Below are 115,343 nucleotides of genomic sequence, written 5' to 3'. Positions count from 1 at the left end.
GTAGGCGCGATGCACCCCCCTCACCTCCACCGCGCCGCCTCCAGCTCATCCAGTAAGTACTGTCGCCATGTCATCTGCCAATTCGATGACACGAATACGGCAAGATCCCCGGCCTGGGCACCAAACCGCCCGAAACGGTGAAACCGATGCCCTCATAGTTCGATCGGAATGACTGCGCCCACGTGGGGAGCAGCTCCGGACTTCGAGCGGGGACGGCGGGGACGGGACCGGTACCGGGCGGGTTCGCAGGCGCCCGGAGCGCCTGATCACCAGTGCGTAGCGCGTGCGGCAGGGAGCGAGTGGGCGGCGGCGCGGTGACGCGACAAAGGACTTGTCGCCCCACCACGTGGGACACGGTCTCAGCCACCGGTCCAGGGAGTCCGCTGCTTCAGCCGTGGGTGGAGTCACCACTACAATCACCAACGCCCCAGGTCAGTACACCTGGACTCGCTCCGCGACGCCCGGCAGACCGAAGGGAAGACGTTTCCGTGCACACGTACGACAACCCTGTGATCAGCGGGTTCCACCCCGATCCGAGCGTGTGCCGCGTCGGTGACGACTACTACCTGGTGTGCTCCAGCTTCGAGTACTTCCCCGGACTGCCGCTCTTCCACAGCAAGGACCTCGTGCACTGGGAGCAGATCGGCAATGTGCTCGACCGGCCCGGGCAACTGCCGCTCCCGCTCCCCGGCGCGAAGGCGTCCGGGGGCCTCTACGCCCCCACGATCCGCCACCACGACGGCCGTTACTGGGTCATCAACACCAACGTCGGTGGTGGCGGCAATTTCGTCGTCTCGGCCGAGCGGCCCGAGGGGCCGTGGAGCGACCCGGTGTGGATCGACCTGCCCGGGATCGACCCCGACCTGGCGTGGGAGGAGGACGGCACCTGCTGGTGCGCCTTCTCCGGTCCCGAAGGGGGGATCAACATGACCAGGATCGACCCGGTCGGGGGGAAGGTGCTGGAGGGGCCTTTCGCCACCTGGTCGGGCAGCGGTCTCAAGTTCCCCGAGGCGCCGCACCTCTACCGCATCGGCGACTGGTGGTACCTGCTGATCGCGGAGGGCGGCACGGAACGCGGTCACAGCGTGTCCGTCGCCCGCAGCCGCTCGCCGCACGGCCCCTGGGAGGGAGCACCCGCCAATCCCCTGCTGTCACACAGCGGTACCGCCCGCTCCATCCAGAACACCGGCCACGCCGACCTGGTGGAGGCTCCCGACGGCAGCTGGTGGATGGTGCTGCTCGGCGTCCGCCCCCGCGGCTTCACGCCCGACGTGCACGTGCTCGGCCGCGAGACGTTCCTGACCCCCGTGAAGTGGGACGAGGACGGCTGGCCCGTCGTCACGCCCGTTCCCGAGAGCCACGCGGCCCCGGGCGGTGCCTGGCATCCCGTTCCGGCCCCGCCCGCCCGCGACGACTTCGACGGGCCCGCCCTCGCGCCGTACTGGATCTCGCCGTTCGCCCGCCCGGAGGACTCCTGGTCGCTCACCGAGCGCCCCGGCAAGCTGGTCCTCAGCGCCACCGGCCCCACCCTCGACCGCCCCGGGTACACCTTCGTCGGCCGCCGCCAGCAGCACCACGACTGCCGTGTCACCGCCATGATCGACCCGGGTACGGGACGCGGTGGTCTCTGCGTACGCCTGGACGAGGCCCACCACTACGAACTGGAGGCCGGGGACGGGGAGGTCCGCGTCGTCGCCCGGATCGGGCCGCTGCGCCAGACCGTGGCCCGCCGGCCGACCCCGGCCGGGCCGCTGCCTCTCACCGTCACGGTCCGGACGTCAGATCTCGTGTCCGCGTCGCCCGAACTCACCGACGGCGGCACCACGGGCCCCGACACCATCGCCTTCTGGCTCGACGATCCCGACGCTCCGGACGCCCGGCCGCTCGCCGAACTGGACGGGCGCTACCTGTCCACCGAGGTCGCCTGCGGCTTCACCGGCCGTGTGATCGGCATGTACGCCGTCGAGGGCGCGGTCGCCTTCGACTGGTTCGAGTACGCCCCGGCGCCGTCCGTGTGACGCCCGGTGTGCGGGCGGGTGCCACACGCCGAGGGGCGCCCGTCCGCGGCCGGTCCGGCCCCGGCTGCGGTACCTCCCCGGTCATCGGACGGCCTCCTCGACACCGGTACGGGGTCGCTGTGGTCCCGGGCTGTCGCGGCGGGGCTGCCGCAGGCCGACGGCGACGCCGGCTGTGACGAGCAGGGCGCCGGTGACGTCGGCGGGGCCCGCCCGGCCGAGGCCGAGTGCGACGGTGGTGAGCAGGGCGCCCACCGGCACGAGGCCGGCGAAGAGGCCCGCGCGGTCGGCGCCGAGGCGGCGCAGCGCGTCGTACCAGAGGAAGAAGGCGGCAGCGGTGACGACCGCGCCGAGGTAGCCGAAGGCGGCTGCTTGACCAGGGGTGGGCAGCCGCAAGGAGGCCGTGCCGTCCAGGGCGAGACCCGCGGCCAGCAGCATGGGGACGGACAGGGCGGCGGGGTAGGCGGCGACCCGCAGGGGACCGAGTCTGGACAGGAGCGGGACGGCCAGCAGGGAGAAGGCCACCTCGCCGGCGAGTGCGCCCAGGGACAGCAGGAGGCCCTTCACGCTGCCCGAGCCGAGGCCGGCGGCGACGGCTGTGCCGAGTGCCACCACGGTCGCGGCGCCGACGGTACGGAGCGCGGGACGCCGGCGCTCCGTCAGTGGCCCCAGGAGAGCAAGCACGAGGGGAACCGCTCCGACCACGGCGGCGATCATGGCGGGTCCGGCGTGCCGGGTGGCTTCGACGAGGAAGACGTTGAACCCCGCCAGGCCGGTGGCGGCCAGCGCGATCAGCAGCAGGACGTCACGTGCGGTCAGGCGCACGCGGGGCAGGCGCCGGCGGCCCACGACGGCCAGCAGGATCGCTGCGGCGAGCGCATAGCGTAAGGCTTGTCCTGCGAAGACCGGGTAGTCGGCGATGGTGGCGGAGACCGCGGTCGAGGTGCCGACGAGCAGCATCGCCGAGGCGGCGCCGACAGGAGCGGTGGAGACTCTCATGCGGCGTGCTCCGACGGCGTCGAGGGGACGACCGGGGCGGCCAGGACCTTGCGGGTGACGCGTTCGGCGATGGCCGCGACCAGGGTCCGGGGGCGGCGGGGTGTCAGGTGGGCGGTCAGCGCGTTGCCGAGTCCGGGGGCGACATAGCCACGATCGCGCTCCAGCGCGCGCAGCGCGGCGCGTACGACGGGCTCCGGGGTGGTCATGGCGCCGGTGACGGCCGCCCGGCGGGTGCCGATGGTGTCGAAGAAGGCGGTCTCGACCGGGCCGGGGCACAAGGTGAGCACGCGGATGCCGCGTCGGCGGTACTCCTGACGCAGGGCGAGACCGAAGTTCAGCACGAAGGCCTTGGCCGCCCCGTAGACGGCGAAGTACGGAGAAGGCTGGAAGGCGGCGTTGGAGGCGACGTTGACGACCGAGCCCCGGCCGCGCTCCAGCATGCCGGGCAGGAGTTCATGGGTGAGGTCGACGAGGGCGACGACATTGACCATCAGCTGGTCGTGGTCGCGGGCCCCGGATATTTCCTCGAAGCGTCCGCAGGTACCGAAGCCGGCGTTGTTGACCAGCAGGTCGACGGTCAGGCCGCGGGCGGTGAGCCGTTCGGCGATGCGGCGGGCCGCGTCCGGCTCGGCCAGGTCCTGGACGAGTACGTGCGCGCGGACGCCGTGCTCGGCGATCAGACGCTCGGCGAGGGCGGTGAGCCGGGCACCGGAGCGTGCCACCAGGACCACGTCGTGTCCCCGGGCGGCGAGTTGCGCGGCGAACTCCGCGCCGAGGCCGGACGACGCTCCGGTGACGAGGGCGGTGCTGTTCACAGGTTTCTCCTTCAGCCGAGGTCAACTGGGGGAAGTATGTATCAACAAATTATTGAACCGCAACAGAGATGATGCAGTTAGAGCTAGCATCGCATCACGGACGTATGATGTTTCCGGCCAAGGGGTCTACAGGAGGCGTGATGAGTGAGACGGCGGGACGATCGCTGCGGGCTGACGCGGAACGGAGCGTGCGCGCGATCCTGGAAGCGGCCGAGCGGGTGCTCGCCGAAGAGCCCGGCGCCTCCATGGAGCAGATCGCCGCAGCCGCGGGAGTGGCCCGCACGACGATCCACCGGCGGTTCGCCAACCGGCAGGCGCTGATCGAGGCGTTGGCGTCGTCCGCCGCCCGTCAGCTCGCCCGGGCGGTGGACGACGGCAGGCCGGACACCGCACCGCCGCTGGTGGCGATGCACCGGATCACGGCCAACGTGCTGCAGGTCAAGAGCGCCTGGGCGTTCGCCCTGGAGCTGCCGGCCGGCCCGGACAGCGAGGCCGCCGTCCTCCATCAGGACATCGCCCGCAGATGCATCGCCGTGCTCGAGCGGGCCCAGGCGGACAAGCTCATCGACGAAGCGGCCGACCTCGACTGGGTACGCCGGGTCTACTACGCGCTCATCGGGGAGTCCCTGCACGGCGATGCGGACGGCGCCGACCCGGACACCCTCGCCGCCCGCATCATCGACACCCTGCTGCACGGCGCCGGCCCACGCGCCTGAGTCGAGAGCCGCAGCCAGAAGTCGCAGTCGGCCCAGGCGCGGCACCGGGGCGGGGGCGTGTCGGCGAGCCGCCCCCGCCCGGTTCAGTGGACTGCGCCGGCTCATCCGCGGCGGCACGGCGGCCCGCGCCACCTGTCCGCCGGACGGCCTGAGCGGCACGGCGATCGACTGGTCCGCGGCGCTGCCGCCCACTCCGGCCGGGGGCCGGTCCGGCCGGAGGGCTCGCGCTCAGGCGAGGACGGCTTTGGCCAGGTCCACCACGCCGTCGTCCTGCGCGTCGGGAAGCGGGACGTATCCCTGCCGCTGGTAGAGGGCGAGGTTGCGGTGGCTGGCGGCGCCGGTGGACAGGACGATGCGCCGGCACCCCTCCCCCGCCGACTCGGCCTGGCGCAGCAGCCACCGGCCCACACCCAGTCCCCGCAGGTCGGGGGCGACGGCGAGTCGCCCGACGTGCAGGTCGGTGCCGGTGCGACGCGTGCGGACCATCCCGAGCAGCCGCCCGTCCCGCCACAGTCCCGTCGCCTCCCAGTCGGCCAGCCAGGCGCGCACGTCGTCCAGCGACTCGTGGAGCGCCGGGATCGCCAGGGTGTCGTTGACGAGCGCCTCCTCCATCCAGCAGCAGCGCTGCAGCACCGTCACCTCGGGGGCGTCGTCCGGGCCGAGACGGCGCGTGTACGAGCCGGGGAGCGGGCCCTCCACGGCGCCCGCGCGTCCGTGTTCACGCAGCGGGGTCAGGGCCCGTGAGACCCGTACCAGTTCCGCCAGCAGTCCTTCGGCCGCGTCGGCGTGACGTGCCGCGGGGGTGAAACGGTCCTCCCGCATCGCGTCCGCGATCCGTATCGCGACGGTCGACCCCAGGGGGACCAGGCGCAGGGTGGTCACCACCTGCTTGGCGTGCTGGACCGCGCGGGTGCCGGCCGAGGTGTGGCCGTAGCTGACGAAGCCGACCGGTTTCCAGGCCCATTCCGGGCCCAGGTAGTCGAGCGCGTTCTTCAGGGTCGCCGGCATGCCGTAGTTGTATTCCGGCGTCACGAAGACGAAGCCGTCCGCGCCGTCGACGATCCGGCTCCACTGGCGGGTGTGCTCGTGCCGGTGGACGCCGGTCGACGGGTGCTCCTCCTCGTCCAGGAAGGGCAGGTGCAGATCGCCGATGGCCAGGGGCACGAGGTCCGCCTCGAGCGCATCGGCACTCGGCGCGAGCGTCTCGGCCAGCCACTCGCCGACGGCGGGGCCGAGTGCGCCGGGGCGGGTGCTGCAGACCAGGAGGAGGATGCGGAGCCGTTTCGTTGTCATGGAAATGAAATTAGCCGGTAGATTGGTTACATGTCAACGAACAAGGCTGACTCCCCGATCCGCTGGCTCACGGCCGACGAGGAACGCGCTTGGCGGGCGTACCTCCGCATGGTGACCGCGGTGCGGGCCCGTACCGTGCAGGACCTCGCCGTGCACGGTTTGTCCGAGCCGGACTACGAAGTGCTCAGCACGCTGTCCGAGCGCGCCGACGGCACCAGCACGCTGCGCGAGCAGGCCGCCAAGATGGGGTGGTCGCGCAGCCGCCTGTCCCGCCACGCCACCCGCATGGAGGCGCGCGGACTCATCCGGCGCGCACCGGATCCCGCCGACGGAAGGGGCTGCTTCCTGGTCCTCACCGAGACGGGTCGGGACGCCCTCCAGGAAGCCGCCCCGACCCATGTCGCCTCCGTGCGCCGGCACTTCGTCGACCGGCTCGACCCCGAGGAACTCACGGCACTCGGCCGCATCGCCGAGAAGATCGCCGACGGCCCTCGAGGGCGCCCATGACGCGCACCCTCGCCGGACGCCCCGGCACCCGTCCCGGACCCGCAGGTCACCAGCCTGACCATGCGGCGGGTCGCCCAGTTGCCCGCCAGTACCCGACCACTGCCCGCCCTTGGGGCATCGGCCGACAGGTTCTGCATACCTCAGCTCCCAGCCGGGGGCGGCATCGTCGAGCGGAGGGACTGTCGCCTGCGGTCCGGACCCGCAGGAGGAACGAGTGAGCTCCTCCACGGACGAACCCCTGGGGCCACCTCCCGCCCACAGCCAGGTCCCCTTCAAACCTTCAAACCGTCGCCGCACCGTACATGCGGAGGGAGGGGCATGCTCTCAATCGTCTGCTTCCGTCGCCTTCGGCGTCACCGGGGCATCGGATGCGCCGCGGTCGATCGGCCGTCGGCCCCCTCCGCCCTGGGCCCGGCTCTCCGGCGGAGGGAGGGATGAGTCAGGCACTGCCCGGGGGAAGGCCCGCCGGTAGTTGCCCGGCGACACCCCGATCTGTCTGAGGAAGTGGTGGCGGAGGTTGTTCGCCGTGCCGAGACCGCTCAGCTCCCCGACCTTCTCGATGGGCAGGTCCGTCGATTCCAGCAGGTTCTGGGCCCGTCCCAGGCGCTGGTTGAGGAGCCACTGATGTGGAGTCGTCCCGGTGGCCGCGCGGAGTCGCCGGTGGAAGGTCCGCGGGCTCATCGCCGCGCGCCGGGCCAGGTCCTCGACCGTCAGGGGCTGGTCCAGGTGTGCACGGGCCCAGTCCAGGACGGGCCCCAGGCTCTCGTCGTCGGTGGCGGGCACGGACAGGTCGATGAACTGGGCCTGGCCACCGCGCCGGTGGGCGGGCACCACCATCCGGCGGGCCAGTTGGTTGGCGACGTGTGCGCCCAGGTCACGGCGCACCAGATGGAGGCAGAGGTCGAGTCCGGCGGTCAGCCCGGCGCTGGTGAGCACATCGCCGTCGTCCACGTACAGCACCGAGTCGTCGACCTGCACCTTCGGGTAGCGCTCGGCCAGTTGAGCGGTGTGCATCCAGTGGGCGGTGGCGCGTCGTCCGTCGAGCAGCCCCGCCTCGGCGAGTGCGAAGGCGCCGGTGCACAGGGAGACCATGCGGGCGCCCGCGTCGTAGGCGTGGCGCAGGGCCGTGATCAGTGCCGACGGCAGTGGTCTGCCCTCGTCGACGCAGGGGTCGGGTACCGAGGGCACGATGACCGTGTCGGCGTCGGCGAGGTCATCGAGCCCGTAGCGGGTCCGCAATGACAATCCCGTATCGGTCGGAGAACTGTCCTGCTGCTGCGTCCCCGTACCGCACAGCCGCAGGTCGTACCAGGGATCGGCCAGGTCCGGCTGCGGCTTGCCGAAGACGGTGCAGGGAATGCTCAGCTCGTACAGGTCCCACGAGGGGACTCCTATGTCCTCGGTCACGAGCACGGCGACGGAACCAGGGTTCATGCCTCGAAGGGTATGGCAGGAATTTGGTGATTGCCGTCACCGGTGTCACTGTTCCCGGCCGCCGCACGCTGCGATCTTGGTCCATAGGTGACCGACCGCCGCAGGCGGACGTACAGGGAGTTGTGTCATGCGTTCTGATCGCCCGGCTGTAACCGTCATGGGCTTGGGCTCCATGGGCTCGGCGCTGGCCGCCGTATTACTGGAGCGGGGCCACGAGACCACCGTGTGGAACCGCTCGGCGCACAGGGCCCGGTCCCTGGCCGACCGGGGTGCCCGTCTGGCCGCGACGCCCGAGGAGGCGATCGCGGCGAGCCCGCTGACCATCGCTTGCGTACTGGACTACGAGGTGCTGCACTCCGTCCTCGACCCCGTCGCCGGCTCCCTCGCGGGCAAGGCCCTGGTCAACCTCACCTCCGGTTCCCCGGAACAGGCCCACGAGGCCGACGCGTGGGCCCGGTCGCACGGCGCCGACTACCTCGACGGCGCGATCATGACCACCCCGCCGGGGGTCGGCAGCCCCGAGATGATGTTCCTCTACAGCGGTTCGCACACCGTCTTCGAAACCCACCACCCGACCTTGGCGTCCCTGGGAGATCCCTTGCACCTGGGCACCGACCCGGGCCTGGCCTCCCTCTACGACGCCGCCCTGCTCGGCCTGATGTGGTCCACCATGACCGGCTGGCTGCACGGCACCGCGCTGGTCGGCGCGGAGAAGACACCGGCCACGGCCTTCACCCCCGTCGCGATCCGCTGGCTGACCACCGTGACCGGCTTCCTGACCGCCTACGCGCCCCAGGTGGACGCCGGCCGCTACCCGGGCGACGACGCCACCGTCGACGTACAGATCGCGGCCATCGACCATCTCATCCACGCCGCGGCGGCCCGCGGCATCGACAACGCCCTGCCCGAACTCCTGAAATCCGCCATGGAACGGGCCAAGGCCGCAGGCCACGGCTCCGACAGCTACGCGAGCGTGATCGAGGTCCTGAAGAACCCGGCGGGCGAGAAATGACCATGACGCCAACAACCACCGCTCGTCTCACGCCTGACCGGACGACCCCTGCCACCGCCGTGCCGTGGACGGACCTCCTGGCCGCCGCCACCGACGCCTGCCTGGCCGCCCTCCTCGAGGGGGCCGACCAGGACTGGTCACGCCCCGCCCGCGACCTCGACTGGACCTGCCGCCAGACCCTCGACCACCTCGCCCTCGGCCTGACCGGCTACACCGGCCTGCTCATCGCCCGCCCCGACGACCGCTACATCACCCTCTTCGCCTCACTCGACCCCGAGGCTCCTGTGCCCGCCTGCCTGGACGGCCTGCGGATCGCCGCGTCCCTCCTCTCCTGCACCGTCCGCGACACGACTGCCGAAGCACGCGCCTGGCACCCCTGGGGCCACTCCGACGCCACCGGTTTCGCCGCCATGGGAATCACCGAACTGACCGTCCACACCTACGACATCACCCGTGCCCTCGGCCTGCCCTGGGCCCCGCCCGACGGCCTCAGCGCCGCCGTCCTCGCCCGCCTCTTCCCCGACGCTCCGTCCGGACACGACCCGTCCGACACTCTGCTGTGGTGTACGGGCCGCGTCCCGCTTCCCGGCCTGCCACGGCGCGCGGACTGGCAGTGGGACGGAACCGTGCGCTGACCCGCCCGCGCTCCGACGGCCGGAGGCGCCCCCATGACCCCGGCGGCCACCGCCCTTCCTCACCGCTGTTCCAGGTGCTGACCGCGCGTGAGGAAAGGGCGTCCGTGGCCGTCGCCTCCAGCGAATCCTTCGGAGGCCTGACGAGGGCCTTCACCGATCCCCGTCTTTGCGCGGCCCTCGTGGACCGGCTCGCCTTCGGCGGCGACATCGTCGGGACCAACACCGACCGATCCCACCGAGAACCACTCGAAGGGTCTCCTCGGCCAGGAGGGCGGACCGTTCGACGGGAACACCGTCTTCCCCGCCGCCCCGGTCACCCCGTCCGGGCCCGGAGCCGCGCCCGATCAGGTCATCCTCCGTGCGTACGTGCACCGGGTCCCGCGCCCACGGGGAAGGCATCCGCCGTGACGAACCGCAGAGCCCCCCGCCGGAAGGTCGTCACGGTGACGGTTTCCGCCCTGATGCTCACCGTGCTGGCGTCCGCCCCGCTCGCCTGTACCGTGCGCTCCGGTCCGGCGCCGGCCGAGGGCCGGCGGGCCGCTCCGGCCGGTGCCGCCACCGGCGAGACGGTGCGCACGGACGCGGGCCTGGTGCGCGGCGCCCGGTCGGGCGCGTACCGGATCTTCCAGGGCATCCCGTACGCCGGGGCTCCCGAGGGAAGGCACCGGTGGGCACCGCCCCGCCCGGTACGACCGTGGAAGGGCGTGAGGGACGCGACCGAGCCGGGGCCCTTGTGCCCGCAGGTGCCCTCGCAGTACGCGCCGATCTCCAGCACTCAGGAGAACTGCCTGGTCCTGAACGTCACGACGCCACCGGTCTCGGGCCGGCGGCGGGCCGCTCCCGTGCTCGTGTGGATCCACGGGGACGGCGCCGTGGGCGGCGGCGCCTTCTTCGACGGGCGCCGCCTGGCCGAGCGGGGGTTGGTGGTCGTCACGATCAACTATCGCCTCGGCGTCTTCGGCGGCCTCGCCCTGCCCGGTCTGGAAGGGGCCGGCACCTTCGGCCTCCAGGACCAGCAAGCCGCGCTGACCTGGGTGCGGGACAACGCGCGCGCCTTCGGCGGTGATCCCGGCAACATCACCGTGGCCGGCGTGTCGTTCGGCGCGTCCGCCATCGCCGGGCACCTGGCCTCCCCAGCGTCCCGGGGCCTGTTCCACCGAGCCGTCATGGCAAGCGGTGAGGCCATGATGGACATGCCGGCCGGCGCGATGGGACCGGACGTGCCGGGATACCCGTGGTACATCTGGCGGACGGGCCGGGAGATGGAGGACATCACCACCACGATGACCTCGTCCCTCGGCTGCCGTGACGACCGTCCGGAACGCACCCTCGCCTGCCTGCGCGCCCTGCCCGTGGAGAAGATCCTCGAGGTGCCGTCCATCATGAACGCCTTCCAGGTGTTCGGATACGGCAACGCCACCCTGCCCGAGCTGCCGCCCACGGCCCTGCGCGCCGGACGTTTCCACCGTGTGCCCGTCCTGTCGGGCGCGACCCGCGACGAGCACCGCACGTTCGTCGGGATGATGTACGACGCGGTGGGCAAGCCGTTCACCGAGGCCGACTACAGCCGCGCCCTGCGCACCGCGTTCGGCGAGGCACGGGCGAAGCGTGTGCGGGCCGAGTACCCCGTGACCGCTTATCCGTCGCCCGCGCTGGCGTGGGCCGCCGTGATCACCGACCGCATGTGGGCGCGCGGCACGCAGGCACAGCACGACGCGCTGGCACGGCATGTGCCGGTGTACGCGTACGAGTTCGCCGACCGGAACGCGCCGATGTTCCTGCCGCTGCCGGGCGGGTTCGACTTCGGCGCCTTCCACGTGGCTGACGTCCCCTACCTGTTCGAGGACGAAGCGGCCGAGCCGCTGTTCACCCCGGCACAGCGTCGCCTGTCGGCCACGATGACCGGATACTGGGCCGCGTTCGCCCGCACCGGCGCACCCCGCGGTACCGGTCTGCCCGCCTGGCTCCCCCACCACCCGGGCCCCGCCGGCCGACCGTACACACAGTCACTGTCGCCGCAGCGTATCGGGCCCGTGGACTACCGCCACGAACACAATCTCGACTTCTGGAACGACTCCGCCAAATGAACGGCGCAGCCGGGGTACTGACGGGTGGCTGGGACCGGCCGTCGAAGTTCGGGGCGGCCCGCTCCTCGGAGGAGCCCCGCGGGCCTTGGCCGTCCGCCGGATCCGCACGCCGGCCGTGTGGATCACACACGATCGTGCACTGCGAACGCGGTTGCGGACCTCGGCCCACAGAGCCCGGAGAGTGGCGACGGGCCTTGTCGTCGGCGCCGGCGTCCGCAGGCGGTGAAGGCGATCAGTGACTGCGGGGCGCGTACATGATCACGGCCATGCCGGCGAGGCAGACCAGCGCACCGACGACATCGAAGCGGTCGGGGCGGTAGCCGTCGGCGACCATCCCCCAGGCGATCGACCCGGCCACGAAGATGCCGCCGTACGCGGCCAGGACCCGCCCGAAGTCGTCGTCGTTCTGGAAGGTCGCGACGACGCCGTAGAGCCCGAGGGCGATCACGCCGGCGCCGATCCAGATCCAGCCCTTGTGCTCGCGGACGCCCTGCCACACCAGCCAGGCCCCGCCGATCTCGAACAGGGCGGCGGCAACGAACAGGGCAAGGGAACGCGCGACGGTCATACCAGCCGACCCTACCGACGGACCGCGTCTGTGATCTCCAGTGGGTCCTCGGACGCCTGGCAGCCGCATCCGCCCGCGCCCGGGGTCTGCGGCGCGCGGGAGCAGGAGCGGCGGCGCCGGCCCGACACGGCGCCGGACCGCGGGCCGGAGACGGTCTGAGGGAGATCGGTGTCCCGGCGGCCGTCAGCAGCGGCCCTTCGTGTCGGCGTCCGCGCGGGTGCGTTCGGTCTCGACGGCCACCACGGCGGTGCACGGGTCGGCCATGGCCTGTCCGGCCGATCGGACTGCCTTCGCTCACGCCGTCGACACCGAGTGGCCGCGAACTTCGGATGCCCCTCTGTGCGGGCTGTTTCAGTCGGCCTGCCGGACTCCCGCGGCCCCGGGGTCACCGGGTACGACGGGTTGCTCCGGGACGGGGCCGAGCGTGTAGGGTTTGGAGCTGCGAAGGGGAGTAGTCCCGCAATACCGCTGGTCGACATACTGGACGGCTTGTCCGTCCCGGCCATCGGGCCCCGGCATCATCGCCGTGGCGGACGAGACCTTCGGCCATGCATGACCACCGTGTCCGCACACCCGTGCGGGCCGATCCGTCGTGCCGGGCCGAACCGGTTCTCGCCGCCCGCACCACTGCCGCGCGAACCGGTGGCCCGGCCCAGCAGAAAGCACCAGGATGACTTTCGACCCCCTGGCGATCCTCACTGCCTTCGGGCTGATCTTCCTCGCCGAACTCCCCGACAAGACGATGTTCGCCTCACTGGCCATGGGCACCCGCATGCGCCCCCTGTACGTGTGGTTCGGCACCTCCACCGCGTTCATCGTCCACGTCGCCATCGCCGTCGGCGCCGGCAGCCTCCTCAGCCTGCTTCCCGACATGGCGGTCAAGCTCGTCTCCGCCGCCCTGTTCGCCTTCGGCGCCGTCGTCCTCCTGCGCAGCGGCGGAGACGACGAGGACGACGAAGACGGAGCGAAGACCCTCACCGGCTTCTGGCCCGTCTACACCACTGCCTTCATGGCCGTCTTCATCAGCGAATGGGGCGACCTCACCCAGATCACCACCGCCAACCTCGCCGCCACCAACGGCTGGCTGCCCACCGCCGTCGGCTCCGCCGCCGCACTCATGTCCGTCTCCGCCCTCGCCCTGCTCGCAGGCCGCTTCATCGCCAAGCGCGTCCCGCTGAAGACCGTCCAGCGGTTCGGCGGCCTGTGCATGGTCGCACTGGCCCTGTGGACCCTCGTCGAAGCCTTCACCGGCTGACGGGCTCGCGCACGGCCGGCGCGGTGAGGCGCCGAGGGCTTCGGCACGGCTCCGTGTCCGCATCTGCCGCGCCGAGGCCAGGTCCGCGACCGTGCGCCGGGGCCGGTGGGGCAGCCACGTCGTCACCGAGCGGGCCGACCGGATCCGCGACCGCCAGAAGCACAGCGGCCGGGCCGGGGTTCTTCCACGCCCGTCGTGCGCTCAGCAGCTCCGCATCCTCGGACCCGGCGGACGGAGCTCTGCCGCTGCGCCGGCTGCCTCGGTGCTCGGCCCTCCGCGGCTTGGCGGCGGCCCCGCCGAGGCGGCCTGTCCGCCTCGGGAGTGAGGGGCGGGCGCCCGCGGAGTGTCCCGGCGTACGTCGTGCTCGGCGCGCCGAGGACGAGCGCTCGAACGAGGGCTCCGCACACCGCTGCAGTCGGTCCGGCGCGTTGAGCGGTGCCGCAGCCAAGCCGCCCCGGCGCCGAGCAGGCCGGCCGGACTGCTTCGGGCTGGAGGGAGGGGCAGACGGGTTTGCCTGCGGTATGCCTTCCAGTCCTCGTACAGACCGGGTGCGAGGGCGACGACGAGCAGGATCAAGGGGACCACCACAGCGGATACCACGGCAGTTCGTCCTTCCCGGATCGTGGTGTCGAACGGTTCGGCCGGACCGGTTCCGCGTCAGCGTGGGGCCGCCGGCCCCGGACGGCACATTGCGGCCGCAGGAGGTGCCGGGCGTGCCGTAGCGGTTCTGGCCCTTCCGGCCCCGGCCGACGACGGCAGGAGCAACCGCACCGGAGCATTCGTCCCCATGTCCTCCCCTTCCCTGTCGAGATGCGGGACCTCGGGAAACGGCCTGGCGCGCAGCGCGACCGGCAGGCGCCGGAAGGTGTCGGCGGGTGAGCGTGAGAAGGCCCGACCCGCCGCCGAAGGACGCGGCACCGACGCCGCAGTGTCCCCGCCGACGCTTCTTACTCATATATATCAAAGCAAGTAATATGACAACTTGCGTCGGGTTTTCTTGACAGTAGGAGGCTCAAGAAAGGAGGTCGTCGTGCCGGTACGGGTGTAGCCCTCGTGCCGGGCGGACACGCACGGCGGCGAAGCGGGACCGTAACGCACCGCGCGAGCCCTGCCGCCGGGACGGGCCGGCCCCGAGGACCCGACGGAGTCCTGCCGGGTGTTCATCACGGTCGAGGGGGGGTGCCTCGTCGGTGACCCCGCCCTGCACGGCGGACTCCGGGACCCGTCCGGCCGGCCGCTGGAGCAGGTCGCCCCCGGCGGACGGGCACCGGAACCGTGCGGCGTGGGGGCGACGGCCGTCGCACGTGGCCGTCGCCCCCGACCTGTGTCAACCGATCCTTGGCGTCTCGTCAGTTCTCGTTGACCAGGTCGTGTGCCGGTACGGTCACCGTCCGCTTGCCCGGCTTGCCGCCGAGCACGATCTTCCGCAGGGCGCTGTTGTTGTCGACGTCGGTCTCCTTCAGCCGCTTCTCCGGGTTGGCCAGCACCTGGATGTAGTACGTGCCGTTGGGCACGTCCGTGATGTCGAAGGACTGGCCCGGCAGGTCCTGCGAGTACGTGTCACCGGAGCCGACGTCCAGCACCTCCCGGACGGAGATCGAGCTCTCCTCGCCGCAGGCGGTGGACAGGTCGGTGTTGAACGGATGCCAGTTGGCGTTCTTCACCGTGTAGTCGATCGCGTCGGTGTTCGCGAGGCAGAAGGCCTCCTTGCCGCTGCGCACGGCCTCCTTCTTGTCCGCCTTCAGCAGTCGGTAGCTGGCGAAGTCCGTGAAGTGCCAGTGCATGTGACCCGGGCGGGGGTCCCATTCCATGGTGCCGGTCGGGGTGTAGCCGACCTGCTTGCCCTTGGCGTCGTAGAAGTACTGGTAGGCGTCCATCTTGTCCTTGCCGGGCGACCGGAAGCCGTCCACCACCAGCTGCGCCGGACCGGCGTTCCACACGTTGGCGCTGAAAGCCAGATAGTCCTTGCCGGGGACGTCCCTCTCGCCGTCGCTGATGACGATGCCGTAGGCCGGCAGCGAGCGCAGGTCGGGCTTGGGGACGGCCGGGACGGAGGGTGTGCCGGCGGGCCGCTTCGACAGCGGCTGAAGCGCCGGCGCCTTGCGGGAGCCGTCGGTCTGGCCTCCCGTGTCCCCGACTCGCGTCGAGCGCGCGGCCTGCTGCTTCTTCAGCGCCCACGGCAGGGCGGGTGGCGCCGCCTTCAGCGGTCCGTGGCCCACGTTGTACGAGGGGCCCGCGCCACTGGTGACCGGCGCGGCGGCTTCGGCGGGCGTCGGGGCGTGTCCCGGCCCGTGGCCCGTGTGCGCGGTCGGCGTCCGGTGGGCGGCTCCGTGACCGGCGTGCTCACCCGGGGCGGAGGACCGTGCCGCCGGCCCGGTGGCGTCCAGTTCGTCCTCGTAGCTCCGCTCCTGCACGGTCACCTTGACCCTGGCCGGCTTGTCGGCGATGCCGAACAGGTCACGGTACTTCTTGGCGACCCCGATCCTGGCGGTGTAGGTGCCGGCCGCCAGCGCGACCGGCTCGGTGTAGGTACCCGCGTAGGTGTTGGCCGCCCAGCCCTTCTCGACGCCCCATACCGAACCGAGGGTGAACGGGTTGGTGGGGCAGCTCTCCGGATACTTCGAGGTGGCGGGCGCGTCGGGCCGCACCCGGCCGCTGGCGTTGTTCGGGCAGAAGTCCTCGCTCCGGCTGAGGACCTTCTTGCCCGCCTTGTCCGTGACCGTGATCTCCGTGAAGTCCCGCAGTCCGGAGAAGTCCTTCACCGTGCCTTCGGGCAGCGCCTTGGCCTTGGCCTTGCCGCCCTCGTACACGGTCTGAGCGATGGCCACCGGGTCCTTGTAGGACTTCCGGGTCACCTTCAGCTCCAGGGGCGCCCCCTCCGCGGTGAGGTAGGTGCCGAGGTCGAGGTAGACGCCCGGTTCTTCCTTCCAGGAGGTGAGCGTGACCGAAGTGGTCGCGGCGATGAGGCTCAGCTTGGGCCCCGTCGCCGCTTTCGCGGGCTCCGCGGTGGCGGCCACGAGCCCCGCCGTCACAGCCATGGCGGCGACAGCCGTGGCGCCGGCGAGCAGCGGGCGCCGCAGTCGGGTGGTGCGCGTTCTGGTCATCGATCCCTCGTCCTTCGAATGCTGTGGAAAGGAAGCAGGCGGCTCTCCCGGCCGGCTTGCCGGCCGGGCCGGGAGAGCCGCCGCGCGGGCAGGGCGGCGGGCACCTGTCGTACCCGGGCCCTAAGAGGGACGGACCGGACGCACGGTTGTCAGGTGGGCGGAAAATCATGGGGTGTTGACCGGATCGCTCCATTGCGGACGGCATCAGGCCGAAGTCCCGGATACGGTCCGCCCGGGGGCGGTCCTTTTGGTACAAGCCGCCCGACGACCCGGGCCACGGCGGGCAGGGACGTGGCTCGGGCCGAGGTCCCGGCACGGCCGGACCCGCCCGGCGGTACTGCGGACATGACGCGGCTTCACGACCGGGGACGCCGGCACGGCGTCCGCCGTGCCGGCGTCCCCGGTGGAGGCGTTACGACCGCGGCCCGACCGTGAGCACCCGCCGATTGCCCGCCGGCGCGTCGCTCCGCCCGGGCAGGGGGTTCTCGTGGACAGCGCGTCGGCGTCGTGGTCGTGGTCTGCCCATCGGGACGGGCGAGGGGACCGTCTTCAGGTTGCCCTCGTCGCCGTGGGCGGAGGGGGCGGGTGCCGAGGAGGCCGCCGTCCGGTCCGGCTCCTCCGGTTCCGCCGGCGTCGGCACGTTCCTCCGTCACCGCACCGGCCACGGTCCGCTCGTCCTCCGCTCCGTCGTGTGCGACCGCGGCTCCTCGTCCGCGCCGTCGACGCCATACCAGTCGGAATGATCATTTCCGACCGCACGCCCCGAGCAGGTGATCGTTTCCGGACAGGACGGTCACCCGAGGCGTCGGGGGGCGCACCGACCGGTGCCGCCACCCGACGGATCGGAGCCGTCCGCCCCCGTGAGCTCGGCATGCCATCGGCGATTCATCCGACGGACACTGCGATCTGCTGAAAATTTTGCTGATATGGCGCAGGAACGCCAGAAGAAATGACCAAAAGAGTCCATCTCTTTTTGACTCTCGATCGACCGTTCACTGAAGGTCGTTCACATGCCCGTCACATTCCGCGCCGCGGCCAACGGCCCCCTGCGCATGCGCGACTTCAGGTTGCTGCTCGCCGGAGCGGCAGCCGCGCAGTTCGGCGCCCACGTCACTCTGGTGGCCCTGCCGCTCGTGGCCGTGCTCGAACTCGACGCGCCCGCTTTCCAGGTCGGGCTGCTCACGGCCGCCGAGACCGCCGCGTTCCTGGTGATCGGGCTGCCCGCCGGCGCATGGGTCGACCGCATGCGCAAGGTGCCGCTGATGATCCGGGCGGATGTCGTACGGGCCGTGGCCATGGCGAGCGTCCCCGTGGCGGGCGTGGCCGGCGTCCTGACGATGGCCCAGCTGTACGCCGTCGCTTTCGTCACCGGCGTCGCCACCGTCTTCTTCGACGTGGCCCACCAGAGTTTCCTGCCCCATCTCCTGCCACGGGACCAGCTGGTCAAGGGCAACGGGGCACTGGAGACCGTACGGTCGTCCGCGCAGGTGACGGGTCCCGGGCTCGGCGGCGGCCTGGTCCAGCTCCTCGGCGCCCACCTGGCCGTCGTCGCCGACGCCGTCGGTTACGCCCTCTCCGCGTTCTGCCTGCGGCGGATCGAGCGATCGGAGCCCCGTCCCGAACCCGTTCCCGGTGCGTCGCTGCGCGCGGACATCGGCGAGGGGCTGCGCTTCGTGCTGGGCCGGCCGCTGTTGCGGGTGATCGCCGCCGCCACCGGGCTCGGCAACTTCTTCACCGCGCTGCTGATGGCCACTCAGACGGTGTTCCTGGTCCGTGTCCTGGGCCTCGGCCCCGGAGCGGTCGGTCTTGTGCTGTCCGCCGCGGCCGTCGGCGGACTGGTGGGCGCGCTGGTCGCGGGTGCGCTCGCCGCCAGGTGGGGACAAGCCCGGATCATCTGGCTCTCCCCCCTGGTCACAGGACCGTTCGCGTTGCTGTGGCCGCTGTCGGAGCGGGTGGGGGGCGCCGCTCTGTTCGCGCTCGGTTCGGGAGTCGTCTTCTTCGGCGCCGTGGTCTACAACGTCGCCCAGGTGAGCTTCCGCCAGGTCCTGTGCCCACCGCACCTGCTGGGCCGGATGAACGCCACCCTGCGCTTCCTGATGTGGGGCACGCTGCCGCTCGGCGCGCTGGCCGGCGGGGCGCTCGCCGACGGCTTCGGCGCCCGTACCGCCCTGCTGTGCTGCGCGGCCGGTTTCCTCGCCGTACCGCTGCCGTTGCTGTTCTCCGCGCTGCGCGGGATGCGCGACCTGCCCACCGGCCCCGATGCCGTGCACCCCGCCGCCCCGGACACCGACACGGCCGGCGCCACCGTCACCGGGACCGGGACCGGGACCGGGACCGGGACCGGGACCGACAAGCGTGACAGGACGACGTCACCCGGCTGACCCGGCCTTCCGGGAACGCCCTGAACGACACCGCGGCCGACGACGGAGAGGATCACGTGCCCAGCATCACAGGCCAGTACCTGGCTCGCTATCGGGGACTCACCACAGGCCTCGGGGCCCCTGCCCTGCTGCCCGTGACCGGGGCCCAGCGCCGCTTCGCACTGGTGCGCGCGCTGGATCCCACCGGGCGACCGGACCTCGTCCCGATGTTCTTCGCCTTCCCACGCGGCACGGTGGATCCGTCGCGCCTCGCCGCCGCGGCGCAGCGTCTCGCCTCGCTGCACCCCGTGCTCCGCGGCCGTCCCGCCGTGGTGCGCGGCACCCCCGTGCTGCGCATGGAGGAGCCGGAGGTCCCGGTCGTGCACGTGCCCCGGGCGCCCGGCGAGGACGCCGGCACGGCTCTGCGTCGGACGCTGGGCGCGTGGGCGCCCGACGGCCCGCCCATGCGGTTGTTCCTCACCGACGACACGACGGACGGTGACCGGGACCACGCGTCCTCCCCGTACGGCGGCGAAGCGCCGGAGGTGCTGGCGGTCGTCCTCGACCACGCGGCGTGCGACGGGCGGACACTGGCCCGGATCGTCGAGGAACTCGGCGCCGCCTACGCCGAAGGGCCGCGAGCGCGGCCGCCGGCGGACGGGGAGACCGCCGGCGAGCTGGCCGCCTACCGCGAGGCCGTACTGCTCCAGTTGGACGCCGAGGAGCGTGCGGAGTCACCCGAGGCACTGGCCTACTGGGGCGAACGGCTGCGGGCCGTCCGCGACCGTGCTCCCGCCGCACCACGCGCCCTTCCCGCGGACGGGACACCGCCGACCGGTTCGGCTTCGGTGCTGCTGCCCGCGTCCGCCGCCGGGACGTCCTTCCCCGACCTGCTGAACGCCTGCCGATCCGCCGTACGCGCCCTGTACGGTCCGGGCCACACGGTACCGCTCGGCTATCCGTGGGGCGGCCGCCCACCCGGCGCGGAGGGGGTGCTCGGCTGCTTCCTCAACACGGTGGTCTTCCCGGCCGCGACGGGGCCGGCGCCGACCGGCGCCGAAGCCACCGCCGATGCCTGGTGGGAGGATCTGGACCGGGCCGACGTGCCCTTCGACGCGGTCGTGCGCGCGGCCCGGGAGGCCGGATCCGGCTGGTCCGGCCGCCTCGACGGGCTGCTGACCGTCGACGACGTCGCACAACGCCCCTCGCTCCGCCTGGCCGGCGTCGAGGGCCGGGAGGTCCACGTCGACGGCAGGCCCGTACGCGGACCGTTCGCCGTCTCCATCACCCACGGAGACGGCGAACTGCACCTGCGCATGGTGTGGGACCGCGCCGTGACGGCCGATCGCACCGCCCTCGACGCCTTCGACGCGCTCACCGAAGCACTCCGCGCGAAGGAGCCGACGCCACCGCTCCTCGGCTGACCACCACCCGTACCGCCCTTACGCCGCCTTCCGTCCCCTCCTCCCCCGACGGAACCCGTCCGCGCGATCCGCGGCCGGCTCCCGCACCGCCACCGGGTACGACCGTGCCCGGTCGGCCCTCACCCGACCCGACGACCCCAGGGATCGCCCATGCTTCCGCTCTCCTCCTCGCAGGAGATCGTCTGGCTGCACGAACAGGTGCAGCCGGGCAGCCGCGCCTACAACTTCACCGCGGCACTCGACCTGTGGGGACCGCTCCACACGGACGCCCTCCGCCGCGGCCTCGCCGCCACGCTCGACCGGCACGCCGGTCTTCGCCTGGAACTGGTCGCCGTCACCGGCGCCGTACCCGGCCAGCGGGTCGCCCGGACGTGCGCGCCCCGGCTGCGGACGGTCGACCTGAGCGCGAGCGCCGACCCGGAGGCCGCGTTCCGGGAGCTGCTGCGCACCGAGGCGGAGACCCCGCTCGACACCTACGAGGCGCCGCTGCTGCGCTGGACACTGGTGCGGCTCGGGGACGAGCACCACCGGCTCATCCACGTCGAGCACCATCTGATCCACGACGGACACTCGTTCGCGATCCTGCTCGACGACGTGTTCACCGTCTACCGGAGCCACGTCCTGGGTGAGCCGGTCGTACTGCCGCCCGCGCCCTCCTACGCCGATCACGTCGAGGCGCAAGCCCGCGGCCGGGAGACCGGGGCGCGCCACCCCGGTCTGGACTTCTGGACCGCCGAACTGCGCGGACTCCCCTACGACATGCCGCTGCCGGGTCTCTCCCGTCCCGGCGCGGGGCGCCGCCACCACGGTGGTCAACTGCGGCAGTCGATCGGCGCGGACCTGGCGGAGCGCCTGCGCGACCACGCGCGGCTGCGCGGTCTGACCCCGTTCTCCACCCTGCTCAGCCTGTTCGCCGAACTGCTGCGGCGCCACAGCGGCCGTGCGCACCTGGTCGTCGGCACCGCGGTGGGCAACCGGCCCCGCGGGCACGAGAAGACCGTCGGCATGTTCGTCAACACCATCCCCCTGCCGCTGCGGCTGGACCCGGCCGCCCCGGCCGAGGAGACGATGGACGAGGTGACCGACGTCCTCATCCGCGCGCTGCCGCATCAGGACGTGCCGGTCCAGGAGCTGACCCACGCGCTCGGCCTGCGCACCTCGGGCGCGGACAACCCCCTGTTCGACGTGATGTTCAGCGCCCATGACGCCGAACTGCCGGAGGTCGACGCGCCCGGTCTGGACATCACGTTGTTCGAGGGGTTCAACACGGGCACCACCAGGTTCGACCTGGACGTGGTGCTGCTGCCGGACGACCGGCGCGGGGTCGGTCCCCGGCACGGCGGCGCCGGAATGACCCTGGTCTGGGACTACGACGCCGACATGTTCGGCGAGGACGTGGCCGAACTGCTCGCCGGCCGGTTCCTGGACCTGCTGCGGGCCTACCTCGACGCCCCGGGCACCGCCCTGGCGGACCTGGCGCCGCCCGGGTCCGCCGACGGGCAGGGCCCCGCCGCGGTCGTCCGCGGGCAGGCGGCGTCCGGGGGCGCCGACGCCCCCGGCCCGGACGCGGACCCGCTCGATCCCCTCAGCGCCCACGACGCGTCCGCGCCCGCCCTGCTCATCGGCGCCCGCCGCCTGACCTACGGCGACCTCGACGCCCGGGTCACCGCCCTCGCGGAACGCCTGCTGGCCGCCGGGGTGCGGGCCGGCCAGCCGGTGGCGTCCGTACTGCCGCGCGGCGCCGACGCGGTCGTGGTGCTGCTCGCCTGCCTGCGCACCGGGGCGGTCCACTGCCCGCTGTCGCCGTCGGATCCGCCCGCCCGTCTGGAACTGCTGCTGAGCCGTCTGGCCCCGGCCCTCGTCCTCACCTCGGCCGGCCACCCCGTCACGGTGCCCGACGGTCTGCCGACCGCCGCGGTGGACGCGCCGCGGATGCCGAAGGCGCACGCGGCGCCCGTGGTGCCGGGCGCCGCGTACGTCATTCACACCTCCGGGTCGACCGGCGTCCCCAAGGCCGTAGCCGTCGGGCGCGCGGCACTCGAGAACCATCTGACCGGGGTGGCCGGGCGGTTCGGGCTGCGGCACGACGACCGGGTCCTGCTGTTCGCCCAGCCGGTGTTCGACGTGGCCCTGGAGGAGGTGCTGCCCTCCCTGTACGCGGGGGCGTGCCTCGTCGTCCCCGGGCACGAGGTGCCGGCCGGCACCGAGCTGACCGAGCTGCTGGCCGACGCGCGCGTCACCGTGGCCAACCTGCCCACCAGCTACTTCCTCGCCGTGCGGGAGGAGTTGCGGCCCGCCCTGCGTGACGGCCGCTGGACGCCGCGCCTGCTCGTGCTCGGCGGCGAACGCCTTCCGGCCGACGCGCTGCGCTCCTTCCTGGCGGACACCGACGCGACGGTGCTCAACGCCTACGGCGTCACCGAAGCGGCCGTCACCACCACCGTCCACCGCATCGCGCCGGAGACCCTGGCCGACGGGGCGGAGGTTCCGCTCGGGACCGAGCTGCCCGGCGAACGCGTCCACGTCCTGGACGAGCACCACCGTCCCCTGCCGGACGGCGCGGTGGGCGAGTTGGCGATCGCCGGGGCCGGGCTCGCCGAGGGGTACGTGGGCGATCCGAAGACCACGGCCGCCCGGTTCACGCGTCTCGACGCGCTCGGCGGTGAACGGGTCTACCTGACGGGTGACCTGGGCTACCGGGGTCTGGACGGGGCGCTCTACTTCCTCGGCCGCCGGGACAACCAGATCAAGCTGCGCGGGTACCGGATCGAACTGGAGGAGATCGAAGCGGCCGCTTCGGCCGCGCTGGGCGGTCGGTCCTGTGCCGTCGTGCTGGACCGCGAGACCGTCGGCGGACCCCGGCTGGTCGGCTTCGTGGAGGGCCCCGGCGAGGGTGACGCGTGGGACGAGCGGGCGCTGCGCACGCGGCTCGGGCTGCGGCTGCCGGCCGCCCTGGTACCGGAGCGGTGGGTACGCCTGGACACGATGCCCGCGCTGGCCGGCGGCAAGCCGGACCGCGGGGCACTCGCCCGCAGGGCCGCGGAGCTCGGCGCGGCCGGCGAGTCCGGTCCCGGCGGTGCGGCGCGTTCCCGGGACGAGGCCCCGCGGGGCGGGGGCCGCACCGGGAGGGTTCCGGCCGACCCGGTGACCGCGCTGCTCACCGACGGCTGGCGCGCGGTGCTGGGGCACGACGACTTCGACGAGTGCACCGACTTCTTCCGGGCCGGCGGCCACTCGCTGCGCGCCGCGCAACTGGCGGCCTGGCTGGAGCCCCGGCTCGGCCACCGCCCGCCGATGCGGCTGTTCTTCCGCCACCCGGTGCTCGCCGACCAGGCCGGCGCGCTCGCCGCCCCTTCCGCCACCACCCCCTCCACGGAGTCCTGATGACCCGCCCGACCACCTCCCCCGACCCCCGGCCCGCGGTCCCTGCCCCGGCCTCCCCGGGCGACGACGCGCTCAGCGTCGCGCACGGCCCCGCGCCCCGGGAGAACGTCACGACCGGGATGCTCGCCCTGTTCGAGGACTGGGCACGCCGCACCCCGGACGCTCCCGCCGTGATCGACGGCGGCCGCACCTGGACGTACCGGCAGATCGACGACGCCGCCGACGAGACCGTGGCCGCGCTGCGCGACCGGGTCGGGGCGGGTGACCTCGTCGGTGTCTGCCTGGACCGCTCCGCCGCACTCGTCGTGACGGCCGTGGCGATCGCCAGGCTGGGCGCGGTGTACCTGCCGTTGGGGCCGCGCCCCGGTGAGCGGCGCGTCGCCGCCGTCACCGAGGACCTGGACGTCGCCTGCCTGATCGGTGCCCCCGCCGTGCTCCCCGCCCGGCACGGGGCGGCCGAGCACACTTCCCTGGCCCTGCCGGACGGCGGGGTCAACGCGGCCGGAACGGTGGTGGCGGCGTTCGCCCCGTCCCGTCCCGGTGCGCTCCGCGCGCCTCGCGAGGCGTTCTACGCGGTGCTGACGTCCGGTTCCACCGGCCGTCCCAAGGCCGTCGTCGTCGCCGAGCCGGCCCTCGGCACACTGCTCGACTGGTACCGCGCCGAGACCGGTCTCGCGCCCGGCGACCGGCAGTCCCTGCTCATCGGCGTCGCGTTCGACCCTCACCTGCTGGAGCTGTGGGCGGGACTGACGTCGGGCGCGGCGCTCGTGCCCGCGCCCGACGACGTCCGCTGGGACACCGGGACGCTCACCTCCTGGTGGCGCGAGGCCGCCGTGTCCGTGGGGGTGGCCGCCACCCCCATGATCGAACCGCTGCTGGAGCAGCCCTGGCCGCACGGCCTGGCGCTGCGCCATCTCGTCGTCGGCGGCGACCGGATGCGCCGCCGCCCGGGCGCCGACGTGACCGCGACCGTCCACAACGCCTACGGTCCCGCGGAAGCCACCGTCGTCACCACCACGTACGCCATGCGCGCCGCGGACGCCGGGTCGGAAGGTTCCGGGGCGCCGCCGATCGGTGCCCCCGTCCCCGGCGTGACGGTCGTCGTCACCGGCCCCGACGGCCGCCCCGTGGCGCGGGGCGAGGAGGGTGAACTCCGCATCGGCGGCAGTGGCCTGGCGCTGGGGTACGTGGACCCCGAGCTGACCGCGCGCCGCTTCACCGCCCCCGCACCCGGTGTGGATCTTCCGGGAGTGGACCGGCTCTACAGCACCGGCGACCGGGTGCGGATGCGGCGGGACGGGATGCTGGAGTTCCTCGGCCGTCTCGACAACCAGGTGAAGATCAGCGGTGTACGGATCGAGCCCGCCGAGGTCGAGGCAGCGCTGGAGAAGGACCCGGCCGTACTCGGCGCCGTGGTCACCGCGCCCCACGGCCCCGACGGCGCCGCCCGCCTGGTCGCGTACGTCCGCCTCGCGCCCGGTGCCTCCGTCTCCGGGCAGGCGCTGCTGGCGGCGGCGCGGGCGTGGCTTCCCGAGCAGGCCGTGCCTTCGGCCGTGCGGATCGTCGACGCCTTCCCGCTGGACGCCAACGGCAAGGTCGACCGGGCCGGGCTGACGCGTGAGGCGGCCGCCCCGGACGCCGGCGGCCGCACCGACGTGCCGGACGGCGCCACACCGGGCGAGCGGATCGTCCTGGAGGCCGTACGCGATCTCCTCGCCAGGCCCGAGACGGTGCTGACCGACGACTTCACGATGATCGGCGGCACATCGATCGTCGCCGCCCGCCTGCTGACCGTCATCGAGCAACGGAGCGGCGTCCGCCTGCGTGCGCCGGAGTTCCTGCGCCAGCCGGACCTGCGCGCCGTCGCCGCCCTCGTCGACCGCCGCCGCGAGGCCGTGCGAGGGGCGGGAGCCTGAGATGACCACCCTCGCCCACACCGCCCCTGGAGAAGGACCCATGCCCTCCCGACACGTGCGGACCGCCTCCGACGGCTCCAGGCCCGCGCCCTCCTCCGGGCTGCCCGCCCTCGTGGCGTGGCACGCCGGACGTACGCCGGACGCCCTCGCCGTGGTCGAGGGCGACACCGCCCTCACCTACGCCCGGCTCGTCTCCTCGGCCCGGGCTCTCGCCGCCCACCTGCGCGTGCACGGTGTCCGGCCGGGCGACCACGTGGCGCTGCTGATGCACCGCTCGGCGCGCACCGTCGTCGCGCAGCTCGCCCTGTGGTGGGCCGGCGCCACCTGCGTACCGCTCGACCCGGCGCATCCGCGTCCCCGTTCCGAGGCGATGGCCGCCGACGCGGGAGTCACGCTGACCGTCGGCGAGGGCAAGCTCCTCGATGCGGCGGCCCCCACCGGTGCGGTCCTCGCACTGCCGGAGGAGGCGTCTCTGCCGGACTCCTTCGCGCCCGTGCCCGAGTTCGGTTCCGACGCCGCGGCGTTCATCATGTTCACCTCCGGCTCGACCGGACGTCCCAAGGGCGTGTCGGTACCGCACCGGGCCGCGGCCGAACTGCTGTCCGATCCCGCCTACGTCACCCTCACCCCCCGGGACCGGGTGCTCTTCCACTCCCCCATGACCTTCGACGCGTCGACGTTCGAGGTGTGGGGGGCCCTCGCCAACGGGGCCGCCGTGGTGGTCTGCACCGTCGACCGGCCCTCGCTCGAGGACCTGGCCCGGCACGTGGAGCGTCACGGCGTCACCGTCGCGTTCCTCACGACGGCGCTCTTCCACCGGCTCGCCGCCCGGCGGTCCCGGATGTTCTCGGTGCTCCGCGCGGTCGTGGTGGGCGGGGAGGCACTGTCCGCCCAGCACGCCGGGCAGGTGCTGGAGGCGTTCCCGTGGCTGGAGCTGGTCAACGGATACGGACCCACGGAGACCACCACGTTCGCCACGGCGCACCGGGTCACCGGCGCGGACCGCGAGGGCCCGGTGCCGATCGGCCGGCCCGTCGCGGGTGCGACCGTACACGTCCTGGACGACGGCGGCAGGCCCGTCGCGGACGGTGCGCGAGGTGAGCTGTGGGTCGGCGGCAGCCGATTGGCGCACGGGTACGCCGGGCGTCCCGACCTGACCGCCGAACGCTTCGTCGACCATCCGGAGCTGGGACGTCTGTACCGTACCGGCGACCTCGTCTCCGTCCGACCGGACGGCCTCCTGGACTTCCACGGGCGGACCGACGACCAGGTGAAGGTGCGCGGCTTCCGCATCGAGCCGGGAGAGGTCGAGCACGCCCTGCGCCGGCAGCCCGACGTGGACGACGCGGCCGTCACCGTGCACCGGCCCGGCCCGGACGACGCCCGCCTCGTCGCGTTCGTCGTGGCGGCGCCCGGCCCCGCGCCCCGGCCCGGCGCGCTGCGCGACCGCCTCGCCGCGGTGCTGCCCGCCCACCTCGTCCCCGACGAGGTGAAGATCGTCGGCGGCCTTCCGCTGACCCCGTCCGGAAAGGTCGACCGCCGCGCCCTCGCCGACCTCGGCGGGGAGGAGGGAGCGGTCGTCCCGGCCGCGCCCCTGACGCCCCTGGAGCAGGCGGTCGCCGGGATATGGAGCCGTGCCCTGGGCCGCGAGATCACCCGGCCCGACGCCGACTTCCTCGGCCAGGGCGGGCACTCGCTGCTCGCCCTGGCCGTCACCGACGACCTGCGTGAGGAACTCGGCGTCGACATGGCGCTCGCCGACTTCTTCGCCGCCCCCACGGTGGCCGCCCAGGCCGCCCTGGTCGAGCAGGCCCTGCTCGCCGCCCACGACGATCTGCGCCCCGGCGCCGAGGAGCACCACGATGGCCGCTGAGACCCGGGGGACCACGGCCGTGGCCCTTCAGGAGGAACTGCTGCGCCGGGCGCGCGAACGCGCCGCGGGCCGCCCCGGTGAGTCCTCCGGAGCCGCCGGTGCCGCCGGAGACGACCACCGGGGTCCCGCACCGCTGTCCCACTCCCAGCGCCGTATGTGGCTCATGGACCGGCTCGGCCACGGCGGGGCCTCCTACAGCGTGCCCTTCGCCACCCGGCTGCGCGGTCCACTGGATCTCGACGCGCTGGGGACCGCGCTGACGACCCTCGTGCACCGCCACGAGATCCTGCGCACGCGGTACGGGCAACGGGACGGCGAGCCCTTCCAGGAGGTTCTCCCGGCGCCGCGAGCGCTCGACGTGCGTGTCGTGGAGACGGTCCCGGAGCATGCCCACGGCCTGCTGGTCGAGGAGGCCCGCCGACCGTTCGACCTGTCCGCCGGGCCCCTGCCACGGGTCCTGGTGCTGCGGCACGGCACGGAGGACCACACGGTCCTGCTGACGTTCCACCACATCGCGGTCGACGGCGCCTCGCTGGAGATCATCGCCCGGGAGGTGGCCGGACTCTACGCGACCGCCACCGGCCGTCCCACGGACGCCACCCGCGCCGCGCATCCGCGGCCGGCCGCGCGACCGCTCCGCTACGCGGACTTCGCGCGCCGTGAACACACGGCGGCCGACCGGTTCGAGGAAGGGCTGCGCCACTGGGCCGACCTCCTCGACGGAGCCGCGCCACCTCCGCTGCCCCGCCCCGTGCGCCCGCCCGCCGACTCCGGCGTCCGGCCCGCCGGCGTCCGCACCGTGCCGCTCGCATCCCGGCTGCCGGAGGACCTGCGGGTGCTCGGCGCGTCGTGCCGGGCCACCCTGTTCACCACGGTCCTCGCCGCGGCCTTCGCCGCCCTGCACCGCTTCACCGGTGAGGACGACCTGCTCATCGGCGTGGCGAGCACCCATCGCAGGGGGGCGGACATGCGCGGGCTGGTCGGCCTGTGCGTCAACACCCTCCCGGTGCGCGTCGACACATCCGGCGACCCGGCCTTCACCGTCCTGGTGGAGCGGGTGCGGGACGCTCTGCTGGAGGCCCAGCGCCACCGTGACGTGCCCTTCGACCTCGTCGTGGAGCGCCTCGGCGCCGCCGCCCGTGCCGCCGACGGAACGGCACTGGTGCGGGTGACCAGCGATGTCGTGGCGGAGCCCACGGTGCTGCGGCTGCCCGGCACCCGGGGCGAACACGTGGACGTCGGTGTCGGCGAGGCCAAGTTCGACCTGTCGTTCGGTCTGCTCGACACGGACGCTCCTGCCGCGCTCGTCCAGTACGGCCGCGCCGTGCTGGACGAGGCCACGGCCGCCTCGCTGGCCGACGGCTTCGCCGCGCTGCTCACCACGGTCGCCTCCGACCCCGGGGTGCGGCTGTCCCGGCTCCCCGTGCGGGTCCATGCCCCGTCCCCCGCCCCGGCGCGGGGCGCGGGCCGGCCGGCCGAGGGCGACCGCCCTCCCGTCGGGGGCGTGCATCCGGCGGAGACTCTGCTGCTCGCGCACCCGCGGGTGGCGGAGGCCGTCGTCGTCGAACCGGACGGCGGACCGCCACTGGCGTACGCCGTACTGCGCGGTGTCTCGGGCCCCTCGCGGGCCGACCTGCGGGCCGCCCTGCGGGCGTCGCTCCCCCCGGAGTCGGTGCCCGTGGCCGTGACCCTGCTGGACGCCGTGCCGCGTACGGCCCAGGGCGCGACCGACACGTCACGGCTGCCGGGCCTGCCGCCCGTCCCCGCCCCGGCGAGTCCGCTCGGGAAGGCCGTGACGGAGGCGTTCGCGACCCTGCTGGACCACCCGGCGCCGGGGCCCGACGACGACTTCTTCGACCTCGGCGGCCACTCGCTGGTCGCGGTCAGGCTCGCCGAGCGGCTGCGGGGCGCGCTGAAGCTTCCGTTGACGGGCCTGGACATCCTCCAGGCCCGTACCCCCCGGGCTCTCACCGCCCTGCTGGAGGGACGGGCCGCGCAGCGGGCCACCGCCGCGGCCGCGCCCACCCGCCCGGCACGTCCCCGGGGCACGCGCCGGGGGACGGTCCTGGTCACCGGCGCGACCGGTGGCGTCGGTGCCTTCGTCCTGCGGGAACTGGCCGCGCAGGGGCGTCCCGTGCGCGCCCTGGCCCGACCCGAGTCCGCGCACCTGATCGACGTGGAGGGGGTGGACGTCGTCGAGGGCGACCTCGCCGACCTGGACGATCTGCGCGCGGCGGTGGCGAGCGCCGACGCGGTGATCCACGCCGCGTGCACCTTCGTCCGTCCCGAGGTGGACGTGGCGGCCATGAGAGCGATGGTGGAAACCTGGCGGCGCGGTCCGTTCGTCTTCGTCAGCAGCGTCGACGCCTACGGGCATCCCGCCGAGGACCTCGTGGCGGAGGGGGCGCCCTCACGACAGCCGCTGAGCCCGTACGGCCGGGCCAAGCTGGACTGCGAGCGGATGCTGCTGGACGCGGCCGGCGCCGGGGGGCGGGGCGGCGCGAGCGCCGTACGCTCCCCCCTGGTGTGGGGCCCGCACGAGCGGCTGCGCGACCAGCTGCGTTGGGGTGCCACCGGGGTGCTCTACCAAGCCGTGAGGGAGGGGCGGCCGGTCGGTCTGCCGAGGCCGGGGGCCCGCGGTCACGCCTGGTACGGAGCGCCCTGGGTGCACGCGGCCGCCCTGGCGCGGGCCGTGACCTCGTGCCTCGACGCGCCCGTGCAGGGGGTGGCGAACGCCGTCGGCGGCCATGTGTCCTGGCACGACCTCACGGCACGGCTGGCCGAGCTGCTGCACCCCGACAGCGCGGGAACCGGGAACGGTGTCGTCGGGGCGATCCGTGAGACGGACGACGTGCATCCGGACCTCGACCACCACTGGCGGTACCGGGCCGATCGGCTGGCTCCGTCCCTGCGGGAGCGACCGGGCGAGGACTGGCGCACCGTCCTGGCGGAGATGGCAGGCGACACGTCCGGCGTCTGACGTCACGTGCGGGATCGGGCGGACGTCACCGGCCCCGTTCGCCCCGGAAGGGCTCGCGCATCGCCTCCGCGTCCTCGGGCGCGTCGGTCACGCGTTCCGGCACCGCGGCCTGGTCGTCACGTGATCCGTCGGACGGGCTCCGACCGCCCGACGGGAACCGGCCGCCCGAGCACCGCCGCCGGACTCCGGCCGAGAGCGCGCCCTTCTTCTCCTGTGGGAAGCCGGTGCTCACGGTTCTGCACGCCCGCAGGGGTGCGGTGGGCTACGTGATCAGCCGGCTTCCGGCTGTTCTTCCGGCCACCGGGCCGAGCGGGTCAAGGACTGCGTGCCCGGCGGGCGGTCGCCCGGGCGCGGTGATCCCGCGGCGCAGGACGGCGACCGCGACGACGACGTCCAGCTGTTCCCGCTGCTTCGAGCGGTACCGCCGGTGCGGGGCGGGCACGACCGGGCGCCGGGTCCGGAGCCGTGCCCGGCTCCCGGACTCCCGAAGGGAGTTCCAGGACGAGTGCGGCTTACGTCGACGGCTCGGTGGCCGGTCTCAGACCGGTTTGCGCCACACGGAGATGTGCTTCGCGGAGTCCTGGGCGAACGGCGTCCCGTCCCAGTCCGCGACGCGGCGTTCCAGCTCGAGCCCAGCGATCCGTGCCATCAGGTCGAGCTCTGCCGGCCAGGCGTACCGGTGCCGGGAGCTGCCGCGACGGTAGCGGCCGTCGTCGCCGTCGCGGGTGAAGTGGTGCGAGACGAGGATCTGCTCCACCAGGTCGAAGGTGTCGAAGCCGAGGTGCCGCTCGGAGACGTCGAACGGTACCGCGACCTGGCCGGGCGGCAGGAACCGCAGCGGCGGCACGCCCAGCTCGACGACGAATCGGCCGCCGGGCTCCAGATGACGTGCGGCGTTGCGGAAGCACTCGACCTGCTCGTCCTGCGTGAGCAGGTTCGTGATGGTGTTGTAGACGAGATAGACCAGGGCGAACTCGCCGGGGACCACGGTGGTGGCCATGTCCCCGATGGTCACCGGAAGTGTGTTCTCGTCGGTCTTGCGGCGCAGAACCGCTGCCATGTGCTCGGACAGTTCGATGCCCACCACCGGCACGCCGCGTTCCCGGAGCGGGACGCCCACCCGTCCGGTTCCGATGGCGAACTCCAGGGCCCGGCCGGTCCCGGCGAGCTCGGCGAGGAAGTCGAGAGTCGGCCCGAGAACGGCAGCCGAGGACATCTCGGTCTCCTCGGCGTCGTAGCGGTCAGCGGTCGCGCGGGTCCACAGTTCACTGCTCGTCACGGGCCCACTCTGCCGAGTGCCCGGGGGTGCTGTCGACGTAATTGTCCTCCAGCGGCTCGGACCGCACAGTTCGGGCACACCGGTGCGGACCTTCAGGGAACCGTCCGGCCCGGGCTGTGAGGCCACGGCGGTGCGGTCGTTCCTCTCGGCTCGGCGCGCACCGCCGCAGCCGCCGACGGCCGCCCGCGGTCACGGCCGTGCGCCGACGCCACCCGTGACGGGTCGTCACAGGTGCACGGTGGCACACCCGAGCCTCACGGGAATCCTGCCGGGGTCACTCGGACGGGTCCGCGGACACCGTCAGGCGGCCGCCCTGTAGGCCGTCCCGGCGGGACGGACCAGGTGGTCACTGTCCGTCCACACCGAGCCGACCGCGAAGGGCCGGCCGTCGAGGCGCAGGGTGTCGCGGACGACGACCGCCCAACGGGCGCCTGCGCGGTGCAGGAGCCGCGCGGCCTCGGCCGGGTCGGTGACCAGCTCCAGGACTTCGAAACGACCGTCGACGTTCTGGTAGATCGCGCCCGGCCGGCGGGGGCCGATCTCGTCGGTGACGCTGGACAGCGGGAGAACGGTGACGGTGTTCATGCTGCGGCTCCGATCATCTGGGCGAGACGGTGCAGGGCGAAGGCGTCGGTGAAGTCGGTGGACGACTCGCACCGGACCCGGGCCGGCCGGTAGTAACCGACTGCCCGCTACCGGGCCCTCATCACGCGGGAACCGGCCGGGAAATGCAGAAGTCTCCGTGCAACAGGTGCTGCCGGTGCCCGGCCAGGAGCACTTCGCCACGTCGAGTGATCCCGGTTGATCGGGGCGGCTTCCCGGAGCGAGGTCGGGGAAGGTGGAGCGGCTCGGGGCGAGTGTCGTCCGCGGGGCCTGACGCCGGACGGCCGGCGCAAGCCGATCCGGCCGACGGCTCCGGAAGGGGCGCCACGGAGCCGGTGGCGTTGTCCCGGGCCCCTTGTGCAAGGTGGCGCTTGCCGCTCCTCACCGGCGGTCCGCGACAGCCGGCTTCGCGCATCCGAGCACTCTGCCCGGTCCGTCGGCTCCGCTGGAGTGCTCCGTTGCACCCGCCCTGTCACAGCAGTGCTCCGAGCGGCAGGGCCCGCTCGGTGAGTCGTCCGCGCAGCCGCCCCCCGGCGGTGTCGGCTTCGGTGAGCCAGTCGGCGGCGACCAGCAGTTCGACGTGTTCGGCGACCTGGTCGGGCGGCAGCGTGCAGAACGCGGCGACCTGGTCGAGGCACAGCCCGTCGTCCTCGGGGCGGCCGAGCCGTCCGTCGAGGCGGGTGTGGGCGGCGGTGCACAGGGCCAGGAGCCGGGTGGCGGCACCCGATTTCTTCTTCCGGATCTTCCGGTCGCCCACGACTTTCTGTGCCCAGCCGGAGATCCTCGCGCGGGTGGTCTTGCCGAAGTCGAACGGGCGGGGCTGTTCGGGGAGCAGTGCGGGGACCGTGAGGGCGGCGGGGTCCTCGGGCCGGGAGGCCATCACCTCGGCCGCGGTGCCGGGCAGGCGCAGCCAGTCGGCTGCGACCAGCCTTTGAAGTACCTGCTCGGCGTCTGCCTGGAGCCAGCCGGCGAGGTCCTGGCCGGTGACGTTCGCGGTGCCGGCTCTCGCGGCCCGCAGGGTGAGCATGAGAACCGCCAGACGTGCCTCGGGCTCCGGGAGCGGGGCGTGGACGGCGGCGTAGTCCAGCACGGTGCGGGCGTGCACTGCCTGTTGCCGGGTCAGCAGCCGTTCCGCCATCGGCCCGCCGGCGCCCGTCGTGCGGTTGGCGTGCATCTCTCGGGTGGTGTGTGCCGCCTGCTCGGCGCGTTTCGCCTCGTGCCGCAGTGAGTCGTCGCCGCTCACGTCGGCCCACAGGGCGAACGCGCGCGCCTTGCGGTCGTGGAGCTCGGCGAGGAGGGCGAGGTCGGGTTCGGTGCACTGCTGGTAGGCGCGGAAGGCGTCTCCGAGCTCGATGAGCTCGAGGCGCAGGACGTCGGGCTCGAGGTCGTGCGGCACGATCCGCTGCGCGATCTTCCCCCACCGTTTCGTCCGCCGGGACGCCGTGGCCGGTGAGACGGCGCGGGCTCGTGGAACCGACGCCGGCGTGGCGGCCGGGGAAGACGGGTCACCGGCCGTGGGTGAAGGGCTGTGATCGGAGAAGACCGGCACCATCCCCTTGCCCGCCGTGCCGTCCGCGCCCTTCTGCTCCGCCTCCGGTGTTCCCGCCGCCCGGTCCTTTCCGGCCGGGGCGGTGTCCAGGACACGGCAGTCGCCGATGGCGGCCGCGCAGCGCGCGCACATCTCCGCGATCCGCCACAGCCTTCCGGCACGGTCCGCGTACACCGTCAGCACCACCGGGCCGCCGCACCGCACCGTCCCCGCAGCCGGTCGGGCCCCCGCCCGCCGCCCCGTGGCGGGGGCGGGGGCGTGCCAGGCGCAGTCGGCGGCGCGGCAGGCGCACCGTGCCTCGCCGCGTGGGCCGCCGCCTGCGCGGATACGGGCCAGGTGCTGGTTGACGTGACCGACCGCGGCTTTGCGTCCTGCGGCGGCACCATCGGGAAAGTGTTGATCGGCGCAGGCCGGGCGGGAGCAGGAGAGCTTCACCACGCCGGCGGAAGGGCGGCCGTAGGGGTCCAGTCGGACCGTCCACACCCGCCCCGCGACCTGCTCCTGCTGCGTGCCGGCGTCCACCGTCATGTCCGCGCCTCCCACGTTTTTTGATCTATTGTCCGGGGCGGTCCCCATCATCGGGGATACCTGCCGATCAAACCCGGCAACGGCCGTTTCGGTCGGCGTGCTGGTGTCGAAAAGCGCGCCCCCGTCCCGGACCCGGTGCGGAACGCGACTCCGCAGTCTCGGTGGGACGGGGCTGAGACGGACGCCGTCCGTGCTTCCAGCGCTGCTCGGAGGGCTCCGGTGATCGGGCCCCGTCGGGTGGCGGCGAACCTCGGCGGTTCCTGCCGCAGGGTCATGGAGTCGCATGCCGTTCTGCCCCCGCCGGACGGATCGGCGACCTCCGCACAGTCGTCCCCTCCGGCGCCGCAGGGGGGCTTGCGCCGGACGGCGGTGCGGAGGTCGTGGCCGTACAGCTCCGCCTCGGGTCCGTTCACGTGCGGTTCCCTCCCGGTCGTGCGATCAGGGCCGGCGAGTCGTCGCTCGGCAGGGCCGTGGCGAGGATCCACTCGAAGGCGTCGGTGAGGATTCTGACTTCGTCGACTGCCTCAACGCGGGAAACGCCGATGAGGTTCTCCGGCAGGACCACGTCGGGCATGAGGCCGGAGAAGCCGACGAGGCCGAAAGCGCCGGCGCCTCCGCGGTGTCGAGCGCCTCGTCGGTGTCCGTGCCGTCGCTCAGGGCCGGGCAGTCGCCCGGGGCAGGGCCGGCATCAGCGTGCTCACCAGGTCGGCGGGGCGCTCGGCGTCGGGGGTCTGCCCCATGACGCCCGGCATCGCCTGTCCACACGGCCTCGGCATCGCCGGGCGACCGGAAGACCGGCGGGTCAGCCGGCTTCTCGTGGATCGCTGAAGAGCGTCCGTCGCTCGTGCCTTTCCCGGCCGGGCGTTCAAAGAGTACATCCGCGACAGGCTCACCCGGCTCGAGAGGGAGCGAACTCGACTGCTCGGGCACAACCGGGATGCCGGCGGCAACCGATGGACGGGCCTCGTCGGCCGATGAGGCGAACTCACCGGCACCGTCGGGCCAACGCGGGACAGCCCAGGCTCCCCAGGGATCGCAGAAAGCGGGGCGTCTCGCGTATCGGCCCAGCTCAGGGCCCTCGTGCATACGGCAGGACGCCTCCCTCCCGCCTGAACCCATTTTGTCTAGACCTCTTGTCCCGCTCGTGATCTGCCGCTACGTTTCCCGCTGTTCGGAGCACTTCGCGTTTCCTTCGACTCCCTTGACGAGCAAGGCCGGAAGGAGCATGTCCGCATGCAGGACCGAGGTCTGTCCAGGCGAGCCGTTCTCACCTCCGCGACCGTGGCCGCCGCGAGCGCAACGGGCGTCGTGGGCGTGACGGCCACCCCCGCGGTCGCGCACAAGCGCGACAACCGCCTCGGGCGGATCATCTCCCGGATGAGCATCGAGGCGAAGATCGGCCAGCTGTTCGTGCCGTACTTCCACGGTGCGTCCGCGACTTCTCCCAGCCAGTCCGACCAGGACCGCAACCTCAGGGAACTCGGCGTCCGCACCGTGGCCGAGCTCATCGCCAAGTACCACATCGGCGGTGTCATCTACTTCTCCGGCTGGACCAACAACATCCACGACCCCCGTCAGATCGCGGACTTGACGAACGGTGTGCAGCGGGCGTCGCTCGCCCTGCCCACCCCCGTGCCGTCCCTGATCTCCATCGACCAGGAGCACGGGGTCAACGTCCGCATCGGCAGCGGCGCCACCCAGCTGCCGGGCGCGATGGCGCTCGGCGCGGGTCGCTCGCTCTCCGACGCGCACACCTCCGGACGGATATCGGGTACCGAACTCGCCGCCCTGGGCATCCACCAGAACTTCGCCCCGGTCGCCGACGTCAACGTCAATCCGGCCAACCCCGTCATCAACGTCCGCTCCTTCGGCGCCGACGCCCGCGAGGTGTCCCGCATGGTGGCCGCCCAGGTGTCGGGTTATCAGCGGGCCGGCGTCGCGGCCTGCGCCAAGCACTTCCCGGGCCACGGGGACACCGGGGAGGACAGCCACACCGGACTGCCCGTGATCACCCACACCCGCGAGGAGTGGGACCGCATCGACGCCCCGCCCTTCAAGGCCGCGATCGCCGCCGGTGTCGACTCGATCATGACCGCGCACCTCCAGGTCCCCGCGCTCGACCCCAGCAACGAGCCGGCCACCCTGTCGCCCGCGATCCTCCAGGGCGTGCTGCGCGACGAACTCGGCTTCGACGGCGTGATCGTCACCGACGCCCTCAACATGCAGGGCGTGCGCACCAAGTACGGCGACGACCGCGTGCCCGTCCTCGCCCTCAGGGCCGGCGCCGACCAACTGCTGTTCCCGCCGGACATCGACATCGCCTACAACGGCGTCCTGGCCGCCGTCCGCAGCGGAGAGATCACCGAGGACCGGCTCGACGCCTCGGTCCTGCGCATCCTGCGGGTCAAGGACAAGGTCGGCCTGCTCAGCGGCAGCCCCTACGTCTCCCCGAAGGTGGTCGACCGGGTCGTCGGCGCCCGCAGGCACCGGCTCGCCGCCGCCCGGATCGCCGAGCGCACCACCACCCTGCTGGTCAACGAGGACGGGGCGCTCCCGCTGCGCCGCCGGCAGAAGAAGCTGCTCGTGGTCGGCGCCAGCCCGGCCTTCCCGACCGACGCCACCCGCACCACGGTGCCCGAACTGGCCGAGGCGTTCGACGAACTGGGCTACGGCACTACCCACCTCGCCACCGGGCGGACACCCGACGCGGCGAAGATCGACGAGGCCGTGGCCGCCGCACGGGGACGGGACGCGGTGGTGGTCACCACCGACAACGTCGACGCCACCAGCACCCAGCGCACCCTGGTGTCCCGGCTGCTCGCGACGGGCGTCCCCGTCGTCCACCTCGCGGTGCGCAACCCCTACGACATCGCCCACCTGGGCGACGTCCCGGCCTCGCTCGTCTCCTACTGCTGGACCGAGGTCGAACTGCGCGCCGCCGCCCGGGTGATCGCCGGCCGGGTCGAGCCGCGCGGCAAGCTGCCCGTGCCCGTCCAGCGGGCCGACGACCCGACCAAGGTCCTCTTCCGCTCCGGGCACGGCCTGTCGTACGACGACTGACCGAACAGGTCCACCGGTTCCGGCGGGTACCGGAGCCTACGCGGTGCGGAGGGACGGGGCGTGACGGTCCGGCGCGGGGCACGTTCATCCGTGCGCGCCCGGGCACATCGGCGTGCACCTGGGCGTCAGCCGCTTCCCCGCAGGAAGGGCCGTCGTCACCTCTGTGAACGCCCGGCCTTCTCGAGCCGGCGGTGTGAACGGTCTCCGCCTCGGCTGCGCAGAGGGACGCCCGCCTCGGTGAGCACCTGGTGGACGAACCCGTACGACCGTCCGTGCGCCTCGGCGATGGCCCGTATGGACAGGCCGTTCTCGTACTGCTTCTTCATCTCCCGCGTAAGCTCCTCGCGGGCCGCACCTGTGATCTGCTTGCCCTTGTCCACCATTCGTCTCCTTCGGTGATCGACATCCGGCTGTGGTCGTCGTCTACCCCGGACAGGGGACAAGCCACAGAACGGATGCGTGTCTCCGGGCGCCGGCGGTCCTCGGCCCTCATCTCCGGCCGGCTCGGACACCGTGGGCCGCACCGCCCGCCGTGGGACCGGCGGCACGGGGCCACGACCGGCCTCCCCTCACATCTTCCGGCAGGCGGAGCGGATCTCTCGCAGGAGTGTCCGGTGGTCCTCGCCGTAGGCGGCCACGGCCGCGTACACCGCGTCCAGGGCCGCCTGGAGCGGGTCGGCTCCGGCGGCGTCGAGCAGCGCGGGCAGGGCCATGTGGGGCTGGGACATCCGCAGGGACGGGTCCGGCTCGCCGAACGTGACCCTCATCGTGTACGGCGCCGCTCCCCCGGGCCGCGGCGCCGGTGGTGCGACACCGTCCGGCGGCTTCACCAGGGCGGCCGCGGGACCTGTGATCCGCGGGAGCGACATGGGCTCGGGCATCGGCGTGTGCGCGTCGCTGCGGACGGGTGGCCGGAAGGGGGGCCGCTCGGGCGGGACGGCCCGGCCGACGGTCCTGTCGGGGACACGCGGATCGGACTCCAGAGCCCGCCATGCCCGGGCCGGGTCGTCGAGGGGCGGCGGCAGCGGGCGGCCCTCGGCCAGGGCGGTGAGCCCTGCGGCGATCCAGTCGAGTCCGGTGAGCCCGGCCGCCTCACAGGCGCGGCGCGCGGCCAGCAGCGCTGTTGCCCGCTGAGCCTCGGGCGTGGCGGCGCCGATGGCGTGGACGAGGTCCGGGTCGAAGGCGAGCAGGCCGCGCACGTTGCCACCGACCTCGCGCAGGGCCCGGCTCGGCTGTTGTCCGCCCCACTGCCACCGTTCGTGGGCGAGCCGGCGTTCTTCTTCGGCCTGTTCCTGCGCGAGGCGGGCCCGGCGTTCGGCTTCGGCGCGTTCGGCCGGTGTGGGCGGGGCCGGCTGCCGGCGGGCGTAGTCGTGCCAGTACGCGGCCGTCCTCGAGGTCTGCCTCAGGACGCGGTCCGGTACGGGCGGAGCGGGCCAGAACTGCAGCAGATAGCGCTCCGGTCGCGGTTCGTCGTCCAGCCGGGTGTCCTGGCGGTGCGCCTCGTCCATGCCCGCGGCGCAGTAGCGCACCCGGTAGTCGGTCTCCTCCAGGCCGAGATCCCAGGAGGCCTCCCCTGCCCACTGCACGAGAGCGCTGCCGGCCGAGAGAGGGCGGAAGGACACCTCCACCACGTCCTCCCACACCGGATCCAGTGGCGGAACCTGGTCGTGCACCTCGACGGTGAAGCCGACACTGCCCGTGTGCAGCCCGGTCGACAACCACAACGCACCGGGAACCGCGGCCCCGCACAGCCCGGCGCTCTGCCCGGCGAACGATTCCGCCAGGTCCGGGCCACACCCGTCCGGATCACTCTCGACGTATATCTGGGCGTAGTGGACGTGGACTTCACCCTCGACCGGCCTGCGCACCTTCATCCCCCTCGCCATCAGGAACGCGTCACGCCCGGCAACCTACGGCACGGCACTGACACGGCGCTGCTCGCCGTACCGGGCCCGCGTGCGCTCCTCCAGCGCCTTGTCGCGGACGAGCCGGACGCGGCCGGACGTGCGCGACGGCTCGGCCGCCTGCTCCGCGATGCACATCGCTCATCGACGCGGCAACGAGGGGAGATCGCCGGATCGGGCGCCCTCGAACCGGTCGAGATCAGCCCGTACTTCTTCCGCCTCGGGGGCGCCCAGCTGCTCGAAGGTGTCCAGCGCCTGCCGAAGACGGGCCTGGGCCGGCTCCGTGTCGCCGAAGGACAGCAGGCTCAGTCCGATGCCCCGTTCCGCTCGCGCCCGCTCGTGCTGGTCGGCGCCCTCGCCGGCCAGGACCGCTTGGTGATGGGCGACAGCCGACCGGTGGGAGCCGAGGATACGGTAGGCCTCACCGATGTCGTTGAGCACCTGGGCCTCCAGTGCCTGGTCCCGGATGAGGCGGCTGTGCTCCAGTGCCTGCGTCAGGTGCGGCAGCGCGTCGGCGGCATGTCCGTCCAGCACGGCCGGCCGCCCCAGTTTGCCCTGTGCCTCTGCCTGTCCGCCGGGGTCACCGATGCGCTGGAAGAGCGACAGCGCCTGCTGGAGGCGATCGCGCGCTTCGGTGCGCGGGCCGTGGCCGGACAGCAGGGCACCGAGGTTGACCAGGGTGTTCGCTTCGCCGTAAGGGTCGTTGATCTTGCGGTAGAGAACAAGTGCCTGCTCGTACGCCGCGGAGGCCTCCTCGGTCTCGCCGCGCAGTGCGGTGATCATGCCCAGGCTGTTGAACGTGTTGGCCTGCCCACGGGCGTCGTCGAGCTCGTCGAACAGGCGCAGTGCCGAGCGGTAGCACCCGGTGCCCGCCGCAGCCGTTCGGCCGCTGGCGCGGCGTCGCCCTGCTCCAGTTCGCGTCCGGCGAGGGTGACCTCGGCGTCGAAGGTCTCCGCGTCGACCGTGCCTTCCCGGATCCGCATGACATACCCCGCGGGGTCGCGGTCGACGGCGGCCGAGTCGCCGAGCGGTCGCCGCAGGGAAGAGATGTGGTGGTGGAGCAGAGCGGTGGAGGTCGGCGGGTCGTCCTCGCCCCAGAGGACCGATGTCAGCCGCGGCACCGACGCCGTACGTCCCGGAGCCAGCAGCAGCGCGGCGAGCAGCGTGCGCTGTTTGACGCCGGTGACGCGCACGACCCGCCCGCCGCGGTGAAGACACACCAGTCCCAAGAGACGGAATTCCACTTCGGTTCCCCCGATTCGGCCGTGTCGCGAGCCGTGGTCGGCCGCTCGCTGGGTAACGCGCCCCACGTTCACACAAGTCCCTTGCGGCGACAAGCCGAGTACCGGTCAAGATCCACAGACTGGAGAACAGTTGATCCACATGCCGTCCTGAGACGGTGTCACCAGGGGTGCGACGGCGCACCGCACACAAAAAGGGGGAACGGCGGATGGATCCACGCACCAGGAGGAGAGCCGCCGGCACGGCCGGGGCGGCGGCGGCACTGCTCGTCGGCCTGGGAGCGGCCTCCGCCTCGGCCGCGCCGGAGGCGGACCGCACCGGCATCGCCCTGCAGGCCACCTGCGACTACCACTGGAGGACGACCGCCAACTACGCGGGGTTCACCGCGGGCTACAGCTGGGCGTGGAACGTGGTGGTGGGACCGGGTGCGTCCGGTGACCGCGTGCGTGAGATCCAGTGCCTGCTCAACAACCACGCCTACTACAGCGGTCCACGACTCGCGGTCGACGGACAGTACGGCAGCGCGACCACCAGGGCTGTCAGGACTCTCCAGGCGAACTGGGGCGGGATCGCGGCGGACGGGGTCGTCGGGCCGGACACCTGGCGTGCGTTGCGCTCGGTCTGACCGGCGGAACCCGGTCGCCCGGCTTTTTCGGGCCGGTCACACATCGGCAGAAAAGGAACAGAGGACATGGGCATGAAAAGAACCGCTTCGGGTGCCGCCGCCGCTCTGGTGCTGCTGGCCCTGGCCTCGGGGCCCGTCGCCGCGGTACCCCAGCCGGCCGGCGAAAGCACGTCGGCCGCGGCGAGCTGCAGCGTCCGTTGGCGGGTGAGCGCCAACTACGAAGGACTCACCGCGGGTTACAGCTGGGCGTGGAACGTGGTGATCGCCCGGGGAGCCACCGGGGACCGGGTCCGAGAGATCCAGTGCCTCCTGAACGCCGACCCCCAGTACACCGGGACCCCTCTCGTGGTGGACGGCGCGTACGGCTCCACGACCGCCTGGGCCGTGGAGAACTACCAGTGGTCCACCGGTCTGTCCGAGGACGGGGTCGTCGGGCCGGCGACCTGGCGCGAGTTGCGGCACGGCGGCGAGATCTGACCGGTGGCCCGCCCTCCTGGCGCGTTCCCGCGGGAACGCGCCAGGAGGGCGGGCCGGAAAAGCGTCGGTCGGTGGGAGGCATCGCGGATGTCGGCAGGTCGTTCCCAGTGGACGCGGAGCCGTCGGAAGCCGTGCAGCCAGGAGATCGCGCGTTCGACGAGCCGGCAAGGCGCCGATCGCGCTCTCCCCCGGGCAGGACGTTGTCGCAGGCGTCGCCGGCCGGTCCGATCGAGGCGGCGATGCCCGCAGCGTACGGATGCCCGGCACGCCGGAAACTCGCGTGCTGCGCCCCGGCGCCCGTGCGAAGCGTCAACTCGCCTTGTCGGAGGAAGCACTGGCCGGACCGCTGTGCCGCGGGGAAGCACAGCGGTCCGGCGGAGTGGTCTTTCGCTCCGGCTCGGTGAGGGGTCGGCCTTGCGGGCGTGGCCTTCTGGGGCCGATGGGCGTGTCGGGCGAGAACAGGCGGATCACGGGTCGCTCCAGGCCCATGACGTCAGCAGCGCTGCCATGGCGCGTGGATCGCGTGCGCCGGTTTCCCCGGCTTTGTCGACGAAGCGCGCAGGGAGACGTCCGACGCCGCCGGGGCGGGTGTCACCGGCTCCCGGATCCAGGGCGTCCTGGCCGACGGCCAGGCCCCGGGCGGCGGCCACCGGCCGTGCGGCAGTACGCCGGAGACGGCGTGCGAGGCACGGACCCGGTCGTTGACGGAGCCGTCCGGTGGTGTACCCCCTGGGGCGAGGTGCGGACCGTGGACGTGGGCAGGGCCGTCCCGGCGGCGAGTTCCACTGCGTCCAGCAGGTCCGAGCGGCTGCCCTTCTCCTGAACGGCCTCGCCAAGACGCCGCGAGGTCCCGGGGAGAGGAGGGGGTGATGCCACCGTCGCACTCCCGGGTCGGGGCGGCCGCCTGCGCCGCCGGCGGGACCGTACGCGACGAACACGCCGTGCGGCAAAGGCCGTCGAGTGAGAGCAATCGATGACTGTCCGGATCGAGCCACGGGACGGCGACCGCGTGGCCGGCTTTCAGACGGTCAGGACCCGGCGTCCGCGTGTGTGGCCGGCCTGGCTGTCGATGTGCGCGGCCGCGGCCTCGGCGAGGGGGTACGACTTCTCGACCGGGATGCGGAGCTTCCCCCGCGAGATGAGGCGGGTGGTCTCGGCGAGCGCTTCCGGCATGCTGCCGGCCACGCCGGAGAACCGGACACCGAGCTCCGCCGCACCGGGATCGGCGATGGAGACCACCTTCTGCGGATCCCCCGTCAGCTCGACGAGCTCGCGGAGCACGCCCGAGCCGGCCAGATCGAGAGCCGCGTCGACACGTCCGAGCCGGCGCACCCGCTCGGCCCACCCCTCGCCGTACGTCGTGGCGGCGGCGCCCAGGCCGCGCAGGTAGTCCTGGTTCGCGGCCCCGGCCGTGCCGATCACCGTGATGCCGCGGTCGCGGGCGATCTGCAGCACCGCCGATCCGACTCCGCCGGACGCGCCGCTGACCAGCAGCGTCCGTCCGGGCCGCGCTCCGACCTGACGGATGACGCGCAGCGCGGTCTCCATCACGGAGGGGTACCCGGCGGCTTCCTCGAACGTCAGCCCCGGGGGCATGCGGGTCCAGGCCGACAGCACGGCGAACTCGGCATAGGTGCTCGAGCCTTCACCGAACACATGGTCACCGATCTCGACCCCTTCGACCCCCTCACCGACCTCGTCCACCACCCCGGAGGCGTCCTGCCCGACTCCGGCGGGCAGCTCGATCGGGCGGATCTCCTGGAACTGGCCCTCACGGATCCTCCAGTCGACGGGGTTCACACCCGCCGCCCGCACGGCGACGCGCACCTGGCCGGGGCCCGCGTGGGGCTCCTCGGCGTCCATGAGGCGCAGGACGTCCGGACCGCCGAACTCGGCGAAGCTCACTTTCTTCATGCGGCCGACCGTAGCACTAACCGTTAGCTTTTAAAAACGGATTCAGTTTTGTACCTGGTAGCATCAGGGCATGACCGTGCCGACCGGACGCCGTGAGCGCAAGAAGGCCGCGACCCGCCAGAGGATCGCCGACACCGCCCTGCGGCTCTTCCTTGAACGCGGGTACGACGCGGTGGGAATCCGCGACGTGGCCGCCGAGGCCGACGTGGCCGTCACCACGGTCTTCTCCCACTTCGCCTCGAAGGAGGCCCTGGTCTTCGAACGGGACCAGGACTTCGAGCAACGCCTCACCCGGGCGGTCACCGACCGGGCGCCGCACGAGCCGCTCATCCCCGCGCTGCGCCGCGAGATCCAGGCCCTGGTGCGGCACTGCACGGCGGACGGCGCCGCTCCGGTCTGGCGCATGATCCACGCGTCACCCGCTCTGCGGGAGTACGAGGAGGCGATGAGGCTGCGCCACGCGGAGTCGCTGGCGACAGCCATCGCCGACGATCTCGGGCTGCCGTCGGCCACCACGGCCTGCCGGGCGATCGCGAGGTTCGCGACCGACGCCTATTCGCTGGCCCGGGACGCGGCCGATCCGGAGGGCGCGGTGGACGAGGTCTTCCGGATGATCGAGGGGGCCTGGGAGGTCGCCCGCCCCTCGTGACGCACACGGGGAACCCTTCCTCCGGGCAGGGCGGGAGCCGGCCGGAACCACCCGGGCTCAGGGGCGTGACCGGAGAGCACGGGGCACAGGCCGGAGGGAGGCCCGCGCATCGCGCAGGACGCGCTCCCCTCCTCGGCAAGGACTTTCACGAGCCGGAGACCACGTTCTCGGGAAGCGCCCCGTCAGAGGCTGAGGCAGGGAAAAGCCGTCAGGCGACGGAACTATCGTAGGAACGACGGATGTTCCTACACGCGGGAGACGTCAGCGTGCCGTGCGACATGCGGGAGTGACGTGACGGTCGGCATGGGCGATACCGGACTGAACGGCTCGTCGATCAGGCGCGTACCGGCCGACGCGCGCCCGCGAGAGGTCTCGATGACATTCGGCCGGGACACCTTGCGCATCGCTGACGCACGCGACTTCGCGGCCGGGTACCTCGCCACCTCGTGGAAGGACCCGAGGCATGCGCTGTCGCAGGACGCGGTGGGGGCCGTCCTCCTGGTGGTGAGCGAGCTGATGACCAACGCGGTCAAGTACGGGTCCGACCCCGTCGAACTGGTGCTGGCACGTGCGGCCGGCACGGTGACCGTCACCGTGCGGGACGGTGACACCACCCTGCCGGTGCCCAGGCCCGCCGACCCCCGCCGGGTGGGGCAGCACGGTCTGGAGATCGTCGCCGCGTTGAGCCAGGACGTCGACATCCGGCGTGAGCCGTCCGGCAAGCGCGTCACCGCGCGTATCGCACTGGGCTAGCTCTGTGGCGGCCGGTCCGTCCGGCACGCGGTCCCATCCCTCACACGAGGCTGACGTGAAGGCGTACGGTCGTGCCGTGCTCGTCGGTGTGCACCTCGAGCAGGTCGCACAACTGGCGTACCACCCACATGCCGTGGCCCTGCTGTTGCTGCGGGTCGGGCGGAAGGTAGCCCAGGTACCAGTCGGAGTCGTTCCTGCCCGTGCTGGTGACGTCGCACACGACACGCCGGCCCGCGCGACGGACCACGAGGTGTCCGGCGCCTCCACCGTGCTGGACGGCGTTGGTGGCCACCTCGTTGACCGCGAACACCAGACGCCGGGTCCCGTCCTCGGACAGTCCCATGCGGGCGGCGGTCCCTGCGACCTCGGCGCGCACGACCGACAGATCGGTTCCGAAGCGCACGACGGCGTCCTCCTGCGTGGTCAGGTGCGCGAGCGGCTGTCGCCAGCCGTCACCGGTCGGGTCCTCGTACCGTTCGCTGGGTAGGGCGGACGTCGCCACCGCCGTCTCGGGGTGTGTGCGGCGGGCGTCGTCCACGACGGCCCCGGGCAGCACCCGGGTGTCGTACGGACACACGATCCAGGCCGGGCAGTCGGCGAAGGCGACGTTGACGGCGGACTCGTAGCGGGTCCATTCAGCTGTCTCCAGCGCGTCCCTGCCGGTCCAGACCGGCTCGCCGATGACCCGCACCCGCGGGCGGCCTCCGGCAGCGGTACGCCGGTCGACGTACCGGTGGTAGGCGCCCAATGTGCGGCCGGGGGTGCGGTACCACTCGGGGGCGTCGACGAACTCGACCCGCTCGGACGCTCTGCCGCCCAGGGCTCGGCGCAACAGGCCCGTGTTGGCCGGCGTGGTCACCGCCAGCACGGCGTCTCCCCGGTCGAGCCCTTCCAGGCAGAACGGCACCGTGGTGGCGAGGAACTCGTGGTCGTTCCGGTAGATCAGCGCTTGGTGGACGAGGCGACCGTTCCCGGAGGGCGGTGGGAGCGTCTCCGTCACGCGGTGGCCTCCCGCGCGGTGACGACCAGGGCCGCGGTTCCGTCGAAGCCGACCATGCTGATCACCTGGCAGAGAAGGGGCGCGAGCTCCATCACGTGCAGCCGCCGGCCCGGTTCCAGCCGCCCCGCGAACCGGGCCAGCTCCCGCACCCCGGCGAGGTCGATGAACTCCAGGTCGGTCATGTCCACCCGGATGTCGCCCGGCCAGGCCAGCGCCGTCCGCAGAGCCGCGGCGAGCGCCTGTGTGGTGCGGTGGTCCACGCTGCCGACCACGCGCAGCGTGCGGCGGCCTTCGCGGAAGGACGGGATCAACCGGAGGGCGCCGTCGTCGTGGAGCGGCTGTGCTTCGACCGCTCCGGGATGGCACCGGCCGAAGGCGTCCAGCTGTTCGGCGGTGAAGAGCCGGGCGTCGTACTGGCAGACGGCGGACGCCTTCTGTCCGGCGAACACCGTGTTGACCTCGGTCTCGTACGCGCCGAGCCGGTCGGCGCCGGGGACGGGGCGCAGGGCCCAGCTCATCTCACCGCTCACCCGGAACCCGGTGTAGCCGGCCGCCAGAGAGTCCCTGACCTCGCGCCGCAGAGCGGTCACCATGCCGTCGGCGTCGAACGAACCGGCTGCCAGATAGCTTTCGTCGGCCGTCGTCACCACGAGTTGGCCCCTCTTCAGCGCGGGCTCCGGATCGGTCCCGGACGTGCTCAGCCAGCCGAGGACGTCCCCCGGGGTGCTCCGGTCGGCGAAGTACATGACCCGCTCACCGCGCTCGAGCCCGGTGGACAGATAGGCGGTGACGACCCGGCGCCGCTCGTCGTCATCGGTGAACGCCAGGCACAGGTGATCACCGTGGTCCATCTCCCGGACCGGTCGTTCCGTACGCTCGTGTGTGAGCACTTCGGTCCTCAGCCCCTCCCCCACCGCTCCGGCCGGCCGAGGCGCCCCCCGCACCCTCTGGCAGCCGGGCGTACGTATACCGGTCAGTATACCCTCCGTCGGGGGACCTGACGATACGTCCGCTGCCGACCGGGGAAGGAGCCGGAGCGGGTGGCCCGGTCACTTCCGCATGGACGCGACGGCCGCCTCGGTGCTGGGGTGGAACGTGAAGACCTGGTCGAGTCCCACGACGGTGAAGACCCGCATCTGGTCCGGATTGACACCGGCCAGGCTGAGCGGAGCGCCGGTGGCCTGTGACCTCTGGTAGGCGCTGATGAGCACGGTGATGCCCGTGGAGTCGCAGTAGGTCAGGCCGGTCAGGTCGATGACCACGCCGCTGTCGTCGAAGGGGGCGTCGTCGACCGCCCGGGACAGAAGGTGGGCGGTGTGGTGGTCCAACTCGCCCCTGACCTCCAGGACGAGAGGTCCCGAGGGGGTCTGGTGCGGGGTGACTGCCAGGAGGTACTCGTTCTCGATCACCGGTTCTCCTGAGGGCTGGGCGTGGAAGGTGCGGGTACGGACAGGGCCAGGCAGGCGGTGTCGTCGCTGACGCCGTCGCCCATCTTCCGCAACAGCGTCTCGACCGAGTGCAGCAGTTCGTGTGCCGTGCGAGGGGCCGTGACGGTCAGATGACGGGTGAGACCGTCCTCACCGAGCATCGTGCCGTCGGCGGTACGCGCTTCCGTGAGGCCGTCCGTGTACAGCAGAAGGCTCTCACCGGGCCACAGCCGTGTGGTGGTCTGCACGAACTGCGGGTCGGGCAGCATGCCGACGAGTTGGCCGCCCGCCGTGGAGATCGGCTCCACGGAACCGTCCGCGCGCACGGCCAGGGCGGAGGGGTGCCCGCCGCCGGCCAGCGTGATGACGTGGGAACCGTCGGGCAGGGGCTGCAGGACGCCGAAGGCCGCTGTGCAGTAACGGGGGTCACTGCCCTGGTACTCGCCCTTGAGGACGGTGTCCAGGTTGGTCAACGCGGCGCACGGGTCCGGGTCGTAGATGGCGGCGGCGCGCAGGGTGTAGCGGGTCAACGAGGTCAGCGCGGCGGCACCCGCGCCCTTGCCGCACACATCGCCCAGGAAGAACGCCCACCGCCCGTCGTCCAGTGGGAACAGATCGTAGAAGTCTCCGCCCACCTCGTCCGCGGAGGCCGGGTGATAGGCGGCAGCGGCGTGCAGACCGGGCACGTCGGGCAGGGCGGGTGGCAGCAGGGTGCGCTGCAGGGCTCGCGCGAGGCGTTCGGCCTCGGCGCGCCGGTCGCGTTCGGCCGCGATCGTACGCATGGCCGACAGGCGCAGTTCGAGCTCGTCCATGACCAGGGCGGCCAGGTCCTGCAGGGCTTCGAGCTGGTCGTCGGTGGGTTCGCGGGGGCGGGTGTCCAGGACGTTGACGGTGCCCAGACGCTGTCCGTCGGCCGTGGTGATCGGTGCGGCGGCATAGAAACGGACCCCCGGCTCTCCCTGGACCAGGGGATCGGCGAGCGCACGCGCATCGGTGCCGGCGTCCTTCACCACGTAGGGCTCGCCGTGGAGGATGGCGGAGGCGCACAGGCCCGGTTCGCGGTCGATCTCGGTGAGACCGTCGAGACCGTGGGCGGCTTTGAACCACACCCGGTCGGTGTCGACGATCGCCACGGTGGCCATGGGCGCGTCGAAGAGGCGTGCCGCCAGGGACGCGATCCGGTCGAAGGCGCCGTCGGGCGGTGTGTCCAGTATCCGGTAGCGACGGACGGCGGCCAGCCGTGCCTCCTCCGCGACCGGCACCGCCGGGGCGGTCCGCGCAGGGCTCGCCGTCATCGTCTCCCCATGTCTCGTCGTGCTCGGTCTCGCTCTTCGCCTGCCGGTCGGTGATGTGCCCGGCGACTGGCCTATCCTACGAAGTCGTCGTACGCGACGGGCGGCCCCCTGCGAGCCGCGACAGCGGTGGGGCGGGCCGGGTGTCCTCCCCCGGTGTCGTCCCAGGACGGTGCGGGCGCTCGGCAGGGTGGGACGGAGTCGCCCGGCCGAGGCGTCGAGACGACCGCCCGCCCGGGCGGTGCGAGGGAAAGGGTGTCCAGTGGGGCGTTCGGAAGACGCTGCGCACGAGATCGTGGCAGCGCCGGGGGCAGACGTGTTCACTGCCGACGAGGAGGTCGGCCCGGACCTTGCCCGGGTGGACTGGTCGACGACCCCGCTGGGTTCGCCGGAGCAGTGGCCGCAGAGCCTGCGGACCGCGGTGAGCATCCTGCTGTCGTCCCGGTTCTCGATGTGGATGGCGTGGGGCCCGGAACTCACGTTCTTCTGCAACGCCGCCTACCGACGCGACACTCTGGGCGCCAAGTACCCGTGGGCGCTGGGGCGGCCTGCCCATGAGGTGTGGGCGGAGATCTGGGAGGACATCGGTCCGCGGATCGACACCGTGATGACCACGGGCGAGGCGACCTGGGACGAGGGGCTGCTGCTGTTCCTGGAACGGTCCGGCTACCCGGAGGAGAGCTACCACACCTTCAGCTACAGTCCGCTGCGCGACGACTTCGGCACGGTGGTCGGCATGTTGTGCGTGGTCAGCGAGGAGACCGAGCGCGTCATCGGCGAGCGCCGGATGGCGACCCTGCGCGACCTCGGCTCCGATCCCAGTGTGGTCCGCACCGAGCAGGAGTGGCTGGCCTTCGCCCACCAGCAGCTGGCCCGGAACAAGCGCGACCTCCCCTTCACGCTGACGTACCTCCTGGAGACCGACGGCACCGCCCGCCTGGCTGACACCACCGGACCGGCCGCGGGCCACCCGGCCGCCCTCGACACCCTGCCGCCCGACGGATCCGGCACGTGGCCCGTGGCGTCGCTGAAGCACGGTGAGGCCGTGCTGGTGCCGCTCGACGATGTCCCGTCCGGCGGTCTCCTCCCGGCCGGTGACTGGCAGCAGCCCCCCTCGCAGGCACTGGTGCTGCCGCTGCTGCAACAGGGCGGCCTCCCCTACGGATTCCTGGTGGCCGGCCTGAACCGGTACCGGGTCCTGGACGACGCCTACCGCGGTTTCCTCGAGCTCACCGCCGGTCACCTCGCGGCGGGGATCGCCAGCGCCCGCAACTACGAGGCGCAGCAGCGGCGGGCCGAGGAGCTCGCGGAGCTGGACCGGGCCAAGACCGCCTTCTTCTCGAACATCAGCCACGAGTTCCGCACCCCCCTGAATTTGATCATGGGGCCGGTGGAGGAGCTGCGTTCCCGGCTGGCGGACGCCGACGCCCAGGTGCGGGAGGAACTGGAGGTCGTCCACCGCAACGGACTGCGGCTGGGCAAGCTGGTCAACTCCCTGCTGGACTTCTCCCGCATCGAGGCCGGCCGGATGCGGGCCCGTTACGAGCCGGTCGACCTGTCCCAGGTCACCGCCGACCTGGCCAGCGTGTTCCGGTCCGCCGTCGACAAGGCCGGCCTGGACTTCCGCATCGACTGCGACCGGCTTCCCGAGCCGGTGTACGTCGACCGCGAGATGTGGGAGAAGGTGGTCCTGAACCTGCTGAGCAACGCGCTGAAGTTCACCTTCGAGGGCTCGATCGACGTCACCGTACGGGCCCGGGACACGCACGCCGTCGTCACCGTCGCCGACACCGGCATCGGAGTGCCCCGGGAAGAGATGCCGCGGCTGTTCGAGCGGTTCCACCGCATAGAGAACGCCCGCTCCCGCTCCCACGAGGGCAGTGGCATCGGACTGGCCCTGGTCAAGGAACTGATCGGCCTGAACGGCGGCACCATCGCCGCCGACAGCACCGAGGGCGAGGGCACCCGCTTCACCGTCCGTCTGCCGTTCGGCACGTCCCACCTGCCCCCCGATGCCCTCGCACCGGCCGAGGGCGGCCGTGGGGTGACGGCCGCGGACCCCTACGTGCAGGAGGCGCTGCGCTGGCTGCCGGGCGAGGGCGCCGCGGACGCGCGCACGACGGCGACGGCGGCGGACCTCTCGGGCCGCGTCACCGCTCCCGCCGTCCCGGCGCGTGTGCTCGTCGTCGACGACAACGCCGACATGCGTGAATACCTCACGCGGCTCCTGGACGGCGCGGGGTACCAGGTGGACACCGCCGAGGACGGCCTGGCGGCGTTGCAGGCGGTCCGTGCCGACGCTCCCGACCTGGTGATCAGCGACGTGATGATGCCGGGCCTGGACGGGCTCGGCCTCGTGGCGGCGCTGCGCACCGATCCGCGGACCGTGTCGGTGCCGGTGGTGCTGCTGTCCGCACGGGCCGGGCAGGAGGCGTCCATCGAGGGCCTGCAGGCCGGCGCCGACGACTACCTCGTCAAGCCGTTCGCCGCGGCCGAGCTGCTCGCCCGGGTGAGGGCCAACGTCGAACTGGCCCGGCTGCGCAACCATCAGGCACGCTGGCGCAAGGCGCTGGTGGACTCCCTGCAGGAGGCGTTCTTCGTCTGCGACGAGGAGGGCGCCGTCGTCGAGATCAACGCGGCCTTCACCGACATCCTCGGCTACGGCCCCGAGGGTCTCCCCTACCGGCCGATCCACCCCTGGTGGCCGGACGCCGAGACCGATCCCGACGCGCATCGCGAGGTCGACGACGCCTTCTCGCAGGTGCTGAACGATCCCAAGGGCTCCTACACCATTCCCGTGACACACCAGGACGGGCACCGGCTGTGGGTCACGGCCACCTTCAACCAGGCGCAGGACCCGGACACCGGGCGCCGGGTGACCGTCGGGACCTTCCGTGACGTCACCGCCGAGCACTACGCCGTCCAGCGCAAGAGCGCCCAGGCCTCCCTGAGCATGCGGCTGACCCAGGCGACCAGCTTGACGGAGGCCCTCGACGGCTCCCTGAAGGAGCTGAAGGAGCTGTGGCGTGCCGAGCGTGTGCTGGCCGCCGTGGCGACCGCCGACCAGGAGGTGTCGGTGACGGCGACCGAGGCCGGTCTGCGCTGGCAGGACCTGCCCGCCGAGCGCCGGGAGCAGTTGTCCGCATGGCTGGACCAGCCCCTGCTGACGCCCGTCGACGACGCCACCGGAGCCGGCATCACGGTCGGCCACCCGGAAGGAACCATGGTGGTGTGGATCGATCTCGGTGACCACCGGCCCTTCACCGGCGAGGACCAGCTGCTGCTGTCCCTCCTGGCCGGACAGCTCGCCCAAGGTCTGTCCCGCGCCCACCAGATCGACCAGCAGCGCGAGACGGCTCTCGCCCTGCAACGTTCCATCCTCGGTCCGGCCGACCTCCCCGACGGCTTCGCCGTCCGCTACGAACCCGCCACCCGTCCCCTGGAGGTCGGCGGCGACTGGTACGACACCGTCCGGCTCCAGGACGGGCGCATCGGCATCGTCGTCGGCGACTGCGTCGGACGCGGTCTCGAAGCCGCCACCGTCATGGGTCAGCTGCGCAGTGCCTGCCGTGCCCTGCTGCTCCAGGACTCCAGCCCCGCGCAGACCCTGATGGCCCTGGACCGCTTCGCCGCCGGGGTCCCCGGCGCCATGTGCACCACCGTGTTCTGCGGGGTCCTCGACCCGGACACCGGCAGCCTCACCTACTCCAGTGCCGGACACCCGCCGGGCATCCTCACCCACCCCGACGGCACCACCGTCCTCCTCGACGAGGGACGCTCCGTGCCGCTGGCCGTGCGTCCCGGCCGGAACCGCCCCGAAGGCACCTGCACCGTACCCGCTCGTGCCACCCTCCTGCTGTACACCGACGGACTCGTGGAGCGCCGGCGCCGTCCTCTGACGGCCGGCATCGACCAGGCCGGCGAAGCCGTGCAGGCCGGCCGCGACGTCGCGGTCGACGACCTCGCCACCCAGGTCATGACGCAGCTGGCGCCCGCCGGCGGTTACGACGACGACGTGGCGCTCCTGCTGTACCGGCACCCGGCGCCGCTGGAGGTGTCCTTTCCCGCCGAGTCCGCGCAGCTGGCGCCGGTCCGCAAGGCCCTGCGCAGCTGGCTCGCCCAGTGCGAGCTCCCCCCGCACACCGTCCAGAACGTGCTGGTGGCAGCAGGGGAGGCCTGCGCCAACGCCATCGAGCACGGTCACCGGGACGCCCCCGGCGACACGGTCCGGCTCCGTGCCGAGGCACTGGTCGACGACCTGCGCCTCACCGTCGCCGACACCGGCCGCTGGAAGACGCCCCAGCCCGAGGCCAACACCCACCGTGGCCGTGGCGTGGCGCTGATGCGGGCGCTGATGCACCAGGTCACCATCACCTCCGGCGCCGCCGGTACCACCGTCGACATGCACACGAGGATCGCCACATGACCACGCTCCTGACCTTGACTCCCAGTCGACGGCCCGACGGCGTCACCCAGTTGACGGCCGTGGGTGAGATAGACATGAGCAACACCGACACGCTCGCCACCGCGATCGAGACCACGGAGGGTCCGCTCGTCATCGATCTGACCGGGATCGAGTACCTCGACAGCGCCGGTCTGAGCATCCTCTTCCGCCACATCGATCGCATCGAGCTGATCGCCACCCCGCTCCTGGCACCCGTACTGGAAGTCTCCGGACTCGCCGGCCTGACCACCGTGCACGGTCTGGACACCGCTTGACGACGCTCCTCGGCCCCGGACCGGGCAGGCCGACGGTTCGGACGACCGCATCGGCCGGTCTCCCCGGCCCCGCCTCACCAGCTCGACGGGAGGGTCTCGCAGGACCCGGGCGAGGCGGGTGACGCCGCATCCGGCGTCCGGGAAGGCGGCGCGGTCACCGCGGTGTCGCCGTCGGCCGGGCGGATCCGCTGCGTGCGAAGCCTCTTCCCCTCGCTCCGGGAAATGCACCCCGATGGCCCCGTTTTCGTCCTCCTGACGAGCACGTCACCACGGCTGTCCTTAGCGTTGCCGTCAGACAGAGGGTCCGTCATGTGATGAATTCGGACGAGATGCGTCACTGTCAGAGTGAACATGACGAACTTTCCCGGTGATTCGACGGGCCTTCTCGTACGTCCCGTTCATTCCCCCGCACACGGAGGCGACCATGGGCTTCGCCGGCCGGCCCTTCATCTTCCTCGCCGTCGCGGTTCTCGGCTGCTCCGCCGGACTCGCCGTCATCACGGCCGCGTCGGCCGACGTGGTCCCCCGGGAGACGGCCCCGGCTGCGACAGCCCACCCCGACGACGGCCCCTCGGCGGAAAGCCGCACCATCCGCGTGGAGGCTCGGTTGCGGGTCGGCGAGGAGCTCGATCTGGGCGCAACGGGCCGCAGCGTCGGCGACCAGTTCGTCTTCAGCGGGAACCTGATGTCGGCCGAGGGGTCCGAGGAACGCCTCGTCGGGCGCATCGGCGGGTTCTGCGTCATCACCGACCTCGAACACGACACGGGGCAATGCGCGTCGACCGCGGTGCTGCCGGGGGGCCGGATCACCCTCCAGGGTGAGCAAACCGGAATTCCGGTACCGGTCCCGGGCGTCAACGCGATCACCGGCGGCACCGGGGCGTTCCGTGAGGCTCGTGGCCAGGTGACGCAGCGGGTGTTGACGCCGGCGACCTGGCAATTCACGTTCGAGGTCTCCGGCGTGCGGTCTCACCGGGCCGAGGACGGTCGCGGTCCGTCCGGAGCGCCGACGCCCGCCTCCTCGTCCTTCCTGGGCAAGTAGCCGCGCCGAGTGGTGTCGACGCCGCCCGGGACGCAGTCGACGAGAGCAACGGCTCCCACCCGCGCCGGGTATCGGACCGTCCCCGTCGCGGGCCCGTCCTGATCACCGTCCCCGAGCCGCCGGGCGGAGGCGCGTCATCCGGACCGATGCCGGCATGACCCCCGCCCGACCGTGAGATGCGCCGATCCGGAGACGGTGCGCGGCGCCTCGGGAACGCGCAGCCCTCACCACACGTGGAGACGTCATGATCAAGAACTTTCGCCCGCTCACCAGCTGGGGCGTCGCCCTGGCGGCCACCGCCACGGCCGTCGCGGCCACGATCGGCGCGACCGCCGGCGGCCCTCCGCACCCGTCCCCGGCCGACCCGCAAGCCCGTCCGACGGCCGGTCAGGGGAAGGAGGCGCAGACCGAGCCTCGGACGACGGAGCGCCGACGGATCGCCACATCGGTCCTGGGCAGGGACTTCAGGTTCACACTCACCGCTGTGAGGTCGCGGACCGATCCGCTCGCGGCATCCGTGCGTCTCCAGGTCTTCACCTTCGAGGACGGCGCGTGGAGAGAATCGGACCGTGCTCCGGTGGGCGAGGCGGATTCCTGGTTCTGGTTCCCGCTGACCGGCCGCCACGCGGTGTGCGCGTTCTCCACCTCCGGTACGGAGCCCGCACCGGTCGCCGTCAGCCTGCTGATCACGCCCTCGATCGGCTGCTCACCGATCGAGGACTTCCGCGTCGACGACGGACGGATCGTCCCTGCCTGACATACGGCCCTGCCCTTGCACGAGGAGTCGTGCCCGTACGCGTCCGTGGCCGAACACGCCCGGAGGGGACCCGGCTCGACATCGTCGGCAAGACGGCCGAGCGGTGTCTCGCCGAGTCCCCTCCGGCGGCGGTTCGGACTCAGCCGCCGCTCTTCCGCCGGAACGACCGCTGGCTCGCAGCCGGGCCGTGCGCGCCGCGGACCTTCGACCCGTCGGTGTTCGCGGCGCGGGCCGCGGCCTGCGCCTGCTTGTCCCGCTTGCGCGCCAGGGCCTCCCGGAATTTGCCCTTCAGGTCGTACTGGCCGTCGCCGTCAGGCGCCAGGGCGCCGCTTTCGGCACCGGCCGTCTCCGGACCTTCTTGCGAGGGGGAATCTGCGGTCATGGTGACCTCCTGGGGTCGGGCGGTGAAAGCACAGCTTGTCATGCCGGGCACCGCGCGGGTCGCCCGCATCCGGCCACGCCGAAGTCCGGCACCCGTCAACGGGTGGGTCGGGGCGCGCAGACCGTTCCGTGCGCGGACGGCCGGATCGGAGGACCAGGCGGCTGCGGAGCCGGACGAGGCACACGCCGGGCAGGGCTCGGGAGAGTGGCCGGTCGCGCGGGGCGGCGCCGGCCGTCTCCCGGAGTTCATCACGGCCGGCACCGCGCGCGGCCTGTACGGCGAAGGCGGTGGGGCGACGGGCCGGCGGCCGTGCGGGCCGAGGGTGCCGGAGCAGGCACCCTCGCCAGGCGGGTCCCGGCGTCCGCGACGACCCGCAGCCTCACCGGGAACGGGTGGGCACGGAAGGGCACTTCGCCCGTGCGGTCCGGAACGAGGACGAGGGCGCGGTCGATCGACGCGGCCGTCCTCTCCCCGGAGCGGCGACGCCGAAAGAGCTCACGGGATCGAGAACTCCAGCTCGGGCCGGTCCCACGCCACCGCGGGCGGGTTCGCCGAGGCGGTCCCGGTGAGCAGCGCGCCCACCTTGCGGTAAAACCCCTCGGCCGGAGGATGGGACACCACACGGACGCGGTCCAGCCCTGCCGCCCGTGCCTCGGCCTTCATGTGCTCGACGAGCAGCCGCCCGATGCCACGGCCCTGCGTCCCGTCCGCGACGAAGAGCAGGTCCAGCTCCGGCGGCACGAGGACCAGCGAGTAGAAACCGAGCACCCGGCCCGCGGGGTCATCGGTGCCGACGGCCACGAAGACCTCATGGGCTTCGATGTAGTCGGGGCCGACCCGGTAGCCTGCGACCATCGCCGCATACCGGCCCTCGTAGGCGCGCGAGCCGCGCACGAGCCGTGTGAGCCGCTTGGCGTCCCGGGCGACGGCTCGTCGTACGGCGATCCCACCACACGCGGGCGTAATACTCGACTTCATGTGGAGAGTATTACGCATCCTTGATGTCCGTCCGAACCCGCCGCACCGGTGACGGGCCGTCCCACAGGAGACGTCCACATCGTGCTCGGGCATCCGCTCCCCCGCCTCACGGAAGCCGAGCGGGGGCGGAGGTGCGGCCGCACGCGGCGAGGGATCACCTCGGCCGGCCGGTGACTTCGGCGGCTCGCCGCCGGAGCCCGCGGGAAGACCCGCTTCCAGGACGGCGGCCCGCGGGCCCCTCCGCGGCGAGCACACGGTAGGCCGCGGCCTTCCCGGGTACTCGCCGCGACGTGAAAGGAGGCCTGCATATGAGCACGGTCAAGGAAGCAGTGGAAGTCGAGGTTCCGGTCCGCACCGCCTACAACCAGTGGACCCAGTTCGAGCAGTTCCCGAACTTCATGGAGGGCGTCGAGGAGATCACACAGATCGACGCCCGCCACAACCACTGGACCACCAAGATCGGCGGGGTGCGACGGGAGTTCGACACCGAGATCGTCGACCAGCTCCCCGACGAGCGGATCACCTGGCGCACCACCAGCGGTGACATCCAGCAGAAGGGCACAGTCCGCTTCCAGCCCATGGACGACGGCCACACCCGAGTGGAACTCGTGATGGACGTCGAACCCAGCGGAGTCGCGGAGAAGGCCGCGGACATGCTGGGGACGATCGACCGGCGCGTCAAGGGCGACATGCGGCGCTTCAAGGAGTACATCGAGCGGCGGGGGGACGAGTCCGGAGCCTGGCGCGGCCGTATCACCCCCGGCTGAGCGCCCCCGGCCCGACGACACCGCGGTGCGGACACCGGTCGCGTGCTGCCGCAACCGGCGCCATGACGCCCCCTCGGGCCCGCCCGCGGTGTCGGCCGCGGCTCGGGCCTGCCGCGGCGACCGTTCCCGGTCGTCGCCGGCCGGCCGCAGCGACCGTTCACCGTTCTCCGGAGATCCCGCTCCTATCGTTCGCCGCGCAGCGCCCGTCGGATGGCACGGCGCTGCGCGGCGGTCGTGGCACCCCAGATGCCCGCGTCCTCTCCGTGCCTGACGGCCCAGAGACGGCAGGCGAGCAGGACCGGGCAGCAGCGGCACACCGCACGGGCCCTCATCACCTGGGGATCGCCCTCCCGCTCGACCAGCGGGAAGAACAGCTCCGGGTCCTCGCCCGCGCACGCGGCCTCGCGCCGCCATTCCCGTGCGGCACCGAACGGGCCGGCGACGGCGTAGGGGAAGGGACGGTCGTATGTCATGGCGCACCTCCGCCTGCTGCCGGCCAAGCCGGCAGACGGCCACGGCACCAGGGTGCCGCAGGCCCGGCAGGGGTTGCACCGTCCACTGTACGCAGCGGTCGGCGGGCAGCGCTCGCGCTGCGCCGAGCCGTTCCCCGATGCCGTGCCGTCGGCTCGCGGGCCGGCGCCCGGGCAACGCTGCCTGCTGCGGGCGCTGCCCGCCCTGATCCGCCCGAGCCAGGCCCGTGCCCGTGCCTTCCTGGCCTGGGAGACGGCGGATACCCGCCCGGACGAAACCTGGCAGCGCCTCTACGCGTCGGCCACCACCGTCCCCGGCCGCAGGCTCGTCGTCGGCGCTCGCCCCCGGACCGCCGAGCTCCGCGTGCCGGTCCTGGTCCTGCTCGCAGAACACAGCCGCGCCCACCACGCCTCCGGGGTCGCCGTCAAAGCCCGCCGGACGCTCCCGCGGGGCGAGGTGACCCTGCTTCCCGGAGCCACCCACCACTCCCTGCCGCTCACCGCACCGGGACAGCTGAACGACCGGCTGACGGATTTCCTGGACCGGCGGCGCCGAACGGCACCGCCGACGTCCGCGTCCTCACCGGAGCGGACCGCATACGGGTCTTCGCCGACGGACGAAGCCCGTCCTGTCAGCGCGTGCGCGGGACCAGGCTTCGCCGCGGCCGGGTGAGGCGGCGTGCCGCGGCCACTCGCCCACCACGTCAGTGGACACGGCCCACCGGCGCACGGGCTCGGCCGTGCGCCGGTCCGTGCCGCTGTCCGGCGTCTCGATCGTGTCTCGTCGGACAGGGGCGCGGGGCGGGGAGGACGGGCCCGCTCGGTCGCCCGGAGACCGGTGGATAGGCTGGCGCCGTCAGCGAAGATCGCGGAAGGAAGACGCACATGGCGGACAGGGTGGAAAAGGCGGCGCGGAGTGTCTTCGAGCGCTACGACCTGGACGGTGACGGTCTGGTCACCGCGGAGGAGTACCGGCAGGTCGTGGCGGAACTGGAGGGCGGCGAGATCACCGAGGCGGAGGCCCGTGGACTGATCGACTCGCTCGACACCGACGGTGACCGCAGGATGTCCTTCGACGAGTTCTGGGCGGCCATGAACCGCTGACACCGCCGGCCGGGTCCGGGCCGATCGAGGAGCCGTTCCCCGGCCATCCGGGCCATCGGCAGGTGGGACAGCCGCTCGCCGGTCCGGCCCCGGACGGCCTCGAGCGCACGGAGCTCCCGGGGTCGGACGGGCGGTGCCCGCGCCTCGGGGTTCCGCGCCGGGGTGCGGGGCCGGTGGCAGGCCCACGTGCCGCCGGCGCCGCGCTCAGGCCGAGCGTACGAAGGCGGCGAACCGGTCGAGCGCCTCCTCGATGTCCTCCGGTCCGAGAGCGCTGCACGACAGGCGCAGACGACGCAACGGCCCGGCTCCGGTCCCCGAGGCCGCCGCGTCGTAGAAGTGGTGCAGCGGCGTCCACAGCACACGGTGGTCACGGGCCGAGCGCTCCAGCACCGCGTCGGTGACGTCGAACGGCACGTCGACGACGACGAAGAAGCCGCCCTCGGGGCTGTTCCAGCTCACCCCGGACGCCGACGGATCGGGGAAGCGGCGGGCCAGTCCGTCGACGATCCGGTCGAGGCCCTCCCGGTACACCTCGCGCTCCCGTTCGGTGGCCCGGACCAGGCTGCATCCGTGTTCCAGCAGCCTGCCCCCGGCCACGGCCTGGGCGATCGGCGAGGTGTTGACGGTGACCATGCTCTTGGCCCTGGCGAGCAGGTCCGCCAGGTACGGCCCCGGATCGACCGGTTGGTCGGCCACCGCGTAGCCGATCCGCACCCCCGGGAACACCGTCTTCGCCAGCGAACCGAGGTGGACGACACGGCGTGCGGTGTCCAGCGCCTTCAGGGTCGGGAGCCGGTGTCCCCGGCGCGGGAAGAGGCCGTACGGGTTGTCCTCCAGGAGGAGGACGTCCTCCTGTTCCGCGAGGTCGAGGAGGTCGCGGCGCAGCGGCTCCGGCATCCGGATGCCCGAGGGGTTGGCGTGGTCGGGGACGACGTACAGGGCGCGCGGGCGCAGTCCGGCGGCGCGGGCCTCGCCGACGCGCCGCCGCAGGTCGTCCAGGTCGACGCCGTCCGGTCCCTCGGCGACCGGGTGCACCGGCAGGTCCAGCAGGCGTGCCGCCCCGGTGACGCCGACGTAGGCGGGCGTGACGGCCAGCAGCACGTCACGGTCGTCGCGGCGCAGCAGCCGCAGGGTGAGGAACAGCGCCTCCTGGCAGCCCGTGGTGACGAGGACGGCCTCCGGGTCGACGTCGATGCCCTCGTCCACGGACAGCTGGCGGGCGATCAGCTCGTGGATGATGCCCTTGGTGCGTCCGTACTGGAGCAGGGTGCGCCGGACCCGCTCCTCACTGTAGCCCTGGTCGATGCGCAGGTGGTCGCTGAAGACCCGCAGCGCGCGGTGGACGTCCTCGACGTCGTGGAAACCCTCGTACGGTGTGCCGGCGGCGAGGGAGAGCGCGTCCGGGTGGCGGCCCGCGATCTCGTTGAGGAAGTTCATCGAGGAGAGCAGCGGGTCGCCCGCCGAGGTGTGCAGCGCGGTGAGGTCGAGGCCGTCCACGGCCGTGCTCGACTCGGTCATCGCGGTTCGCCTTCCGGGCCGGCGGCGGTGCGCAGCCGTGCCGCCGCGGCGAGGTCCGGGCAGCCGGCCAGGGCGAGGGCCGACTCCAGTTCCTCGCCGAGCAGGTGGAGGACCCTGAGCACGCCCTGGTGCCCGCCGGCCGCCAGGCCCCACAGCACGGGGCGGCCCAGCAGCACGCCGTCCGCGCCGAGGGCGAGGGCCTTCAGGACGTCCGTGCCGCTGCGGACACCGCTGTCGAGGAGCACCTCGCACCGTCCCGCGACGGCCTCGGCCACGGCGGGCAGGGCGTCGAGCGCGGGCAGGGCGCCGTCGAGTTGGCGTCCGCCGTGGTTGGAGACCACCAGCGCGTCCGCACCGCAGGCCACGGCGCGCTCGGCGTCGTCGGGGTCCAGCACGCCCTTGAGGATCAGTGGCAGCCGGGTGCGCGCGCGCAGCCAGTCCAGGTCGGCCCAGCCGAGGGACGGGTCGACGACGTCGGCGGTCTGCGCGGCGATGGCGCTCACGCCGCTGCTCGCAGTGCGGGGCACTCCGTCCGGACGGGGACCGAAGTGCACGGGCGACACCCCGTCGGGCAGGGCGAAGGCGCCTCGCATGTCGGCCGCCCGGCGTCCCATCCTCGGGGTGTCGACGGTCAGCATCAGGGCGCGGCAGCCGGCCGCCTCCGCGCGCTCCAGCAGTTCCCCGGTGTGGCCGCGGTCGCGCAGCCAGTACAGCTGGAACCAGGCGGTGGCGCCGGTGGCGGTGATGTCCTCCACGGTGGTGCTGCTGAAGGTGCAGGCGGTGAACGGGACGCCGGCGTCCCGGGCGGCGCGGGCGGCGGCCAGTTCGCCGTCGGGGTGCACTGCCTTCTGGTACGCCATCGGGGCCACGGCCACCGGGAGGGCGCTCTCCGTGCCGAGCAGGGTGCGGGCGGTGTCGACGGACGAGACGTCCGCGAGCACCCGGGGAACGAGGTGGAGCCGGTCGAACGCGGCGCGGTTGGCGCGGAGCGTGAGTTCCGCGCCCGCCGCCCCGCCGACGAAGCGCTCCACGGCGGCGGGCAGGACCGCCGCCGCCAGGGCCTCCGCGTCGGCGGGGGTGAACAGGCCGGCGAGTGCCGGGTCGGTCACGCGGTCTCCCCGTCGGCGTTCGCGGCGGTCTCGTGCTCGGCCTTCTCCGCCTGCACGGCCTCGTACAGGGCGCGGACGTTGCCGCCGCCGAAGCTGTCCGCGCCGGCGCGCTCGATGATCTCGTAGAAGAGCGTGCGCCTGGGGTGGACGGTCCGCGTGAAGATCTGGAAGAGCTGGCCGCCGTGGTCCTCGTCGGCGAGGATGCGGCCCTTGCGCAGCTCGGCGATCGAGTGGCGGTTCAGCTGGAGGCGCCGCTCCAGCCGGTCGTAGTACGTGTCGGGGGTGCCGAGGAAGACGATGCCGCGCTCGCGCATCCGGTCGACGGCGGTGACGATGTCGGTGGTGGCGAAGGCCAGGTGGTGCACGCCGCCGCTGCCGTGCCGCTCCAGGAAGTCGCCGATGTGACCGGCGTCGTGCTCCGGGCTCGGCGCGAGGACGGTGAAGGTGAGGTCCCCGGCGGGGCTGCGGACGGCCTTGGAGTCCATGGCCTCGGTGCCCTGGACCATCAGCTCCTCGTACACGGACGCGTAGCCGAAGACCCGCTCGTAGTAGCCGGTGCTCTCGGCCAGCCGGCCCATGGGGACGCTGACCGCGACGTGGTCGAGGACCGTCAGGCCCACCGGCGCCGGCCCCGCGGGGGCGGCGGAGGAGGCCACCGGCTCGAAGCCGGGCAGCGGGACGGCGGTGTCCGTGCGGTCGGCGGGCCGCTGGACCAGGGTGTGGCGCACGTCGTCGAAGCCGGCGGCGATGACGGCGGTGACCCAGCCCTCCCGCTCGGTGGGCTCGGCGAGGGGCACGGCGGAGCGGGAGACGGCGTCGGCGAAGGCCTCGCGGGCGTCGTGGGCGGTCAGCGCGATGTCGGCTATGCCGTCACCGTGCCGCGCCACGTAGGCGGCGGCCGGGTGGCTGTCGTCGAGCGCCTGGGTCACCACGAGGACGATGTCGCCCTGGCACAGGGCCAGGGATCGGGAAGCGCCCTCGGGGCCGCCGCGTTCGGCGGTGGCGCAGACCTGGAAGCCGTAGCCGTCGGTGAAGGCCGAAGCGGAGGCCTCGGCGTCGGCGACGTACAGCTCGACGTGGCCGACGCGCAGGGAGGTGGCGGGTGCGGTGTCCGTCATGTCGTTCTCCTCACGGGGTGTTCCGGGGCGGTCGAGGACAGGGAGCGGGGGCTCGGGGGCGGTCACTGTTCGGCCATGGCGTCGACCAGGCTCTTGGGCCGCATGTCCGTCCAGTTCCTCTCGACGTAATCGAGGCACTCCTGGCGGCTCGCGGCCGGGAGGGCGACGGTCCAGCCGGCGGGGACGTCGGCGAAGACCGGCCAGAGGGAGTGCTGCAGTTCGTCGTTGACGAGGACCAGGTACTGGGCGTCGTCGTTCTCGAAGGGGTTGGTCATGGGGTGCTCCGTACGGGGGTGGGCGGGGTCGTTCGGTCGGACAGGGGTCAGGTGGTGCGGGGGCGGTCGGCGCCCTCCAGGCGCTCCGCGACGGCACGGCCGATCTCCGTGACGGGGCCGGGCAGGGTCATCTCGTGGTGGCCGCAGGCGACGGGGTGCGGGTCGAGGCGTCCCCCGACGTACGGCGCCCAGGACGCGGGGGCCGGCGCGTCCGTCCCCGGGTCCGGTTCGGCGGTGAACAGCAGGACGTCACCGTCGAAGTACCGGGGGACGAACTCCCGTTGCAGCCGCGCGTGGTGGGCGGCGATGCCGGGCCACGCCCGCAGCGTCCGCGGCGGGATGTCGGTGAGGGGCGCGCCCCCGCGCCGCAGGACCTCGCGGGCCGCCTCCACGTCCACCGGGCCGCCGTCCGGGGGGCCGGGCACCTCGTGGCCGAGGAACCGCAGCAGCCGGGCGAGGACGTCGCCTTCCGTCCCTTCCCGCGGGGGCGGTCCGTCGGCCCCGGCGCGCTTGACGGCGGCGGTCGCGTCCGGCGGGAAGGCGTCGAGCAGGGCCAACAGCGCGACCTCCTCCCCCGCCTCGCGCAGCCGCACCGCCATCTCGTGGGCCACCAGGCCGCCGAAGGACCAGCCCAGCAGGTGGTACGGACCCTCGGGCCGGACCTCGCGGATCCGGGCCAGGTAGTCCTCGGCCATCTCGCCCACGGACGTGGGCGGTTCCTCGGCCCGGGCCAGCCCTCTGGCCTGGAGCCCGTACAGCGGGCGGTCCTCGCCGAGGGAGCGGAGCAGGCCGGCGTACGGCCAGCTCAGCCCGGCCCACGGGTGGACGCAGAACAAGGGCGGCCGGGTGCCCGTGGCCCGCAGTGGCAGCAGGACCTCCAGGGCCCGCGCGGCCTCCCCGGTCCCGGTCCCACGCCCGTCGGCGGAGCGCAGCAGCCGGGCCAGGGCCTCGGGGGTGGGCGCGTCGAACAGCGAGCGAACGCCCAGGGCGGAGCCGGTGGCCGAGCGGATGCGGCCCAGCAGCCGGACCGCGAGCAGCGAGTGCCCGCCCAGCTCGAAGAAGCTGTCCTCCGGGCCGACCCGGTCCACGCCGAGCACCTCGGCGAACAGCTCGCAGAGCAGCCTTTCCTCGGCGTCGCGCGGCGGGCGTCCGTCTCCGGAAGCGGTGTACGAGGGGTCGGGCAGCGCCCCCCGGTCCAGTTTGCCGTTCACGGTGAGAGGCAGGTCCGGGAGGGTGACGACGGCCGCGGGCACCATGTACTCCGGCAGGCGGTCCGCGACGTACCGCCGCAGCAGGGCCGGGTCGGCGGGGGCAGGGGCTGGAGCGGCGGCGGGCACGGCATAGGCGATCAGCCGGGCCTCGCCCTGCCCGTCGGCCCGTACGACGACGGTGGCGCGGGCGATGCCGGGGTGGGCGCGCAGGACCGCCTCGACCTCGCCCGGCTCGATCCGCACCCCGCGCACCTTCACCTGCTGGTCGGCGCGGCCCAGGTACTCCAGGACGCCGTCGGCGCGCCGTCGGGCCAGGTCGCCGGTGCGGTACAGGCGGGTGCCGGGCGGGCCGTACGGGTCGGCGACGAAGCGTTCGGCGGTCAGGGCGGGCCTGCCGTGGTAGCCGCGCGCCAGCTGCACCCCGGCGAGGTAGAGCTCGCCGGTGGCCCCGGGCGGCGCCGGACGCAGCGCCGCGTCCAGTACGTACGCCCGCGTGTTCCAGACCGGCCGGCCGATCGGCACGGGCCCCCGGGCATCCGGTTCGCACTCCCAGTGGGTGACGTCGACGGCCGCCTCCGTGGGGCCGTACAGGTTGTGCAGCGGTACCCCGGGCAGCACGGTGTGGAAGCGGGCCGCCAGGTCGGCGGGGAGTTCCTCGCCGCTGCACACCACCCGGCGCAGTCCGGTGCACCCGGCCGCGGCGGGCTCGTCGAGGAACGCGCCGAGCATCGACGGCACGAAGTGCGCCGTCGTCACGTGTTCGGCGCGTATCAGCTCCGCGAGGTAGGCCGGGTCCCGGTGCCCGTCGGGACGGGCGACGACCAGGGCCGCGCCGGTGACGAGCGGCCAGAACAGCTCCCACACGGAGACGTCGAAGCCGGTCGGGGTCTTGTGCAGCACCCGGTCCTCGGCGGTGAGCCCGTACGTCTCCTGCATCCACAGCAGGCGGTTGACGACGGCCTCGTGCGAAACGGCGACGCCCTTGGGCCGGCCGGTGGAACCGGAGGTGTGGATGACGTAGGCGGGGTGGCGCGAGTCGAACGCGGCGCCCGCGCCGGAGGTGCGCGTCTCCTCGCCGGTGCCGGCGTCCACGACGAGGAGGGGCGTGTCACCGGCGGGCAGTGCGGACCGTGCCGCCATCGCCTCGGTGACCAGGATGCGGACCGGTGCGGTGTCCTCGAGGAGCAGGGCGACGCGCTCCGCCGGAAGACCCGGGTCGACGGGGACGTACGCGGCGCCCGCCTCGAGCACCGCCAGGAGGGCGACGACCAGGTCGGCGGAGCGGGGCACGGCGACGGCTACACGGGTCTCCGGTCCCGCACCGGCCCGGCGCAGGCGGCCGGCGAGGGCGGAGGCGCGGGCGGCCAGCTCGCCGTAGGTCAGCCGCTGCGTCCCGTGGACGACGGCCGGCGCGTCGGGCGTACGGGCGGCCTGGGCGGCGAACAGCCCGGGGAGGGTGGCCGGTGCGACGGGCACCGCCGTGTCGTTCCACCGGGTGAGGACCCGTTCGCGTTCCTCGTCCCGGAGCACGTCGACGACCGCCAGCCTCCGGCCGGGCTCCGCGGCGAACTCCCGCAGCAGCAGACCCAGCCGGTCCGCCAGCGCGGCCACGGCCGCGTGGTCGAAGTGCGCGGGCTGGTAGCCGAGGCGGAGGGTGAGGCTCCCGCCGGAGGGGTCCTGGGAGTCCTGGGGTCCCTGGGTGACGATCAGGCTCAGCGGGTAGTGGGTGGCGTCCCGGCCCCTGACTCCGGTGAGCCGTGGCCCGGGGGCGCCTGCGGGCGGGGCGAACGCCCTCCGGTCGACCGGGTAGTTCTCAAAGACCACGAGGGTGTCGAAGAGCGCGGGGTGACCGGACAGCCTCGTGACCTCGCTCAGACCGAGGTGCTGGTGGCTCATCAGGGACGACTGGCCGCTCTGGAGCGCGGTGAGCGTCTGGAGGAGGGTCGCCCCCGGGTCCAGCGTGACCCGGACGGGCAGCGTGTTGATGAAGAGGCCGACCATGGACTCGACGCCGACGACCTCGGGCGGGCGCCCCGCGACCGTGGCGCCGAAGACGACGTCGTCACGGCCCGTAGTGCGGGACAGCAGCACCGCCCAGGCGCCCTGCACCAGGGTGTTGACCGTCAGGCCCGCCTCCCGCGTCAGCCGGTGCAGGGCCGCGACCGTGCCGGAGGGAACCTCCAGGGTGACGTGGCCGGGTTCGGCCGTGGACGCGCCGGCCGCCGCGGGGGCGAGCAGCGTCGGCTCGTCCAGCCCGGTCAGCTCGGCGGTCCAGGCGGCCCTGGCGGCCTCCCGGTCCTGGGCCGCGAGCCAGGCGAGGTAGTCGCCGTACGGGGTGACGGCGGGCAGTTCGGCCGCCGAACCCCGCGCCGCGTACAGCGCGAACATCTCGCGGAGCAGCACGGGCATGGACCAGCCGTCGAGCAGGACGTGGTGCGGCGTCAGGACGAGGCTGTGGTGCTCCTCGTCGTGCTTGACCAGTGCGATCCTCAGCAGTGGGGGCCGCGCCAGGTCGAACCGCGCCGACCGTTCCTCCTCGGCGACGCGGTCACGCCGGGCGGTGTGCTCCGTCGCCGGTACGCCGGTCAGGTCCACGGTGCGCCAGGGCAGCCCGGGGTCGCGGACGATCACCTGGACGGGGACGTCGGCGGCGTCGTGGACGAACCCGGCGCGCAGGTTGGCGTGGCGGCGCAGCAGTGCCGTCCACGCCTCGCGCAAGGCCGCCTCGTCCAGGAGGCCTTCCAGGTCCAGTACGAGCTGGGCGGTGTAGACGTCGGTGTCCTGGGCGTCGTACAGCGCGTGGAACAGGAAGCCGTCCTGGAGCGGGGAGAGCGGGAGGACGTCCTCCAGGCCGGGGTACGCGGCCTCGAGGGACTCCACCTGCTCCTGGGTCAGGGACGGTACGAGCGGGAAGTCGGACGGCGTGTGGCCGCCTTTCTCCGCGCCCGTGCCCGCCAGGGTCTCCAGAGCCCGCAACCACCGCTCGGCCAGCTCCCGCACCTCCGCCTCGTCGAGCAGACCGCCCGCCCACGCGAACGTCGCCGACAGCACCGGACCGTCCGCCCCGTCGACCGCGACCGCGTTGACGTCCAAGGCGTGTGCGAGCGGGGTGGCCGGATCGGCGTCGGATCCGCCGGGCTGTGCGACCGGCGACCAGTCGGTACCGGACGGGGCGGCGGACATCGGTGTGCGTCCGAGGTAGTTGAAGCCGATCTGCGGCTCCGCGAGGGCCGCGAGGGCGGGCGCGGTGTCGGTGTTGAGGTGGCGCAGCAGGCCGTACCCCGCGCCGTCGCCGGGTACCGTCCGCAGCTGTTCCTTGACCCGCTTCACGGCGTCCACGGGGTCGTCCCCGAAGACGGCGACGTCGAGCCGTACGGGATGGACGCGGGTGAACCAGCCCACCGTGCGGGACAGGTCCACGTCCGGCCGGTCGGTGTCGCGGCCGTGGCCCTCCAGGTCGACCAGCACACCACCGCCGACGTCCACGCCCCGCGCCGCGCGCCACTGGCGCACCGCCAGGGCCAGCGCCCCCAGCAGCACGTCGTCGACCCCACCGTGGAACGCCGCCGGGACCGACGACAGCAACGGACCCGTGTACACCTCCGGCAACGTCACCGTCAGCCGCCGGGCGGTGGCGGTGGTGTCCTGCGACCGGTCCAGCGGGCGACGGCCGAGCGGGGGTTCGCCGGTGGCCAGCACCCCCTCCCAGTAGGGGAGTTCCTCCAGCAGCGCCGGGTCGTGCGCGCGCTCGGCGAGCAGGCCCGCCCAGCGCCGGAACGACGTGCCCACCGGGTCCAGGCACACCGGCTCGCCGGCCGCCACCGACTCCCACGCCTGCCGCAGGTCCGGCACCAGAATGCGCCACGACACCCCGTCCACCGCCAGGTGGTGCACCACCAGCAGCAGCCGGCCCGGCTCCTTGGAACCCGCGTCGAACCACACCACCTGCACCATCACGCCCGACTCCGGCGCCAGCCGCGCCACCGCAGCCCTCGCCTCCCCCGCCACGTCGGCACCGGCCAGGGACACCCGGCGCACGCACCCGGCGGCGTCCACCGCCCCGCGCCCGGCCACCTCCAGCGCCCCGTCCGCGAACACCCGCAGCCGCAGGGCGTCGTGGTGGTCCAGCAGCGCCCGCACCGCCGCCGTCAGCCGCTCCTCCCCCAGCCCGGCCGGCACCCGGAGCAGCACCGACTGCTGGAAGCCCTCCACCGTGCCCCGCCACTCCCGCAGCCAGCGCATCACCGGAGTCGGCTCCACCGGACCCGTACCGTCGTCCTCGACGCCGTCCACCGGCTCCCCGCCGACGGTGCCGCAGACCTCCGCGAGCGCGGCCGGCGTCCGGTGCTCGAAGACCTCACGCGGGGTGAGGACGAGTCCGGCCCGCCGCGCCCGGCTCACCAGCTGGATCGACATGATGCTGTCCCCGCCCAGCGCGAAGAACCCGTCGTCCGCGCCCACCCGCTCGACGCCCAACACCTCCGCGAACAGGGCGCAGAGGGTCCGCTCCACGGGAGTGCGCGGTACCCGGTCCGTGCCCGCGGTGCCGGTGAAGTCGGGCACGGGCAGGGCCGCGCGGTCGAGCTTGGCGTTCGCGGTGAGCGGCAGTGCGTCGAGCAGGAGGATGTCGGAGGGGACCATGTATTCCGGAAGTCGTTCGGCGAGGTTCGCCCGGAGCGTGGCGGGGTCGGGCGTGCGTCCCGGTTCGGGCACGACGTAACCGACGAGGTGCTTGCCGCCGGAAGGGGCCTTCCGCACGAGGACCACGGCGTCGGCAACCGCTTCCTGCTCGCCCAGCACGCCTTCGATCTCGCCGAGTTCGATGCGGAAGCCGCGGATCTTGACCTGGTGGTCGGCCCGCCCGAGGAACTCCAGCACCCCGTCCGGGGTCCAGCGCACCAGGTCGCCCGTGCGGTACATGCGGGTGCCGGCCGGACCGAACGGATCGGCGACGAAACGCTCCGCGGTCAGCGCGTACCGGCGCGCGTAGCCGCGTGCCAGCGCGTCACCCGCGATGTACAGCTCGCCCACCGCGCCGGGCGGCACCGGCCGCAGCCGGCCGTCGAGCACGTAGGCGCGCATGCCGTCGCGGGCCCGGCCGATCGGCACGCTGCCCGGTACCCGGGCCGCGTCACGCATGGCGTGCTGGGTCGCGAACAGGGTGATCTCGGTCGGGCCGTAGATGTCGGTGACGACCGTGTCCGGGCACGCGTTCAGGACGCGCCGCACGGACGCCGACGAGACCACGTCGCCGCCGGTGAGCACCTCGCGGACGCCCGCCAGGCAGCCGGGGTCCTCCTCGGCCACGACGCGGAAGAGTCCGGCCGTCAGCAGCAGCGAGGTCACACCGTGTGTGCGCAGGGCACGGGCGACAGCGGGGACGTCGAGGTCACCGGGCGGTGCGACGACGACCTCTCCGCCGCCGAGCAGGGGCATCCACAGCTCGTAGGTGGAGGGGTCGAAGCCGTACGGCGAGTGCAGCAGCACCCGGTGCGGACGCGCGTCGGCACCGGGGGCCCCGGCGTCGGCGTTCCAGCGGCGGTCGGTGGCCAGGCTCACCACACCGCGGTGGGTGATCTCCACGCCCTTCGGCTCGCCGGTGGAGCCGGACGTGAACATCACGTAGGCGGCGCTGTCCGGCAGGACGCGCGGGACGGGGGCCCGCACGGGGGTCTCCGCCCCCTCCGGACGGTCGTCGCCGCCGGCCACGACCTCGTGCTCGATCCCGGGCAGCCCGTCGGCGGCCGTGCTGCCGTCCGTGACCACGACACGGCATCCCGCCAGTCGTGTCATCGAGGTGAGCCGGGCCCTGGGCAGCTTCCCGTCGAGGGGCACGTAGGCCGCTCCGGCCTTCAGCACGCCGAGGACCGCCGTCACCACCTCCGGCGAGCGCTCCATCAGCAGCGCGACCCGCTCCTCCGGCTTCACCCCCAGGGACACCAGCCGCGCCGCGAGCCGGTCCGCCCGCTCGTCGAGCTCGCGGTACGTCCGTGACCCGCCGTCCCAGCGGACGGCCACGGCCTCCGGCGTACGCCCCACCCGCGCCGCGAACGCCTCGACGACGCTCGTCCCCGGCCTCGCCGAATCCGCGTCGACGTCGTTCCAGTCGGCGAGGATGCGGCGTCGCTCCTCGGCGGTGAGGACCTCGACCGTACCGGCCGGGCGGGCCGGGTCCTCCACGAACGCCCGCAGCACCCGCACGAACCGGTCGGCGAGCGTGCGCGCGGCCTCCTCGGTGAGGAGGTGCGGCATGTGGTGGAGCCGCAGCCAGAGTTCGTCGTCGCGGAGTCCGGCGGCGAGGGTCACCGGGTAGTGGGTCGCGTCGTGCACCTTCGAACCGCTGACGGCGAGCCCCGGGGACGGGGCGGCCCCTTCGTCGACCGGGTAGTTCTCGAAGACGACGAGGGTGTCGAAGAGCCGCGGCAGACCGGACAGCCGGTTGATCCGGCTCAGCCCCACGTGCTGGTGGGCCAGCAGCTCCGACTGGGCGGTCTGGAGGCGCAGCAGGAGGTCGGCCAGCCGCTCGGCCGGATCGAGGACGACCCGGACCGGGAGGGTGTTGATGAACAGGCCCGCCATGGTCTCGATGCCGGGTATCTCCGGCGGCCGGCCGGACACCGTCGTGCCGAAGACCACGTCGTCGCGGCCGGTCAGCCGGGACAGCAGCAGCGCCCAGGCGCCCTGCACCAGGGTGTTGACCGTCAGCCCCCGGTCCCGCGCCAGCCGGCGCAGTGCCGTCACGGCCGGCGCGGGGAGTTGCGCGCCGATCCTGGCGGGGACGCCCGGTGCCCCAGCGATGGCGGTCGGGACGTCCGGGACCAGCAGGGTCGGCTCCTCCACCCCGTCGAGCGCGTCCGCCCAGGCCCGCTCGGCCGCTTGCCCGTCCTGTGCGGCGAGCCAGGCGAGGTAGTCGCGGTACGGGGTGGGCGGCGGCAGATCCGCGCCGGCGCCACCGGCGTACAGGGTGAAGAGTTCCTTCGCCAGGACGGGGACCGACCAGCCGTCGAACAGGATGTGGTGGTTCGTCAGGACGAGGCGGTGGCGGGTGTCGCCCAGGTGGAGGAGGGCGAGGCGCATGAGCGGTGCCCGTGCCGGGTCGAGGCGCTTCGCGCGCTCCTCGGCGGCGGTCCGGCCGGCCTCCGCCTCCGCGTCCGCCTCGGACAGGGCCCGCAGGTCGACGGTGCGCCAGGGCAGCCCGGGGTCGCGGACGATCACCTGGACGGGGACGTCGGCGGCGTCGGGCACGAACGCGGCCCGCAGGTTGGCGTGGCGGCGCAGCAGTGCCGTCCACGCCTCGCGCAAGGCCGCCTCGTCGAGTCGTCCCTCCAGGTCGAGTTCGACCTGGGCGGTGTAGACGTCGGTGTCCTGGGCGTCGTACAGCGCGTGGAACAGGAAGCCGTCCTGGAGCGGGGAGAGCGGGAGGACGTCCTCCAGGCCGGGGTACGCGGCCTCGAGGGACTCCACCTGCTCCTGGGTCAGGGACGGTACGAGCGGGAAGTCGGACGGCGTGTGGCCGCCTTTCTCCGCGCCCGTGCCCGCCAGGGTCTCCAGAGCCCGCAACCACCGCTCGGCCAGCTCCCGCACCTCCGCCTCGTCGAGCAGACCGCCCGCCCACGCGAACGTCGCCGACAGCACCGGACCCCCGGGGCCGTCCTTCGCGATGGCGTTGATCTCGAGCGCGTGCGGCAGTGCCGTCACCGGGCCGTCGAGTCCGCCCGGCCGGTCGAGCGGAGTCCAGTCGGCCGAGGACACGGAGAGCGTGCGTCCGAGGTAGTTGAAGCCGATCTGCGGCTCCGCGAGGGCCGCGAGGGCGGGCGCGGTGTCGGTGTTGAGGTGGCGCAGCAGGCCGTACCCCGCGCCGTCGCCGGGTACCGTCCGCAGCTGTTCCTTGACCCGCTTCACGGCGTCCACGGGGTCGTCCCCGAAGACGGCGACGTCGAGCCGTACGGGATGGACGCGGGTGAACCAGCCCACCGTGCGGGACAGGTCCACGTCCGGCCGGTCGGTGTCGCGGCCGTGGCCCTCCAGGTCGACCAGCACACCACCGCCGACGTCCACGCCCCGCGCCGCGCGCCACTGGCGCACCGCCAGGGCCAGCGCCCCCAGCAGCACGTCGTCGACCCCACCGTGGAACGCCGCCGGGACCGACGACAGCAACGGACCCGTGTACACCTCCGGCAACGTCACCGTCAGCCGCCGGGCGGTGGCGGTGGTGTCCTGCGACCGGTCCAGCGGGCGACGGCCGAGCGGGGGTTCGCCGGTGGCCAGCACCCCCTCCCAGTAGGGGAGTTCCTCCAGCAGCGCCGGGTCGTGCGCGCGCTCGGCGAGCAGGCCCGCCCAGCGCCGGAACGACGTGCCCACCGGGTCCAGGCACACCGGCTCGCCGGCCGCCACCGACTCCCACGCCTGCCGCAGGTCCGGCACCAGAATGCGCCACGACACCCCGTCCACCGCCAGGTGGTGCACCACCAGCAGCAGCCGGCCCGGCTCCTTGGAACCCGCGTCGAACCACACCACCTGCACCATCACGCCCGACTCCGGCGCCAGCCGCGCCACCGCAGCCCTCGCCTCCCCCGCCACGTCGGCACCGGCCAGGGACACCCGGCGCACGCACCCGGCGGCGTCCACCGCCCCGCGCCCGGCCACCTCCAGCGCCCCGTCCGCGAACACCCGCAGCCGCAGGGCGTCGTGGTGGTCCAGCAGCGCCCGCACCGCCGCCGTCAGCCGCTCCTCCCCCAGCCCGGCCGGCACCCGGAGCAGCACCGACTGCTGGAAGCCCTCCACCGTGCCCCGCCACTCCCGCAGCCAGCGCATCACCGGAGTCGGCTCCACCGGACCCGTACCGTCGTCCTCGACGCCGTCCACCGGCTCCCCGCCGACGGTGCCGCAGACCTCCGCGAGCGCGGCCGGCGTCCGGTGCTCGAAGACCTCACGCGGGGTGAGGACGAGTCCGGCCCGCCGCGCCCGGCTCACCAGCTGGATCGACATGATGCTGTCCCCGCCCAGCGCGAAGAACCCGTCGTCCGCGCCCACCCGCTCGACGCCCAACACCTCCGCGAACAGGGCGCAGAGCAGCGCCTCCCGCTCCGTGCGGGGCTCCCTGCCCCCGCCCGCTTCCTCCGGATGCGGCGCCGGCAGGGCGGCGCGGTCCAGCTTTCCGTGCCGGGTCAGGGGGAGCTCGTCCAGGACGAGCAGGGTGCCCGGGAGCGCGTACTCCGGGAGCCGTTCGGCGGCCAGGGTCCTCAGACGTCCGGTGTCGAGGACGCGTCCCGGTTCGGGCACGACGTAGCCGGTGAGGTGCTTGGCCCCAGAGGGCGCCCGGTGCACCAGGACGACGGCGTCCGCCACCCCGTCCTGCTCGCCGAGGACCGCCTCGGTCTCGCCGAGTTCGATGCGGAAGCCGCGGATCTTGACCTGGTGGTCGGCCCGCCCGAGGAACTCCAGCACCCCGTCCGGGGTCCAGCGCACCAGGTCGCCCGTGCGGTACATGCGGGTGCCGGCCGGACCGAACGGATCGGCGACGAAACGCTCCGCGGTCTGCGCGAACCAGTTCAGGTAGCCGCGTGCCAGCGCGTCACCCGCGATGTACAGCTCGCCCACCGCGCCGGGCGGCACCGGCCGCAGCCGGCCGTCGAGCACGTAGGCGCGCATGCCGTCGCGGGCCCGGCCGATCGGCACGGCCGGCGGGACCGCGCTCCGGTCCTCCATGGTGTGGGCGGTGGCGTACACGGTGATCTCGGTCGGACCGTACGCGTCGGTGACGACGGTGCCGGGGCAGTGCTCCAGCACCCGGCGCACGGTGGCGGCCGTGACGACGTCGCCGCCGGCCATCACCTCGCGGACGCCCGCCAGGCAGCCGGGGTCCTCCTCGGCCACGACGCGGAAGAGTCCGGCCGTCAGCAGGAGCAGGGTCACGTCGTGCTCGCGGACCGCCCGCGCGACGGCCGCCACGTCCGGGTCGCCGGGCGGGGCCACCACGACCTCCCCTCCGTTCAGCAGCGGGGTCCACAGCTCGCAGGTGGAGGGGTCGAAGCCGTACGGCGAGTGCAGCAGCGTGCGGATCGGGCGGCCGGGGGCGAACACGGTCCTCCAGTGGCGGTCCGTGGCCAGGCTCACCACACCGCGGTGGGTGGCCGTCACGCCCTTCGGTTCGCCCGTGGAGCCGGACGTGAACATCACGTAGGCGGCGCTGTCCGGGTGGGGGCGCGTGTCGGGGCGTACCGCTCCCCCGCCCTGCAGCGGGTCCTCGTCGGTCACCGTGACGAAGTGGCCGGCCCGGGGCAGCAGGGCGGGTGCCGTGTCGCGGTGGGAGGCGTCCGTGACGACGACCGAAGCCCCGGTCTGCCGCAGCATCGTGTCCAGCCTGGCCGGGGGCAGGTCGGGGGCGAGGGGCACGTAGGCCGCTCCGGCCTTCAGCACGCCGAGGACCGCCGTCACCACCTCCGGCGAGCGCTCCATCAGCAGCGCGACCCGCTCCTCCGGCTTCACCCCCAGGGACACCAGCCGCGCCGCGAGCCGGTCCGCCCGCTCGTCGAGCTCGCGGTACGTCCGTGACCCGCCGTCCCAGCGGACGGCCACGGCCTCCGGCGTACGCCCCACCCGCGCCGCGAACGCCTCGACGACGCTCGTCCCCGGCCTCGCCGAATCCGCGTCGACGTCGTTCCAGTCGGCGAGGATGCGGCGTCGCTCCTCGGCGGTGAGGACCTCGACCGTACCGGCCGGGCGGGCCGGGTCCTCCACGAACGCCCGCAGCACCCGCACGAACCGGTCGGCGAGCGCACGGGCCTCTTCGTCCCCGAACGCGGCGGGCGCGTACTCGATGCGCAGGGACAGTCCCCGCTCGTGCGGTGCGGCCATCAGCATGAGCCGGTAGTGGGCCGCCTCACGGGTCCGTGCGCGGGTGAGGGTGAGGGACGTGCCGGTGAGGGACGTGGCCTTCTCGTCGACCGGGTAGTTCTCGTAGACCATGGCCGAGTCGAAGAGGTGCGGCAGTCCGGCCAGGCGGTGGATGTCGCTCAGACCCAGGTGCTGATGGGCCATCAGCTCCGCCTGCTCGCCCTGGAGCGCGTGCAGCAGTTCCTCGAGGGTCCGGTCCTGGTCCAGCCGCACCCTGACGGGCAGGGTGTTGATGAACAGGCCCGCCATGGTCTCGATGCCGGACACCTCCGGCGGCCGGCCGGACACCGTCGTGCCGAAGACCACGTCGTCGCGGCCGGTCAGCCGGGACAGCAGCAGCGCCCAGGCGCCCTGGAGGACGGTGTTGACGGTGAGCCCGCGGGACCTGGCCCACGTGACGAGGCGGGTGGCGAGGTCCTCGGGCAGTTCGGGGTGCACCCGTCCGGGGCGCGCGGCCGGCGCCGTCCGGTCGGAGGCGGCGGGGGCGACGAGCGTGGGCTCGTCCACCCCGTCCAGGGCCCGGGTCCAGGCGGCGTGTGCCTCGTCACGGTCCTGCGCGGCCAGCCAGCGCAGGTAGTCGCCGTAGGGGGTGACCCGAGGCAGCGTGGCCGCCGGTCCCCCGGCCGCGTACAGGGCGAACAGGTCCCGGGCCAGGACGGGCACCGACCAGCCGTCCAGGAGGATGTGGTGGTGCGTCAGGACCAGCCGGTGGCGCTTGTCGCCGAGGCGGAGCAGCGCGGCCCGCAGCAGGGGCGGGCGCGCCGGGTCGAAGCGTTCGGCGAGTTCCGCGTCCGCGATCCGGTCGCTCTCCGCGGCCCGCTCGGTGTCGGGCAGGCCGCTCAGGTCGGCCGTCCGCCACGGGAGTGCGGGGGTGCGGGCGATCACCTGGACGGGGGTGTCCGTGAGGTCGTGGACGAACGCGGCCCGCAGGTTGGCGTGGCGGGCCAGCAGCGCCGTGCAGGCGGTCCTGAGGGCGTCGGCGTCGAGCGGGCCTTCGAGGTCCAGGCAGAGCTGCGGGGTGTAGACGTCGCTCTCGCCGCCGTCGTAGACGGCGTGGAAGTGCAGGCCCTCCTGGAGCGGGGAGAGCGGGAGGACGTCCTCCAGGCCGGGGTACGCGGCCTCGAGGGACTCCACCTGCTCCTGGGTCAGGGACGGTACGAGCGGGAAGTCGGACGGCGTGTGGCCGCCTTTCTCCGCGCCCGTGCCCGCCAGGGTCTCCAGGGCCCGCAGCCACCGCTCGGCCAGCTCCCGCACCTCCGCCTCGTCGAGCAGACCGCCCGCCCACGCGAACGTCGCCGACAGCACCGGACCGTCCGCGCCGTCGACCGCGACCGCGTTGACGTCGAGCGCGTGCAGCAGTGGGGTGGCCGGATCGGCGCCGGCGTCCAGTGCGTGCGCGTCGTCGGCCACCGTCCAGTCGCCGCTCTGCGACGTGGACGACGACGCGGTCGTGCGGCCGAGGTAGTTGAAGCCGATCTGCGGCCGGGCGCAGTGCGTCAGGAGCGGGGCCGTCTGCGGGTTGAGGTAGCGCAGCAGGCCGTGGCCGGAGCCCCGGCCCGGCACCCGGCCGAGCTGCTCCTTGGCCTGCTTGGCGGCGTCCACGGGATCGTCGCCCGTGACGTCGAGCCGTACGGGGTGGACGCGGGTGAACCAGCCCACCGTGCGGGACAGGTCCACGTCCGGCCGGTCGGTGTCGCGGCCGTGGCCCTCCAGGTCGACCAGCACACCACCGCCGACGTCCACGCCCCGCGCCGCGCGCCACTGGCGCACCGCCAGGGCCAGCGCCCCCAGCAGCACGTCGTCGACCCCACCGTGGAACGCCGCCGGGACCGACGACAGCAACGGACCCGTGTACGTCCCCGGCAACGTCACCGTCAGCCGCCGTGCCGTGCCCACCGTGTCCTGTACGGGGTTCAGCGGTCGGGAACCGAGCGGCGGCTCCGGGGCCGCGAACGTGTCGGTCCAGTACGGGAGTTCCTCCAGCAGGGCCGGATCCTGCGCCCGCTCGCCGAGCAGGCCCGCCCAGCGCCGGAACGACGTGCCCACCGGGTCCAGGCACACCGGCTCGCCCGCCGCCACCGACTCCCACGCCTGCCGCAGGTCCGGCACCAGAATGCGCCACGACACCCCGTCCACCGCCAGGTGGTGCACCACCAGCAGCAGCCGGCCCGGCTCCTTGGAACCCGCGTCGAACCACACCACCTGCACCATCACGCCCGACTCCGGCGCCAGCCGCGCCACCGCAGCCCTCGCCTCCCCCGCCACGTCGGCACCGGCCAGGGACACCCGGCGCACGCACCCGGCGGCGTCCACCGCCCCGCGCCCGGCCACCTCCAGCGCCCAGACCAGTCCGCCCGCCGTCCGGGTCAGCCGCAGCCGCAGGGCGTCGTGGTGGTCCAGCAGCGCCCGCACCGCCGCCGTCAGCCGCTCCTCCCCCAGCCCGGCCGGCACCCGGAGCAGCACCGACTGCTGGAAGGCGTCGACGGGTCCGCGGCGCTCGCGCAACCGGTGGACGATCGGGGTGAGTTCGACGGGTCCGGTCCCGTCGTCCTCGGCGCGGGCGGCCGGCCGGTCGTCCGCGCGCCCGCTGATCCGCGCGAGTCGGGCCACCGTCTGGTGGGTGAAGACGTCGCGCGGGGTGAGGACGAGTCCGGCCCGCCGCGCCCGGCTGACCAACTGGATCGACATGATGCTGTCCCCGCCCAGCGCGAAGAACCCGTCGTCCGCGCCCACGCTCCCGGCGTCGACGCCGAGCAGTTCGGCGAAGATGCCGCGGAGGGTCTCCTCTGCCGGGGTGCCCGGCGTGCGTCCTCCGTCCGCCGTGCCGGCGGGTGCGGGCACGGGCAGGGCCGCGCGGTCCAGCTTGCCGTTGGGGGTGACGGGGAGGGCTTCGAGCACCATGATCTCGGCGGGGACCAGGTACTCGGGCAGGGTGTCGGCGGCCCGGCGGCGCACCTGCCCGCCGTCCAGGGAGCGGCCCCGCTCGGGCACGACGTAGCCGACCAGGCGCCGGCCGCCGGAGGGTGCGTCGTGGGCCACGACCGCGGCGGCGCCCACGCCCTCCTGCTCGCCGAGCGCGGCCTCGGCCTCGCCCGGCTCGACGCGCACGCCGCCGATCTTGACCTGGTCGTCGACGCGGCCCAGGTACTCCAGTTCGCCGCTGTCCGTCCAGCGGGCGAGGTCGCCGCTGCGGTACATCCGGGCGCCGGGCGGGCCGAAGGGGTCGGCGACGAAGCTCTCCGCCGTGGCGCCGGGGCGGCCCAGGTAGCCGCGGGCCAGCTGGGCACCGGCGATCCACAGCTCGCCGGGGGCGCCCGGCGGCACCGGCTCCAGGGCCGCGTCGAGGACGTACAGGCGGGTGTTGGCGACCGGCCGGCCGAGGGGCGGCGGGCCCTCGGGGTCGGCGGGGCAGCGCCACCAGGTGACGTCGACGGTGGCCTCGGTGGGACCGTACTGGTTGAACAGTGCCACGCCCGAGGCGCCGAGCACGTCGTGGAAGCGCCGTACGAGGCCGGCGGGCAGGGCCTCGCCGCCGGAGAACACCCGGCGCAGCCCGGTGCAGCCGGCGGCGGCCGGCTGGTCCAGGAAGGCGCGCAGGACGGTGGGCACGAAGTGCGCGGTGGTGACGGACCGGTCCCGTATCAGCCCGGCGAGCCGGGCGGGGTCACGGTGCGCCTCGGGCTCGGCGATCACCACGGCCGCGCCGGCGAGCACCGGCCAGAACAGCTCCCACACGGAGACGTCGAAGCCGGCGGAGGCCTTGTGCAGCACCCGGTCGTCGGACCGGAGGCCGTACTGCTCCTGCATGCCCCACAGACGGTTGACGACGGCCCGGTGCGGGACGGCGACGCCCTTGGGGCGCCCGGTCGAGCCGGAGGTGTGGATGACGTAGGCGGTGCTGTCGGGGTGCGGCGCCGCGAACCCGGCGGCGGGCCCGGAGGCGTCCTGCGGTCCGGGCGTCCCGTCGAGCGGCAGGACCGGGGTCCGCACGGCGGGGGGCAGCAGGTCGCGCGTCTCCCGGGTGGTCACCACGCACACCGGGTCGGTGTCGGCGAGCAGCAGGGCGATGCGCCCGGCCGGGAGGCCGGGGTCCACGGGCACGTACGCGGCACCGGTGCGCAGGACCGCGTGCAGGGCCACGGGCAGGCCGGCCGAGCGCGGGACGAGCACCGCGACGCGGCGCTCCGGCCTGGCCCCGAGCGCGCGCAGGCGGCGGGCGAGGGCGTCGACGCGGGTGTCCAGCTGCGCGTAGGTGAGCCGGTCGGCGCCGCAGACGACGGCCTCGGCGTGCGGAGTGCGCGCGGCGCGGTCGGTGAGGAGTTCGGGCACGGTGGCGGGCGGGACGTGCATGGCGGTGTCGTTCCAGTCGGTGAGTACGCGTCGGCGTTCGTCGTCGGCGGTGGTGGCGGCCCGGGTCACGGTGAGGTCCGGGTCGTCGGCGAAGGACTCCAGGAGCCGGGTCCAGCGCCGGGCGAGGAGCCGTACCGTCGCGGAGGTGAAGCGGTCCGCGCGGTACTCGACACGGCAGTCGATACCGTCCGGAGCGCCCTCGGGGGTGCGGTGTTCCGCCAGGTTGAAGGAGAGGTCGAAGCGGGCGGTGGCGGCGCCGACGCGGATCGGCTCGACGGTGAGGCCGGGGAGCTCGACGGCGTCGCGGGTGAGCTCGGGCTGGGCGGCCAGCATCACCTGGAACAGCGGGTTGCGGTCCAGGGAACGGGTCACGCCCAGGTGGTCGACGAGACGCTCGAAGGGCACGTCCTGGTGGGCGTAGGCGGTGAGGTCGGTCTCCCGCACCCGCCGCAGCAGCTCGCGGAAGTCCGGGTCGCCGCCGGTGTCGGTGCGCAGGACGAGCGTGTTGACGAAACAGCCGACGAGGTCCTCCAGCACCTCGTCGTCGCGCCCGGCCACGGCCGTGCCGAGCGGGATGTCCGTACCGGCGCCGAGGCGGGTCAGCAGCGCGGCGAGGGCGGCCTGGAGCGTCATGAAGACGGTGGCGGAGTGCTCGCGGGCCAGCTCCGCCAGGCGGGCGTGGAGCGGTGCGGGGATGCGGAAGAGGTACGAGCCGCCGGGTGCGGTGCCGGTGGTGTCACCGGGCGCGGCGGCGATGGGGTCCACGGGCAGGTCGATGCGGTCCGGCAGGTCCGCGAGCCTCTGCCGCCAGTGCGCGAGCTGACGGGCCGCGGCCCCGTCCGCGCCGTCGTCGGCGAGCAGGTCGCGCTGCCACAGGCTGTAGTCGGCGTACTGGACGGGCAGCGGGGCCCAGTCGGGCGCCCGCCCTCGCGTACGGCTGCGGTAGGCGGTGGACAGGTCGGCCGCCAGCGGTCCGAACGACCAGCCGTCGGCGGCGATGTGGTGCAGCACCAGGGCCAGGACGTGGTCGTCCTCCCCCAGTTCGAACAGGGCCGCCCGCAGCGGGATCTCGGCGGCCAGGTCGAAGGGCCGGCGGACGGTCCGCTCCAGCTCGGCGGTCAGGTCCGCCTCCGTGACGCGGACCGCCTCCGGTTCCGGGCGGGTCCGCTCGTCGCCGGCGTCCAGGATCTCCTGGCGGGGGCGGCCGTCGACGTCGGGGAAGACGGTGCGCAGCGCCTCGTGACGGGTGGTCAGGTCGGCGAGCGCGGCGCGCAGCGCGGGGAGGTCGAGGGGGCCGCGCAGCCGCAGCACCACCCGCATGTGGTAGCCGTCCGCGGCGCCCTCGGCGAACCGGTGCAGGAACCACAGGCGGCGCTGGGCGGAGGACAGCGGGATCTCGTCGGGCCTGACGCCGGCGGCGGGCCGGGGCCGGGGCGGGGCGCCGGCGGCGGTGGTGACGCGTTCGGCGAGTTCCGCGACCGTGGGGGCCTCGAAGACGGCGCGGACCGGCAGGTCGGCGCCGAGCGCGCTGCGCAGGTGGGCGACGAGGCGGGTGGCGAGCAGCGAGTGCCCGCCCAGGTCGAAGAAGCTGTCGTCGATGCCGATCCGGTCGGCGCCGAGGAGCCGTGCGTACAGGCCGCACAGCACTTCCTCGAGCGGTGTGCGCGCCTCGCGGCCGCCGTCCGCCGCGGAACCGTCCGCGGCGCCGGGGGCCGGCAGGGCGCGGCGGTCCACCTTGCCGTTGGGGGTGAGCGGCAGCCGGTCCAGGACGACGAACGCGGAGGGCACCATGTAGCCGGGCAGGCCGGCTGCGGCGTGGCGGCGCAGCCCGGCCGGGGCCGGGACGTCCTCGGGTCCTGTTCCTGTTCCGGTCTCCGGGACGACGTAGGCCACCAGTCGGAGGTCGCCCTCGGGCGTGTCCCGGCGTGCGTCCGCGACGGCGCGGGCGACCGCCTCATGGCTCTCCAGGACCGCCTCGATCTCGCCGAGTTCGACGCGGTGGCCGCGCACCTTGACCTGGTGGTCGGCGCGGCCGAGGTGGTCCAGGCGGCCGTCCGCGGTCCAGCGGGCCAGGTCGCCGGTGCGGTACATCCGGGTGCCGGGCCCGCCGTACGGGTCGGCGAGGAAGCGCTCGGCGGACGCGCCGGGGCGGCCCGCGTACCCCCGGGTGACGCCGGGGCCGGCCAGGTAGAGCTCGCCGGGCGTTCCGGCGGGGACCAGGCGCAGCCGGTGGTCCAGCACGTAGGCACGGACGCCCGGGCGGGGGCGGCCGATCAGGAAGCGCCCGCCGGACAGCCGGGCCCCGGGCTCGCCCACCGCCTGGAAGGTGCTGCTCATGGTCGCTTCGGTGGGCCCGTACTGGTTGACGACCAGCGGGTCCCCGAGGGCGGCCGTCCGCTGGAGGTGGCTTTCGGTGAGCGCTTCGCCGCAGGTCATCACCAGCCGCGGGGAGGGGCGTTCGCCGACGGGCAGCTGTGCCGCCTCCTCGTTCAGGGCGGTCAGCAGGGACGGCACGGCGGAGAGGAGCACGGTGACCCGGTGGCGGCGCACGGCCCGGACGAGGGCGCGTGCGTCGTTGGCCTCGGCGGACGGGACCATGACGACGCGCCCGCCGGCGGCCAGGGTGCCGAGGATGTCGCGCACCGAGGGGTCGAAGGAGACGGAGGCCAGGTTGAGCACGGCGTCGTCGGGGCCGAGCCGGGCGATCCCGGACGTCAGGTACGAGAAGTAGGCGGTGACCCCCCGGTGCGGCACCACGACCGCCTTGGGCCGCCCGGTGGAACCCGAGGTGTGGATGACGTAGGCCGGGTGACCGGGCCTCAGCGGCGCGGTGCGCTCGTCGTCGACGGGGTCGCCGTCCGGCAGGGCGCGCAGCGCGCGTCCGGTGTCAGGGCCGTCGAGCCGCACGACGCCGGGGCGGACGTCCTCGGGGAGCGACGCGGCTGCCCCGGAGGTGGTCAGCACCGTCACCGGCCTGGCGTCGTCGAGCATGTACGCGATGCGGTCCGCCGGGTAACCGGGGTCCACCGGGAGGTAGGCCGCGCCGGCCTTGAGGACCGCCAGCAGGGCCACCACCAGGTCCGGGGAGCGGGGCACCGCGACGGCGACGGTCCGTTCGGGCCCGGCGCCCCGGGCGATGAGCAGGCGGGCGAGGCGGTTGGCGCGGGCGTGCAGTTCGCGATGGGTGAGCCGTTCGTCCTCGAAGAGGACCGCCGGGGCGTCGGGGGCGGTGGCCGCCCGGTCCTCGAGGACGCCGGTGACGGTGCCGGCCGCCGCGGCCTCGTCCTGTGCTCCCTGCCAGGCGGTCAGCAGACGGCCGCGTTCGCGCGGGGTGAGGACTCCGGCGCGGCCCGCGGGCCGGTCCAGGCCGTCGCCGAGTTCCTCGAAGAGGCGCACCAGCCGCTCCATGAGCGCTTCGGCGGCGGTCCGGTCGTAGGCGGAGGTGTGGTAACCGAGGGTGAGGTGCAGTCGCTCGCCGGGGGTGGCGAGCAGCCGCAGCGGGTAGCTCGTGGCCACTCCGCCGTCGACGGCGGAGACACGGATGCCGTCCGCCGACCGGAACACGGCCGGGTCCAGCGGAAAGTTGAGGAACACCACCATCGTGTCGGCGAGCGCTCCGGCGCCGGACTGCCGCAGGATCTCCGGCAGTCCGAGGTGCTGGTGTGCGGCGAGACGGGACTGCTCGTCCTGCAGTCGGCGCAGGACGGCGGCCATCGGCCGCACCGGGTCGAGGCGCACCCGGACCGGGACGGTGCTGATGAACAGACCGATGACGGACTCCACGTCCTCGACGTCGGCCGGGCGGCCCGCGTGCGGGGCGTCGAGGACGACGTCGTCGCGGCCCGTCAGCGCGCCGATCAGGGTGGCCCACGCGCCCTGCACCAGGGTGGCCGGTGTCAGGCCGTGGCGGCGGCAGTGCGCGGTCAGGCGGGAGGTCAGGTCCGGGGACAGCAGGCGCTCCACGGTCCCGTGCCCCGGCTCGTGCGCCGGACCGCCGGTGCCGTCGTCCGCCCGGCTGCGGGTCACCGGCGCCACGAGGGACGGTTCGGCGCCGTCGAGCGCCTGCCGCCACGCCCGCCGTGCCGCGTCCTTGTCCTGGCGGGCGAGCCAGGACAGGTACCGCTCGAACTGGGGCGCCGGAGGGAGGGAGTCCGGCTCGGCGTAGGCGGTCAGCAGTTCGTTCAGCAGCAGCGGCTGCGACCAGCCGTCGAGCAGGATGTGGTGGTAGGTCACGATCATCGTGTGCCGGTGCGGGGACAGCCGGGCCAGCGCCACACGCAGCAGCGGCGGCCGTGCCGGGTCGAACGGGGTCTGCCGCTCCGCGGTCCGCAGCCCGGCGAGCCGCGCCTCCCGCTCCGGCCCGTCGGCCGTGGACAGGTCCGTCTCACGCCAGGGCGGTGCCGCCTCGCCGGAGACGATCTGCACCGGGCCCGCCTCCGCGTCGTGCACGAAGGCGGCCCGCAGGCTGCCGTGCCGGGCCAGCAGGCGGGTCCAGGCGGTGCGCATCCTGGCCGGGTCGAGGGGGCCGTCCAGCGTGAGCGACAGCTGGACGGTGTAGTCGTCCACCCGGGTCCTGCCGTCCTCCCCGGCCCGCGCGGCGGCCAGGGACTCGAAGAGCAGTCCTTCCTGCAGCGGTGTCAGCGGGAGGACCGGCATGTTCGCCGGGCCCGGGTACGGGGCGGTCAGCCGCTCGCGCACCGGCGCCGGTATCGGCAGCAGGGACTCCCCGAGTGCCACTCCCGACGGTTCGGCGGCGTCGGTGTCCTCGGGGTCCTCGGGGTCCTCGGGGTCCCGCGCCACGGAGGCGAGGGCCGCGACGGTGGGGTGCGCGAAGACGTCCCGGACGGCCAGGCCGATTCCCGCCCGGCGTGCGGCGCCCACCAGCCGCATCGCCAGCACGCTGTCGCCGCCCAGGACGAAGAAACTGTCGTCGATGCCCACGTGCGGGACGCCCAGCAGCCGGGCGAAGGCGGTGCACAGGGCCTGCTCGGTCGCGTCGCGCGGCGCCCGGCTGTCCGGTGCGGCCGCGAAGTCCGGCGCCGGCAGGGCGGCGCGGTCCAGTTTGCCGCTCGCGGTGAGCGGCAGCTCCGGGAGTACCACGAAGGCGGCGGGCACGAGGGCCTCGGGCAGGGTCCGTTCGGCCAGGGTCCGCAGTTCGGCCGGGAGCGCGGCGAGCCTGCGGGCGAGGCCCGGATCGTTGGTGCGCCGTGCCCGGGCCGGGACGGGTTCCGTCGCGGGACGGTGGGCGCACAGCGCTTCGCCGGCCGGGGAGTCCGGGGCGTCCGTGCGCCGGAAGACGGCGTCCACCGCGCCGGGGCCGGTCGCCGAAGGCGCCACGGCCACGTGGTAGCCCAGTTCCTCGGCGAGGGCGTACAGGTCCTCGGGGTCCACCGCGCCGGGCACCGGGACGTCGTCCGCGAGGAGGCGCGCGGCACGGGCGGGTTCGGCACCCTCGTCAAGTCGCCGGGCCGCCAGGACCTGCCGGGCGGTGCGGTCGTCGGGGAGTCCCGACACGCGCAGTCGTGCCGGGCGGGCCGTGGACAGGGTGTGCCGCAGTCCGTCCAGGTCCGTTCCGTCGCCGGCGTCGTGGCCGTCGGCCGGAGCCGCCGCGGCCTCCGGGGCCGTGTGCAGCACGACGTCGTAGCGGTAGCGGCTCAGTTCGTTGCGGTACCCGCCCCGCTTCACCTGGACGTCCGCGGCGGTGAAGGGGCCGTCGGGACCGGTCCGTCCGGTGAACCAGGCGGGGTCGACGAGGAGCTCGTTCTCGTTCAGCAGGGCCCGGCCCACGGACCGGCGCAGCGCCGCGGTGCCGGTGTGTCGGCCCGGAGGGAGCCGGAGCAGGTGCTTCTCCGTCTCGAAGACGCGGGCGGCCCGCAGGTCCCGTACGTCACCGACGAAGATCCGCCCGCCGGGTGCCAGCAGCGGCACGACGGCGCGGACCACCCGGTCCAGGTGGTCCGCGTCCGGGAAGTACTGGACCACCGAGTTCAGCACGACGGTGTCGAAGAACCCGGTGGGCAGGCCCCCGGTGTCGTCCGCCGCCTGGTGCCGCAGGGTGACGCGCCCGGCGAGGTGGCCGGGCAGCCGGTCGCGCAGCGTGCCGATCACCCCGGCGGAGAAGTCGGTCGCCCAGTAGGCCTCGGTGTCCCCTGCGAGCCGCGACAGCAGCAGGCCCGCGCCGACTCCGATCTCCAGCAGGCGTACGGGACGCAGGGCGCGGATCCGCTCCACGGTCGCGTCGCGCCAGCGGCTCATCTCCCGGTGCGGGAGGGGCCGGCCGTCGTAGCTGCTGTTCCAGCTGGAGAAGTCGTCGCCGAAGGCGGTGGATCCGCCGGTGGCGGACGGTTCCTGGGCGGCGGGCGCGTAGACCGACTCCCAGACGGCGTTCCACTCCCGCACCTGCGCCCGTTCGGCCCCGGACGCGTCCGGGTCGCGCCCGTGGAGGGCCGGCACCACATAGGCGGTGAGCTGCCGTCGGCCCGGCTCGTCCTCCCGGACGACCACCGCGGCCCGGCTCACCACCGGGTGCCCGGCGAGCACGGCCTCGATCTCGGCGGGTTCGGCGCGCACGCCCCGGATCTTGATCTGGTGGTCGGTCCGGCCCAGGTACTCCAGCGTGCCGTCGCCGCGCCACCGCGCCAGGTCGCCGGTGCGGTACATGCGGCTGCCCGCGGGGCCGAAAGGATCGGCCACGAAGCGGAGCGCGGTCGTCCCGGGCAGGGCCGGGTAACCGCGGGCGAGCTGGCGTCCCGCCAGGTACAGCTCGCCCGCGACGCCCGGGGCGACCGGCCGGAGCGCCGCGTCGAGCACGTAGACCCGGGTGTTGTCCACCGGACCGCCGATGGGGACCGTACCCGTCCCGGCGGACACCGCGGCGCCCGTCCGGGCGGGGACGCAGCTCCACCGGGTGACGTCGATGGCCGCCTCGGTCGGTCCGTAGAGGTTGAACAGCGGAACGCCGAGGATGCGGAGGCAGGTGTCGGCGAGTTCGGCCTCGAGCGCCTCGCCGCTGCAGATCACGCGCCGCAGCCCGGCTCCCGTCACGGCCGCGGCGGGCCCGTCGAGGGAGTCGAGGAACACCCGGAGCATGGACGGGACGAAGTGCACCGTCGTCACCCGGTGGGTCTCCATGGCCGCCGCCAGGTACTCCGGGTCGCGGTGTCCACCGGGGCGTGCCACGACCACCGCGGCTCCCGCGGTCAGCGGCCACAGCAGCTCCCACACGGACACGTCGAACCCGACGGGCGTCTTGTGCAGCACCCGGTCGTCGGCGGTCAGGGCGAACTCCCGCTGCATGCCCAGCACCCGGTTGGCGATGGCCTCGTGGGAGACGACGACGCCCTTCGGACGGCCGGTCGAGCCCGAAGTGAAGATCATGTACGCGGCCGAGCCGGGCGCCACGGGGACCGGCGAGGACAGGGCTCCACCGTCACCGGCGGGCTCGCCCTCCCCGAGGAGGACCGTGTCCGGGCCGCCCGGACGGGGGAACCTCTCGACGAGGCCGCGCGTGGTGAGGACGCAGACCGGGGCCGCGTCGTCCAGCAGCAGCCCGATCCGCTCGGCCGGCAGGTCCGGGTCCACCGGCACGTACACCGCGCCCGCGCGCAGCACGGCGTGGACGGCGACGAGCAGGTCCGCCGAACGTGGCACGGCGACGGCCACGCGGGTCTCGGGCACGGCCCCGCGCTCGCGCAGCAGCGCCGCGAGCGCCGCCACCCGGGCGTCGAACTGCGCGTACGTCAGCTCCTCGGTGCCGTCCCCGCCGTCCCCGTACACCACGGCGGTCGCGTCGGGTGTGGCCGCCGCCCGCGCCGCGACCAGCTCGGGCACGGTGACGGGCGGCACCGGCACGGCGGTGTCGTTCCACTCCGTCAGCGCCCGCCGCCGCTCCTCGGGGAGGAGCACGTCGACGGAGCCGACGGTCCGGGTGGGGTCGGCGACCGCCCCCTGGAGCAGCCGCACCAGCCGTTCGCCGACGAGGGCGACGTCCTCCGGCGAGAAGGCGCCGGTCCGGTAGCCGAACCGCAGGCTGAGCCCGTCGCTCTCCGGCACCACCAGCAGGGTCAGCGCGTAGTGGGTGCCCGCGTGGACGTGCGGATCGGTGATGCCGAGGCCGGGTCCCGGCCGGAAGGCAGCCGGGTCGACGGGGAAGTTCTCGAAGGTCAGGACGGTGTCGAAGAGCCGGTCGAGCCCGGTGGGGCGGGTGATGTCCGGCAGGCCCAGGTGCGCGGCGGCCGTGAGGCGCGACTGCCGGCGCTGCATCCCGCGCAGGACGCCGAGCAGGTCGTCCGCCGGACGCAGCCGCACGCGCACGGGGACGGTGTCGACGAACAGCCCGATCATGGACTCGGCCCCGTCGATCTCGGCGGGGCGGCTGGCGACCGTGGTGCCGAACACGACGTCGTCGCGCCCGGTCAGCCCGGCCAGGAGGAGGGCCCAGGCGCCCTGGACGACGGTGTTGAGGGTGAGGCCGTGCGCGGCGGCCAGGTCCCGCAGGGCGTCGGCGGTGCGGGCCGGCAGGCCGACGGTGTGCCGGCCCTGCGCCGGTCCCGCCGCTCCGGCGGTGTCCGGCACGAGGAGCGTCGGTGCGTCGAGCCCGTCGAGCAGGGCGCTCCACTCGGCGCGGGCCGCGTCACGGTCCTGCCGTCCGAGCCAGGACAGGTACGCGCGTGGCGGGGACACCGGCGGCAGGGGCTCGTCGTGGTACAGCGCGAACAGCTCACGGCCCAGCAGGGGCAGCGACCAGCCGTCGAGCAGCATGTGGTGGTGGGTGAAGAGCACGGTGTGCCGCTCGGGGGCGAGCCGCACCAGGGCGATCCGCAGCAGTGGGGGGCGTGACAGGTCGAAGCGTCCGGCCCGTTCCTCGGCGGCGACCTGCCGCAGCCGCCGGTCCCGCTCCCGGTCGTCGGTGTCGGAGGGCGGCCGTGTGAGGTCCACGTCGCGCCAGGGCAGCACGACGTCGTCGAGCACCACCTGTGCCGGTGCGTCGGCGGCGTCGGCGACGAACGCGGAGCGCAGGACGGGGTGCCGGCGCAGCAGGGCGCGCCAGGCCGCGCGCAGCCGGTGCCCGTCCAGCGGGCCCTCGACCGTGAAGCCGAGCTGCACGGTGTAGTCGTCGTCCCCGGCGGCCTGCGCGTCGTGCAGGGACTGGAACAGCAGGCCCTGTTGCACGGGGGTCAGGGGCAGGGCGTCGGAGAGCCTCGGGTAGCGGGCGCGCAGACGCCGGAGTTCCGCCTCGGTGAACAGGGCGGCGCCCGAGGGATCCGGTACCGAGGGGGCGTCGCCCGCGGCGTCCTCCCGCACGGCCGTGCGGCCGGCGAGGTCCGCCACGGTCGGGTGCTCGAACACGTCGCGCAGGGCGAGGATCAGTCCCTCGCGGCGTGCGGCGGCGACCAGGCGCATCGCCGAGACGCTGTCGCCGCCCAGGGCGAAGAAGTCGTCGTCGATGCCCGCGTCCGGTGCGTCGAGCAGATCGGCGCAGAGCCGGCGGAGGGTCTCCTCGACCGGGTTCCGCGGCGTCCGGCCGGCCCCGCGGACGGCCACCGTCGGCGCGGGCAGCGCGGCCCGGTCGAGCTTGCCGTTCGCCGTCAGGGGCAGCTCCGGGAGGGTCACGAAGGCGGCGGGCACCATGTACGGGGGGAGACTCCGCGCCAGCGCCGCGGCCAGCTCGTGTCCGTCCGCCGCCGGCTCCGTGCCCGGGACGAGGTACGCCGTGAGCTGCCGCCGGCCCGGCGTGTCCTCGCGGAGCACCACCGCGGCACGGTCCACGCCCGGCTGCCGCGCGAGCGCGGCCTCGATCTCGCCCGGTTCGATGCGGTGTCCGCGCACCTTGACCTGTTGGTCCGCCCGGCCCACGTAGGCGAGCCGGCCGTCCCGCGTCCACCGGACGAGGTCGCCGGTCCGGTACATGCGGGTGCCGGGCGCGCCGAAGGGATCGGCCACGAAGCGCTCGGCCGTCAGGCCGGGCCGCCCCTCGTACCCGCGCGCCAGTCCGGCGCCGGCGATGTACAGCTCGCCCACCGCACCGGGCGGCACGGGGTGCGCCGCCCCGTCCAGCACGTACACCGCGGTGCCGGCGATCGGCCGTCCGATGGTGACCGTCGCCGCTTCGGTGTCCTCGGCCGACAGGTCGGCCGCGGTCGACCAGACCGTCGTCTCCGTGGGTCCGTAGACGTTGGTCACCGACGCGGCGGACGCGACGAGTTCACTCGCCAGTGCGGCCGGCAGCGCCTCACCGCCGACGAGGACCCGGACGCCGCCGAGGACGGGGGCGACCTCCGCGGACACCGCCTGCCACAGGCTCGGCGTCGCCTGCATCACCGAGACGCCCTTGGTCAGCAGCAGTCGCCGCAGCCGTGCCGGGTCACGTGTCTCGTCGGGTCCGGCCACCACCACCGCGGCACCGGCCACCAAGGGCGCGAGCAGTTCGAGGTTGGCGATGTCGAAGCCCGGTGTGGTCACGGCGAGCAGGCGGTCGCCGCCGCCGAGGCCGGTCCGCCCGGCCATGTCCAGCAGCAGGTTGGCGAGGGCCGACCGGGGGACGACCACGCCCTTGGGCCGTCCGGTCGACCCCGAGGTGAAGATGACGTACGCCGCGGCCGCACCGGGCACCGCGGCAGGCGGCGCGGGAGCGTGAGCACGGCTACGGGCGTCGACGGGGGCGGCGTCCCACGGCCCGTCGGTCAGCACGCGCCGCGGGCCCCGCGGCACCCGCCCGGCCAGTTCGGCCGTCGTCAGGACCACGGCCGGCCGCGCCCCGGCCACCATGAGCTCCAGCCGCTCCACCGGGTGCGACAGGTCCAGCGGCAGATAGGCGGCGCCGGCACGCAGGCAGGCCAGCACACCGGTCACCAGGTCCACCGAGCGTGGCAGCGCCAGCGCCACGCGGTCCTCCGGCCCCACTCCGTGAGCGGCCAGGACGTCGGCCAGCCGGGCCGCCCGGCCGACCAGTCCGCCGTATGTCAGGGACGTTCCCCCGGCGGTCACCGCGACGGCGTCCGGAGTGCGGGCCGCCTGCGCCGCGACCAGCCGCCACGGGTCGCTCTCCCCGGCGGGGGCGACATCGCCGGCGGCCCCGACGCCACCGGACCAGCCGCCCAGCACGCGCCGGCGCTCGTCCTCGTCGAGCAGGTCGCCGTGGCCGATCGGCCGCGCGGCGGCGTCGTCCCCCGCGGTGAGCCGCTCCAGCAGTCGCAGGAACCGCTCGTGGTGTCCGGACAGTTCACCGGCCGAGTACAACTCGGGGTTCCCGTCGACGACGACCTCGATCGTGCCGCGCCGTCCCGGACGCCCGCCGTAGCAGGCGACCGACAGGTCGGCCACCGGTCCCACGGCCAGACTGCGCAGGGTGCCGTGGAGGCCGCCGAAGGTGAAGTCCTGGCCGAACGGCATGACGTTGACGACCGGCCCGTAGATCCGGCCCCCCGCGGAGAGACCGAGGTCGCGGGCGAGGTCCGCCTCCGGATAGCGCTGGTGCCGCACCGCGCTCTTCATCTCGGCCGCGACCCGGGCGGTCAGCTCGCCGTACGTCAGGCCGGGGTCCACGCTCAGGCGCAGCGGGACGACGTTGGACACCATGCCGGGGGCGGCCTCCGCGACGGAACCGACGCGCGCGGTGACCGGGAAGCCCAACACCAGGTCGTCGGCCCCGGTCATCCGGTGCAGATAGGCGGTGACGCCCGCGACGAAGGCGGCCGGCCAGCTCGACCGGCCGCTGCGCGCGACCTTCCGCATCCCCGACTCGGTCGCGGGGCTCAGCCATGAGGTCCGCCGGTGCACCGGGGCGGTGGGCGGAGCAGCGCGCTCCACCAGCCCGGCCGGTACGGGCCGGCCGGCCATCCGCTCCAGCCAGTACGCCCGGTCGGCGCGGAAGTCGTCCGAGGCCCGGTAGGCCGCCTGCTCGTCCAGCAGTTCCCGGAGCGGCCGCAGGGCGCCCCCCTCGGGGTCGCGCCCCTCGGCGAGCGCGGTGTAGAGGTCCGCCGCGCGCCGTACGGCGATCCCGGCGCCGAACCCGTCGCTGATCAGGTGGTGGATGCCCGAGTACCACCAGTGGCGCTGCCCGGCGACGCGGATCACCGCGCTCGTGAGGTTCGGCGGCTGGCCCAGGAGGCGCGGGCGCGCCATGTCAGCCTTCATCCAGGCGTGTGCCGCGGCCTCGGGGTCGGCCTCGGCCGACACGTCGACGAAGAGCTGTTCCCACGCGCCGGTCGGCTCGACCCACTGACGCAGTTCGCCCTCGTGCTCCCCGATCCGGACGCGGAACCCGTCGGCCTCGTCGAGGAAGCGGCGCGTCGCCTCGGCCAGCAGCGCGAGGTCGAGCGGACCGGCGATGTCGACGTAGACGCCGAGGTTGTAGGCGCGGCTCTGCGGTGCCAGTTGCTGGCCGAACCAGATGCCCGACTGTCCCGGGGTCAGCGGCAGGCCACGAGGGTGGTCGTCTAGCACGTGCGCAACTCCCAGGCATACGGATGAACGGCGAGCGTGGCCCGGTCCCGGCGGGGACCGGGAAACCCCGGCGACCACGGCGATCACCGCGCCGTCCGACCTCGGGCCTTGGTGATCACTTGTCACCTCGGTGTCTAGCACGGCGAGTTGACCGGCCGGGGTGCCCGCACGCGGAAAATGATCTTCAGGTGAACTGTCCCGCACCGGGCGGGACCCGCGCGGCGTCCGGCTCCGGGCCGGGAACTGCGCGTCGCGCCTGTGGCGCACGTCGGGCGTTCACCCCGGCATCACGTGCGGGCACCCCTGGTTCATCCGGCTGAACTTTCCCCCAACTGCGGTGACGTACACGGTCCGGGCCGGCATCCGCCGTCCGCGGCCGGCTGCCGTCGTCGAGTCGGCGCGGCGCCTCTCCGGTTCCGGGTCTCGGGGCCCCCGCCGGCGCTCGCCGCGCTCCTCCCGACTCCTTCCCGGTGTTTTCCCGGCCCTCCTTCCGCACCGTGCGGCCGCGGTCCCCGAGGATCCCCATGGCGCAGTCCGACACCTTCTGATGAACCCTGCCGAAATCCGCCGTGCCTTCCGCGCCCCGCTGCTCGGCCTCTTCGCCGACCCGCCGGCCGGCACCGTGGTCGTCACCGCACTGCCCCGCGTCGTCGCCGGCCTGGACGGCAGCCCGGCCGCCTCCGCCGGTGTCCGGCCGTTCTTCCGCTCCGGCGGAGCGGTCGGTCCCCGCCGTCCAGGCCGGTACCGGCTCCCCGGCTCCGGCCCGCCGGAACGGTGGACGGACCGCTCGTGCGGGGCGGTCGGTTCATTCGCCCGCGACCTGACGTCGGCGAGGTTCCCGCCCCTCACCACCCCGGCGATCGGCCGCCGGGACAACGGGGCCCGTCCGAGGGGCGCGTGGCAGGCCGGCCGGCGAGTCGTTCCGTGGGGGGCCGGGGAAGGGGAGAGGGCGGGACCGCTGGTGCGGGTCCCGCCCTCCGGGGTGCGGTCCGGGCCGGCCGGTGCGCGGGTCAGACCGGGACGGGGGACTCGTCGCGCGTCTCCGCGGCCAGCTGCCGGTTCAGCTTCTCGCCCTCGATGTCGAGGTCGGGCAGGGCCTTGTCGACGGGCCCCGGCAGCCACCAGGCGGCTCGGCCGAGCAGCGACATCACCGCCGGGACCAGCGCCATGCGGACGACGAAGGCGTCGATGACCACGCCGACGGCGAGGGCGAACCCGATGGACTTGATGATCGGGTCGTCCATCAGGACGAAGCCTCCGAACACGGACGTCATGATGAGCGCGGCGGCGGTGACGACTCGGGCGTTGTGGCCCATGCCGCTGACCATGGCCGCCTGCGGGTCGGCGCCGTGGACGAAGTCCTCGCGCATGCGGGAGACGAGGAAGACCTCGTAGTCCATGGCGAGGCCGAACAGGATGCCGATGAGCAGGATCGGCAGGAAGCTCACCAGCGGACCGGGGGTGTCGACGCCCACCAAGCCGGCGAGGTGGCCCTCCTGGAAGATGGCGACGGTGATGCCGAAGGTCGCGCCCACGGTGAGCAGGAAGCCCAGGGCCGCCTTCAGCGGCACCAGGACCGACCGGAAGACCAGCATGAGCAGCAGGATGGACAGGCCCACCACCAGGAGCAGATACACCGGCAGGGCGTCGGCGAGCTTCTCCGAGACGTCGATGCCCAGGGCGGTCGCGCCGGTGAGGGCGATGTCGGCGCCCTCGACGTCCGCGACCCGGTCGCGGATGTCGTGGACGGCGTCCTCGGTGGCGACGGCGGTCGGGCCGGCCTCGGGGATGATGGTCAGCAGGGCGGTGGTGCCCTGCTCGTTCAGCTGCGGCGGGGCCACGGCCAGGATGCCGTCGGTGTCCTTGATGAGGGCGGTGGCCTTCTCGGCGGCCGCCCCGGTGGACTGTGCGTCCTTACCGTTGACGACGGCTACGAGACGGCCGTTGAAGCCCTCGCCGAAGCCCTCGGACGTCAGGTCGTACGCCTCCCGTGCCGGGGTGCCCTCGGCGGCGGTGCCGGCGTCCGGCAGGGCTATGCGCATGTCCTGGGCGGGGAGGGTGAGCGCGCCCAGCCCGAGGACGCCGACGATCAGGACCGGCACGCGCAGTTTGGCGACGAGCCGGCCCCAGACGAAGCCGAAGCCTTCGGCGGCGGCGCCGTCCTCGGCGGTGTTCCCGTCCGCGTGGCGCTGCTTGCGCGGCAGGATCTTCTTGCCGGCGAAGGAGAGGAAGGCCGGCAGCAGGGTGAGGGCGACCAGCACGGCGACGGCGACGGTGCCCGCCGCGGCCAGGCCCATCACGCTCAGGAAGGGGATGCCGACGACGGAGAGGCCGGCCAGGGCGATGACGACGGTGGCGCCGGCGAAGACGACGGCGGAACCGGCGGTGCCGGTCGCGCGGCCGGCGGCCTCCTCGGGCCGGAGGCCCTCGGCGAGGTACTGGCGGTAGCGGGAGGTGATGAAGAGCGAGTAGTCGATGCCGACGGCCAGGCCCAGCATCAGCGCCAGGACGGGGGCGGTGGAGGTCAGTTCGATGACGCTGGTGAGAGAGAAGAGGCCGGCCATGCCGACCGCGACGCCGATCAGCGCGTTCAGCAGGGTCATGCCGGCGGCGACCAGCGAACCGAAGGTGATGACCAGGACCACCGCGGCGACCAGGACGCCGAGCGCCTCGGTGGAGCCGATCTCCACCTCGCCGCCCATGACCTCGCCGCCGTGCTCGACCCGCAGACCCTCGGCGTCGGCGCCGACGGCCTCGTAGGCCGACTTCTGCTCGTCGGTGACCTCGTCGGCGGCCTTGTCGAACTGCACCTGGATCAGGGCGTAGCGGCCGTCCTGGGAGACGGAGCCGGTCTGGAACGGGTCCATGGCGGCGGTGACGCCGTCGACCTCGGAGGCTTCCTTCACCACGGGCGCCACCGCGGCGGGATCCAGCTTCCCGCCCTCGGGCGCGGCGAGGACGATGGCGCCGGTGGCTCCGCCGGCCTGCGGGAACTGCCGGTCGAGGTCGTCCAGTGCCCGCTGGGACTCGGTGCCCGGCATGGAGAACTTGTCGCTGGTCGGTCCCATCAGGGTGGCGGCTCCGACACCCAGCAGGATCAGCAGGAGCAGCCAGACCGCGGCTATTCGGCCTCTTCTGCGGAAGGAGAACCGCCCGAGCCGGTACAGCAAAGTCGCCATGGAGGAAGAGTCTTTCCGTTGAGGGGTCAACTGGGGGTGTGGTCAAGCGTCCGCAGCGCACTGCGGATCATTTCGTCGCGCAGCACCTCGTCCGGCGCCACCTCGTCATCGGTGGCACTGGTGATGAAGACGGCGCCCAGCACCATCCACGCCGCCACCCGGGCCGGCGCCCGTTGCGAACGGCCGGCCAGCGCGTCCAGCAGTCCGTTCGCCAACTCCATGACGTTGAGGTCCTGGTGGCAGGACATTTCGGCGATGTCCTCGAAGAGGAGCCGGATCTCGCGGCGGAACCGCAGCGTCAGGTCGACGTATCCGGTGACGGTCTCCTCCACCAGCCGGTCGCCCTCCAGTCCGGCCACGCGGTCGAGCAGCGTGGCGAGGGCGTCCCGGGCCGGGGTCAGCAGCTCGGTGAGGATCTTCTCCTTGCCCGCGAAGTGGTAGAGGAGCGACGCCTTCGAGCAGCCCGCGTCGGAGGCGATGTCCTGCAACGAGGTACCGCGGAAGCCGCGCACGGCGAACAGTCGCAGTGCCGATTCCAGGATCTGACCGCGCATGGCGGAGGCGGAGCGTGCCATTCCTCAACCATAACTGTCCGATCGGTCAGAACTGACCGATCGGACAGTACGTCGCTGTGGCTTGCGTCACTCTTCCTGTCCGAAGGGCCAAGGAGCGCATCACGAGCGGGGCCGGGAAAAGGGGACGCCGAGAAACTCCCGCGCGTCGGCTCGCACACCTCTGCGATCATCCTCGGATGGCGCACCGTCTCGAATCGCTGGTCATCCGGCACACCCACCGCCTTCCCCTCCCTCAGGGCTCCACCGGCGAAGGAGCCGCCGCCGCACGGCAGTTCGACGTGGCCTTGGCGTCCGTGGGCTTCAAGCTCTCGGCGGAGCTGCTGGAGCGGCTGTCCGGGATGCCCGAGGCCGCTGTCGTGCACACCGCCAGGCGAACGCTGCGCACCGTGAGCGAGATGGTGGGCGACCACGTCCGGCACAACGCGTACTTCATCGACTTCCCGGAGAACGTGCCGGACACCGAGGAGTTCTGGATGCGGTGCGTGACGCAGGCGCTCGGCGACAGGACGGCGCGGGAGAACGTGCTGACACAGCTGGCGCACGGGGTCCTGAACCTGCTCAGTCTCCCCGCGTACGGCCGCTACCAGCACACCTACGAGGAGATGCTCGCGGCACAGGACGAGCTGATCGCCTCGGCCGGCGACCGGGTGACCGTCCTGCACCTCGGGCGGGACCTGGACGACGAACTCACGGACCTGTACCTGGCCCTGGCGGGCAGCACGACGCCGCTGGGCGAGGACCACCTGCGCGACCTGGAGATCCTCGCCGAACGGTGCGCGCCCGGCCCCCAGCCGGAGTCGATCCCGGTCAGGGAGAACCGGGCGGTCGTCAACAAGGCCCGTCTCGCTGTCGGCGCGGACCTCCTGCTGGACACCGTCACCGATGTGCTGCGGCTGGCCTGCGCGCTGTCGGGCGGCGACGTGACGCTGCAGGAGCCGACCCGGTTCCGGGCCCTCTCGCGGCCGGCCCGCCGTGCGCTGCTCGCGGGCCTCGACGCCGTGGTCGCGGCGAACCCCGCGAAACTGGCCGATGTGCACGCGCACCGAGAACCCTTCAAGCGGCTCGGCGAGCGTCTCCACCCGCACGAGTACCCCCGCTGGCCGCACGCCGCCGACGTGTTCGCCGTGGCGCGGGGCGAGAAGAAGGCACGGTCCTTCGACGGCCGCGTCGAGGAGCTGCTCGACGAGTTCGACGTCCTCGGTGCGCTACGACTGCTGCGGTCCGCTCCCGGCAGGCTGTTCCGCTCCCTGGACCTCCTGCTGCGCATCGCCGCCGACCAGGAGCAGCGGGACGCGGTGGTGGCCGCAGCGGCGCGGGTCGCCCCCGAGGTCTCCGGCCGGGTCGTGCTCTCGGTCCGCGAGCACTTCCAGAACCGGGAGCGGGAGACCGACGAACCCCGGATCTTCGTCAACCGCCGGGGCCGCGGCCGGGTCGCCCCCGACGTCCGGCCGCCGGTTCCCGCCGCCGACCGCGATCGTCTGATCGCCGCCCTCGACACCGAGATGCGCCGCAGGCTCCCGGCACCGGGCCGGCTGCTGGTCGACCCCGACGTCCTCGACGTGGCGCTCCCCCTCAGCGGCAGGGCGACCGCGGCCGGGCTCGGCGTACTGCCCCGAGGTTCGCTCTCGGCGGTCGACGGCGAGCGGCTGCGCTTCTTCGTGTACTGGAAGGAGACCGGGCGCCGGACCGACTACGACCTCTCGGCGCTGCTCCTCCACGCCGACTACAGCACCGATTCCTGGCTCTCCTACACATCCCTCACGGCCGTCGGGGGCAAGCACTCGGGCGATGTCACCGAGGCGCCCGAAGGGGCCTCGGAGTTCATCGACCTGTCCCTGGACCGGGTGCGCAGCGCATTCATCGTTCCGCAGGTCAACATCTACGCCGGCGAGGGCTTCGAGGAGGTCGAGGAGTCGTTCTTCGGGTTCATGCTGCGCGACGGCGAGCAGAAGGGCAGGCCGTTCGAACCGCGCACGGTACGCATGAAGTCGGAGCTTCGCGGGGTGGGCCGAGTGGCGCTGCCCCTGGTGTTCCGGCGGGAGGACGACGGCCGGTGGCGCGCGAAGTGGCTGCACCTGTATCTGAAGGGCATCTCGTCGGCCAACCGGGTCGAGGAGAACCAGGTGTCGGTGTCCAAGGTGGTGCGCGCCGTCGTGGAGCGCGAGCAGTTGACGGTGCGGTACCTGATCGACCTGATGTCGGGCGACACCACGGCCGTGGAACCGTGGGGCGGCGGGCCGGTCCCGGACGGACCCGTGACGTACATCGGTCTCGAACGTCCTGAGGGGCTGCACCCGGACTCCCGGATCATCACCCTCGAAAATCTGCGCGACGTGATCCCGGACTGAGTGCTAACGTTGCCTGCGGCGAGGCCATGAAGGGGCTTCCTTCTCAACTTCCTTTCTGAAACAAGTTCTTTCGCTTCCCTCGCCCTCGACGCCGCTCCGGGCGGCTCCCGCGCTCACCTGGCGGGAGCCGCCCGAGCCGTTTTCAGGCCTCCGCACGGGCGTGACCGACGGAGGGTGACCGCCCGTCGGCGATCCGCGCCGGCCTCCCCGGCTCATGGGCGGTCACGGACGGAACGGGCGGCGGTTCCCACGCACGGACGACAACGTGGGCACCGCCCGGACGGAGCACGGCACACCGCTCGTGCTCGCCGTCCCGCCTCGCATGCCCCTTGCCGGTGGGGCCGGCCGCGTCGAGGTCCTTCACCCGGCGGGGCGGGCGGTGCCGTACGGGCCGCACCGGCGTCAGCGGTTCCGAGGAGTCAGCACCTCCTGGAGCAGGGCGCCGTACCGTGACACCAGTTCCCTCCGGTCCATGCCGAGCGGTCCCTCGTCCCCGGCCACCCACAGTGCGTACAGCAGTCCCCCGCCAGGACGGCCGCCATGCGCGCGGACGTCGGCGTCGGGGCCGGACAGGCGGCGGCGCAGTGGCACGACGAAGAGGCGCTCGTGCGCATCGCGCAGACGCTCGTGGATGTGCGGTTCGCTGCTGCCGTGCACCAGGGCCAGGAAGACCCCCCGCACGGAACCGTCGAGGTCGACGAGGAGTTCGGCGAGTCGATCCCCCAGGTGTTCCAGTGGCACGTCGAGCAGTGGTGCGTCGTCGATCGTCAGGTGCACCGTCTCCAGGAACAGGAGTTCCTTGCCCCTGAAATGACGGATCACCAGTGCGGGGTCCGTGTCGGCCGCCGCCGCGATCTGGCGGACGGTGGCCCTGGAGAGTCCCTGGTCCCGGAAGACCCGGGCAGCGGCCGAGTGGACGGCCTCGCGGGTCGTGGCACTGGAGCCGGTCCGCAGCATGCGGGACAGGACAGGGGTCCGAACGCTTCGCACCTGCGGGTTCGCACATTCGCAGGGAGCGGCCGGGGGCTTTCGTGAGCATCTCGAGAAGTTCGGTCGACAATGTTGACTCGCCGTCGGGGGGCCTGCACATTACTTGACGGTAGAACCGTTCGGTAACCGCGCAGCCCGGCGCTCTCCCCTGTTCGAAGCACTCCGTTCCCGCCGACGGTGCACCTCCGCCGCCCCCACCGCCCCACCCGAGAAGAGGGATCACATGCCGAAGCACGCCCTGCGGAATGTCATGGCCGCATCATCCGCACTCGTCAGTGCGCTCGCCCTCGGCCTCACGGGCGGCACCGCCCACGCCTCCGCGTCGCTGGACTACGTCGCCCTCGGCGACAGCTACAGCGCCGGTTCGGGTGTGCTGCCCGTGGATCCCACCAACCTGCTGTGCCTGCGCTCCACCGCGAACTACCCCCATGTGATCGCCGCCCGGACGGGCGCCCACCTGAAGGACGTGACCTGCGGAGCCGCCCAGACGAAGGACTTCACCACGTCGCAGTACCCCGGGGTCGCGCCCCAGGTGAACGCGCTCGGCCCGGACACCGACCTGGTGACGCTGACGATCGGCGGCAACGACAACGGCACCTTCATCAACGCCCTGACGGCCTGCGGCACCGCGGGCGTCCTCAGCGGCGGCAAGGGCAGTCCCTGCAAGGAGAAGCACGGCACCTCCTTCACCGACCAGATCGACGCGAACACCTATCCCGCGCTGAAGAACGCCCTGCGGGCCGTACGCGCCGAGGCGCCCGACGCCCGCGTGGCGGTCCTGGGTTACCCGTGGATCACACCGGCCGAGGCCGACCCGACCTGCTTCGTGAAGCTGCCGGTCGCCGCCGGCGACGTGCCCTACCTGCGGGGCATCCAGGCACACCTCAACGCGGCGGTCGAACGCGCCAGCGAGGAGACCGGTGCCACCTATGTGGACTTCTCCCGTGTCTCCGAGGGCCACGACGCGTGCAAGCCCCGCGGCACCCGCTGGATCGAGCCCCTCCTCTTCGGCGGCAGCCTCGTCCCCGTCCATCCCAACGCCCTCGGGGAACGGCGCATGGCCGAGCACACCATGAGCGTCCTCGGCCTGAGCTGACGGCGGCGCGCCTCGCCCCTCGGCGGTCGGTCCGCCCGTGGCCTTCGCTCGCTCGGCGGCGTCACCCGATCCGGTCGCCGCCCGGCGGGGAACTCTTCGCCCGGTGGCGCCCCCTGCGGGGTGGAGAGGTCCCCGTCAGGGGGTGGCGGGCATCCGGCGCTTGTGGTCGGTACGGCGGTAGTGGCGGACGATCGTCTCGAAGGCCTGCGCGTCCACCGGCTCGCCCTCCAGGAAGTCGTCGATGACGTCGTAGGACACTCCGAGCGCGTCCTCGTCGGCCTTGCCCTCGTCGAGGCTCTCCAGATCGGCCGTCGGGACCTTCCGCACCAGATCGGCGGGGGCGCCCAGCGCGTCCGCGACGGCGCGCACCCTGCGCTTGGTCAGGCCGGCCAGCGGGACCAGGTCGGCGGCGCCGTCCCCGAACTTGGTGAAGAAGCCGGTGACCGCCTCGGCGGCCTGGTCCGTGCCGACGACCAGGCCGTCGTACGCGCCGGCCACCGCGTACTGGGCGATCATGCGCTGGCGCGCCTTGATGTTGCCGTGCACGAAGTCCTGGTGGCGGGCGTCGCGGAAGCTCACCCCGGCGGCCAGCGCGGCCTCGAGCGCGGCGTCTCCGGCGGGCTTGATGTCCACGGTCAGCACGTGGTCGGCCCGGATGAAGGAGAGCGCGCGCTGGGCGTCGTGTTCGTCGGCCTGGACCCCGTAGGGCAGACGCATCGCGTAGAACCGCGCTTCGTGTCCCCCGGCCCGCGCCCGTTCGACGGCGAGCTGGCACAGTCGGCCGGCGGCGGTGGAGTCGACGCCGCCGCTGATGCCGAGCACGAGGGCACGCCGGCCGGTGGAGGTCAGCCGCTCGGCGAGGAAGGCCACCCGGCGCTCGATCTCCCGCTCGGCTTCGAACGTCTCGGCGACACCCAGTTCCCGGGCGATCTCCTGCTGCAGGGCGATGGACGCCGACTCGCTCACGTCTGCTCCTCGTTCCGGCTCACGATGTGCTGTCGCCTCCCCTGCTACCCAGGACCTCCCCGGGGAATCCGGACCGGGAGGGACTGTGTCTCCACCTGCGAAGCGGCCCCGCACCGGGCGTGGGACCGCGACGGAAGCACGAGGAGAAGGAGGGGACGCCGCTGACGCGGGACGGGCGGCCGGAACGCTTCCTCGGGGCACCCGACGAGCCCATCCCCTCGATCGTCGGCCGCCGGGCCCCGCGGTCCGACCGGCTCGGGGGCCCGGCGGAAGGAGAACGTGTGGCGGTCGACCTGGCCGGTTTCCTCGGTGTGGTCCTGGTGGCGTACGCGGTCCCCGGCCCGGATTTCCTCGTGGTGGTGAGAGCGGCCACCGAGCACCCCTCCAAGGGCCGGGCCGCGGCGCTGGGTGCGCAGACCGGGCTGTGCGTGCACATGCTCGCCGCCGCCGTCGGGCTTTCGCTGATCGTCACCCGTTCGTCCGTGATCTACGACGCCGTCACACTGCTCGGTGCGCTCTACCTGGTCCATTTGGGCGTCCGGGCCGTGCTGGGCGCCCGGAAGACCGCTCGCGGGCGGCCGGCGGCCGATGCGCCGGAGACCGGGAAGGACGGCCCGGCCGACGGCCGGCGGCGGTCCGGCTTCGTCCAGGGTTTCCTCACCAACGTGCTCAATCCCAAGGCGGCGCTGTTCTTCATCAGCGTCCTGCCGCAGTTCGTCGACGGCAACGGCTCGGTGGCACGGCAGATCTTCTTCCTCGGCACCCTGGACGTCCTCATCGGTGTCGTCTACTGGTTCGCCCTCGTCACCGTCGCCACGCGGCTGCGCGTACTCCTCGCCCGTCCACGGGCCCGCCGCCACTGGGAACTGACGACCGGCTGGCTGTTCATCGCCATCGGCGTCGGGGCCGGGGTCGCCGCAGCGTCCTGAACGGACAGGTCGCCGTCCTTCCGGAGGCCGCTCCGCAAGGACGAGGAAGAGCGCGCCGGCAGTGACCGGTCCTTTCGGGCCCCGTGGTCTACGCCACTTCGGCGTTGTCCCGCTCCAGTGCCGCACGCAGCCAGTCGTCCGTGGAGCCCGGGGTCGGCTCCGGCCGGCCGCCCGGCGGCGTGAGCACCACGGCCGTCAGTTCCCAGTACCGGTCCAGACGCGGCCCGGCCGCGAGTCGCGCGGCCAGCAGGCGGCGGAACTCCCGGGTGTCCCGGCTGCCGTACGCGCTCGCGTACGCCGCCGCATAGGCGTCCAGCGCCTCACCCGGGCGCGGGTCCCGTGCCCGGCGCAGCTGCGGGCCCGCGAGCTCGTACGCCTCGGCGAGGCCCGCGTACAACGCGGCCGACCCGCGGGCCCCGGCCACCCGGTGCACCTCCGGCTGGGGCTGCCGGCCGCCCGGGCAGGGGGCCGTGGTCATCGCGTGCAGCCGGGCGAAGGCGAGCACCTGTGCCGGGGCCGGCTCGTCGGGCGGCTGCGGAACGGCTACTTCCAGAAACGCCGCCGTCGCCCTGGCCGGCATCCGCGGCGGCAGCCAGGCACTCCAGAACCGGGCCAGCGGCGCCGTGCTCGGCGGGGTGCTCATCGTACCGATCAGCCGCAGCCGGTCGGCCCGCTCCGCGGGCGGGCACTCCCGTACGAGCCGCAGCGCCGCCTCCCGCCAGCGCAGCGTCCTCAGCTCACCGCCCAGCTCGCGCAGGCGGAGCGCGACGGCGTCCTCCAGCGCACGGCCCGCCGGGTCCTCGTCGTCGAGGACCCGGCGCACCTCGGACAGCGGCAGGCCCAGGGTGCGCAGGGAGCGGATCAGACGCAGCCGCTCCAGCGCTTCGGGACCGTACCGGCGGTGTCCGCCGCCGCTGCGGGAGGCCTCGGGGAGCAGACTCCGGTCGGAGTAGAAGCGGACGGTCTTCACGGTGACGCCCGCACGCCCGGCGAGCTCGCCGATGCTCCAGAAGGCCTCGTGGGACGTGGACAGTTGAATCTCCCTCCGGGGGAGTTCCTACGGTACCGGCACACGCGGACCGGGCGGACGCCCCGGGCCGCGCACCACGGCGTACGCGACCGGCGCGACGTCCTGTGACGGACCCGAGGAGAGGGCCATGACCGTATTCATCATGGTGTCCGGCGTGTTCACCGGCGCCCATGTGTGGCAGGAGACGGCCGCGCGGCTGACCGCGGCGGGCGGCGAGGCGCACGCGGTCCCGCTCACCGGACTCGACGCGGACCGCCCCGCCGCGTCGGCCTCCGTCGATCTGGAGGCGCACATCGCGGACGTGCTCGCGGCGATCGACGCGGTGGACGCGGCGTCCGGCCGGGAGGTCGTGCTCGTCGGTCACGACTACGGCATCCACCCGGTGCTCGGCGCGGCCGACCGGCGGCCACTGCGCGTCGCCCGCGTCGTGTACCTGGACTGCGGGATGCCGCAGAACGGCGTCCCGGCCCTGGCCGCCGTACCGGACCAGGCCCTGCGTGCCCGGCTGGCCGAGCGGGCCCGGCGCGGTGAGCGAGCGGGCGGGCTGGCGCCGCCGTCCCGTGACGGGTGGCAGCGCTGGGGCAGCACCGCCGGCCTCTCCGCCGCGGCGCTGGACCGGCTCACCGCCCTCGCCGCACCGCAGCCGCTCGGCACCCTGCTCCAGCCGCTGCGGCTGACCGGAGCGGTGGCCGCGGTGCCCACCACCGGGGTGCTGTGCACCCGCAACGGCGTCGGCATCGACCTGGTGCAACGGCTCGTCGACTTCGGCGACCCCACGACGGCGGCCCTGACCGGCCCTCGGGTCACCTTCTTCGAACTGCCCACGGGACACTGGCCGATGCTGTCCTGCCCCGCCGAACTGACGGACGTCCTGCTGCGGGCCGCGGCCGGCGAGGGGCACCGCCTGCGACCGGCCGGCGCCGGCGCACCGCCCGCCCATCTGCGCCCGTTCCCCCTGGACGTGCCCGAGCTGCCCCGGGACCGCAAGGGGCAGGTCGACCTGTACGTTCCCGACGCCGAGGGCCCGCGACCGGCCGTGGTCCTCGTGCACGGCGGCCCGGTGCCCGCCGGGGCCCGGCCGGCCCCGCGCGACTGGCCGACCCTGGTGGGGTACGCCCGCCTGGCGGCCGCCGAGGGCATGGTCGGTGCGACCTTCGACCACCGGCTGCACGACGTCGCCGGCTACGAACGCGCCGCCGACGACGTCGCCGCCGCGGTGGAACGGGTACGGGCCGATCCCCGGGTGGACGCCGGCCGGATCGCCCTGTGGTTCTTCTCCGGCGGCGGCCTGCTCGCCGCGGACTGGCTGGCGAAGCCCCCGGCCTGGCTGCGCTGCCTGGCCGCCTCCTACCCGATCCTGGCACCGCTGCCCAACTGGGGACTGACCGGCGACCGGTTCCACCCGGCCCGGGCGGTCGCGCACGCGGGCACCCTGCCCGTCGTCCTCCTCCGTGCGGGACGGGAGACACCCGAGATCGCCGCCACCGTGGAGGCGTTCACTGCCGCGGCCGAGGACTGCGGGGCGCACCTGGAACTGATCGACGTCCCGAACGGCCACCACGGCTTCGAGACCCTCGACGCGCCCGAGGAGACCCGCCCCGCCCTGCTTCGCGCGATGCGCTCGGTGGTGACCCGCCTGACCGGATGACGCCCGGTGCGAGCGCGCCCCGACGCCGGTCGTCACCGGCTCCCCGCGCCGGCGAAGGGCACCTGCGCGCCGGGGACCGTCCGCTCGCCGGAGGGGTGCCGCCACAGCCCCTGCGCCCGGAGCCTGGGCAGGACGCCCTCGCCGAACCAGTACGCCTCCTCCAGGTGCGGGTAGCCGGAGAGGACGAACTCCTCGATGCCCAGGGCCGCGTACTCCTTGATCCGGTCGGCGACCTCGTCGTGGCTGCCGACCAGGGCGGTGCCCGCGCCGCCGCGCACCAGGCCGATGCCGGCCCACAGGTTGGGGTGGATCTCCAGGCGGTCGCGGCTGCCGCCGTCGTGCAGCGCGAGCATGCGCCGCTGGCCTTCGGACTCGCTGCGGGCGAGGCCGGCCTGCACCGAGGCGACGGTCTGCGGGTCGAAGCCGTCCAGGAGCCGGTCCGCCTCGGCCCATGCCTGCTCCGAGGTGTCGCGGGTGATGACGTGGAGCCGGATGCCGAAGCGGATGCCGCGGCCCTCCTCGGCCGCCAGCGTCCGGATCCAGGCGATCTTCTCGGCGACCTGCGCGGGCGGCTCGCCCCAGGTGAGGTAGACGTCGGCGTGCCGGGCGGCGACCTGACCGGCGATCGGCGAGGAGCCGCCGAAGTAGACCCGGGGAACGGGGTCGGGCACCCGCGCCAGACGCGCGTCCTCGACGCGGAGGTGCTCGCCGTGCAGGTCGACGGTCCTGCCGGCCCACAGTGCGCGCACCACCTGCAGGAACTCGCCGGTACGGCGGTAGCGGGCGTCCTTGTCGAGGAAGTCGCCGTAGGCGCGCTGCTCGTGGCTCTCGCCGCCGGTGACGACGTTGAGCAGGAGGCGTCCGTCCGTGTGCCGTTGGAAGGTGGAGGCCATCTGCGCGGCGAGCGTCGGTGAGACGAAGCCGGGCCGGAAGGCGACGAGGAACTTCAGCCGCTCGGTCCGCTGGCTGACCATGGCCGTGGTCAGCCAGGCGTCCTCGCACCAGGCGCCGGTCGGGGTGAGGGCGCCGACGAAGCCGAGGTCCTCGGCGGCGCGGGCGATCTGGCTCAGGTAGGCGACCGTGGGGGGCCGGTCGCGGCCGGTCTCGGTGGCCGGGGTGCCGTGGCCGCCGCCGACGACATGGCGGCTGTCGCCGTTGGTGGGCAGGAACCAGTGGAAGGTGAGGGACACGCGGGGCTCCGATCGGGTGCGCTGGGGTGTGTTTCGTCAGAGGAGTCCGTGCCGGGGCGGCCTGGTGCCGTTCAGCACGTAGCGGCCGATGTGCTGGACCTTCCAGCGAGCGGGGTCGTGCAGGGAGTGGGTGCGGGCGTCGCGCCAGTGGCGGTGCAGGCCGAGGGAGTGGAGCGCCGAGCGGGTCCCGGCGACCTCGAAGAGCGCACTGCCGATCTCCACCGCGGCCTCGGCCGCCGTCACCTTGGCGGTGGCCACCGCGACGGAGGCCGCGGCGGCCGAGTCGTCGGTGAGGCCGGCGCGGGCGGCGTCGACGGCGCGGGCGGCCTCGCGGAGCAGGGCCTCGGCCGCCCGTTGCCGGATCGCCAGTTCACCGAACCGCTGGATCAGCAGCGGGTCCTCCGCCGCGGTGGCGTGCCCCTCTCCGACGCTCTCGAACCAGGGGCGGCTCTTGGTACGGACGAACTCCACCGCCTCGGCCAGCGCGCCGGAGGCGATCCCGACGTCGATGGCCGCGTGCAGCAACTGGGCCACGGCTCCGTGGAGCTGGGGGCCCCGGAAGGTGAGGTGGTGCGGGACGACCCGGTCCGCGGGGACCGGCACCGATTCCAGGCGGACGGTTCCGCTGGCGGTGGTGCGCTGCCCCATGCCGTCCCAGTCGTCGATCACGGTGAGCCCCGGGGCGTCCCGCGGCACGTACGCCACGTGCAGGGTGTCGTCCTCGGCGCGGGCGAGGACGGGGATCCAGTCGGCGAACAGGGCTCCGGTGGAGTAGTGCTTGACGCCGTCGAGGACGTACGAACCGTCCGGGCGCGGCGCGAGCCGGGTGCGGATGTCCTGCACGTGCCCGGTCCCGGCCTCGGACTGGGCGTTGCCGAACCGCCGGCCGGCCAGCACCTGGCCGAAGAGGAACTTCCGCTGCTCGTACGTCCCCTGCCGGCGCAGCACGTTGACGTACACGAAGTGGCTCTGCGGGATCTGGGCGAGGCTGGCGTCGGCGGTGGCCAGCAGCCGGAAGATCTCGGCCAGCGTGGCCGCCCCGACGTCCGCCCCGCCGAACTCGGCCGGTACCGACACGGCGAGCAGCCCGGACGCCGAGAGCCGCTCCACCTCCGCGTGCGGAAGCCGGCGGTGGGCGTCCCGCCCGGCGGCGCCCTCGCGGAACTCCGCGGCGAGTCCCGCGGCGACGGCGAGGGCCTCGGCGTCGTCGGCGATCACGTGCGCGGCGCTCATCCGGTGGCCGCCAGCAGGGTCGTGCGGCCGCCGAGAGCGGCGGAGAACCGGTCCGTGACCTGCGCCAGGGCCTCCGCCGAGCCCGGCGCGACGGTCAGGGTGCCGTCGTCGCCCGCCGTGATGTCCTTGTCGAGGGTGAACCAGCCCGGGACGATGTGCGTCGCGCCCATGGAGCTCAGTACGGGGCGCAGCGCGTAGTCGATGGCCAGGACGTGGGCGGTGGAGCCGCCGGTGGCCAGCGGGAGGATCGTCTTGCCGGCCAGTGCGTACTGCGGGAGCAGGTCGAGCAGCGACTTCAGCAGCCCGGAGTAGGCGGCCTTGTAGACGGGGGTGCCGACCACGACCCCGTCCGCCTGCTCGACCAGCGCCGTGGCCCGGACGATCGCCGGGTGCCGGAAGTCCGCGCCGAGCAGGGCCTCGGCGGGGACGGTGCGGACGTCGAAGGGGATCACCTCGTGTCCCTGCGCGATGAGCCGCTGGTCCAGGTGGCGGAGGAGGCGCGCGGTGCGGGAGGTGGCGGAAGGGCTGCCGGAGACGGACAGGATCGTGGCCATGGGAGGGACCTTTCAGGAGTACCAGGTGGGCTGCGGCAGTTCGCCGGTGAGGACGTGGCGGCCGACCTCGCGGCGCTTGTAGGCGACGGGGTCGTGGAGCGTGTGCGTGCGGACGTTGCGCCAGAAGCGGTCGAGTCCCTCGGCGGAGGCGGTGGCGCGGGCGCCGGTCACCTCGAAGATGCGGTGGGTGATCTCCAGGGCGACGTCGGTGGCGCGGGCCTTCGCCGCGGCCACTCGCACCTCGAACTCGCCGCGGGCCTGCTCGGTGACCGCGTCCGGGTCGTCGTGCAGCTTCTGGCCCTCGGCGGCCACGGTGTCGGCCAGTGCCTCGGCGGCCCACAGCTTGGCGGTGAGGTCGCCGTAGATGTCGATGACGTACGGCTCGTCGACGGCGCGGTCGTGGCCGCCGTGCAGCCAGGGGCGGGACTTGGCGCGGGTGTAGGTGGCGGCGGTCTCCAGGGCGCCGGCCGCGATGCCGAGGTAGAAGCTGACGAAGACGAGCTGGATGGTCGGCACGTTGAGCGTGTTGTACACGCGGGGCCGGAACCGCTTGTCGACGTATCCTGCCGCGGCCTGCCAGGGGACGCGTACGGTGTCGAGGGTGACGCCGCCGCTCTCGGTGAGGCGCTGGCCGATGTTGTCCCAGTCGTCGTGGAAGGTCAGGCCCTCGCTGTCGGAGGGGACGATGGCGAAGACGTGGTCGTCGGTGCCCTCCAGGACGCCTTCGAGCACGGTGACGTCGGAGACCTTGCTGCCGGTGGAGAAGGACTTGCGTCCGGTGAAGGTGAGGGTGTCGCCCTCGTCGCGCACGACCACGTCCGCGTCGCGCGGGTTGACGGCGCCGCCGAAGAACCAGCGGCCCCGGGCGGCGTCGGCCTCCACCCGCTCCCATTGTTCTCGGGTGCCGACCAGGCGGGCGGCCCAGTTCCACAGGTAGTGGTAGCCGAGCAGCTGGCCGATGGAGCCGTCCGCCTTGGCGACCTCGCGGACGACGCGGTAGGCGGTGGTCCAGTCCTGGCCCCCTCCGCCGTGCTCGACGGGGCCGAGCAGGGTGACCAGGCCGGACTCCTTCAGCAGCCGGACCTCCTCGTGGGGAGTGGCGGCGGCCTCGTCCCGGGCCGCCGCGTCGGTGGCGAGGACGGCGGCGACCTCCGTGGCTCGGGTGATCCAGCCCTCCGGGTCCTTCGGGAGGGGGGCGGTCTGCCAGTCGGTCGGTGTGGCGGTGCTCATGAGGGGTCTCCTTTCGCAGGGGGTCAGGCGCGGGCGGCGGCGGGCTCCGGCTCGGGTCGCCGGGCCTCCAGTTCGCGCACCAGGGGCAGCACCCGCTTGCCGAAGTACTCGACCTCCTCCAGGTAGTGCAGGAAGCCGAGGAGGAGGAGGTCGACGCCGAGCCGCTTGTAGGCGACGATCCGTTCGGCGATCTGCTCGGGGGTGCCGATCAGACCCGTGCGGAAGCCGTCGTTGTACTGGACGAGGTCCTCGAAGCCCGAGTCCTGCCACATGCCCTTGCCGTCGGCGGTGGACCGCCCGGCCTGGCGGACGGCGTCGCGGAAGCCGTGGACGGCCGGTGTGTCGGCCTTGGCGACGATCTCGCGGAGGGTCTCGCGGGCCTCGGCCTCGGTGTCGCGGGCGATGAGGAAGCCGTTGAGCCCGAACTTCGGTGGTGTGCGTCCCGCTCGGGCGGCAGAGGCGCGGACGTCGGTGATCTGCTCGGTGACGCCGTCGAAGTCCTTGCCGTTGCTGAAGTACCAGTCGGAGACACGGCCCGCCATGGCCCGGGCGGCGGTGGAGTTGCCGCCCTGGAAGATCTCCGGGTGCGGGCGTCCGGGGGTGTTGAGCGGCTTGGGTTTGAGGGAGAAGTCGCGCAGGCGGTAGAAGTCACCGGCCAGTTCGGCGTGGTCCTCGGTCCAGATGCTGCGCAGGGCGGTGATGAACTCCTCGGCGCGGCGGTAGCGCTCGTCGTGCTCCAACCAGGGCTCGCCGAGGGCCGTGAACTCTCCCTTGAACCAGCCGCTGACGACGTTGACGGCGAAGCGGCCGCCCGACAGGTGGTCGGCGGTGGCGCCGAGTTTGGCGAGGACACCGGGGTGCCACAGTCCGGGGTGGACGGCGGCGATGACCTTGAGCCGCTGGGTGGCGAGGAGCAGGGCGAGGCTGAAGCTGGTCGACTCGTGCTGGTACTCGGCGCCGTAACTGGCCATGTAGCGGACCTGGCTGAGGGCGTAGTCGAAGCCGTTGTCCTCGGCGAGCCGGGCCAGTTCGCGGTTGTACTCGTAGCCCCAGTCGGTGCGCTGCTCGATGGTGCTGGTGACGAGGCCGCCGCTGACGTTCGGCACCCAGTAGGCGAAGCGGACGGGGTCGGTTCCGGGGAATTCGGGCATGGGAAACTCCTGGCCGGCGAATGCTGTGCGAAAGCGTGACGAAGGAACTTCCGGAATTCAGGTGCATGTGAGCGGCGTTCCCGGGAAATCCGCCGTCACGAGGGGACGCGGCCGGGACCGGAATTCACGGAAGGGGAGAACGGGCGACGCGACTGCGAGGGTTTCCCTCGGTGCGCTCAGGCCCCGCAGCGACAACAGGAGCTGCAGACACGGGCGAGGTCGACGTGGCGTCGCCGCGTGAGATCCTGTCGCTTCATGTCCTCGATCAAAGCATCGGCGCGTCCGGCCGGTCAAGGACGCCCTGCTCTGATTCCACATCCTGGGAGTCGGTATTCACGAGGTTGTGACAGGGATTCCCTTGAACCCGGAGCGCCGGGGTCGGCAGTCTCCTGTCGTGCGTATCGAACAGCTCGAATACATCGCCGCCGTCACCCGGTCGGGGTCGCTTCGGCGGGCCGCCGAGGAACTTCATCTGTCCCAGCCCGCACTCAGTGAGACCGTGCGCAATCTGGAGCGGGAACTCGGTGTGGAACTGCTGGAGCGCAAACGGTCCGGTGCGAAGATCAGCGATGAGGGGCGGGAGTTGCTGCCGCACATCATGAGCGTGCTGGACGCGGTCGACCGGTTGCGCGGCGCGGCCGACGACCAGCACCGCATCAGCCGCATGGTCCGGCTCGGCACGGTCAACACGGCCACCGTCCCGCTGGTCGTCCCGACCGTACGGGAGTTCCGGGCCGCGCACCCGGTGACACAGGTCGAGTTGGTGGGCGCGCAGCAGGCCGGGATCCACCGCGGGCTGCTGGAGGGCTCCTTCGACCTGGGGCTGGTGAACTATCTGGGAGGCGACGACATGCCGCCCGGCTTCGAGACCACCGAACTCCTGCGCGGCCGGCCCGTGGTGTGCGTGCGCCCAGACAGCCCGCTCGCCGCCATGGGCGCGGTGGACGTGGACAGCCTCCTGGCCGAGCCCCTGGTCGTCATGCGGTCCGGTTATGTCATGCATCGCTTCCTGCACCGTCTGCTCCGCGGCCGGACGCCGGTGTTCTCGTACTCCACCGACGGCGCGGAGATGGGCAAGCTGATGGTCGCCGAAGGACTGGGGGCCACGGTGCTGCCGGACTTCAGCGTCGTCGGGGACCCGCTCGAGCGGCACGGCACGATCACCGTGCGGCCGCTCACGGGGGACGGGACCGAGGTGCTGCTGGTTCTGCAGCGTCGGCACTCCGGTTCCGTCCCCCGGGCCGTCCGCGATCTGCACGAGCTCTTCGTGCGCAACGCCGCCGCGTACCGGGCCGCTTCGGGCGCGTGACCGTCGGCGTCACGGGCCGGAGCCGACGGCGGTCACCGACCGCGCTCCCGCGTGGCGCCGGACCGTGCCGGCGGGACGTGGCGGTTCCCGCGCGCTGCCGCCCACACCGGCGCAGCGGCCGCGGGGGCGGCTCTCCGCCGTATGCGCACGCCTGGGCGCGTACGACGGCCGTCGACGCCCGCCCTGATCGTCGGGGATGCCGTACGGGGCCGTCCCGTGATCGCACCGCTCGGGTGTCAGGAGGACCTGGAGGCGCCGGCCGGTGCCGACGTCCGGAGCGAGCCGGTTCCGTCCCCCCGCTCGTCACGCGCGCTCCGCCCGTCCTTCCTCCGGCGGCCGGTGTGGTCGGCGCGCTTCAGCGCGGGCATGAGCCGCCGTGCGTTGTCGCGGTAGACGCCCCGGCGCTGGTGCTCGGTGAACGCGTGGTCGGCCTCGACGGCCGGCACCGTGAAGTCGGCGACGACCTCGGCGGAGGCGGCCGGCCAGTCCGTGCCGAAGAGGATCCGGTCGGCGCCGACCGTCTCCACCAGGGTGCACGCCGGAGCGAGCGGGCCCGCCGTGTCGTAGTGGAAACGGCGGAGGCCCTCCCGCACACGGGCCGCGTCGAGGGGCGGGGTGCAGAAGTCGCCGAAGGCCTCGAGACGGGTGGCGATCTGGGGAAGGAATCCGCCGCCGTGCGGCAGGACGACGGACAGGCGGGGGTACCGGTCGAGCGTCCCCGTGCGGATCAGGTTCACGGCGGCGCGCGTGGTGTCCAGCATGAAGTCGCACAGGAAGTTCGGGACCCCGGGAACGGTGGGCTCCCCCGGCGGTTTCCCCGGAAGGTCGAGCGGGTGTGTGAAGAGGACGCCGGAACGTTCGTCGACTTCGGCGAGGAAGCGGTCGTACGAGGGATCGCCCAGGTACACGCCGTTGTGGTTCGCCTTCACGCTCACTCCGACGGCGCCGAGTTCGTCGAGGGCGCGGCGGAGCGCCCATGTGGTGACTTCGGGGTGGTCCAGGAGAGCGGGGCAGAGGAAGGCGAAACGGCCCGGGTGCTCGCGCATCAAGCCGGTCAGCGCCTCGAAGACGACGGACAGCCCCTCCCTGGCCTGCGCCGCGGAACGGTAGCGGCCCGGCATGGCGGGGTTGAGGACGGCGGTCGCGATTCCCGTCCGGTCCATGAGAGCGAGCGTGGAGTCCGCGTCCCAGTGCGACCACCACAGCAGCTCCTCCTGTCGCACCACCCCTTCGCGCTCCGCCCACTCCACCCACTGCGGAGCGGTGAAGTGGTGGTGCACGTCGATCTTCGCCCGCCAGGCGTCGTCACCTCCCCCGCTGTCACCCGGGCCGCTCCCTCCCCCGGCGAGGGCGCGGGACTTTCCGGCGGCACCGGCTGCGGAGGCCATGGCCCCACCGGCTATGAGCAGACCGCGCCGACTCAAGTCCGACATCCGCTCTTCCCTTCGTAGCGCCGACCTCTGCCGCACCACGCTGCCCCGTCCGCAGGAGCGCGGCCTCGTCGGGAGACCCGCTGGAGGGAAACATTCCGCCGTGTGGAGCAGTCGGCCGCCGCCGGACCGGCACGCTTCCACGCCACCGGTCGCGGCCCACCGGCTGCCGTGGTCACACCCGCCACCGGGTGATCATTCCGCTGTCCCCGGGCCCCGGCCGCCACGGAGTCCGCGGGCCGGAGGTGGCGACGTCGCCGGGCGGTCGCCGCAGGGGGCGGCCCGACGAGCCCGCCGGTGCAAGCGGGCGCTGCGCGGGGTGAACCGGCCCGCGCCCCGGTCGGAACGCTCCCGGGCGTCACCGCTCCCTCGGGCAGCGCCGCACGACTTCGACGGCCCCGCGGGAATCGGGCGGCGGACCGTGTCATCGGAACACGGGACGGACGGCGTTAGAAGGGGTGGAGAGGCGCCCTCCACCCTGTCCGATCGGAACGATCCGCAAGGAGTCCCCATCCATGACACGGATGACGGTAACGAACAAGTGCGCGGCCGCCGTCGCGGTCGCGGTCGCGCTGGCGGGAGCGCCGGGCGTGGCGCAGGCCGTCACGCCGGCGCAGGCGCCGGCCGCGGCGCCCGCCCATCACCGGATCGGCGAGTCGGCTTCGGACACGGCCGGGACGGTGCGGGTGGTGGCGCCGGGTGAGCGCGTCCGGGCCGGGGCGGGTGTCGAGCTGTGGCTGACGAAGGAGGGCAAGCACTGGTCGACACCGGAGATGGATTACCAGTTCCGGAGCGTGGTCGACGGCAACATCGACCTGCGCAGCCCCGGCATCGGCCTGATGGCGGAAACCGTGGGTGACCGTTACTTCCTTTCCGGCGTCCACGTGACCAAGCACAACTCGGTCCGAATCGTCGTCGACACGAGCGACGGCGCGGTCACCGCTTCCGTGCTGCGGCTTCCCGGTAGGCCCGGCTGGGGTGTCTGGTACGCCGACGTCCCCCTCCACGAAGACCTCACCGTCAACGGAGTCACCCTCTACGACAGGCGCGGGAAGGAGATCGCCTCACTGACCCCTTCCCGGCCGTAGCCTCCCTGACAGCCCCGGCGGCTCCCAGGAGGTGACCCTCACGGGCGTGGGCCGGACCTGTCCGGCCCACGCCCTCGTCCGCCCCCGCGCCTGTCGCCTTCCCCCGCCTTTGAACCCAAGGAATCCATGGTCGTGACGCACGAGAGCCACGCCGACTTCGCCGAGTTCGCCACCGTGGCCTGGCCCCGCTTGGTGCGTACGGCTCACATGCTCACCGGCGACTTCCACGAGGCCGAGGACCTCGTTCAGACCACGCTGGCCAAAACGTACGCGCGATGGCGGAGAATCCCGCGCCACGAGGTCGACCTCTACATACGCCGGGCCCTGGTCAACAACAACATCAGCCGGGTGCGCAAGAAGCGCATAGCCCACTTGCTCGTGCCGTTCCTGCCCGAGTCGGTGCACCGGACGCACGGCGGGCACGCCGAGGCCGTCGAGCGGAGCACCGTCCTCGTCGAGGCCCTTTCGGCCCTGTCCGCCCGCCAGCGCGCCGTCGTGGTGCTGCGCTACTGGGAGGACATGAGCGAGCAGGAGATCGCCGCGGCGCTGAACTGCTCCGTCGGCACGGTCAAGACGCACGCCCGGCGCGGCCTGGAGGCGCTGCGCGCCCATCCCCTCCTCACCTTCCGCCCCGTCGACCAGGAAGCGAAGCGCTGATGTCCCGGACCTCCCGGCCCTCCCCGCAGTCTCGGCATGAGAGCGAACGGCTGCGTGACGCATTCGGTGAGGTGGCCGACGGCCTCACGCCCTCCCCCGTTCCGCTGGCCGCCATCGAACGGGCAGGCCGTGCCCGACGGCGTCGGCGCACCGCCGGGCTGCTGATCGGCTGCGGCCTGCTGCTGGCTCCGCTGACCGTCGTCACGGTCCGCGCCGCCCTCCCGGACCACAGCCCCCCAAAGCGGAACGAGGTCGCGGCGACGCGTCCGACGCCGCCGGGCGCGCCGCACACGGCCGGGCCGGTGCGGGTGGTGGCGCCGGGTGAGCGCGTCCGGGCCGGGGCGGGTGTGGAGCTGTGGCTGACGGAGGAGGGCAAGCACTGGTCGACACCGGAGACGGACCACCAGTTCCGGAGCGTGGCCGACGGCAACGTCGACCGCCGCCGCCCCACCGTGGGCCTGATGACGGAGCCCGTGGGCGACCGCTTCTTCCTGTCCGGGTTGTACACGGGCACCGTCGACGTCGGCCGCGTCGTCGTCGACACCGGCGACGGCGAGGTCACCGCCTCGGTGGTGCGACTGCCCGGTGAGCCCGACTGGGGCGTCTGGTACGCCGACGTCCCCCTCCACGAGGACCTCACCGTCGACGGCGTCGCCCTCCACGACAGGCGCGGGAAGGAGATCGCCTCGCTGACCCCTCCCCGGCCCTGAGCCCGTGTCCCCCGTGGTGCCGCCCGGGCGGGCGGCCGGTTCCCGGAGGAGCCGCCGTCTCCCCTGGCTCTTGCGCGAGTCGACGGCGCGAGCGGAAGCCGGGGAGCGGCCACGGGCGCTTCCGCTCTCCGTCACGTCCGGAGTGCCGACGCCCGTGGACGTCGCGGCCGTCACCGCGGCCGGCGGACAGCGGGGCCGGCCCACGGTGGTG

Annotated in this window: 73 protein-coding genes and 1 pseudogene (1 of these 74 cut by a window edge); 33 read left to right on the top strand and 41 right to left on the bottom strand. The window is 73.6% G+C overall.

Going from position 1 to position 115,343, the window contains the following annotated elements:
• On the bottom strand, positions 1 to 30 hold the 5' end (the start) of the coding sequence (locus ACZ8ZB_RS33170; RefSeq protein WP_470741263.1) for an ATP-binding cassette domain-containing protein. 576 nt of this gene lie to the left of the window's left edge; only the first 30 of its 606 coding nucleotides appear in the window; it begins with the start codon at positions 28 to 30; the stop codon falls past the left edge of the window.
• Between the two features lie 458 nt (positions 31 to 488).
• Between ACZ8ZB_RS33170 and ACZ8ZB_RS33165 the strand changes: the two genes are divergently transcribed.
• Entirely contained in the window at positions 489 to 2,018 is a 1,530-nt protein-coding gene (locus tag ACZ8ZB_RS33165; protein ID WP_470741262.1) for a glycoside hydrolase family 43 protein, read from the top strand.
• An 81-nt stretch (positions 2,019 to 2,099) separates the two neighbouring features.
• Here the strand turns inward: ACZ8ZB_RS33165 and ACZ8ZB_RS33160 are convergent, their stop codons facing one another.
• A complete protein-coding gene (locus ACZ8ZB_RS33160) occupies positions 2,100 to 3,014 on the bottom strand; it encodes a DMT family transporter (protein ID WP_470741261.1) in 915 nt (304 codons plus the stop codon).
• On the bottom strand, positions 3,011 to 3,829 hold the full coding sequence (locus tag ACZ8ZB_RS33155) for an SDR family NAD(P)-dependent oxidoreductase (RefSeq protein ID WP_470741260.1): 819 nt from the start codon (positions 3,827 to 3,829) through the stop codon (positions 3,011 to 3,013). Before ACZ8ZB_RS33155 ends, ACZ8ZB_RS33160 begins: the two co-directional genes overlap by 4 nt.
• 140 nt (positions 3,830 to 3,969) lie before the next feature.
• Here ACZ8ZB_RS33155 and ACZ8ZB_RS33150 point away from each other — a divergent pair, with 140 nt between their 5' ends.
• Positions 3,970 to 4,545: a TetR/AcrR family transcriptional regulator gene (locus tag ACZ8ZB_RS33150; RefSeq protein ID WP_470741259.1), complete on the top strand. Its 576-nt coding sequence runs from the start codon at positions 3,970 to 3,972 to the stop codon at positions 4,543 to 4,545.
• Between the two features lie 228 nt (positions 4,546 to 4,773).
• Here the strand turns inward: ACZ8ZB_RS33150 and ACZ8ZB_RS33145 are convergent, their stop codons facing one another.
• Positions 4,774 to 5,838, bottom strand: a complete 1,065-nt coding sequence (locus ACZ8ZB_RS33145) for a GNAT family N-acetyltransferase (RefSeq protein ID WP_470741258.1) — start codon at positions 5,836 to 5,838, stop codon at positions 4,774 to 4,776.
• Positions 5,839 to 5,868: 30 nt separating this feature from the next.
• Here ACZ8ZB_RS33145 and ACZ8ZB_RS33140 point away from each other — a divergent pair, with 30 nt between their 5' ends.
• A complete protein-coding gene (locus tag ACZ8ZB_RS33140; RefSeq protein ID WP_470741257.1) occupies positions 5,869 to 6,345 on the top strand; it encodes a MarR family winged helix-turn-helix transcriptional regulator in 477 nt (158 codons plus the stop codon).
• A 324-nt stretch (positions 6,346 to 6,669) separates the two neighbouring features.
• Here the strand turns inward: ACZ8ZB_RS33140 and ACZ8ZB_RS33135 are convergent, their stop codons facing one another.
• On the bottom strand, positions 6,670 to 7,758 hold the full coding sequence (locus tag ACZ8ZB_RS33135) for a GlxA family transcriptional regulator (RefSeq protein ID WP_470741644.1): 1,089 nt from the start codon (positions 7,756 to 7,758) through the stop codon (positions 6,670 to 6,672).
• Positions 7,759 to 7,906: 148 nt separating this feature from the next.
• Here ACZ8ZB_RS33135 and ACZ8ZB_RS33130 point away from each other — a divergent pair, with 148 nt between their 5' ends.
• The 3 genes from ACZ8ZB_RS33130 to ACZ8ZB_RS33120 all read left to right on the top strand — a co-directional run bounded on the left by ACZ8ZB_RS33130 (position 7,907) and on the right by ACZ8ZB_RS33120 (position 11,513).
• The gene (locus ACZ8ZB_RS33130) at positions 7,907 to 8,791 is read left to right on the top strand and encodes an NAD(P)-dependent oxidoreductase (protein WP_470741256.1); all 885 of its coding nucleotides are present in this window, start codon (positions 7,907 to 7,909) and stop codon (positions 8,789 to 8,791) included.
• Positions 8,788 to 9,426: a maleylpyruvate isomerase N-terminal domain-containing protein gene (locus tag ACZ8ZB_RS33125; RefSeq protein ID WP_470741255.1), complete on the top strand. Its 639-nt coding sequence runs from the start codon at positions 8,788 to 8,790 to the stop codon at positions 9,424 to 9,426. The genes ACZ8ZB_RS33130 and ACZ8ZB_RS33125 overlap by 4 nt, the downstream gene beginning before the upstream one ends.
• A gap of 443 nt (positions 9,427 to 9,869) precedes the next feature.
• Entirely contained in the window at positions 9,870 to 11,513 is a 1,644-nt protein-coding gene (locus ACZ8ZB_RS33120) for a carboxylesterase/lipase family protein (protein ID WP_470741254.1), read from the top strand.
• Positions 11,514 to 11,745: 232 nt separating this feature from the next.
• On the opposite strand, the gene ACZ8ZB_RS33115 is transcribed toward ACZ8ZB_RS33120, so the two are convergent.
• Entirely contained in the window at positions 11,746 to 12,081 is a 336-nt protein-coding gene (locus tag ACZ8ZB_RS33115) for a YnfA family protein (RefSeq protein WP_470741253.1), read from the bottom strand.
• A gap of 670 nt (positions 12,082 to 12,751) precedes the next feature.
• On the opposite strand from ACZ8ZB_RS33115, the gene ACZ8ZB_RS33110 reads away from it, so the two are divergent.
• Positions 12,752 to 13,336, top strand: a complete 585-nt coding sequence (locus tag ACZ8ZB_RS33110; RefSeq protein WP_470741252.1) for a TMEM165/GDT1 family protein — start codon at positions 12,752 to 12,754, stop codon at positions 13,334 to 13,336.
• 1,349 nt (positions 13,337 to 14,685) lie between these two features.
• Here ACZ8ZB_RS33110 and ACZ8ZB_RS33105 read toward each other — a convergent pair.
• On the bottom strand, positions 14,686 to 16,440 hold the full coding sequence (locus tag ACZ8ZB_RS33105) for a lysyl oxidase family protein (protein WP_470741251.1): 1,755 nt from the start codon (positions 16,438 to 16,440) through the stop codon (positions 14,686 to 14,688).
• Positions 16,441 to 17,450: 1,010 nt separating this feature from the next.
• Between ACZ8ZB_RS33105 and ACZ8ZB_RS33100 the strand changes: the two genes are divergently transcribed.
• The 6 genes from ACZ8ZB_RS33100 to ACZ8ZB_RS33075 all read left to right on the top strand — a co-directional run bounded on the left by ACZ8ZB_RS33100 (position 17,451) and on the right by ACZ8ZB_RS33075 (position 30,377).
• Positions 17,451 to 18,821, top strand: coding sequence for an MFS transporter (locus tag ACZ8ZB_RS33100; protein ID WP_470741250.1), 1,371 nt, complete (start codon positions 17,451 to 17,453; stop codon positions 18,819 to 18,821).
• A 56-nt stretch (positions 18,822 to 18,877) separates the two neighbouring features.
• Positions 18,878 to 20,224 (top strand): non-ribosomal peptide synthetase, encoded by a 1,347-nt coding sequence (locus tag ACZ8ZB_RS33095; protein ID WP_470741249.1) that lies wholly within the window; start codon positions 18,878 to 18,880, stop codon positions 20,222 to 20,224.
• Between the two features lie 150 nt (positions 20,225 to 20,374).
• Positions 20,375 to 23,608, top strand: a complete 3,234-nt coding sequence (locus ACZ8ZB_RS33090) for a non-ribosomal peptide synthetase (protein ID WP_470741248.1) — start codon at positions 20,375 to 20,377, stop codon at positions 23,606 to 23,608.
• Complete coding sequence (locus ACZ8ZB_RS33085) at positions 23,608 to 25,524, top strand: non-ribosomal peptide synthetase (RefSeq protein ID WP_470741247.1); 1,917 nt, start codon at positions 23,608 to 23,610, stop codon at positions 25,522 to 25,524. Before ACZ8ZB_RS33090 ends, ACZ8ZB_RS33085 begins: the two co-directional genes overlap by 1 nt.
• A gap of 40 nt (positions 25,525 to 25,564) precedes the next feature.
• Positions 25,565 to 27,397 carry a non-ribosomal peptide synthetase gene (locus ACZ8ZB_RS33080; protein WP_470741246.1) on the top strand — a complete coding sequence of 611 codons (1,833 nt, stop codon included), beginning with the start codon at positions 25,565 to 25,567 and terminating at the stop codon, positions 27,395 to 27,397.
• Positions 27,387 to 30,377 (top strand): condensation domain-containing protein, encoded by a 2,991-nt coding sequence (locus ACZ8ZB_RS33075; protein WP_470741245.1) that lies wholly within the window; start codon positions 27,387 to 27,389, stop codon positions 30,375 to 30,377. The genes ACZ8ZB_RS33080 and ACZ8ZB_RS33075 overlap by 11 nt, the downstream gene beginning before the upstream one ends.
• 538 nt (positions 30,378 to 30,915) lie before the next feature.
• Here ACZ8ZB_RS33075 and ACZ8ZB_RS33070 read toward each other — a convergent pair.
• From ACZ8ZB_RS33070 to ACZ8ZB_RS33055, 4 genes are all read right to left on the bottom strand, one after another.
• Positions 30,916 to 31,656 carry a class I SAM-dependent DNA methyltransferase gene (locus ACZ8ZB_RS33070; RefSeq protein WP_470741244.1) on the bottom strand — a complete coding sequence of 247 codons (741 nt, stop codon included), beginning with the start codon at positions 31,654 to 31,656 and terminating at the stop codon, positions 30,916 to 30,918.
• A gap of 300 nt (positions 31,657 to 31,956) precedes the next feature.
• A complete protein-coding gene (locus ACZ8ZB_RS33065; RefSeq protein WP_470741243.1) occupies positions 31,957 to 32,241 on the bottom strand; it encodes a hypothetical protein in 285 nt (94 codons plus the stop codon).
• Between the two features lie 490 nt (positions 32,242 to 32,731).
• Positions 32,732 to 34,336: a C2 domain-containing protein gene (locus tag ACZ8ZB_RS33060; protein ID WP_470741242.1), complete on the bottom strand. Its 1,605-nt coding sequence runs from the start codon at positions 34,334 to 34,336 to the stop codon at positions 32,732 to 32,734.
• A 409-nt stretch (positions 34,337 to 34,745) separates the two neighbouring features.
• Positions 34,746 to 34,910 carry a hypothetical protein gene (locus ACZ8ZB_RS33055; RefSeq protein ID WP_470741241.1) on the bottom strand — a complete coding sequence of 55 codons (165 nt, stop codon included), beginning with the start codon at positions 34,908 to 34,910 and terminating at the stop codon, positions 34,746 to 34,748.
• Between the two features lie 659 nt (positions 34,911 to 35,569).
• Here ACZ8ZB_RS33055 and ACZ8ZB_RS33050 point away from each other — a divergent pair.
• Positions 35,570 to 37,396 carry a glycoside hydrolase family 3 protein gene (locus tag ACZ8ZB_RS33050; RefSeq protein WP_470741240.1) on the top strand — a complete coding sequence of 609 codons (1,827 nt, stop codon included), beginning with the start codon at positions 35,570 to 35,572 and terminating at the stop codon, positions 37,394 to 37,396.
• A 155-nt stretch (positions 37,397 to 37,551) separates the two neighbouring features.
• Here ACZ8ZB_RS33050 and ACZ8ZB_RS33045 read toward each other — a convergent pair whose 3' ends face one another.
• The 5 genes from ACZ8ZB_RS33045 to ACZ8ZB_RS33025 all read right to left on the bottom strand — a co-directional run bounded on the left by ACZ8ZB_RS33045 (position 37,552) and on the right by ACZ8ZB_RS33025 (position 40,520).
• Entirely contained in the window at positions 37,552 to 37,776 is a 225-nt protein-coding gene (locus ACZ8ZB_RS33045) for a helix-turn-helix domain-containing protein (RefSeq protein ID WP_470741643.1), read from the bottom strand.
• Between the two features lie 189 nt (positions 37,777 to 37,965).
• Positions 37,966 to 39,270, bottom strand: coding sequence for a hypothetical protein (locus tag ACZ8ZB_RS33040; protein WP_470741239.1), 1,305 nt, complete (start codon positions 39,268 to 39,270; stop codon positions 37,966 to 37,968).
• 36 nt (positions 39,271 to 39,306) lie between these two features.
• Complete coding sequence (locus ACZ8ZB_RS33035; protein WP_470741666.1) at positions 39,307 to 39,438, bottom strand: hypothetical protein; 132 nt, start codon at positions 39,436 to 39,438, stop codon at positions 39,307 to 39,309.
• A 3-nt stretch (positions 39,439 to 39,441) separates the two neighbouring features.
• Positions 39,442 to 40,083 (bottom strand): tetratricopeptide repeat protein, encoded by a 642-nt coding sequence (locus ACZ8ZB_RS33030; RefSeq protein WP_470741238.1) that lies wholly within the window; start codon positions 40,081 to 40,083, stop codon positions 39,442 to 39,444.
• The gene (locus ACZ8ZB_RS33025; protein ID WP_470741237.1) at positions 40,080 to 40,520 is read right to left on the bottom strand and encodes an AfsR/SARP family transcriptional regulator; all 441 of its coding nucleotides are present in this window, start codon (positions 40,518 to 40,520) and stop codon (positions 40,080 to 40,082) included. The genes ACZ8ZB_RS33030 and ACZ8ZB_RS33025 overlap by 4 nt, the downstream gene beginning before the upstream one ends.
• Positions 40,521 to 40,750: 230 nt before the next feature.
• Here ACZ8ZB_RS33025 and ACZ8ZB_RS33020 point away from each other — a divergent pair, with 230 nt between their 5' ends.
• Together ACZ8ZB_RS33020 and ACZ8ZB_RS33015 are read left to right on the top strand one after the other, a co-directional pair.
• Positions 40,751 to 41,167, top strand: a complete 417-nt coding sequence (locus tag ACZ8ZB_RS33020; RefSeq protein ID WP_470741236.1) for a peptidoglycan-binding domain-containing protein — start codon at positions 40,751 to 40,753, stop codon at positions 41,165 to 41,167.
• Positions 41,168 to 41,233: 66 nt separating this feature from the next.
• Complete coding sequence (locus tag ACZ8ZB_RS33015) at positions 41,234 to 41,644, top strand: peptidoglycan-binding domain-containing protein (RefSeq protein ID WP_470741235.1); 411 nt, start codon at positions 41,234 to 41,236, stop codon at positions 41,642 to 41,644.
• 372 nt (positions 41,645 to 42,016) lie between these two features.
• Here the strand turns inward: ACZ8ZB_RS33015 and ACZ8ZB_RS33010 are convergent.
• Together ACZ8ZB_RS33010 and ACZ8ZB_RS33005 are read right to left on the bottom strand one after the other, a co-directional pair.
• A pseudogene (locus tag ACZ8ZB_RS33010) lies at positions 42,017 to 42,336 on the bottom strand (pyridine nucleotide-disulfide oxidoreductase); the annotation flags it as partial.
• A 328-nt stretch (positions 42,337 to 42,664) separates the two neighbouring features.
• Positions 42,665 to 43,558, bottom strand: coding sequence for an NADP-dependent oxidoreductase (locus ACZ8ZB_RS33005; protein WP_470741234.1), 894 nt, complete (start codon positions 43,556 to 43,558; stop codon positions 42,665 to 42,667).
• A 70-nt stretch (positions 43,559 to 43,628) separates the two neighbouring features.
• Between ACZ8ZB_RS33005 and ACZ8ZB_RS33000 the strand changes: the two genes are divergently transcribed.
• Positions 43,629 to 44,207 carry a TetR/AcrR family transcriptional regulator gene (locus ACZ8ZB_RS33000; RefSeq protein WP_470741233.1) on the top strand — a complete coding sequence of 193 codons (579 nt, stop codon included), beginning with the start codon at positions 43,629 to 43,631 and terminating at the stop codon, positions 44,205 to 44,207.
• Positions 44,208 to 44,603: 396 nt separating this feature from the next.
• On the top strand, positions 44,604 to 44,960 hold the full coding sequence (locus tag ACZ8ZB_RS32995; RefSeq protein WP_470741232.1) for an ATP-binding protein: 357 nt from the start codon (positions 44,604 to 44,606) through the stop codon (positions 44,958 to 44,960).
• A gap of 40 nt (positions 44,961 to 45,000) precedes the next feature.
• On the opposite strand, the gene ACZ8ZB_RS32990 is transcribed toward ACZ8ZB_RS32995, so the two are convergent.
• From ACZ8ZB_RS32990 to ACZ8ZB_RS32975, 4 genes are all read right to left on the bottom strand, one after another.
• Positions 45,001 to 45,960, bottom strand: coding sequence for an anti-sigma factor RsbA family regulatory protein (locus ACZ8ZB_RS32990; protein WP_470741231.1), 960 nt, complete (start codon positions 45,958 to 45,960; stop codon positions 45,001 to 45,003).
• On the bottom strand, positions 45,957 to 46,850 hold the full coding sequence (locus ACZ8ZB_RS32985; RefSeq protein ID WP_470741230.1) for an MEDS domain-containing protein: 894 nt from the start codon (positions 46,848 to 46,850) through the stop codon (positions 45,957 to 45,959). Before ACZ8ZB_RS32985 ends, ACZ8ZB_RS32990 begins: the two co-directional genes overlap by 4 nt.
• Positions 46,851 to 47,009: 159 nt before the next feature.
• On the bottom strand, positions 47,010 to 47,369 hold the full coding sequence (locus ACZ8ZB_RS32980; protein ID WP_470741229.1) for an STAS domain-containing protein: 360 nt from the start codon (positions 47,367 to 47,369) through the stop codon (positions 47,010 to 47,012).
• The gene (locus tag ACZ8ZB_RS32975) at positions 47,366 to 48,682 is read right to left on the bottom strand and encodes a PP2C family protein-serine/threonine phosphatase (protein ID WP_470741228.1); all 1,317 of its coding nucleotides are present in this window, start codon (positions 48,680 to 48,682) and stop codon (positions 47,366 to 47,368) included. The genes ACZ8ZB_RS32980 and ACZ8ZB_RS32975 overlap by 4 nt, the downstream gene beginning before the upstream one ends.
• Before the next feature lie 259 nt (positions 48,683 to 48,941).
• On the opposite strand from ACZ8ZB_RS32975, the gene ACZ8ZB_RS32970 reads away from it, so the two are divergent.
• From ACZ8ZB_RS32970 to ACZ8ZB_RS32955, 4 genes are all read left to right on the top strand, one after another.
• Complete coding sequence (locus ACZ8ZB_RS32970; protein WP_470741227.1) at positions 48,942 to 53,105, top strand: SpoIIE family protein phosphatase; 4,164 nt, start codon at positions 48,942 to 48,944, stop codon at positions 53,103 to 53,105.
• Complete coding sequence (locus ACZ8ZB_RS32965; RefSeq protein ID WP_381221492.1) at positions 53,102 to 53,398, top strand: STAS domain-containing protein; 297 nt, start codon at positions 53,102 to 53,104, stop codon at positions 53,396 to 53,398. The genes ACZ8ZB_RS32970 and ACZ8ZB_RS32965 overlap by 4 nt, the downstream gene beginning before the upstream one ends.
• Before the next feature lie 424 nt (positions 53,399 to 53,822).
• The gene (locus ACZ8ZB_RS32960) at positions 53,823 to 54,440 is read left to right on the top strand and encodes a dirigent protein (RefSeq protein ID WP_470741226.1); all 618 of its coding nucleotides are present in this window, start codon (positions 53,823 to 53,825) and stop codon (positions 54,438 to 54,440) included.
• 244 nt (positions 54,441 to 54,684) lie between these two features.
• Positions 54,685 to 55,197, top strand: coding sequence for a hypothetical protein (locus ACZ8ZB_RS32955; protein ID WP_470741225.1), 513 nt, complete (start codon positions 54,685 to 54,687; stop codon positions 55,195 to 55,197).
• A 139-nt stretch (positions 55,198 to 55,336) separates the two neighbouring features.
• Here the strand turns inward: ACZ8ZB_RS32955 and ACZ8ZB_RS32950 are convergent, their stop codons facing one another.
• Complete coding sequence (locus tag ACZ8ZB_RS32950; protein ID WP_470741224.1) at positions 55,337 to 55,579, bottom strand: DUF5302 domain-containing protein; 243 nt, start codon at positions 55,577 to 55,579, stop codon at positions 55,337 to 55,339.
• Between the two features lie 495 nt (positions 55,580 to 56,074).
• Positions 56,075 to 56,557 carry a GNAT family N-acetyltransferase gene (locus tag ACZ8ZB_RS32945; RefSeq protein ID WP_470741223.1) on the bottom strand — a complete coding sequence of 161 codons (483 nt, stop codon included), beginning with the start codon at positions 56,555 to 56,557 and terminating at the stop codon, positions 56,075 to 56,077.
• Positions 56,558 to 56,865: 308 nt separating this feature from the next.
• On the opposite strand from ACZ8ZB_RS32945, the gene ACZ8ZB_RS32940 reads away from it, so the two are divergent.
• Positions 56,866 to 57,324: an SRPBCC family protein gene (locus tag ACZ8ZB_RS32940; protein WP_470741222.1), complete on the top strand. Its 459-nt coding sequence runs from the start codon at positions 56,866 to 56,868 to the stop codon at positions 57,322 to 57,324.
• A 182-nt stretch (positions 57,325 to 57,506) separates the two neighbouring features.
• Here ACZ8ZB_RS32940 and ACZ8ZB_RS32935 read toward each other — a convergent pair whose 3' ends face one another.
• Positions 57,507 to 57,797 (bottom strand): WhiB family transcriptional regulator, encoded by a 291-nt coding sequence (locus ACZ8ZB_RS32935; RefSeq protein ID WP_470741221.1) that lies wholly within the window; start codon positions 57,795 to 57,797, stop codon positions 57,507 to 57,509.
• Here ACZ8ZB_RS32935 and ACZ8ZB_RS32930 point away from each other — a divergent pair.
• Positions 57,796 to 58,467, top strand: coding sequence for an alpha/beta fold hydrolase (locus ACZ8ZB_RS32930; protein WP_470741220.1), 672 nt, complete (start codon positions 57,796 to 57,798; stop codon positions 58,465 to 58,467). The genes ACZ8ZB_RS32935 and ACZ8ZB_RS32930 overlap by 2 nt on opposite strands.
• Positions 58,468 to 58,679: 212 nt before the next feature.
• Entirely contained in the window at positions 58,680 to 58,898 is a 219-nt protein-coding gene (locus tag ACZ8ZB_RS32925; RefSeq protein WP_470741219.1) for an EF-hand domain-containing protein, read from the top strand.
• A 204-nt stretch (positions 58,899 to 59,102) separates the two neighbouring features.
• Here ACZ8ZB_RS32925 and ACZ8ZB_RS32920 read toward each other — a convergent pair whose 3' ends face one another.
• The 7 genes from ACZ8ZB_RS32920 to ACZ8ZB_RS32890 all read right to left on the bottom strand — a co-directional run bounded on the left by ACZ8ZB_RS32920 (position 59,103) and on the right by ACZ8ZB_RS32890 (position 95,573).
• Positions 59,103 to 60,416, bottom strand: a complete 1,314-nt coding sequence (locus tag ACZ8ZB_RS32920) for an aminotransferase-like domain-containing protein (protein WP_470741218.1) — start codon at positions 60,414 to 60,416, stop codon at positions 59,103 to 59,105.
• Positions 60,413 to 61,525 (bottom strand): alpha-hydroxy acid oxidase, encoded by a 1,113-nt coding sequence (locus ACZ8ZB_RS32915; protein WP_470741217.1) that lies wholly within the window; start codon positions 61,523 to 61,525, stop codon positions 60,413 to 60,415. Before ACZ8ZB_RS32915 ends, ACZ8ZB_RS32920 begins: the two co-directional genes overlap by 4 nt.
• Positions 61,522 to 62,643 carry a 4-hydroxyphenylpyruvate dioxygenase gene (gene hppD, locus ACZ8ZB_RS32910; protein WP_470741216.1) on the bottom strand — a complete coding sequence of 374 codons (1,122 nt, stop codon included), beginning with the start codon at positions 62,641 to 62,643 and terminating at the stop codon, positions 61,522 to 61,524. Before hppD ends, ACZ8ZB_RS32915 begins: the two co-directional genes overlap by 4 nt.
• 62 nt (positions 62,644 to 62,705) lie before the next feature.
• A complete protein-coding gene (locus ACZ8ZB_RS32905) occupies positions 62,706 to 62,918 on the bottom strand; it encodes an MbtH family protein (protein WP_470741215.1) in 213 nt (70 codons plus the stop codon).
• A gap of 47 nt (positions 62,919 to 62,965) precedes the next feature.
• Entirely contained in the window at positions 62,966 to 91,819 is a 28,854-nt protein-coding gene (locus ACZ8ZB_RS32900) for a non-ribosomal peptide synthase/polyketide synthase (protein WP_470741214.1), read from the bottom strand.
• Positions 91,820 to 92,829: 1,010 nt separating this feature from the next.
• Positions 92,830 to 94,998 (bottom strand): MMPL family transporter, encoded by a 2,169-nt coding sequence (locus tag ACZ8ZB_RS32895; RefSeq protein ID WP_470741213.1) that lies wholly within the window; start codon positions 94,996 to 94,998, stop codon positions 92,830 to 92,832.
• A gap of 26 nt (positions 94,999 to 95,024) precedes the next feature.
• Positions 95,025 to 95,573, bottom strand: a complete 549-nt coding sequence (locus ACZ8ZB_RS32890) for a TetR/AcrR family transcriptional regulator (protein ID WP_470741212.1) — start codon at positions 95,571 to 95,573, stop codon at positions 95,025 to 95,027.
• 176 nt (positions 95,574 to 95,749) lie between these two features.
• On the opposite strand from ACZ8ZB_RS32890, the gene ACZ8ZB_RS32885 reads away from it, so the two are divergent.
• Positions 95,750 to 97,921, top strand: coding sequence for a TerD family protein (locus ACZ8ZB_RS32885; protein ID WP_470741211.1), 2,172 nt, complete (start codon positions 95,750 to 95,752; stop codon positions 97,919 to 97,921).
• A gap of 402 nt (positions 97,922 to 98,323) precedes the next feature.
• Here ACZ8ZB_RS32885 and ACZ8ZB_RS32880 read toward each other — a convergent pair whose 3' ends face one another.
• Positions 98,324 to 98,878 carry a TetR/AcrR family transcriptional regulator gene (locus tag ACZ8ZB_RS32880; protein ID WP_470741210.1) on the bottom strand — a complete coding sequence of 185 codons (555 nt, stop codon included), beginning with the start codon at positions 98,876 to 98,878 and terminating at the stop codon, positions 98,324 to 98,326.
• A 256-nt stretch (positions 98,879 to 99,134) separates the two neighbouring features.
• On the opposite strand from ACZ8ZB_RS32880, the gene ACZ8ZB_RS32875 reads away from it, so the two are divergent.
• On the top strand, positions 99,135 to 100,007 hold the full coding sequence (locus ACZ8ZB_RS32875; RefSeq protein WP_470741209.1) for an SGNH/GDSL hydrolase family protein: 873 nt from the start codon (positions 99,135 to 99,137) through the stop codon (positions 100,005 to 100,007).
• Between the two features lie 135 nt (positions 100,008 to 100,142).
• Here the strand turns inward: ACZ8ZB_RS32875 and nadE are convergent, their stop codons facing one another.
• Positions 100,143 to 100,973, bottom strand: coding sequence for an ammonia-dependent NAD(+) synthetase (gene nadE / locus ACZ8ZB_RS32870; protein WP_470741208.1), 831 nt, complete (start codon positions 100,971 to 100,973; stop codon positions 100,143 to 100,145).
• Positions 100,974 to 101,254: 281 nt separating this feature from the next.
• Here nadE and ACZ8ZB_RS32865 point away from each other — a divergent pair, with 281 nt between their 5' ends.
• Positions 101,255 to 101,902 (top strand): LysE family translocator, encoded by a 648-nt coding sequence (locus ACZ8ZB_RS32865; protein WP_470741207.1) that lies wholly within the window; start codon positions 101,255 to 101,257, stop codon positions 101,900 to 101,902.
• Between the two features lie 88 nt (positions 101,903 to 101,990).
• Here the strand turns inward: ACZ8ZB_RS32865 and ACZ8ZB_RS32860 are convergent, their stop codons facing one another.
• Entirely contained in the window at positions 101,991 to 102,935 is a 945-nt protein-coding gene (locus ACZ8ZB_RS32860; protein WP_470741642.1) for a helix-turn-helix domain-containing protein, read from the bottom strand.
• A gap of 124 nt (positions 102,936 to 103,059) precedes the next feature.
• On the opposite strand from ACZ8ZB_RS32860, the gene ACZ8ZB_RS32855 reads away from it, so the two are divergent.
• Positions 103,060 to 104,580, top strand: coding sequence for an alpha/beta hydrolase (locus ACZ8ZB_RS32855; protein WP_470741206.1), 1,521 nt, complete (start codon positions 103,060 to 103,062; stop codon positions 104,578 to 104,580).
• Between the two features lie 32 nt (positions 104,581 to 104,612).
• Here the strand turns inward: ACZ8ZB_RS32855 and ACZ8ZB_RS32850 are convergent, their stop codons facing one another.
• The 5 genes from ACZ8ZB_RS32850 to sfnG are packed head-to-tail and all read right to left on the bottom strand — an operon-like array spanning position 104,613 to position 109,938.
• Positions 104,613 to 105,770, bottom strand: coding sequence for an LLM class flavin-dependent oxidoreductase (locus tag ACZ8ZB_RS32850; protein WP_470741205.1), 1,158 nt, complete (start codon positions 105,768 to 105,770; stop codon positions 104,613 to 104,615).
• Between the two features lie 36 nt (positions 105,771 to 105,806).
• Positions 105,807 to 107,003: an SfnB family sulfur acquisition oxidoreductase gene (locus tag ACZ8ZB_RS32845; RefSeq protein ID WP_470741204.1), complete on the bottom strand. Its 1,197-nt coding sequence runs from the start codon at positions 107,001 to 107,003 to the stop codon at positions 105,807 to 105,809.
• The gene (gene ssuE, locus ACZ8ZB_RS32840) at positions 107,000 to 107,557 is read right to left on the bottom strand and encodes an NADPH-dependent FMN reductase (protein WP_470741203.1); all 558 of its coding nucleotides are present in this window, start codon (positions 107,555 to 107,557) and stop codon (positions 107,000 to 107,002) included. The genes ACZ8ZB_RS32845 and ssuE overlap by 4 nt, the downstream gene beginning before the upstream one ends.
• 12 nt (positions 107,558 to 107,569) lie before the next feature.
• On the bottom strand, positions 107,570 to 108,787 hold the full coding sequence (locus tag ACZ8ZB_RS32835) for an acyl-CoA dehydrogenase family protein (RefSeq protein ID WP_470741202.1): 1,218 nt from the start codon (positions 108,785 to 108,787) through the stop codon (positions 107,570 to 107,572).
• 23 nt (positions 108,788 to 108,810) lie between these two features.
• Positions 108,811 to 109,938 carry a dimethylsulfone monooxygenase SfnG gene (gene sfnG, locus ACZ8ZB_RS32830; protein ID WP_470741201.1) on the bottom strand — a complete coding sequence of 376 codons (1,128 nt, stop codon included), beginning with the start codon at positions 109,936 to 109,938 and terminating at the stop codon, positions 108,811 to 108,813.
• Between the two features lie 394 nt (positions 109,939 to 110,332).
• Here sfnG and ACZ8ZB_RS32825 point away from each other — a divergent pair, with 394 nt between their 5' ends.
• Positions 110,333 to 111,247 (top strand): LysR family transcriptional regulator, encoded by a 915-nt coding sequence (locus ACZ8ZB_RS32825; protein ID WP_470741200.1) that lies wholly within the window; start codon positions 110,333 to 110,335, stop codon positions 111,245 to 111,247.
• A gap of 236 nt (positions 111,248 to 111,483) precedes the next feature.
• Here the strand turns inward: ACZ8ZB_RS32825 and ACZ8ZB_RS32820 are convergent, their stop codons facing one another.
• Complete coding sequence (locus ACZ8ZB_RS32820; protein WP_470741199.1) at positions 111,484 to 112,680, bottom strand: amidohydrolase family protein; 1,197 nt, start codon at positions 112,678 to 112,680, stop codon at positions 111,484 to 111,486.
• Between the two features lie 512 nt (positions 112,681 to 113,192).
• On the opposite strand from ACZ8ZB_RS32820, the gene ACZ8ZB_RS32815 reads away from it, so the two are divergent.
• From ACZ8ZB_RS32815 to ACZ8ZB_RS32805, 3 genes are all read left to right on the top strand, one after another.
• Positions 113,193 to 113,765 carry a hypothetical protein gene (locus ACZ8ZB_RS32815; protein ID WP_470741198.1) on the top strand — a complete coding sequence of 191 codons (573 nt, stop codon included), beginning with the start codon at positions 113,193 to 113,195 and terminating at the stop codon, positions 113,763 to 113,765.
• A 132-nt stretch (positions 113,766 to 113,897) separates the two neighbouring features.
• Positions 113,898 to 114,422 carry a SigE family RNA polymerase sigma factor gene (locus ACZ8ZB_RS32810; RefSeq protein ID WP_470741197.1) on the top strand — a complete coding sequence of 175 codons (525 nt, stop codon included), beginning with the start codon at positions 113,898 to 113,900 and terminating at the stop codon, positions 114,420 to 114,422.
• A gap of 71 nt (positions 114,423 to 114,493) precedes the next feature.
• Entirely contained in the window at positions 114,494 to 115,132 is a 639-nt protein-coding gene (locus tag ACZ8ZB_RS32805) for a hypothetical protein (protein ID WP_470741196.1), read from the top strand.
• Positions 115,133 to 115,343: the final 211 nt, after the last annotated feature.

The organism is Streptomyces sp. 12E, assembly GCF_055633275.1.
Note: the sequence above shows the minus strand (reverse complement) of the source record. Positions and strands in the feature narration are given on the sequence as shown.

Coding starts and splice junctions, on each gene's coding strand:
- ACZ8ZB_RS33015 (WP_470741235.1), top strand. CDS start 41,234: ATGGGCATGAAAAGAACCGCTTCGGGTGCCGCCGCCGCTCTGGTGCTG.
- ssuE (WP_470741203.1), bottom strand. CDS start 107,557: ATGGCCACGATCCTGTCCGTCTCCGGCAGCCCTTCCGCCACCTCCCGC.
- ACZ8ZB_RS32835 (WP_470741202.1), bottom strand. CDS start 108,787: ATGAGCACCGCCACACCGACCGACTGGCAGACCGCCCCCCTCCCGAAG.
- ACZ8ZB_RS32875 (WP_470741209.1), top strand. CDS start 99,135: ATGCCGAAGCACGCCCTGCGGAATGTCATGGCCGCATCATCCGCACTC.
- hppD (WP_470741216.1), bottom strand. CDS start 62,643: ATGACGGACACCGCACCCGCCACCTCCCTGCGCGTCGGCCACGTCGAG.
- ACZ8ZB_RS32925 (WP_470741219.1), top strand. CDS start 58,680: ATGGCGGACAGGGTGGAAAAGGCGGCGCGGAGTGTCTTCGAGCGCTAC.
- ACZ8ZB_RS33050 (WP_470741240.1), top strand. CDS start 35,570: ATGCAGGACCGAGGTCTGTCCAGGCGAGCCGTTCTCACCTCCGCGACC.
- ACZ8ZB_RS32920 (WP_470741218.1), bottom strand. CDS start 60,416: ATGACCGAGTCGAGCACGGCCGTGGACGGCCTCGACCTCACCGCGCTG.
- ACZ8ZB_RS33060 (WP_470741242.1), bottom strand. CDS start 34,336: ATGACGGTGGACGCCGGCACGCAGCAGGAGCAGGTCGCGGGGCGGGTG.
- ACZ8ZB_RS32890 (WP_470741212.1), bottom strand. CDS start 95,573: ATGGCACGCTCCGCCTCCGCCATGCGCGGTCAGATCCTGGAATCGGCA.
- ACZ8ZB_RS33030 (WP_470741238.1), bottom strand. CDS start 40,083: ATGATCACCGCACTGCGCGGCGAGACCGAGGAGGCCTCCGCGGCGTAC.
- ACZ8ZB_RS33125 (WP_470741255.1), top strand. CDS start 8,788: ATGACCATGACGCCAACAACCACCGCTCGTCTCACGCCTGACCGGACG.
- ACZ8ZB_RS32815 (WP_470741198.1), top strand. CDS start 113,193: ATGACACGGATGACGGTAACGAACAAGTGCGCGGCCGCCGTCGCGGTC.
- ACZ8ZB_RS32945 (WP_470741223.1), bottom strand. CDS start 56,557: ATGAAGTCGAGTATTACGCCCGCGTGTGGTGGGATCGCCGTACGACGA.
- ACZ8ZB_RS33150 (WP_470741259.1), top strand. CDS start 3,970: ATGAGTGAGACGGCGGGACGATCGCTGCGGGCTGACGCGGAACGGAGC.
- ACZ8ZB_RS32960 (WP_470741226.1), top strand. CDS start 53,823: ATGGGCTTCGCCGGCCGGCCCTTCATCTTCCTCGCCGTCGCGGTTCTC.
- ACZ8ZB_RS33065 (WP_470741243.1), bottom strand. CDS start 32,241: ATGAACACCGTCACCGTTCTCCCGCTGTCCAGCGTCACCGACGAGATC.
- ACZ8ZB_RS32935 (WP_470741221.1), bottom strand. CDS start 57,797: ATGACATACGACCGTCCCTTCCCCTACGCCGTCGCCGGCCCGTTCGGT.
- ACZ8ZB_RS32950 (WP_470741224.1), bottom strand. CDS start 55,579: ATGACCGCAGATTCCCCCTCGCAAGAAGGTCCGGAGACGGCCGGTGCC.
- ACZ8ZB_RS33080 (WP_470741246.1), top strand. CDS start 25,565: ATGCCCTCCCGACACGTGCGGACCGCCTCCGACGGCTCCAGGCCCGCG.
- ACZ8ZB_RS33075 (WP_470741245.1), top strand. CDS start 27,387: ATGGCCGCTGAGACCCGGGGGACCACGGCCGTGGCCCTTCAGGAGGAA.
- ACZ8ZB_RS32905 (WP_470741215.1), bottom strand. CDS start 62,918: ATGACCAACCCCTTCGAGAACGACGACGCCCAGTACCTGGTCCTCGTC.
- ACZ8ZB_RS33085 (WP_470741247.1), top strand. CDS start 23,608: ATGACCCGCCCGACCACCTCCCCCGACCCCCGGCCCGCGGTCCCTGCC.
- ACZ8ZB_RS33035 (WP_470741666.1), bottom strand. CDS start 39,438: ATGTGCATCGCGGAGCAGGCGGCCGAGCCGTCGCGCACGTCCGGCCGC.
- ACZ8ZB_RS33115 (WP_470741253.1), bottom strand. CDS start 12,081: ATGACCGTCGCGCGTTCCCTTGCCCTGTTCGTTGCCGCCGCCCTGTTC.
- ACZ8ZB_RS32930 (WP_470741220.1), top strand. CDS start 57,796: ATGGCGCACCTCCGCCTGCTGCCGGCCAAGCCGGCAGACGGCCACGGC.
- ACZ8ZB_RS33020 (WP_470741236.1), top strand. CDS start 40,751: ATGGATCCACGCACCAGGAGGAGAGCCGCCGGCACGGCCGGGGCGGCG.
- ACZ8ZB_RS33140 (WP_470741257.1), top strand. CDS start 5,869: ATGTCAACGAACAAGGCTGACTCCCCGATCCGCTGGCTCACGGCCGAC.
- ACZ8ZB_RS33040 (WP_470741239.1), bottom strand. CDS start 39,270: ATGAAGGTGCGCAGGCCGGTCGAGGGTGAAGTCCACGTCCACTACGCC.
- ACZ8ZB_RS32955 (WP_470741225.1), top strand. CDS start 54,685: ATGATCAAGAACTTTCGCCCGCTCACCAGCTGGGGCGTCGCCCTGGCG.
- ACZ8ZB_RS33145 (WP_470741258.1), bottom strand. CDS start 5,838: ATGACAACGAAACGGCTCCGCATCCTCCTCCTGGTCTGCAGCACCCGC.
- ACZ8ZB_RS32975 (WP_470741228.1), bottom strand. CDS start 48,682: ATGACGGCGAGCCCTGCGCGGACCGCCCCGGCGGTGCCGGTCGCGGAG.
- ACZ8ZB_RS33000 (WP_470741233.1), top strand. CDS start 43,629: ATGACCGTGCCGACCGGACGCCGTGAGCGCAAGAAGGCCGCGACCCGC.
- ACZ8ZB_RS33160 (WP_470741261.1), bottom strand. CDS start 3,014: ATGAGAGTCTCCACCGCTCCTGTCGGCGCCGCCTCGGCGATGCTGCTC.
- ACZ8ZB_RS33100 (WP_470741250.1), top strand. CDS start 17,451: ATGCCCGTCACATTCCGCGCCGCGGCCAACGGCCCCCTGCGCATGCGC.
- ACZ8ZB_RS33055 (WP_470741241.1), bottom strand. CDS start 34,910: ATGCCCGACGTGGTCCTGCCGGAGAACCTCATCGGCGTTTCCCGCGTT.
- ACZ8ZB_RS33110 (WP_470741252.1), top strand. CDS start 12,752: ATGACTTTCGACCCCCTGGCGATCCTCACTGCCTTCGGGCTGATCTTC.
- ACZ8ZB_RS32895 (WP_470741213.1), bottom strand. CDS start 94,998: ATGGCGACTTTGCTGTACCGGCTCGGGCGGTTCTCCTTCCGCAGAAGA.
- ACZ8ZB_RS32820 (WP_470741199.1), bottom strand. CDS start 112,680: ATGTCGGACTTGAGTCGGCGCGGTCTGCTCATAGCCGGTGGGGCCATG.
- ACZ8ZB_RS33090 (WP_470741248.1), top strand. CDS start 20,375: ATGCTTCCGCTCTCCTCCTCGCAGGAGATCGTCTGGCTGCACGAACAG.
- ACZ8ZB_RS32845 (WP_470741204.1), bottom strand. CDS start 107,003: ATGAGCGCCGCGCACGTGATCGCCGACGACGCCGAGGCCCTCGCCGTC.
- ACZ8ZB_RS33130 (WP_470741256.1), top strand. CDS start 7,907: ATGCGTTCTGATCGCCCGGCTGTAACCGTCATGGGCTTGGGCTCCATG.
- ACZ8ZB_RS32940 (WP_470741222.1), top strand. CDS start 56,866: ATGAGCACGGTCAAGGAAGCAGTGGAAGTCGAGGTTCCGGTCCGCACC.
- ACZ8ZB_RS32965 (WP_381221492.1), top strand. CDS start 53,102: ATGACCACGCTCCTGACCTTGACTCCCAGTCGACGGCCCGACGGCGTC.
- ACZ8ZB_RS32880 (WP_470741210.1), bottom strand. CDS start 98,878: ATGCTGCGGACCGGCTCCAGTGCCACGACCCGCGAGGCCGTCCACTCG.
- ACZ8ZB_RS32885 (WP_470741211.1), top strand. CDS start 95,750: ATGGCGCACCGTCTCGAATCGCTGGTCATCCGGCACACCCACCGCCTT.
- sfnG (WP_470741201.1), bottom strand. CDS start 109,938: ATGCCCGAATTCCCCGGAACCGACCCCGTCCGCTTCGCCTACTGGGTG.
- ACZ8ZB_RS33105 (WP_470741251.1), bottom strand. CDS start 16,440: ATGACCAGAACGCGCACCACCCGACTGCGGCGCCCGCTGCTCGCCGGC.
- ACZ8ZB_RS32855 (WP_470741206.1), top strand. CDS start 103,060: ATGACCGTATTCATCATGGTGTCCGGCGTGTTCACCGGCGCCCATGTG.
- ACZ8ZB_RS33005 (WP_470741234.1), bottom strand. CDS start 43,558: ATGAAGAAAGTGAGCTTCGCCGAGTTCGGCGGTCCGGACGTCCTGCGC.